At 60.2% G+C, this 114,828-nt stretch carries 110 protein-coding genes and 1 riboswitch (2 of these 111 running past the window's edge); of the genes, 57 read left to right on the forward strand and 53 right to left on the reverse strand.

The annotated features are described in order from the left end of the window. Nucleotides 1-1,473, reverse strand: the 5' portion of a protein-coding gene (clpA, locus tag FBAL_RS10120; RefSeq protein ID WP_013345496.1) for an ATP-dependent Clp protease ATP-binding subunit ClpA. 804 nt of this gene lie to the left of the window's left edge; 1,473 of the gene's 2,277 nt are visible here — the first part of the coding sequence; its start codon is at nt 1,471-1,473; the stop codon falls past the left edge of the window. Nucleotides 1,474-1,504: 31 nt separating this feature from the next. Further along, nucleotides 1,505-1,819 carry an ATP-dependent Clp protease adapter ClpS gene (gene clpS, locus FBAL_RS10125; RefSeq protein WP_013345497.1) on the reverse strand — a complete coding sequence of 105 codons (315 nt, stop codon included), beginning with the start codon at nt 1,817-1,819 and terminating at the stop codon, nt 1,505-1,507. 203 nt (nt 1,820-2,022) lie between these two features. On the opposite strand from clpS, the gene cspD reads away from it, so the two are divergent. Then, the gene (gene cspD / locus FBAL_RS10130; protein WP_013345498.1) at nt 2,023-2,232 is read left to right on the forward strand and encodes a cold shock domain-containing protein CspD; all 210 of its coding nucleotides are present in this window, start codon (nt 2,023-2,025) and stop codon (nt 2,230-2,232) included. 77 nt (nt 2,233-2,309) lie between these two features. Here the strand turns inward: cspD and icd are convergent, their stop codons facing one another. Further along, nucleotides 2,310-3,563, reverse strand: coding sequence for an NADP-dependent isocitrate dehydrogenase (gene icd, locus FBAL_RS10135; RefSeq protein ID WP_013345499.1), 1,254 nt, complete (start codon nt 3,561-3,563; stop codon nt 2,310-2,312). 143 nt (nt 3,564-3,706) lie between these two features. Next, complete coding sequence (locus FBAL_RS10140; protein ID WP_013345500.1) at nt 3,707-5,965, reverse strand: NADP-dependent isocitrate dehydrogenase; 2,259 nt, start codon at nt 5,963-5,965, stop codon at nt 3,707-3,709. 137 nt (nt 5,966-6,102) lie between these two features. Between FBAL_RS10140 and rluE the strand changes: the two genes are divergently transcribed. From rluE to FBAL_RS10170, 6 genes are all read left to right on the forward strand, one after another. Further along, the gene (gene rluE / locus FBAL_RS10145; protein ID WP_013345501.1) at nt 6,103-6,747 is read left to right on the forward strand and encodes a 23S rRNA pseudouridine(2457) synthase RluE; all 645 of its coding nucleotides are present in this window, start codon (nt 6,103-6,105) and stop codon (nt 6,745-6,747) included. Then, complete coding sequence (locus tag FBAL_RS10150) at nt 6,741-7,199, forward strand: NUDIX hydrolase (protein ID WP_085949583.1); 459 nt, start codon at nt 6,741-6,743, stop codon at nt 7,197-7,199. Before rluE ends, FBAL_RS10150 begins: the two co-directional genes overlap by 7 nt. Before the next feature lie 108 nt (nt 7,200-7,307). Further along, nucleotides 7,308-8,411 (forward strand): tRNA 2-thiouridine(34) synthase MnmA, encoded by a 1,104-nt coding sequence (gene mnmA / locus FBAL_RS10155; RefSeq protein ID WP_013345503.1) that lies wholly within the window; start codon nt 7,308-7,310, stop codon nt 8,409-8,411. A gap of 11 nt (nt 8,412-8,422) precedes the next feature. Next, nucleotides 8,423-9,040, forward strand: coding sequence for a high frequency lysogenization protein HflD (gene hflD / locus FBAL_RS10160; RefSeq protein ID WP_013345504.1), 618 nt, complete (start codon nt 8,423-8,425; stop codon nt 9,038-9,040). 26 nt (nt 9,041-9,066) lie between these two features. Next, nucleotides 9,067-10,434 (forward strand): adenylosuccinate lyase, encoded by a 1,368-nt coding sequence (gene purB / locus FBAL_RS10165; RefSeq protein WP_013345505.1) that lies wholly within the window; start codon nt 9,067-9,069, stop codon nt 10,432-10,434. Between the two features lie 61 nt (nt 10,435-10,495). Further along, nucleotides 10,496-11,617 (forward strand): ribosomal protein uL16 3-hydroxylase, encoded by a 1,122-nt coding sequence (locus FBAL_RS10170; protein ID WP_013345506.1) that lies wholly within the window; start codon nt 10,496-10,498, stop codon nt 11,615-11,617. Nucleotides 11,618-11,686: 69 nt separating this feature from the next. On the opposite strand, the gene FBAL_RS10175 is transcribed toward FBAL_RS10170, so the two are convergent. Further along, nucleotides 11,687-12,097 (reverse strand): hypothetical protein, encoded by a 411-nt coding sequence (locus FBAL_RS10175; RefSeq protein WP_013345507.1) that lies wholly within the window; start codon nt 12,095-12,097, stop codon nt 11,687-11,689. 394 nt (nt 12,098-12,491) lie between these two features. Further along, a complete protein-coding gene (locus FBAL_RS10180) occupies nt 12,492-12,914 on the reverse strand; it encodes a DUF4826 family protein (RefSeq protein ID WP_013345508.1) in 423 nt (140 codons plus the stop codon). A 203-nt stretch (nt 12,915-13,117) separates the two neighbouring features. Between FBAL_RS10180 and FBAL_RS10185 the strand changes: the two genes are divergently transcribed. The 4 genes from FBAL_RS10185 (at nt 13,118) to FBAL_RS10200 (ending at nt 15,946) form a co-directional block, all read left to right on the forward strand. Further along, complete coding sequence (locus tag FBAL_RS10185) at nt 13,118-14,152, forward strand: Glu/Leu/Phe/Val dehydrogenase dimerization domain-containing protein (protein ID WP_013345509.1); 1,035 nt, start codon at nt 13,118-13,120, stop codon at nt 14,150-14,152. Between the two features lie 151 nt (nt 14,153-14,303). Beyond that, nucleotides 14,304-14,774, forward strand: coding sequence for a YbjN domain-containing protein (locus FBAL_RS10190; protein ID WP_013345510.1), 471 nt, complete (start codon nt 14,304-14,306; stop codon nt 14,772-14,774). A 374-nt stretch (nt 14,775-15,148) separates the two neighbouring features. Continuing rightward, nucleotides 15,149-15,562 (forward strand): lactoylglutathione lyase, encoded by a 414-nt coding sequence (gene gloA / locus FBAL_RS10195; protein WP_013345511.1) that lies wholly within the window; start codon nt 15,149-15,151, stop codon nt 15,560-15,562. A 36-nt stretch (nt 15,563-15,598) separates the two neighbouring features. Continuing rightward, a complete protein-coding gene (locus FBAL_RS10200) occupies nt 15,599-15,946 on the forward strand; it encodes a DUF1294 domain-containing protein (RefSeq protein ID WP_013345512.1) in 348 nt (115 codons plus the stop codon). A gap of 31 nt (nt 15,947-15,977) precedes the next feature. Here the strand turns inward: FBAL_RS10200 and ruvB are convergent, their stop codons facing one another. Beyond that, nucleotides 15,978-16,988, reverse strand: coding sequence for a Holliday junction branch migration DNA helicase RuvB (gene ruvB, locus FBAL_RS10205; RefSeq protein WP_013345513.1), 1,011 nt, complete (start codon nt 16,986-16,988; stop codon nt 15,978-15,980). Nucleotides 16,989-16,998: 10 nt separating this feature from the next. Beyond that, complete coding sequence (ruvA, locus tag FBAL_RS10210; protein ID WP_013345514.1) at nt 16,999-17,622, reverse strand: Holliday junction branch migration protein RuvA; 624 nt, start codon at nt 17,620-17,622, stop codon at nt 16,999-17,001. A gap of 268 nt (nt 17,623-17,890) precedes the next feature. On the opposite strand from ruvA, the gene FBAL_RS10215 reads away from it, so the two are divergent. Further along, on the forward strand, nt 17,891-18,361 hold the full coding sequence (locus FBAL_RS10215; RefSeq protein WP_013345515.1) for a DUF4920 domain-containing protein: 471 nt from the start codon (nt 17,891-17,893) through the stop codon (nt 18,359-18,361). Between the two features lie 71 nt (nt 18,362-18,432). Here the strand turns inward: FBAL_RS10215 and ruvC are convergent, their stop codons facing one another. The 4 genes from ruvC to FBAL_RS10235 all read right to left on the reverse strand — a co-directional run bounded on the left by ruvC (nt 18,433) and on the right by FBAL_RS10235 (nt 24,338). Continuing rightward, a complete protein-coding gene (gene ruvC, locus FBAL_RS10220; RefSeq protein WP_013345516.1) occupies nt 18,433-18,954 on the reverse strand; it encodes a crossover junction endodeoxyribonuclease RuvC in 522 nt (173 codons plus the stop codon). Nucleotides 18,955-18,958: 4 nt separating this feature from the next. Further along, nucleotides 18,959-19,705, reverse strand: coding sequence for a YebC/PmpR family DNA-binding transcriptional regulator (locus FBAL_RS10225; protein WP_013345517.1), 747 nt, complete (start codon nt 19,703-19,705; stop codon nt 18,959-18,961). Nucleotides 19,706-19,762: 57 nt separating this feature from the next. Continuing rightward, nucleotides 19,763-21,529, reverse strand: a complete 1,767-nt coding sequence (gene aspS, locus FBAL_RS10230; protein ID WP_013345518.1) for an aspartate--tRNA ligase — start codon at nt 21,527-21,529, stop codon at nt 19,763-19,765. 139 nt (nt 21,530-21,668) lie between these two features. Next, nucleotides 21,669-24,338: a diguanylate cyclase domain-containing protein gene (locus FBAL_RS10235; protein ID WP_013345519.1), complete on the reverse strand. Its 2,670-nt coding sequence runs from the start codon at nt 24,336-24,338 to the stop codon at nt 21,669-21,671. Between the two features lie 170 nt (nt 24,339-24,508). Between FBAL_RS10235 and cmoA the strand changes: the two genes are divergently transcribed. The 6 genes from cmoA to FBAL_RS10265 are packed head-to-tail and all read left to right on the forward strand — an operon-like array spanning nt 24,509 to nt 30,928. Continuing rightward, complete coding sequence (gene cmoA / locus FBAL_RS10240) at nt 24,509-25,240, forward strand: carboxy-S-adenosyl-L-methionine synthase CmoA (RefSeq protein ID WP_013345520.1); 732 nt, start codon at nt 24,509-24,511, stop codon at nt 25,238-25,240. Continuing rightward, a complete protein-coding gene (gene cmoB / locus FBAL_RS10245; protein ID WP_041251265.1) occupies nt 25,237-26,220 on the forward strand; it encodes a tRNA 5-methoxyuridine(34)/uridine 5-oxyacetic acid(34) synthase CmoB in 984 nt (327 codons plus the stop codon). Before cmoA ends, cmoB begins: the two co-directional genes overlap by 4 nt. Nucleotides 26,221-26,230: 10 nt before the next feature. After that, nucleotides 26,231-26,992 carry an ATP-dependent zinc protease family protein gene (locus FBAL_RS10250; protein ID WP_013345522.1) on the forward strand — a complete coding sequence of 254 codons (762 nt, stop codon included), beginning with the start codon at nt 26,231-26,233 and terminating at the stop codon, nt 26,990-26,992. A gap of 12 nt (nt 26,993-27,004) precedes the next feature. After that, entirely contained in the window at nt 27,005-28,510 is a 1,506-nt protein-coding gene (locus FBAL_RS10255) for an inactive transglutaminase family protein (protein ID WP_013345523.1), read from the forward strand. Continuing rightward, the gene (locus FBAL_RS10260; protein ID WP_013345524.1) at nt 28,507-29,463 is read left to right on the forward strand and encodes an alpha-L-glutamate ligase-like protein; all 957 of its coding nucleotides are present in this window, start codon (nt 28,507-28,509) and stop codon (nt 29,461-29,463) included. The genes FBAL_RS10255 and FBAL_RS10260 overlap by 4 nt, the downstream gene beginning before the upstream one ends. Then, on the forward strand, nt 29,444-30,928 hold the full coding sequence (locus tag FBAL_RS10265; RefSeq protein WP_013345525.1) for a hypothetical protein: 1,485 nt from the start codon (nt 29,444-29,446) through the stop codon (nt 30,926-30,928). The genes FBAL_RS10260 and FBAL_RS10265 overlap by 20 nt, the downstream gene beginning before the upstream one ends. A gap of 9 nt (nt 30,929-30,937) precedes the next feature. Here the strand turns inward: FBAL_RS10265 and FBAL_RS10270 are convergent, their stop codons facing one another. Further along, nucleotides 30,938-31,543, reverse strand: coding sequence for an FMN-dependent NADH-azoreductase (locus FBAL_RS10270; RefSeq protein WP_013345526.1), 606 nt, complete (start codon nt 31,541-31,543; stop codon nt 30,938-30,940). A gap of 100 nt (nt 31,544-31,643) precedes the next feature. Between FBAL_RS10270 and FBAL_RS10275 the strand changes: the two genes are divergently transcribed. After that, nucleotides 31,644-32,561, forward strand: coding sequence for a LysR family transcriptional regulator (locus tag FBAL_RS10275; protein WP_013345527.1), 918 nt, complete (start codon nt 31,644-31,646; stop codon nt 32,559-32,561). On the opposite strand, the gene FBAL_RS10280 is transcribed toward FBAL_RS10275, so the two are convergent. Continuing rightward, on the reverse strand, nt 32,551-33,462 hold the full coding sequence (locus tag FBAL_RS10280; protein ID WP_013345528.1) for a LysR family transcriptional regulator: 912 nt from the start codon (nt 33,460-33,462) through the stop codon (nt 32,551-32,553). The genes FBAL_RS10275 and FBAL_RS10280 overlap by 11 nt on opposite strands. A gap of 104 nt (nt 33,463-33,566) precedes the next feature. Here FBAL_RS10280 and FBAL_RS10285 point away from each other — a divergent pair, with 104 nt between their 5' ends. The 7 genes from FBAL_RS10285 (at nt 33,567) to FBAL_RS10310 (ending at nt 43,665) form a co-directional block, all read left to right on the forward strand. Further along, nucleotides 33,567-34,172, forward strand: coding sequence for a short chain dehydrogenase (locus FBAL_RS10285; protein ID WP_013345529.1), 606 nt, complete (start codon nt 33,567-33,569; stop codon nt 34,170-34,172). A 360-nt stretch (nt 34,173-34,532) separates the two neighbouring features. Next, nucleotides 34,533-35,897, forward strand: a complete 1,365-nt coding sequence (locus FBAL_RS10290) for an alanine/glycine:cation symporter family protein (protein ID WP_013345530.1) — start codon at nt 34,533-34,535, stop codon at nt 35,895-35,897. 127 nt (nt 35,898-36,024) lie between these two features. After that, nucleotides 36,025-39,129 carry a fibronectin type III domain-containing protein gene (locus tag FBAL_RS10295; RefSeq protein WP_013345531.1) on the forward strand — a complete coding sequence of 1,035 codons (3,105 nt, stop codon included), beginning with the start codon at nt 36,025-36,027 and terminating at the stop codon, nt 39,127-39,129. A 108-nt stretch (nt 39,130-39,237) separates the two neighbouring features. Further along, complete coding sequence (locus FBAL_RS10300; protein WP_013345532.1) at nt 39,238-40,545, forward strand: DASH family cryptochrome; 1,308 nt, start codon at nt 39,238-39,240, stop codon at nt 40,543-40,545. Further along, nucleotides 40,542-41,996, forward strand: coding sequence for an FAD-binding domain-containing protein (locus tag FBAL_RS10305; protein ID WP_013345533.1), 1,455 nt, complete (start codon nt 40,542-40,544; stop codon nt 41,994-41,996). Before FBAL_RS10300 ends, FBAL_RS10305 begins: the two co-directional genes overlap by 4 nt. Further along, a complete protein-coding gene (locus tag FBAL_RS19950; RefSeq protein WP_013345534.1) occupies nt 41,993-42,130 on the forward strand; it encodes a DUF2256 domain-containing protein in 138 nt (45 codons plus the stop codon). The genes FBAL_RS10305 and FBAL_RS19950 overlap by 4 nt, the downstream gene beginning before the upstream one ends. Continuing rightward, nucleotides 42,127-43,665, forward strand: a complete 1,539-nt coding sequence (locus tag FBAL_RS10310) for a cryptochrome/photolyase family protein (protein ID WP_013345535.1) — start codon at nt 42,127-42,129, stop codon at nt 43,663-43,665. Before FBAL_RS19950 ends, FBAL_RS10310 begins: the two co-directional genes overlap by 4 nt. 34 nt (nt 43,666-43,699) lie before the next feature. Here FBAL_RS10310 and FBAL_RS10315 read toward each other — a convergent pair whose 3' ends face one another. The 8 genes from FBAL_RS10315 to thiC form a co-directional block, all read right to left on the reverse strand. Beyond that, on the reverse strand, nt 43,700-44,311 hold the full coding sequence (locus FBAL_RS10315) for a hypothetical protein (protein ID WP_013345536.1): 612 nt from the start codon (nt 44,309-44,311) through the stop codon (nt 43,700-43,702). Between the two features lie 286 nt (nt 44,312-44,597). Further along, entirely contained in the window at nt 44,598-45,305 is a 708-nt protein-coding gene (locus tag FBAL_RS10320; RefSeq protein WP_013345537.1) for a GTP pyrophosphokinase, read from the reverse strand. Nucleotides 45,306-45,409: 104 nt separating this feature from the next. Further along, nucleotides 45,410-46,522 carry a 2-iminoacetate synthase ThiH gene (thiH, locus tag FBAL_RS10325; RefSeq protein ID WP_013345538.1) on the reverse strand — a complete coding sequence of 371 codons (1,113 nt, stop codon included), beginning with the start codon at nt 46,520-46,522 and terminating at the stop codon, nt 45,410-45,412. A 4-nt stretch (nt 46,523-46,526) separates the two neighbouring features. Further along, nucleotides 46,527-47,288, reverse strand: a complete 762-nt coding sequence (locus FBAL_RS10330; RefSeq protein WP_013345539.1) for a thiazole synthase — start codon at nt 47,286-47,288, stop codon at nt 46,527-46,529. Nucleotide 47,289: 1 nt separating this feature from the next. Further along, a complete protein-coding gene (gene thiS / locus FBAL_RS10335) occupies nt 47,290-47,490 on the reverse strand; it encodes a sulfur carrier protein ThiS (protein ID WP_013345540.1) in 201 nt (66 codons plus the stop codon). After that, nucleotides 47,491-48,249 carry a HesA/MoeB/ThiF family protein gene (locus tag FBAL_RS10340; RefSeq protein WP_013345541.1) on the reverse strand — a complete coding sequence of 253 codons (759 nt, stop codon included), beginning with the start codon at nt 48,247-48,249 and terminating at the stop codon, nt 47,491-47,493. Further along, nucleotides 48,236-49,822, reverse strand: coding sequence for a thiamine phosphate synthase (gene thiE, locus FBAL_RS10345; RefSeq protein WP_013345542.1), 1,587 nt, complete (start codon nt 49,820-49,822; stop codon nt 48,236-48,238). Before thiE ends, FBAL_RS10340 begins: the two co-directional genes overlap by 14 nt. 3 nt (nt 49,823-49,825) lie before the next feature. Next, nucleotides 49,826-51,766: a phosphomethylpyrimidine synthase ThiC gene (gene thiC, locus FBAL_RS10350; protein WP_013345543.1), complete on the reverse strand. Its 1,941-nt coding sequence runs from the start codon at nt 51,764-51,766 to the stop codon at nt 49,826-49,828. A 112-nt stretch (nt 51,767-51,878) separates the two neighbouring features. Further along, a riboswitch (TPP riboswitch) is annotated at nt 51,879-51,984 on the reverse strand. Nucleotides 51,985-52,237: 253 nt separating this feature from the next. Here thiC and FBAL_RS10355 point away from each other — a divergent pair. The 4 genes from FBAL_RS10355 (at nt 52,238) to FBAL_RS10370 (ending at nt 56,038) form a co-directional block, all read left to right on the forward strand. Continuing rightward, complete coding sequence (locus FBAL_RS10355; RefSeq protein WP_013345544.1) at nt 52,238-53,782, forward strand: YjjI family glycine radical enzyme; 1,545 nt, start codon at nt 52,238-52,240, stop codon at nt 53,780-53,782. Then, nucleotides 53,776-54,708: a YjjW family glycine radical enzyme activase gene (locus FBAL_RS10360; RefSeq protein ID WP_216086784.1), complete on the forward strand. Its 933-nt coding sequence runs from the start codon at nt 53,776-53,778 to the stop codon at nt 54,706-54,708. The genes FBAL_RS10355 and FBAL_RS10360 overlap by 7 nt, the downstream gene beginning before the upstream one ends. A 65-nt stretch (nt 54,709-54,773) precedes the next feature. Further along, complete coding sequence (locus tag FBAL_RS10365; RefSeq protein WP_013345546.1) at nt 54,774-55,421, forward strand: pyrimidine 5'-nucleotidase; 648 nt, start codon at nt 54,774-54,776, stop codon at nt 55,419-55,421. A gap of 62 nt (nt 55,422-55,483) precedes the next feature. Then, nucleotides 55,484-56,038, forward strand: a complete 555-nt coding sequence (locus tag FBAL_RS10370) for a hypothetical protein (protein WP_013345547.1) — start codon at nt 55,484-55,486, stop codon at nt 56,036-56,038. A gap of 83 nt (nt 56,039-56,121) precedes the next feature. On the opposite strand, the gene FBAL_RS10375 is transcribed toward FBAL_RS10370, so the two are convergent. From FBAL_RS10375 to FBAL_RS10410, 8 genes are all read right to left on the reverse strand, one after another. Beyond that, entirely contained in the window at nt 56,122-57,246 is a 1,125-nt protein-coding gene (locus FBAL_RS10375; protein WP_013345548.1) for a TDT family transporter, read from the reverse strand. A 166-nt stretch (nt 57,247-57,412) separates the two neighbouring features. Next, nucleotides 57,413-57,730, reverse strand: a complete 318-nt coding sequence (locus tag FBAL_RS10380; RefSeq protein WP_013345549.1) for a cytochrome C oxidase subunit IV family protein — start codon at nt 57,728-57,730, stop codon at nt 57,413-57,415. Between the two features lie 9 nt (nt 57,731-57,739). Continuing rightward, nucleotides 57,740-58,402: a heme-copper oxidase subunit III family protein gene (locus FBAL_RS10385; RefSeq protein WP_148226735.1), complete on the reverse strand. Its 663-nt coding sequence runs from the start codon at nt 58,400-58,402 to the stop codon at nt 57,740-57,742. Between the two features lie 7 nt (nt 58,403-58,409). Beyond that, complete coding sequence (locus tag FBAL_RS10390; RefSeq protein ID WP_013345551.1) at nt 58,410-59,081, reverse strand: cytochrome c oxidase subunit 3; 672 nt, start codon at nt 59,079-59,081, stop codon at nt 58,410-58,412. Continuing rightward, nucleotides 59,081-60,862, reverse strand: coding sequence for a cytochrome c oxidase subunit I (locus FBAL_RS10395; protein ID WP_013345552.1), 1,782 nt, complete (start codon nt 60,860-60,862; stop codon nt 59,081-59,083). The genes FBAL_RS10390 and FBAL_RS10395 overlap by 1 nt, the downstream gene beginning before the upstream one ends. Nucleotides 60,863-60,882: 20 nt before the next feature. Beyond that, nucleotides 60,883-62,334, reverse strand: a complete 1,452-nt coding sequence (locus FBAL_RS10400) for a c-type cytochrome (RefSeq protein ID WP_013345553.1) — start codon at nt 62,332-62,334, stop codon at nt 60,883-60,885. Nucleotides 62,335-62,627: 293 nt separating this feature from the next. After that, nucleotides 62,628-63,752, reverse strand: coding sequence for a DUF805 domain-containing protein (locus FBAL_RS10405; protein WP_171814262.1), 1,125 nt, complete (start codon nt 63,750-63,752; stop codon nt 62,628-62,630). A gap of 107 nt (nt 63,753-63,859) precedes the next feature. Beyond that, nucleotides 63,860-64,165, reverse strand: coding sequence for a hypothetical protein (locus FBAL_RS10410; RefSeq protein WP_013345555.1), 306 nt, complete (start codon nt 64,163-64,165; stop codon nt 63,860-63,862). 251 nt (nt 64,166-64,416) lie between these two features. Here FBAL_RS10410 and FBAL_RS10415 point away from each other — a divergent pair, with 251 nt between their 5' ends. After that, nucleotides 64,417-65,046 (forward strand): deoxynucleoside kinase, encoded by a 630-nt coding sequence (locus tag FBAL_RS10415; RefSeq protein ID WP_013345556.1) that lies wholly within the window; start codon nt 64,417-64,419, stop codon nt 65,044-65,046. Nucleotides 65,047-65,263: 217 nt separating this feature from the next. Continuing rightward, a complete protein-coding gene (locus tag FBAL_RS10420; protein WP_013345557.1) occupies nt 65,264-66,721 on the forward strand; it encodes a glutathione synthase in 1,458 nt (485 codons plus the stop codon). 48 nt (nt 66,722-66,769) lie between these two features. On the opposite strand, the gene hydF is transcribed toward FBAL_RS10420, so the two are convergent. The 8 genes from hydF to FBAL_RS10460 form a co-directional block, all read right to left on the reverse strand. Continuing rightward, nucleotides 66,770-67,993 carry a [FeFe] hydrogenase H-cluster maturation GTPase HydF gene (hydF, locus tag FBAL_RS10425; protein ID WP_013345558.1) on the reverse strand — a complete coding sequence of 408 codons (1,224 nt, stop codon included), beginning with the start codon at nt 67,991-67,993 and terminating at the stop codon, nt 66,770-66,772. Continuing rightward, entirely contained in the window at nt 67,986-69,014 is a 1,029-nt protein-coding gene (gene hydE / locus FBAL_RS10430) for a [FeFe] hydrogenase H-cluster radical SAM maturase HydE (RefSeq protein ID WP_013345559.1), read from the reverse strand. The genes hydF and hydE overlap by 8 nt, the downstream gene beginning before the upstream one ends. Next, entirely contained in the window at nt 69,011-69,619 is a 609-nt protein-coding gene (locus FBAL_RS10435) for a hypothetical protein (protein WP_013345560.1), read from the reverse strand. Before FBAL_RS10435 ends, hydE begins: the two co-directional genes overlap by 4 nt. After that, entirely contained in the window at nt 69,616-71,049 is a 1,434-nt protein-coding gene (gene hydG, locus FBAL_RS10440) for a [FeFe] hydrogenase H-cluster radical SAM maturase HydG (RefSeq protein WP_013345561.1), read from the reverse strand. The genes FBAL_RS10435 and hydG overlap by 4 nt, the downstream gene beginning before the upstream one ends. 84 nt (nt 71,050-71,133) lie before the next feature. After that, nucleotides 71,134-71,805, reverse strand: coding sequence for a cytochrome b/b6 domain-containing protein (locus tag FBAL_RS10445; protein WP_013345562.1), 672 nt, complete (start codon nt 71,803-71,805; stop codon nt 71,134-71,136). A gap of 10 nt (nt 71,806-71,815) precedes the next feature. Beyond that, the gene (locus tag FBAL_RS10450; RefSeq protein WP_013345563.1) at nt 71,816-72,136 is read right to left on the reverse strand and encodes an iron hydrogenase small subunit; all 321 of its coding nucleotides are present in this window, start codon (nt 72,134-72,136) and stop codon (nt 71,816-71,818) included. Between the two features lie 12 nt (nt 72,137-72,148). After that, the gene (hydA, locus tag FBAL_RS10455; RefSeq protein ID WP_013345564.1) at nt 72,149-73,381 is read right to left on the reverse strand and encodes an iron hydrogenase large subunit HydA; all 1,233 of its coding nucleotides are present in this window, start codon (nt 73,379-73,381) and stop codon (nt 72,149-72,151) included. Nucleotides 73,382-73,794: 413 nt separating this feature from the next. Beyond that, nucleotides 73,795-74,688, reverse strand: a complete 894-nt coding sequence (locus FBAL_RS10460; RefSeq protein WP_013345565.1) for a LysR family transcriptional regulator — start codon at nt 74,686-74,688, stop codon at nt 73,795-73,797. A 225-nt stretch (nt 74,689-74,913) separates the two neighbouring features. Between FBAL_RS10460 and FBAL_RS10465 the strand changes: the two genes are divergently transcribed. Genes FBAL_RS10465 through FBAL_RS10480 form a run of 4 tightly spaced genes read left to right on the forward strand, consistent with a single transcriptional unit; the run spans nt 74,914 to nt 77,736 of the window. Continuing rightward, nucleotides 74,914-76,047, forward strand: coding sequence for an S-(hydroxymethyl)glutathione dehydrogenase/class III alcohol dehydrogenase (locus FBAL_RS10465; protein WP_013345566.1), 1,134 nt, complete (start codon nt 74,914-74,916; stop codon nt 76,045-76,047). A 48-nt stretch (nt 76,048-76,095) separates the two neighbouring features. Continuing rightward, the gene (fghA, locus tag FBAL_RS10470; protein ID WP_013345567.1) at nt 76,096-76,944 is read left to right on the forward strand and encodes an S-formylglutathione hydrolase; all 849 of its coding nucleotides are present in this window, start codon (nt 76,096-76,098) and stop codon (nt 76,942-76,944) included. Between the two features lie 31 nt (nt 76,945-76,975). Continuing rightward, nucleotides 76,976-77,242 (forward strand): DksA/TraR family C4-type zinc finger protein, encoded by a 267-nt coding sequence (locus FBAL_RS10475; protein WP_013345568.1) that lies wholly within the window; start codon nt 76,976-76,978, stop codon nt 77,240-77,242. A gap of 8 nt (nt 77,243-77,250) precedes the next feature. Further along, nucleotides 77,251-77,736, forward strand: a complete 486-nt coding sequence (locus FBAL_RS10480) for a GNAT family N-acetyltransferase (protein ID WP_013345569.1) — start codon at nt 77,251-77,253, stop codon at nt 77,734-77,736. On the opposite strand, the gene folD is transcribed toward FBAL_RS10480, so the two are convergent. Beyond that, entirely contained in the window at nt 77,733-78,623 is an 891-nt protein-coding gene (gene folD / locus FBAL_RS10485) for a bifunctional methylenetetrahydrofolate dehydrogenase/methenyltetrahydrofolate cyclohydrolase FolD (RefSeq protein WP_013345570.1), read from the reverse strand. The two genes, FBAL_RS10480 and folD, sit on opposite strands and share 4 nt — an antisense overlap. Nucleotides 78,624-78,888: 265 nt before the next feature. Between folD and FBAL_RS10490 the strand changes: the two genes are divergently transcribed. Both FBAL_RS10490 and FBAL_RS10495 read left to right on the forward strand, forming a co-directional pair. After that, nucleotides 78,889-80,631 (forward strand): ABC transporter transmembrane domain-containing protein, encoded by a 1,743-nt coding sequence (locus FBAL_RS10490; protein WP_013345571.1) that lies wholly within the window; start codon nt 78,889-78,891, stop codon nt 80,629-80,631. Beyond that, nucleotides 80,618-82,405, forward strand: a complete 1,788-nt coding sequence (locus tag FBAL_RS10495; protein ID WP_013345572.1) for an ABC transporter ATP-binding protein — start codon at nt 80,618-80,620, stop codon at nt 82,403-82,405. The genes FBAL_RS10490 and FBAL_RS10495 overlap by 14 nt, the downstream gene beginning before the upstream one ends. On the opposite strand, the gene FBAL_RS10500 is transcribed toward FBAL_RS10495, so the two are convergent. Further along, nucleotides 82,402-83,205 carry an EcsC family protein gene (locus FBAL_RS10500; protein WP_013345573.1) on the reverse strand — a complete coding sequence of 268 codons (804 nt, stop codon included), beginning with the start codon at nt 83,203-83,205 and terminating at the stop codon, nt 82,402-82,404. The genes FBAL_RS10495 and FBAL_RS10500 overlap by 4 nt on opposite strands. Then, nucleotides 83,198-84,115, reverse strand: a complete 918-nt coding sequence (locus tag FBAL_RS10505) for a LysR family transcriptional regulator (RefSeq protein WP_013345574.1) — start codon at nt 84,113-84,115, stop codon at nt 83,198-83,200. The genes FBAL_RS10500 and FBAL_RS10505 overlap by 8 nt, the downstream gene beginning before the upstream one ends. Nucleotides 84,116-84,213: 98 nt before the next feature. Between FBAL_RS10505 and FBAL_RS10510 the strand changes: the two genes are divergently transcribed. The 3 genes from FBAL_RS10510 to FBAL_RS10520 all read left to right on the forward strand — a co-directional run bounded on the left by FBAL_RS10510 (nt 84,214) and on the right by FBAL_RS10520 (nt 86,854). Further along, nucleotides 84,214-85,239, forward strand: a complete 1,026-nt coding sequence (locus FBAL_RS10510; protein WP_013345575.1) for a zinc-binding alcohol dehydrogenase family protein — start codon at nt 84,214-84,216, stop codon at nt 85,237-85,239. Between the two features lie 163 nt (nt 85,240-85,402). Continuing rightward, a complete protein-coding gene (locus tag FBAL_RS10515) occupies nt 85,403-86,074 on the forward strand; it encodes a hypothetical protein (protein ID WP_013345576.1) in 672 nt (223 codons plus the stop codon). A gap of 9 nt (nt 86,075-86,083) precedes the next feature. Continuing rightward, nucleotides 86,084-86,854, forward strand: a complete 771-nt coding sequence (locus FBAL_RS10520) for a DUF3307 domain-containing protein (RefSeq protein ID WP_013345577.1) — start codon at nt 86,084-86,086, stop codon at nt 86,852-86,854. 62 nt (nt 86,855-86,916) lie between these two features. Here the strand turns inward: FBAL_RS10520 and arrB are convergent, their stop codons facing one another. Both arrB and arrA read right to left on the reverse strand, forming a co-directional pair. Next, nucleotides 86,917-87,618, reverse strand: a complete 702-nt coding sequence (arrB, locus tag FBAL_RS10525; RefSeq protein ID WP_013345578.1) for an arsenate respiratory reductase iron-sulfur subunit ArrB — start codon at nt 87,616-87,618, stop codon at nt 86,917-86,919. 11 nt (nt 87,619-87,629) lie between these two features. After that, nucleotides 87,630-90,215 (reverse strand): arsenate respiratory reductase molybdopterin-containing subunit ArrA, encoded by a 2,586-nt coding sequence (arrA, locus tag FBAL_RS10530; protein WP_342633020.1) that lies wholly within the window; start codon nt 90,213-90,215, stop codon nt 87,630-87,632. A gap of 372 nt (nt 90,216-90,587) precedes the next feature. On the opposite strand from arrA, the gene FBAL_RS10535 reads away from it, so the two are divergent. Next, nucleotides 90,588-90,932 carry a metalloregulator ArsR/SmtB family transcription factor gene (locus FBAL_RS10535; protein ID WP_280963973.1) on the forward strand — a complete coding sequence of 115 codons (345 nt, stop codon included), beginning with the start codon at nt 90,588-90,590 and terminating at the stop codon, nt 90,930-90,932. Between the two features lie 223 nt (nt 90,933-91,155). Next, entirely contained in the window at nt 91,156-92,214 is a 1,059-nt protein-coding gene (gene rsgA, locus FBAL_RS10540; RefSeq protein ID WP_013345581.1) for a ribosome small subunit-dependent GTPase A, read from the forward strand. Nucleotides 92,215-92,309: 95 nt separating this feature from the next. Here the strand turns inward: rsgA and FBAL_RS20270 are convergent, their stop codons facing one another. After that, complete coding sequence (locus FBAL_RS20270) at nt 92,310-92,690, reverse strand: DUF6746 family protein (RefSeq protein WP_013345582.1); 381 nt, start codon at nt 92,688-92,690, stop codon at nt 92,310-92,312. A 354-nt stretch (nt 92,691-93,044) separates the two neighbouring features. Next, nucleotides 93,045-93,773, reverse strand: a complete 729-nt coding sequence (locus FBAL_RS10550) for a hypothetical protein (RefSeq protein WP_013345583.1) — start codon at nt 93,771-93,773, stop codon at nt 93,045-93,047. 339 nt (nt 93,774-94,112) lie between these two features. Between FBAL_RS10550 and FBAL_RS10555 the strand changes: the two genes are divergently transcribed. Together FBAL_RS10555 and FBAL_RS10560 are read left to right on the forward strand one after the other, a co-directional pair. Further along, a complete protein-coding gene (locus FBAL_RS10555) occupies nt 94,113-95,561 on the forward strand; it encodes a pyridoxal phosphate-dependent decarboxylase family protein (protein ID WP_013345584.1) in 1,449 nt (482 codons plus the stop codon). Between the two features lie 41 nt (nt 95,562-95,602). Next, nucleotides 95,603-96,883 (forward strand): metal-dependent hydrolase family protein, encoded by a 1,281-nt coding sequence (locus FBAL_RS10560; protein WP_013345585.1) that lies wholly within the window; start codon nt 95,603-95,605, stop codon nt 96,881-96,883. Between the two features lie 82 nt (nt 96,884-96,965). On the opposite strand, the gene FBAL_RS10565 is transcribed toward FBAL_RS10560, so the two are convergent. Continuing rightward, the gene (locus FBAL_RS10565) at nt 96,966-97,982 is read right to left on the reverse strand and encodes a helix-turn-helix domain-containing protein (RefSeq protein ID WP_216086785.1); all 1,017 of its coding nucleotides are present in this window, start codon (nt 97,980-97,982) and stop codon (nt 96,966-96,968) included. A gap of 607 nt (nt 97,983-98,589) precedes the next feature. Here FBAL_RS10565 and FBAL_RS10570 point away from each other — a divergent pair. Beyond that, nucleotides 98,590-98,817 (forward strand): hypothetical protein, encoded by a 228-nt coding sequence (locus FBAL_RS10570; protein WP_013345588.1) that lies wholly within the window; start codon nt 98,590-98,592, stop codon nt 98,815-98,817. A 96-nt stretch (nt 98,818-98,913) separates the two neighbouring features. On the opposite strand, the gene FBAL_RS10575 is transcribed toward FBAL_RS10570, so the two are convergent. Both FBAL_RS10575 and FBAL_RS10580 read right to left on the reverse strand, forming a co-directional pair. After that, nucleotides 98,914-99,204 (reverse strand): DUF3144 domain-containing protein, encoded by a 291-nt coding sequence (locus FBAL_RS10575; protein ID WP_013345589.1) that lies wholly within the window; start codon nt 99,202-99,204, stop codon nt 98,914-98,916. Between the two features lie 201 nt (nt 99,205-99,405). Beyond that, a complete protein-coding gene (locus FBAL_RS10580) occupies nt 99,406-100,311 on the reverse strand; it encodes a LysR family transcriptional regulator (RefSeq protein WP_013345590.1) in 906 nt (301 codons plus the stop codon). Between the two features lie 186 nt (nt 100,312-100,497). Between FBAL_RS10580 and FBAL_RS10585 the strand changes: the two genes are divergently transcribed. The 8 genes from FBAL_RS10585 to FBAL_RS10620 all read left to right on the forward strand — a co-directional run bounded on the left by FBAL_RS10585 (nt 100,498) and on the right by FBAL_RS10620 (nt 109,268). After that, nucleotides 100,498-100,689, forward strand: a complete 192-nt coding sequence (locus tag FBAL_RS10585; protein WP_013345591.1) for a hypothetical protein — start codon at nt 100,498-100,500, stop codon at nt 100,687-100,689. 3 nt (nt 100,690-100,692) lie between these two features. Then, nucleotides 100,693-101,625, forward strand: a complete 933-nt coding sequence (locus FBAL_RS10590; RefSeq protein WP_013345592.1) for a sodium-dependent bicarbonate transport family permease — start codon at nt 100,693-100,695, stop codon at nt 101,623-101,625. Nucleotides 101,626-101,639: 14 nt separating this feature from the next. Further along, nucleotides 101,640-102,125 (forward strand): 5-(carboxyamino)imidazole ribonucleotide mutase, encoded by a 486-nt coding sequence (purE, locus tag FBAL_RS10595; RefSeq protein WP_013345593.1) that lies wholly within the window; start codon nt 101,640-101,642, stop codon nt 102,123-102,125. After that, nucleotides 102,122-103,210, forward strand: coding sequence for a 5-(carboxyamino)imidazole ribonucleotide synthase (locus FBAL_RS10600; RefSeq protein WP_013345594.1), 1,089 nt, complete (start codon nt 102,122-102,124; stop codon nt 103,208-103,210). The genes purE and FBAL_RS10600 overlap by 4 nt, the downstream gene beginning before the upstream one ends. 613 nt (nt 103,211-103,823) lie before the next feature. Beyond that, a complete protein-coding gene (locus FBAL_RS10605) occupies nt 103,824-105,284 on the forward strand; it encodes a VPA1262 family N-terminal domain-containing protein (protein ID WP_216086786.1) in 1,461 nt (486 codons plus the stop codon). Further along, nucleotides 105,281-105,901 carry a hypothetical protein gene (locus FBAL_RS10610; RefSeq protein WP_013345596.1) on the forward strand — a complete coding sequence of 207 codons (621 nt, stop codon included), beginning with the start codon at nt 105,281-105,283 and terminating at the stop codon, nt 105,899-105,901. Before FBAL_RS10605 ends, FBAL_RS10610 begins: the two co-directional genes overlap by 4 nt. Further along, complete coding sequence (locus tag FBAL_RS10615; protein WP_013345597.1) at nt 105,898-107,880, forward strand: hypothetical protein; 1,983 nt, start codon at nt 105,898-105,900, stop codon at nt 107,878-107,880. Before FBAL_RS10610 ends, FBAL_RS10615 begins: the two co-directional genes overlap by 4 nt. Before the next feature lie 404 nt (nt 107,881-108,284). Further along, nucleotides 108,285-109,268 carry a hypothetical protein gene (locus FBAL_RS10620; RefSeq protein ID WP_013345598.1) on the forward strand — a complete coding sequence of 328 codons (984 nt, stop codon included), beginning with the start codon at nt 108,285-108,287 and terminating at the stop codon, nt 109,266-109,268. 61 nt (nt 109,269-109,329) lie between these two features. On the opposite strand, the gene FBAL_RS10625 is transcribed toward FBAL_RS10620, so the two are convergent. From FBAL_RS10625 to FBAL_RS10645, 5 genes are read right to left on the reverse strand one after another with little or no spacing between them, the layout of a single operon-like run. Continuing rightward, on the reverse strand, nt 109,330-109,728 hold the full coding sequence (locus tag FBAL_RS10625) for a PDDEXK-like family protein (protein WP_013345599.1): 399 nt from the start codon (nt 109,726-109,728) through the stop codon (nt 109,330-109,332). Between the two features lie 38 nt (nt 109,729-109,766). After that, nucleotides 109,767-110,180, reverse strand: a complete 414-nt coding sequence (locus FBAL_RS10630; RefSeq protein ID WP_013345600.1) for a hypothetical protein — start codon at nt 110,178-110,180, stop codon at nt 109,767-109,769. Beyond that, nucleotides 110,180-110,644, reverse strand: coding sequence for an RDD family protein (locus FBAL_RS10635; RefSeq protein WP_013345601.1), 465 nt, complete (start codon nt 110,642-110,644; stop codon nt 110,180-110,182). Before FBAL_RS10635 ends, FBAL_RS10630 begins: the two co-directional genes overlap by 1 nt. Nucleotides 110,645-110,654: 10 nt before the next feature. Next, complete coding sequence (locus FBAL_RS10640; protein ID WP_148226738.1) at nt 110,655-110,903, reverse strand: hypothetical protein; 249 nt, start codon at nt 110,901-110,903, stop codon at nt 110,655-110,657. 13 nt (nt 110,904-110,916) lie between these two features. Then, nucleotides 110,917-111,774 carry a hypothetical protein gene (locus tag FBAL_RS10645; RefSeq protein ID WP_013345603.1) on the reverse strand — a complete coding sequence of 286 codons (858 nt, stop codon included), beginning with the start codon at nt 111,772-111,774 and terminating at the stop codon, nt 110,917-110,919. A gap of 311 nt (nt 111,775-112,085) precedes the next feature. Between FBAL_RS10645 and FBAL_RS10650 the strand changes: the two genes are divergently transcribed. The 3 genes in view from FBAL_RS10650 to FBAL_RS10660 are tightly spaced (at most 11 nt apart) and all read left to right on the forward strand, a layout consistent with a single transcriptional unit that may run on beyond the window. After that, complete coding sequence (locus FBAL_RS10650; RefSeq protein ID WP_171814263.1) at nt 112,086-113,312, forward strand: efflux RND transporter periplasmic adaptor subunit; 1,227 nt, start codon at nt 112,086-112,088, stop codon at nt 113,310-113,312. Between the two features lie 11 nt (nt 113,313-113,323). Next, a complete protein-coding gene (locus FBAL_RS10655) occupies nt 113,324-114,037 on the forward strand; it encodes an ABC transporter ATP-binding protein (protein ID WP_013345605.1) in 714 nt (237 codons plus the stop codon). A gap of 3 nt (nt 114,038-114,040) precedes the next feature. Next, on the forward strand, nt 114,041-114,828 hold the 5' portion of the coding sequence (locus tag FBAL_RS10660; protein ID WP_013345606.1) for an ABC transporter permease. 532 nt of this gene lie beyond the right edge of the window; only the first 788 of its 1,320 coding nucleotides appear in the window; its start codon is at nt 114,041-114,043; the stop codon falls past the right edge of the window.

Consider the following 114,828-nt stretch of genomic DNA (forward strand, 5'->3'; position numbering starts at 1 on the left):
CTTACCTTCATTGCCCAGGCCACTGCGGGCCAGGCGAATGGCGGCGGTCAGGGCTTCGATGGCCGGGTCCTGACCAAACACCACCATCTTCAGGTTGCGGTCCAGGTTCTCCAGCACCTCTTTGTCGGTGGCGGAGACGGACTTGGGCGGGATACGGGCAATCTTGGCAACAATCGCTTCGATGTCGGCCACGCCGATGGTTTTCTTACGCTTGGACACCGGCAGCATCGCCATCCGCGCGCCCGCCTCGTCAATCACATCAATCGCCTTATCCGGCAGGTGGCGTTCATTGATGTGCTTAGCGGACAGGGTGGCGGCCGCGCTCAGCGCGGACTGGGTGTAGCGTACCTGATGGTGCTCCTCGTAACGGCTCTTCAGGCCCATCAGGATCTGGGTGGTCTCGGATACCGACGGTTCCACCACGTCGATCTTCTGGAAGCGGCGGGCCAGGGCCCGGTCTTTCTCGAAGATGCCCTGATATTCCTGATAGGTGGTGGAACCGATACAGCGCATCTTGCCACTGGACAGCAACGGCTTCAGCAGGTTGGACGCGTCCATCATGCCGCCACTGGCGGCGCCGGCACCGATGATGGTGTGGATCTCGTCAATAAACAGGATCGCCTTCTCGTCACGCTGAAGCTGCTTGAGCACCGCTTTAAAGCGCTTCTCGAAGTCGCCACGGTACTTGGTGCCTGCCAGCAAGGCGCCCATATCGAGGCTGTAGATGGTGCAGCCCAGCATCACCTCAGGCACGTCCTCCTGAGTGATACGGTAGGCCAGGCCCTCGGCGATGGCGGTTTTGCCCACCCCGGCCTCACCCACCAACAGCGGGTTGTTTTTACGGCGGCGGCACAGTACCTGAATGGTGCGCTCCACCTCCTGGTCGCGGCCGATCAAGGGATCGATCTGGCCGGAAGAGGCTTGCTTGTTGAGGTTGGCCGCGAAGTTTTCCAGCTTCTCACCGCCCTCCTCCTCTTTATCGGAGAGGTTGGTGTCAGCGCTGTCGCCGCCATTAAAGGGTTCATCTTCCTGCCCATCACGCTTCACCACACCGTGGGCGATAAAATTGACCACATCGAGACGGGAAACGTCGGATTTGCGCAGCAGGTAAACCGCCTGGGACTCCTGCTCAGAGAAGATGGCCACCAGCACATTGGCGCCGGAGACTTCGTTACGGCCACTGCTCTGGACGTGGAATACGGCGCGCTGCAGCACCCGCTGGAAACCCAGCGTCGGTTGCGTCTCGCGATCGCTGTCGTCATCCGGGATCAGCGGCGTGGTTTGTTCGATGAACACCGATACCTCCTGCCGGAGGTTTTCGATTCGGGCACCGCAGGCTTCCAGCGCTTCGCGGGCCGAGGGGTTTTCGAGTAGCGCCAGCAGCAGGTGTTCCACCGTCATAAACTCATGACGGCTGCGCCGGGCCTGTTGAAACGCGTTATTCAGCGTGATTTCCAGGTCTTTATTCAGCATGTGCGCTCCCCATTACCCCTATCGTTTCGCATCAGGCTTTCTCCGTTGAGCAAAGCAAGGGATGCTCATGCTCGCGGGAATAACGATTAACCTGTGCGGCTTTGGTCTCTGCAACGTCGTAGGTGAAAACGCCACAGACACCCTTCCCCTTGTAATGAACCGTCAGCATCACTTCCGTGGCCTGCTCCTGGGTCAAGGCAAAAAACTTGGTCAGGACCTCAACCACGAACTCCATCGGTGTGTAGTCGTCGTTGTTGAGCACCACTTTGTACAGCGGCGGCGGCTCTACCGCCTGGGATTGCTTCTCATGTTCTACGACATGATCAAGCTCTGTGTCTCTGCTCATAGTAAAAGCTTAGTCACTCCAAATTGATGTTGCAGTCGGGTAACAAGGCCATTACCCCTTGACTACGTTGTTATCTTTTTGTTAATTGGTACGTGTTAGCGCTCGAACGCTACCACTCTCCAGTGCTTACCTTTCGTTATATGGGCAGCGGAGAGTGATTACAAGATCATTTGGGAAGGACTCAAAAAGAAGGAAGTCGAGGTATGGCTCAAGGAACGGTTAAGTGGTTCAACAATGCAAAAGGCTTTGGTTTCATTTGTCCCGAAGGGGGCGGTGAAGATGTCTTTGCGCATTATTCAACCATTGAGATGGAAGGCTATCGTACGCTGAAGGCGGGCCAGGTTGTTGAGTTTGAGATGGAAGCAGGCCCCAAGGGTATGCACGCCTCCAACATTCAACCGGTCAACAAGTAAGCCACCATCGCTTAGGGTGACCAAACCAATAAAAAAGCAGACCAGGAGGTCTGCTTTTTTTATGCCCTTTCGGTCAGTTACATGTTGGCGATGATGGCGTCGCCAAACTCAGAGCAGCTGAGCAGCGTGGCATCGTCCATCAGGCGCTCAAAGTCATAGGTCACGGTACGGGCCGCAATCGCGCCCTCCATCCCCTTGATCACCAGGTCCGCCGCTTCGGTCCAGCCCAGGTGGCGCAGCATCATCTCACCGGACAAAATCAACGAGCCCGGATTGACCTTATCCTGACCCGCATACTTGGGCGCGGTGCCGTGGGTGGCCTCAAACAGCGCGACACCGTCACCGATGTTGGCCCCGGGCGCAATGCCAATCCCCCCCACCTGAGCCGCCAGGGCATCCGAGATGTAGTCCCCGTTCAGGTTCATGGTGGCGATCACATCGTACTCAGCAGGACGCAACAGGATCTGCTGCAGGAACGCGTCAGCAATCACATCCTTGATGATGATGGTTTTGCCGGTATTCGGGTTGGTCAGCTGACACCAGGGTCCGCCATCCAGCAGTTCGGCACCAAACTCACGCTGAGCCAGCTCGTAACCGAAGTCCTTAAAGGCGCCTTCGGTGAACTTCATGATGTTGCCCTTATGCACCAGGGTAACGGAGTCGCGATCATTGTCGATGGCGTACTGAATCGCTGCACGCACCAAACGCTCTGTGCCCTGCTTGGAGATCGGCTTAATGCCGATGCCGCAATCTTCGGTAAAGCGGATCTTGTTGACCCCCATCTCCTGAATCAGGAACCGGATCACTTTGTTGGCGTCGGCGGTGCCCGCCTGCCACTCTACGCCGGCATAGATGTCTTCGCTGTTTTCACGGAAGATCACCATGTCGGTCAGCTCAGGTTGTTTCAACGGGCTTGGGGTGCCCTGGTAGTAACGTACCGGACGCAGGCAGACGTAGAGGTCCAACTCCTGACGCAGCGCCACGTTCAATGAACGGATGCCGCCACCGACCGGCGTGGTCAGCGGCCCCTTAATGGCAACACGATAGGTTTTCACCGCTTCCAGGGTCTCATCAGGCAACCAAGTGTCCGCACCGTAGACCTGGGTCGACTTCTCACCGCAGTAAACCTCCATCCACTGGATTTGGCGCTGACTGCCGTAGGCTTTCTCCACGGCCGCATCCAGTACCTTGCGCATTGGCGGCGTAACATCCACACCGATACCGTCACCCTCGATAAAGGGGATGATGGGCCGGTCCGGCACCTGTAACGCACCACGGTCTGTGATCTGGATGATCGCGCCCTCTGCGGGCGGGTGGATCTTCGATTCCATCTTCGACTCCTTGTGTCCTACCTTCAGTGTTCGGTGTCTGTTTTTTCGACGCCAAGGATAGATTACCGGGCTTTGCCCTTCCCCGCCAGACACAAAAAAACCGCCGTAAAACGGCGGTTTAGCGTGTTTCATTCGACCAAAGTTTAAGCCGGCTGGGACAACTTCACCGCGTCTTCCACGCTGGCGACAAAGGCTGCCAGAGCATTATTGAAGAGCGCGCTGGGACGCATCGCTTTGCTGACCAGAGCGGCATCCGGACGGTAGTAACCGCCGATCTCCAACGCCACACCCTGGGCCTGATTCAGTTCGGCCACGATCGCCGCTTCCTGCTCAGTCAGGGCCTCAGCCAACGGCGCGAACAGCGCCTGCAGTTCGGCATCGTCCGTCTGCGCGGCCAGCACCTGGGCCCAGTACAGTGCCAGATAGAAATGGCTGCCGCGGTTGTCTAACTCGCCGACTTTGCGTGACGGGGACTTGTTGTGCTCCAGGAACAGGCCGTTGGCGACGTTCAGGGCTTCAGCCAGCACCTTGGCTTTGTCATTGCCGGTCTTGCGGGCCAGGTCTTCCAGAGAAACGGCCAGCGCAAGGAACTCGCCCAGGGAATCCCAGCGCAGGTGGTTCTCTTCCACAAACTGCTGAACGTGTTTGGGGGCAGAACCGCCGGCACCGGTTTCAAACAGGCCACCACCGGACAGCAGCGGCACGATGGAGAGCATCTTGGCGGAGGTACCCAGTTCCAGGATGGGGAACAGGTCAGTCAGGTAATCCCGCAGCACGTTGCCGGTCACTGAGATGGTGTCCTGACCCGCTTTTACGCGCTCCAGGGTGTAGGCCATTGCGTCCACCGGGGCCAGGATCTTAATGGTCAGGCCATCAGTGTCATGGTTGGCCAGAGCGGCATTCACCTTGTTGATCAGGTTGGCGTCATGCGCACGCTCGGCGTCCAGCCAGAACACCGCAGGCTGACCGGTCAGGCGGGCACGCTGAACGCCCAGTTTGACCCAGTCCTGGATCGGCGCGTCTTTGGTCTGGCACATGCGCCAGATGTCACCCGGCTCCACGTCGTGCTGCATCAGCACATCGCCGTTCTGGCTGACAACGCGAACGGTACCGGCCTGGTCAATCTTAAAGGTCTTGTCGTGGGAGCCGTACTCCTCCGCCTTCTGGGCCATCAGGCCAACGTTGCTGACGTTACCCATGGTGGTGGGGTCAAAGGCGCCGTGTTCCTGACAGAACGCGATGGTGGCCTGGTAGATGCCGGCGTAGCAGCGATCCGGAATCACGGCCTTGGTGTCCTGCAGCTGGTCATCCTTGTTCCACATGCAGCCGGAGCTGCGGATCATCGCCGGCATGGACGCGTCAATGATCACATCAGAAGGCACATGCAGGTTGGTGATGCCCTTGTGGGAGTTAACCATCGCCAAGTCCGGACCGTTGGCCAAAGCGTCAGCCAGGTCAGCTTCGATGGCATGACGCTGCGCTTCCGGCAGGGCGGTGATTTTGGCAAGCACATCGCCCAGGCCGTTAGAGGCGTCCACGCCCAGCTTGGCAAAGGTGTCCGCGTGCTTGCTGAACAGGTCGGCGAAGAAGGTTTCCACACAGTAGCCGAACATGATCGGGTCGGACACCTTCATCATGGTGGCTTTCAGGTGCAGTGAGAACAGCAGACCGCTGGCTTTGGCATCGGCGATCTGCGCTTTAAAGAACGCGCGCAGAGCGTTGCCGCTCATGCGGGCTGCATCAATCACTTCACCGGCCTGCAGCGGGGTTTCCGCTTTCAGCACAGTGACCTCGCCGGCCGGATTGACCAGCTCAATTCGGACGTTGTCCCCTTCAGTGCAGACGTGGGACTGTTCGCTGCCGTAAAAATCGCCCTCGCTCATGTGGGCGACGTGGGAGCGGGAATCTGCCGACCAGGCGCCCATGGAGTGAGGGTTGGCCTTGGCGTACTGCTTAACGGCGTCCGCAACGCGACGGTCGGAGTTGCCCTCGCGCAGTACCGGGTTAACTGCCGAGCCCAGTACCTTGGCATAGCGGGCCTGAATCGCACGCTCAGCGTCGTTGGCCGGCTCTTCCGGGTAGTTGGGCACATCAAAGCCCTGGCTCTGCAACTCCGCGATGGCGGCTTTGAGCTGGGGGATGGAAGCCGAGATGTTGGGAAGCTTAATGATGTTGGCGTCGGGGGTTTTGGCCAGCTCGCCCAGTTCGGCCAAAGCGTCATTCATACGTTGCGCTTCGGTCAGGTTCTCGGGAAAATTAGCGATAATCCGGCCGGACAGGGAGATGTCACGGGTCTCAATGTCGATGTTGGCGGCCCCGGTAAAGGCCTCGATGATAGGAAGCAGAGATTGGGTTGCCAGTGCGGGCGCTTCGTCCGTGTGGGTATAAATTATTTTAGACATCGGTTGTCCTTATTATTCTGGGCTCGAAAAGGCGGGCCCAAGTCTCAAATTCGGCGCTCATGATAGATCAATCACAGAGTGAACGGAACGATAGGCGGGTCAAACCTTCATACCAAACTGGAAAGTGAAATTCCTATATGCATCAACGTAATAGCAAAACAGCTGGTCAGGCCAGATCCTCCAATGCCCGTCGGCGCAAGCCTTTGCGACGCCCCGACCGGCCTCGCGAGGCGCGCCGTATCGTGCTGTTCAATAAGCCGTTTGATGTGCTTAGCCAATTTACCGATGGTGGCAATCGAGCCACTTTGGCGGACTACATCCAAGAGCCGGGTGTATATGCCGCCGGTCGTCTCGACCGAGATTCTGAAGGGCTTTTGCTGCTCACCAACGACGGTGCCCTGCAGGCCAAACTGACCCAACCCGGCAAGAAAACCAGCAAAACCTACTATGTGCAGGTTGAGGGCGAGCCAGACGAAGCGGCGCTGCAGGCGCTGCGTGACGGCGTTACCCTGAATGACGGCCCTACGCTGCCGGCCAAGGTCGAGCGGATCGACGAACCGCACTGGTTATGGCCACGCAATCCGCCCATCCGCGAACGCAAGGCGATCCCCACCAGTTGGCTCAGCATCTCCATCATCGAGGGACGGAATCGTCAGGTGCGCCGGATGACCGCCCATATTGGCTACCCTACCCTGCGCCTGATCCGCTATCGCATTGGCAGTTGGACCCTGGACGGTTTAGCGAACGGGGAATATCGGGTGCTGCATGGCAACGAATCGTGACACGCTATAAACCGAACGTGACGGTCGCTTGCGTGGTGAACCACCACGACCGTTACCTGCTGGTGGAGGAGCTGATAGCGGGGCAGGTGCGGCTGAACCAGCCTGCCGGCCACCTTGAGCCCGGCGAATCCCTGGTTCAGGCTTGCACCCGTGAACTGGTCGAGGAGACAGGGATTCAGCGGCAACCGGACCACCTGCTGCGAATCCACCAATGGCAGGCCCCGGATGGCATCCAGTTTGTTCGCTTCAGCTTTTCGCTTACCCTCGAAGCGCCCCTTGAAACCGCCCCACAGGATCCCCAGATCGTCGCCTGCCACTGGCTGACCCGAGCCCAAATCGAAGCACGTGCCAATCAGCTGCGCAGTCCGTTGGTCCTGAGTGCCATCGACGACTTTGAATCGGGCCGGCACTACCCACTTAGCCTGCTGGATGACCGCTTAGCGCCGGTTTGACAACCGGTTAGCCAGAGGCGGCCCTCCATTCGCTCCCCCGGGGGTTTCGTGGTAGAATACGCGCCCCCAAATTTCAATCTGAATTTTGCACAGCGGAACCCGTATACGATGTCAGATAACCGCAACAAAAAGGTGATCGTCGGCATGTCCGGCGGCGTGGACTCCTCCGTCTCAGCCTACCTCCTGCTCCAGCAGGGCTATCAGGTTGAGGGACTCTTCATGAAGAACTGGGAAGAGGATGACACCGAGGAATACTGCGCTGCATCTCAGGACCTGGCCGACGCCCAAGCGGTGTGCGACAAGCTGGGCATTGAGCTGCACAGCGTCAACTTCGCCGCCGAGTACTGGGACAACGTGTTCGAGTATTTCCTGGCGGAATACAAAGCCGGGCGTACCCCCAACCCGGACATCATGTGCAACAAAGAGATCAAGTTTAAAGCGTTTCTCGAGTTTGCTGCCGAAGCCCTGGGCGCGGATTACATCGCGACCGGCCACTACGTGCGCCGTCGTCAGCGTGAAGATGGCCAGTTCGAGATGCTGCGTGGCCTCGATGGCAACAAAGATCAGAGCTACTTCCTCTACACCCTGGGCCACGAGCATGTGGCACAGACCCTGTTCCCGGTCGGTGAACTGGAGAAGCCGGAAGTCCGCCGCATCGCAGAAGAGCAGGACCTGATCACCGCGGGCAAAAAAGACAGCACCGGCATCTGCTTTATCGGTGAGCGCAAGTTCAAAGACTTCCTCGCCAAGTACCTGCCTGCTCAGCCCGGTGATATCGAAACCACCGAAGGTGAAGTGATCGGCCAGCACGATGGCCTGATGTACCACACCCTGGGCCAGCGTAAGGGCCTGCGCATTGGTGGTCTCAAGGACGCCGGTGAAGCGCCGTGGTACGTGGTGGATAAGGATCTGGAGCGTAACGTGCTGATCGTCGGTCAGGGCGCAGACAACCCGCGCCTGTTCTCCAACGGTCTGGTGGCTAACCAGCTGCACTGGGTAGACCGTACCGGCCCCCAGGGTGAAACCGTGGTGAGCGTGAAGACCCGCTACCGTCAGCAGGACATCCCCTGCACCGTCACACCGCTGGCTGATGGCGAGCTGGAAGTGCGCTTCCACGAGCCGGTCAGCTCCGTAACACCGGGCCAATCCGCGGTGTTCTACCAGGGTGATGTCTGCCTCGGCGGCGGCATTATCGACCGGGTTATTCGCTGAACAGGACCACCATGCGCCAATCTCTCTCTCAAAGTAATATGGCCTTCGCCGGCCTGTGCCTCGCCGTACATCAGGTGCGCGAGCTGTCCCGCCATGGCCGGGTAGACAGCGACCTGCTGGCAAGCACCCTCAACACCGTCCTGGTGACCGACCCGGAGCGTGCCGAAGACGTGTACCAGGACTGCGACCTTCGCCTGGGCTACCAAACCCTGGTGGACCAGCTGGGCGACGGCAACAAAAAAGACGTCGACCTGACCCGCTACGTTGTGGGCATCCTGGCACTGGAGCGCAAGCTCGCCAGCAAGCCGGCGGCCCTGTCGATGCTGGCCGAGCGCCTGTCTCAGGTCAAACGTCAGCGTCACCACTATGAGGTTACCGACGAGCAGGTGCTGTCCAATATGGCGTCGGTCTATGCCGATGTGATCAGCCCGCTTGGTGCCCGTATCCAGGTGGTTGGCTCGCCTGCCCAGCTGCAGCAGCCGATGAACCAGTACCGAATTCGAGCCCTACTGCTTGCAGCGATCCGATCCGCGGTGCTGTGGCGTCAGCTTGGTGGCAAACGCCGTCAACTGGTGCTGTCTCGCCGCGCCATGGTGAAAGACGCACTGCAAGCCCTAAAACATCTATAAAACATCGACCTCATCAAGGAGCTTACATGGAGCTTTCCAGCCTGACTGCCGTTTCCCCGGTGGATGGCCGCTATGGCAGCAAAACCACGGAATTGCGCGGAATTTTCAGCGAGTTTGGCCTGGTTAAATACCGCGTACAGGTAGAGATTTCCTGGTTGAAACTTCTGGCCACCTGCCCGGAAATCACCGAAGTCCCCTGCTTCAGTGAAGCCGCGCTGGCCCACCTGGATGCCATTACCGAGCAGTTCTGCGAAGCTGACGCTGCCCGTGTGAAAGAGATCGAGCGCACCACCAACCACGACGTCAAAGCGGTTGAGTACTTCATCAAAGAGCGCCTGGCCGACAACGCCGAACTGGCTGCCGTTGGTGAGTTCGTGCACTTTGCCTGTACCAGTGAGGACATCAACAACCTGTCCCACGGCCTGATGCTGCACAACGCCCGTGAGCAAGTGATCCTGCCCTACTGCCGTGAGCTGATCGACGCCATCAATGAACTGGCTCGTCGCTACGCCACCATCCCGATGATGGCCCGCACCCACGGTCAGCCGGCCTCGCCCACCACCATGGGTAAAGAGATGGCCAACGTCGCTAAGCGCCTTGAGCGCCAGCTGCGCCAAATCGAAGCGGTGGAACTGCTGGGTAAGATCAACGGCGCCGTGGGCAACTACAACGCCCACCTGTCCGCTTACCCGGATGTGGACTGGCACCAGCTGTCTGAGCGTTTCGTGACCAGCCTGGGTCTGACCTGGAACGCCTGGACCACCCAGATCGAACCGCACGACTACATCGCCGAACTGTTTGACGCCTTGGCCCGCTTCAACACCATCCTGATCGATTTCGACCGTGATGTGTGGGGCTACATCGCCCTGGGTCACTTCAAGCAGAAGACCATCGCCGGTGAGATCGGCTCCTCCACCATGCCGCACAAGGTTAACCCGATTGACTTCGAAAACTCCGAAGGCAACCTGGGCCTGGCCAATGCCCTGTTCCAGCACCTGGCCGCCAAGCTGCCGGTATCCCGCTGGCAGCGTGACCTGACCGACTCCACCGTGCTGCGTAACCTCGGTGTTGGCGTGGGCTACAGCCTGATCGGCTACCAGTCCACCCTGAAAGGCATCAGCAAGCTGGAAGTGAACGAGCAGAGCCTGGCCAACGAACTGGACAGCAACTGGGAGTTGCTGGCAGAGCCGATCCAGACCGTAATGCGTCGCTACGGCATCGAAAAGCCTTACGAGAAGCTCAAAGAGCTGACCCGAGGCAAACGCGTCAACCAGCAGATCATGGCCGACTTTATTGACGGTCTGGAACTGCCGGAGAACGTGAAGTCCGAGCTCAAGCAACTGACTCCGGCCAACTACATTGGCCGCGCTGCTCAGTTTATGGATGAGTTGTAAGCCAACCGCCCATTACAACGCCGCCTTCGGGCGGCGTTGTTGTATCGACAGGAGGTCAACCATGAAGCTGGATCTGGACATCAGCACCTTCCTTTCCCATTACTGGCAGCAGCGTCCCACGCTGTTCAAAGCCGCCCTGCCCGACTTTGTCGACCCACTCAGCCCGGATGAACTTGCTGGCCTTGCCCTTGAGGAGGACGTCAGTAGCCGCATCATCGTGCGCGACGGTGCGCAATGGCGCAGCGAACCCGGCGGCCGAGAGGATTACAGCGAGCTGGGCGAGGCCAACTGGCAACTGCTGGTGCAGGCGGTCAACCACCATGACCCTGACGCACAGGCACTGTGCCACGCGTTCCGTTTCCTGCCGGACTGGCGATTCGATGACCTGATGATCTCCTTTGCCACCCCCGGCGGCGGTGTCGGCCCCCATATCGACAACTACGACGTCTTTATCATCCAGGGCGAGGGGGAGAGACGCTGGCAGGTCGGGCCTAAGGGGGATTACGCTGCGCGTCCTAACAGTGGCGGTATGGCGCTGGTCGAGGATTTCAATCCGATTATCGACGCCGTTATGTCACCGGGTGATGTGCTCTACATCCCTCCGGGGTATCCACACTGCGGCCAGACCCTCACCCCATCCCTCTCCTATTCGCTGGGCTATCGTGCCCCCAGCCAGGCCGAGCTGTTAAGCGCGGTAGCGGACACCGCCGTTGACCTCGGATTGGGCCAGCAGCGCTTCACCTCCAGCGAGGAGCATCAGAATCCCGCGCTGGTGAGCCAGCAACAGCAACACCAGATGCTTAGCATGGTGCAGGCCCTGCTCGAGCAACCCGGGCTCTGGCAACACACCCTGGGCCGACTCCTCAGCCAGAATCGGTTTGAGCTCGCCCCCTGCCCGCCACAACCGCCCTTGCAGGCCGCAGAGGTGGACGCCGCTTTAGCGGACGGTGCGGAATTGGTGAGGCTGGAAGGGTTGAAGGTGTTGCAGCTGGAGGGCGATAACACACTGACCCTCTATCTGGATGGCGATGACTACTCACTGAGCGAAGGGCTGAAGTCTGCTGCTCAATGTCTGTGCCAGGCACCAACATTGTCCACCGCGGAATGGGCGCCAGTCTGGCGAACCCAGCCCGATCTGCTGCTGACGTGGCTGAACCTTGGCTACTGGCGCTTAGAGTCCTGAGGGCCTTATAAGCAAAACCCGCTATCACCAGATAGCGGGTTTTCTTTATCACAACTCGTGGATGTGAGGTTACATACAGGCGTCAATATCCAGGCTCAATTCAGCCGCAACAAAGCCCCCCAGTGACGCCATTGAATCATCGGGGATCACCCCGAGGTCCGCCAAAGTCCGGGCCAGATTACGAAGACCAAGGCGCGGTGAATCAAATGAGCTGGAGTGCTCCCCCATCATACCCATCTGTGCGAATACCGCCGACGCCTGGCCCCAACACGCTGCGTTACCTGCTGCCATGTTTTCCGCTTCGCTGACCGCCTTAGCGTTATTCAGGCATCGGTCCAGACTGATACCGGTTTCGGCAGCCAGGTAATCAGCCAAAGCGCCCATGGTCGGCTCCGGTAGCACGCCAAGGTCAAACAGTGCACGGGCCGTATTGGCGAGGCCCAGACGGGGATTACTTTGCTGACTGGCGTGCTCCCCCATGGCACCAAGTTGGGCAAAAGCTTGAGTGGCCTCGCCCCAACAACTGTTGGGCGCCGACTGGGCGGACGGCGAAACTGACAGCAAAAGAAATCCGGTGGATAAAACGGACAAGCAGAGCGAACCAGTAAATGTTTTCACGGCGTTGACCTCTTTGAAGATGAGAGAACAGATCAGGGCGATCCCAAAACGCGTGCGTAAAGACGTTAACGGCCTGCTTCTCAGGCAGACTGAGAACCTAATGGATAGTTCATGTTACGTGGTACTGCAATGGCCAGAAAGCGCCGAAATCCAACTGGATTCTGCGGGTGGGAGAGCTTCACTATCGCCACGAAACAGAAAAAAAGCTGGCCCCAATTCGGGGCCAGCTTTTTTCATGCTGTCAGCTCTGCGGCCTTCAGCTGACCATAGGCATATCGCCCCAGATGCGATCATCACGGTGCATCTGGCCGAGGCCTTCCGCTCGGTTGATCAGCAGGCGGGCCATCTGCTGCTGGGTGGGATCCTGACTCTGCAGCAGGTTCTCCGCCTTCATCTGCCATGACAGCGAAAAGTGGCGAACCAGTTCCCGCGCATTCGGCGCCGCGCTTTCTGCCACCATGTCGGTGGGCAGGTCACCGCTGAGTACCCAGTACCGGCGTTTGCGGGGGCCGTTCTCCTCGATTTTCCAGATGGCGATCATCGGCGCCAGATGGCGGCTCTCTTTCATGATCACCTTGCCCGGCAGAATCCCCTTCTCTGCCATAAACTTGTTCGCTTTCTGAAACTGCTCTCGCACCCAGGCCGCTTGTTGTTGTTCTACGTTTGCCTGCTCGGTCATCTTCCCTTCCTGGCGAATTGTGATGGAGATCAATAGACCGGAGCTTTCCATGACGTTAACGTCAATGTCAAGCTGCCTTTCCAGTCCGCTTACCGGTGGCCACTGCTCCGATTTGGTGGCAGGGGGCTGCACTGGTAAGGTGCCCCCATAATCACAACGAATGGGCCAAGTTACAAGGCCCTCAACGGCACGGAGTAAGCAACGTGGCTCTCTTTTCGCACCCCTCTTTTGACCACCACGAACAGATCATGTTCGTCCACGATGAAGCCTCCGGTCTGAAGGCGATCATCGCAGTGCATGACACCACCCTGGGCCCCGCCGTCGGCGGTTGCCGCATGTGGCCCTATGAGTCCGAGCAGGACGCCATTAACGACGTGCTGCGCCTGTCCCGCGGCATGACCTACAAGAACGCCCTGGCCGGCCTGGAGTTCGGTGGCGGCAAGTCCGTGATCATCGGCGATCCCAAGTCAGACAAGTCCGAAGCGCTGTTCCGCGCCTTCGGCCGCTTTGTTGACTCACTGGGTGGCCGCTACTACTCCGCCGAAGATGTGGGCATCACCACTGCTGACATCATGATTGCCCACCAGGAAACCCCCTACATGGCGGGCCTGGAAGGCAAGAGTGGCGATCCCTCTCCCTACACGGCTCTGGGTACCTTCCTCGGCATCAAAGCCGCGGTGAAGCACCAGCGCGGCATCGATTCCCTCGAAGGCATCAAAGTTGCCGTACAGGGGTTGGGCCATGTCGGCTTCCACCTCTGCCGTCACCTGCACGACGCTGGCGCCAAACTGGTGGTGTGTGACCTGAGCGAAACTCAGCTGGAACGCGCCCGCACCGAGTTTGGTGCCGAGGTCGTGGCACTGGATGAGATCTATCGTCAGGATGTGGATGTGTACGCCCCGTGCGCCCTGGGTGCCACCATCAACGACACCACCATCCCGCAACTGAAGGCCACCATCGTCGCCGGTTGCGCCAACAACCAGTTGGCAGAGCCGCGTCACGGTGAAGTGCTGAAGGAAAAGGGCATTCTGTACGCCCCGGATTACGTCATCAACGCCGGCGGCATCATTAACGTCTCCTTCGAGCGTGACTACAACGCCGACAAAGCGGAAGCCAAGGTGCGTAAGATCTACGACACCCTGCTGACCATCTTCAACGAAGCGGACAACAGCGGCAAAACCACCGCAGTCGTGGCTGATGAAATGGCCCGCGCCATCATCGAGAAGGCCAGGAAGTAAACGTCTTTTTGCGTGGTTAAGGGGAGCCGGTTGGCTCCCCTTTTTACTGTCCGTTCGAGCCCAAAACCCGGTAAACCGCAAAGCGGATGCAATCGATGCGATCTCGGAGTATCCTTGTCCGCTGCGTTTTAAGGCGACCAAAGAGAACACCATGCCGGCTCTACCGATCCCAGACCACGAGATGCTGAAAGCGTGGCTGGAGCAGTACCAGATCGAATACTACCTGTGCAGCAGCTGCGAAGGCCTGCACCTGCCTCAGTTGCAGGACATGAACGGCATCTACGATGCCAAGATCGAGATTGAAGGCGACTTTGTTTACTGCTCCGCCTCCATCGAACTGCGCCCCACTGGCGTTATGCCCGCCCATGCAGAGCTGGGCCGGCTAAATGCCCACTACCCCACTCTGAAAATCTTTGTGGAGATGGTGGACGACACCCTGCCGCGCCTGGTGATGTGCCATAACCTGGCTATCCGCCCCGGCATCGAGGAAGCGCAGTTTATCTACTTTGTGCGGGACTGCATGGAGCAGATGGAACAGGTCGCGAATGACGTCAAAAAGATGGGCGTCATCTTCTACCCGGAAGAGGATGTGGAAGCGCCCAGCCCAACCATGATGCACTGAGTCGTGGGGATAAAAAAAACGCCAGCTTATGCTGGCGTTTTTCGCTTATCAGGCAAAGATCATGGCCCCAAGGGCAACAATCATTGACAGGCTGCCAACGGTGGCACCCAAGGCAAATTTCAGATCTTTATTCACTGATCGTTCTCCAAATCTTACGAATTGGCTGTCCCCACGGATAGAGTAAAGATCAGCGCGTCGAATCACTATCCCAACCCCGGGGAATTGAGAAGCCGGTCACAGCTTTAGGTCAGCGCAGCCCAGCGTCTTTCCCCAACCGGGCAACCCCTGTTCGGCGTAATCACAACGGTCTTTTCGCAACGAAAATTCTGCTAGTATTGAGAACCCAAAAAGTTGTTTTGCAAAGGCTATCCACCATGTCACAAGTACTGCATACCATGCTGCGCGTCGGCGACCTGGACCGTTCCATTCAGTTCTACACCGATGTACTCGGCATGACTCTGCTGCGCCAGTCCACCAACGACGAATACAAATACACCCTGGCGTTTGTTGGCTACGGCGAAGAGAAAGACGGCCACGCCGTCATCGAACTGACCTACAACTGGGGCGTTGAGAACTACGAGATGGGTACCGCGTTCGGTCACATCGCTCTGGGCTTTGAAGACATCTACAGCGCCTGCGATAAGATCCGTGCGGCCGGCGGCAACATCACCCGTGAGCCGGGCCCGGTACTGGGCGGCAGCACCCACATCGCCTTTGTTGAAGATCCGGACGGCTACAAGATCGAACTTATCCAGCGTGATCAGGCCGGCGAAGGCGTTGGCGCCTGAGCAAATACAGGGGCGGCAACGCCCCTTTTTATTACCATGACCCTCATCATCATTACCCTGTTTCTGGCCCTGATCATGATCAGCGGCCAACTGGTTGCCCTGCCGGTTTACCTGGCCGCCAGTCTGCTGACCGTGCTGGCCTTCGGGTTGGATAAGCGCCGTGCGCTGACCGGCGGCTACCGCCTGCCGGAAAAGCTGCTGCACACCCTGGAGTTGTTGGGTGGCTGGCCCGGCGCCTTGATTGGTGCCCGTCAGTTTCGCCATAAGACCCAAAAAAAATCCTACCTTTGGGTGTTGTTCGCCATCGTGTTACTGCACTTTCTGGTGTGGGCAGCCATCGCCTGGCCTCCACTGGCCGCTAGGCTTGGCCTTCCCGCCTGGTAATAAAACGCCAGCCCGAGGGCTGGCGTTTTTTTTACTCGGCCTTGCCGGGCAAACCAAAGTGCTGATAGGCCCGGTCGGTGGCGATGCGCCCGCGTGGCGTGCGCTGCAGGAAGCCTTGCTGGATCAGGAAGGGCTCCAGCACATCTTCGATGGTTTCACGCTCTTCACCAATCGCTGCCGCCAGGTTCTCCAGCCCTACCGGGCCACCGCTGAACTTGTCGATGATGGTGGTCAGCAGTTTGCGGTCCAGATAATCGAAACCCTCTTTATCCACGTCCAGCAGGTCCAGCGCTTTGGCCGCCACCTCCGCCGTGATCACGCCATCAAACTTCACCTCAGCGAAATCGCGTACCCGGCGCAGCAGCCGGTTAGCGATACGCGGGGTGCCCCGGCTGCGGCGGGCAATCTCTACCGCACCGTCGCCTTCCATCGAGAGATCCAGCACTTCAGCACTGCGCTGGACGATCTGGGTCAGGTCGCGGACGTTGTAAAACTCGAGCCGCAGAGGAATGCCAAAACGGGCCCGCAACGGTGAGGTCAATGCACCCGCTCGGGTGGTAGCGCCAATCAGGGTAAACGGAGGGAGATCCAGCTTGATGGAGCGCGCCGCGGGGCCCTCTCCAATCATAATATCGAGCTGATAATCCTCCATCGCCGGATAGAGCACCTCTTCCACCACCGGACTCAGACGATGGATCTCATCGATAAACAGCACATCGTGGGGCTCCAGGTTGGTCAACAGCGCCGCCAAATCGCCGGCCTTCTCCAGTACCGGACCGGAGGTGGACTTGATGTTCACCCCCATCTCGTTGGCCACAATATTGGCCAGGGTGGTTTTCCCCAGACCCGGCGGGCCGAAGATCAACAGATGGTCGAGGGCTTCGCCACGGTTGCGCGCGGCCTGGATAAACACCTCCAGCTGAGCCTTGGCTTCATCCTGGCCGGTGTAGTCGGTGAGCATCTTCGGCCGCATGGCGCGGTCGATAACCTCCTCCTCCCGGCTGGCAGTGGGTGCTGCGACCAGTCGATCCGCTTCAATCATCCCCGGTCCCTCACAGCATCGCTTTCAGTGCATCGCGGATCAGCTGCTCCGAGCTCATCCCCGGTGCCGCGACCTTGGCGACCACCTTACTGGCGGCCGGTGCTTTGTAGCCCAGGGCCACCAGCGCGGCAATGGCATCCTCTTCCGGGTCCGGCGCAGACACCAAGGTGTTCTCCGTCGGGTTGGTACCGGCAAGGCGGTCGGCATAGGGGGTCAGCAGCGGGCCACCGAAATTCTTCAGTCGGTCACGCATCTCCACCACCAGGCGTTCAGCGGTTTTCTTACCCACGCCCGGCAGCTTGGTCAGGCCGGTGATGTTCTCCGCCTGCACCGCATCAACAAACTGCTCGGCGGACATGCCGGACAGGATGCCCAGGGCCATTTTCGGCCCCACACCATTGGTTTTGATCAGCTCGCGAAACAGGGCCCGCTCCTCTTTAGAAGCAAACCCATAGAGCAGTTGAGCGTCTTCCCGCACCACGAAGTGAGTAAAGATGACCGCTTCGCTGCCCAGCTCCGGCAGTTGGTAGAAGCTGGTCATCGGCAATTGCACCTCGTAACCAACGCCGCCACACTCCAGCACCACTTCCGGTGCCGCTTTCTCTACCAACAGTCCACGCAGGCGTCCAATCACGGGCATTCTCCCAAAACAGATAACAGGCCGGATTCTGCTCCGGCCCGGGGACAGTCAAAACCACTGTCCATATTTACAGTAATGGCGTCATCGTAGCGGTTTTTGGCCGCGCCGTCATCCTGCAATGCTCGCAGGCGCGGTAAACGCTATGGCCCTGTCCGTCCAGGGGCATAGGCGCAAACCCTTTACCCCCAGTCGCTCATGGCGCTCGGTTAACGCTGTGTTACAGTGAGTCCAGTCAATGCCGTTATGCCGATGGAGTCCGACCATGAAGCGATTATCACATCTGTTACTGAGTCTGCTGTTGATCAGCACCACCACCTGGGCGGGATCCGCCATGACCTTCGGCAGTGGCATCGATGCCAGCACCACGGTGCCACTGGCCACCCTGATGGCGTCACCGGACGACTTCGTCGGCAAGACCGTCACGATTGAGGGCGAAATCACCGCGGTATGCCAAAAGCGGGGGTGCTGGATGACGCTCGCCAGTGACCCGGCCTACCCGGACCTTCGGGTCAAAGTGAAAGACGGCGTGATGGAGTTTCCTGTGAGTGCCAAAGGGCAGCGTGCTCTGGCCACCGGCACCCTGCAGAAGATGAGCTGGAACCTGGAGCAAACCCGCGCCTTTTACGCCCACCAGGCGGAAGAGCAAGGCACGGAGTTTGATCCGGCCACCATCACCGAGCCGCGGGTGATGTACCAACTCTCCCCCACCGGGGTTGAGATCCTGGCGCAATAACCGTTTGGCGCCGACAAAAAAGCAGGCTCTAGCCTGCTTTTTTTATTGCCCATTTTCCGGCACTCGCGCCGTCAACGGTACCGGCCGCCCACTCGGGCGGTGGCTTTGCCCGACATCGCCACCAGGCCGCGCTGCATATTGGCGTGGGTAATGGCGATGGCCAGCGCATCCGCGGCGTCCGCCTGAGGCGTTCCCGGCAGTTTCAGCAGGTGTTTCACCATATGCTGCACCTGCTCCTTCTTGGCGCCACCCGTGCCAACCACCGCTTGTTTCACCTGGGTGGGGCTGTATTCCGACACGGTCAGGCCACCATTGAGAGCAGCGACAATGGCTGCCCCCCGGGCCTGGCCCAGTTTCAGCGCAGAATCGGCATTGCGGCCCATAAACACCCGCTCGACTGCCAGCTCATCCGGTTCAAACTGTTTAACCAGCTCTGACACGCCGTCGAAGATGATCTTGAGGCGGCTGGGCAGGTCCGTTTCCGGCAGGCGGATGCAGCCGCTGCCCAGATACTGGAACTGGCGGCCACAAAAGCGAATCACCCCGTAACCCGTCAAGCGGGAGCCGGGATCGATACCGAGAATTACCGACACACGATCAATCCAGTTGCGCCATCACCTCGTCGGAGATGTCGGCATTGTGGTAGACCTCCTGAACGTCGTCGTGGTCTTCCAGTACGTCGATCAGGCGTAAGAATTTTTGAGCGGTATCCAGGTCCAGCTCCGCCTTGGTGGAGGGCACCATGGTCACTTCAGCGTTAACCGCCGTGAGTCCCGCCGCGTCCAGCGCGTCCTTCACAAAGCCAAACGCCTCCGGCGTGGTGTACACGTCGATGGCACCGTCGTCAGAGGTTTCGACATCTTCGGCACCCGCTTCCAGTGCGGCATCCATCACCGCTTCCTCATCGGTACCCGGCTCGTAGGAGATCACGCCCTGTTTGGTAAACAGGTACGCCACCGAACCGTCGGTGCCCAGGTTGCCACCGGACTTACTGAAAGCGCTGCGCACACCGGATACGGTGCGGTTGCGGTTGTCGGTCATGGTTTCCACCATCACCGCAGTGCCACCCGGGCCATAGCCTTCGTAGATGATGGTTTCCAGCTCCTGGCCTTCCAGTTCGCCGGCACCCCGCTTCACCGCGCGCTCAATGGTGTCACGGGTCATGTTGTTGGAGAGGGCTTTGTCGATGGCGGCGCGCAGGCGCGGGTTGGCGTCGGCATCGGAGCCGCCCTCCCGTGCTGACACCGTCAGTTCGCGGATCAGCTTGGTGAAAATCTTGCCCCGCTTCGCGTCCTGTGCCGCTTTACGGTGTTTGATATTGGCCCATTTACTGTGACCTGCCATGGCTTCACTCCGTTAAAACAAGACCGCCCGGACAAGGCCGGGCGGTCGGGGTAACACTTACTCGGCTTTCTCGGCCGGGATGCGCTGGATGCCCAGCTCAACCAGTTGCTCGGGGTTGGCGGAACCCGGTGCGCTGGTCAGCGGACACGCGGCGGTGGTGGTTTTCGGGAACGCCATCACTTCACGGATGGATTCCGCGCCCACCATCAGCATCACCAGACGGTCCAGGCCAAAGGCCAGACCGGCGTGCGGCGGGGTACCGTACTTCAGCGCGTCCAGCAGGAAGCCGAACTTCTCTTTCGCTTCCTGGTCGTCGATGCCCAGTACGCGGAACGCCGCAGACTGCATCTCGGCACGGTGAATACGGACAGAACCACCACCCACTTCCACACCGTTCAGCACCATGTCGTAGGCGTTGGACAGTGCGGTGTCCGGGTTGGCTTCCAGCTCTTCCGGAGTCATATCGCGCGGAGCAGTGAAGGGGTGGTGCAGCGCGTAGTAACGACCGTCGGCCTTCTCGAACATCGGGAAGTCGACCACCCACAGCGGTGCCCAGCCTTCCGCCACCAGGCCGAAGTCTTCACCGGCCTTCAGACGCAGCGCGCCCATGGCATCGGCCACCACTTTGGCGTCATCGGCACCAAACAGCACGATGTCGTTAGCCACGGCGCCGGTGCGCTCGATGATGGCGTTAACGATGTCGTCAGACAGGAACTTGGCCACCGGAGACTGAACGCCTTCGATGCCCTTACCGGTTTCGTTGACCTTCATCCAGGCCAGGCCCTTGGCGCCGTAGATGCCGACAAACTTGGTGTAGTCGTCGATCTGCTTACGGGACAGGCTGGCACCGCCCGGGATGCGCAGCGCGGCAACGCGGCCTTCCGGATCGTTAGCCGGGCCGGAGAACACTTTGAACTCCACATCGGCCAGCAGGTCAGCCACGTCGGTCAGTTCCAGCGGGTTACGCAGATCCGGCTTGTCGGAACCGTAGCGACGCATCGCTTCTTCGTAGCTCATGTGCGGGAACTGCGGCAGGTCGACGTTCAGCATCTTCTTGAAGATGGTGCGGATCATCGCTTCAGTAACCGCCATCACCTCTTCCGCGGTCATGAAAGAGGTTTCGATATCGATCTGGGTGAATTCCGGCTGACGGTCAGCACGCAGGTCTTCGTCGCGGAAGCACTTCACGATCTGGTAGTAGCGGTCCATGCCGGACATCATCAGCAACTGCTTGAACAGCTGAGGGGACTGCGGCAGTGCGAAGAACTGACCCTTGTGGGTACGGCTCGGCACCAGGTAGTCACGGGCACCTTCCGGGGTGGCGGCGGTCAGGATCGGGGTTTCCACATCCATAAAGCCCTGGTCGTCGAGGAAACGACGCACTTCGGAAGTGAAACGGGCACGGAACTTCATCTTCTCCGCCATCTCCGGACGACGCAGATCCAGGTAGCGGTACTTCAGACGCTGCTCTTCAGACACATCGGTGTTGAAGTCGATCGGCAGCGGCTCAGCCTTGTTGATGATGGTCAGCTCACGACCCAGTACCTCGATGGCACCGGTGGTCATGTTGGCGTTTACCTGGCTTTCCGGGCGGCCACGTACCAGGCCTTTCACCTGTACGCAGAACTCACCACGGAGGCTGGACGCGGTTTCGAACACTTCCGGCAGGTCCGGATCGTACACAACCTGCACAATCCCTTCGCGATCGCGCAGGTCCAGGAAAATCACACCACCCAGGTCGCGACGGCGGTTAACCCAACCGACCAGGGTAACTTCTTGTCCGATAAGCGTTTCGGTAACGTGTCCGCAGTAATGGCTGCGCATCGACAGCTCCTGTATTCAATGCTGGTGAGAGAGGGCCCAGGGGCCCTCGCCGGGAAAATGGGCAAAGCGGGGATTATAGAGAAAAAATGGCGCAATCAGAAGGCCAAAGGGCGCGCTACAGCGCGCTATTGGTCAATGTTCAGGCAACTTGGTAGCCAGCACCGCCCTGCCCCTTCACCAGCCTCAATTGCAGGTCCGCTGCCTGTAACAAACTGACCGGGTCTGCACCGTGCTGCGGGAACACCGCAACGCCGATGCTGGCGCTGAGCTGAATCGACTTGCCATCGAGCTCAAAGGGCTGTTCCAGCTCCATCATCAGCATCTCGGCAACGTGACGGGCCGCCGCCACGTTCTTGACCTGGTTGAGAATCGCCACGAACTGGTCCCCCTGTAACCGGGCCAGGGTGTCGGAGCGACGCACGCCGGTGCGCCAACGGTTGGCGACCAGGGCCAACAGCTTATCGCCCTTATCCCACCCCAGGCGCCGATTGAGTTGGCCAAACCCATCCAGGTCAAGCACCAGCACCGCCATCTGGCGATGCTCACGGCCATGCGCCAACAGTGCCTGACTCAAACGGTCATCCAACATACTGCGCCCCGGCAAGCCGGTAACCGAATCAAACCCATCGCGCGCATTCTGTTGGGTCAGCAACTGGCGCCGCTGTAACTGTTCCCAGCGCCATTGGCGGTAGAGCAGAATAAAACCCGCTGCCAGAAGAAGAATCACCAACGCGGCAAACCACACCGCAACGGTACGCCCGGCCGACGCTGGCTGTACATCCGCCAAGCCCGGCCGGGTGCCCTGCCAGTCGAGCACTGACAGGCCTTGATTCAGCGCCTCCTGCCACTGGCTCATATTTGGGGGCAGATCGAGGTAAAGCCCAATACGGGGCGGATTGGATGGCACCGCAAAGTTCAGCTGTGGCTGAGTGACCTCCCAGCTGCGCCACTGCGCCGCTGAGATCAGCAATGCGCCACCCTCCTCCAACGCCGTCAATGCCTGGGCCCGATCCCGGACCCGCTTAACCGCCAGACTCGGGTAGTGTTCACGCACCCACACCGCTGCCGGACTGTTGCCAAGCAGCACTAAGGGCTGCCTGAGGGTGTTGACCGCCGAAGGGGTGGCGATGCGGTCTTCGCTGATCAGCAGATAATTAAGCATCATCAGGGGCCGGGGCACGGACTCCAGTGGGCTGGGGACGGGCGCCATCCGCAACTGAAGTGATGAATCATCGTTGCGCTCCGCCTCACCGCCGACGCGCAGAATGACGCCCAGTATTCGACCGAGCTGATTGAGTGCCTGATCCAGCTCCAGTGCCTGCCAGGCCCAGTCGGGCGTCCCTGCTCGGTTGACCAGCCACGGCGTGGTATCGGTCACCAGGGGGCGCCCGATGCTGCCGTGAAACCCGGTCCCCTCACCGCTATCCCAGTACTGCTTCAGGGCAGCGACCTGCTGCGCGGGCAAGTCAGCAAAGCCCCGCTTAACGCGTTCAGCCAACGCCTGATCGCCTGTAGCCACCAGCACATTCATGGCCACCTCCGGGCTTGCCATCGGGCTGGCAATCAATGACTCGGGTAAGGGCGGAAGCAGCGGCGCCGGCAGCAACACACCATCCACTTTGTGTTGCAGCAGTTTGCTGAGTAACTCTTTGGGACGGTCTGAAGTAAAGCGGATACGCCCCGGATACCGGCCGCTGAGCCAACTTTCATAACCGGCATTGGCGTAAACACCAAGTGCGGCTTCCGGATTCGCCAATAACGCCGGGGCATCATCGCCATGGGTGACCAATACGCTGTTGACGGCGTGCAGTTCATAGGCCTTTTCCAGCCCCAACTTGCCCACTTCAGCAGCAACGTGGCCGGCGAACAGGTCCAGCTCCCCCTGCCGCAACGCGGTCAGGCCAGCCGGCCCCAGACCGGCGGGGACAAACTGCACCTCTACGCCGCTGTTCATTGACCAGGCCCGCCACAGGTCTACCAACAAGCCACTGGCCCGCCCCCCTTCACCGGTATACATCAGTGGTGGCATATCGCTGATCACGCCGATCTTCAGGGGCGCCTGCGGGTCGCTCTGTCCCAGCCACCTCCGGCTCAGTACCTCGCGGACGTTGCTGTCCAGCAGGGCCAACGAACGATTCAGTTCCGGCAGGCGCTCGGCATGCGCTTTAGGTAACGCCGCAGACACCGGGATCTGAGCCAGAGAAAGGCGCTTATAAGCAGGATACAATCGGGATACCTGACTTTGCCGATCGGAGTGCTGCAGATAGCCATCCAGATTGGTAAACACCTGCACTTCGCCGGTCAGTGCCGCGTTTAACAGTGCATCCCGGCTGGGGTACCGCACCAGCGCCGGGTCCGGCAGATGGTGCAGCAACAACTCCTCATGAATGGAACGCGCCACCACGCCGATGCGATAGGGTGTCACCTCGTTCAATCCGGCCAAATCCGGCAGGTCTCGGTGCACAAACAGCTTCAGCGGAACGGTCAACAGGGGGTCGCTCAGGGCGAATTTCTCTTCCCGGCTGGGCGATTGCGCCAATCCTGCATGCAGATCAACGTCGCCCTGCTGCAGGGCGGATATACTCTGCGGCCAGCTTTTCAGGGAAAACTCAACCGGATGCCCGGTTTGTTGAGACCAACGCCGCCAAAAGTCCACCAGGTATCCCGCAGGTTGGCCTTCGGCGTTCTGGTATTGGTAGGGGTAACTGTCGCGAGACACCGCGATACGCAATGGGTCAGGTTGTGTCGCCAGAGCAGCGGCACTGAAAAACAGGGTGGCCAGCAGGGGCCATATTACGACTCGGAACACGACATATCCTTGTGTACATCCGCAGTGGCAAGCCAGCGACATCCTGTCACTGGCGATAACTTGCTCAGGTTGGGTCTATATTAACCGTCCTATCGCGTCTGTCTACGGTGCAGGTTGCCGCCTTTCCCCCCCCACCGCTACAATATTTTTTGTTCATTCAGGAAGCTATCATGACCTCCGAACAAGACCGTATTTTCTCTAAGCCGCTGGCGAAAGTGGCTGACTTCCGATTCGACGACAAAGTCGCGTCGGTATTTCCGGATATGATCTCCCGCTCCATCCCGGGTTACGGGCAGATCCTGCATACACTCGGTGAGATGGCCGACAAAGTGGTGCAACCCGGTACCCGGGTATACGACCTCGGCTGCTCTCTCGGGGCCGCCACCAGCTCCATCCGTCGTGCCCTGGCTGACCGCGATGTCACCATGGTCGCCGTCGACAACTCCGAAGCGATGGTAAAGCGCGCCCGCGACCACCTCGACGCCTTTGTAAGCCCCATTCCGGTAGACCTGGTTTGTGCTGACATCCGCGACATCGAGATCGAGAACGCCTCAATGGTGGTACTGAACTTCACCCTGCAGTTCCTGGCACCCGATGACCGCGACGCCCTGCTGGCCAAAATCTACCAGGGCATGGTGCCCGGTGGCCTGCTGGTGGTATCGGAGAAACTGGTGTTCAGCCAACCGGCGATCCACCAGTTGCTGGATGACCTGCACCTGGATTTTAAACGGGCCAACGGCTACTCCGAGCTGGAGATCAGCCAAAAGCGTAATGCCCTGGAAAATGTGATGCGTCCCGACACCGTGGAGCAGCACAAGGCCCGATTCCAGGCGGCGGGATTCAGCCAGTCCGACCTGTGGTTCCAGTGCTACAACTTTGCTTCTATGGTGGCGATTAAATAATGGATTTCGCACGTTTCTATCAACGCATCGCGGGCAGCAAGCTGAGTCATTGGCTGGAGACGGCTCCGGCCCAGCTCTCCCAGTGGCGCCGTTTTCACCGCAATGGTCAGTTCCCCAAGTGGGAGAAAGTGCTGGCCAAACTGCCCGACCGCACCCCCGCACTGCGGGAACTGAGCAGCGAAGTGCGCATCGGCTCTGCCGATGAGCTCAGCAGCGGCGAAGTGGACAAGGTGAACAACCTGCTGCGTTGCCTCCACCCCTGGCGCAAAGGCCCCTTCCACCTCTATGGCATCCACATCGATACCGAGTGGCGCAGCGACTGGAAGTGGGATCGGGTCAAACCGCACATCAGTCCGCTACAACACCGCACCGTGCTCGATGTCGGTTGTGGCAGCGGTTACCACATGTGGCGGATGCTCGGCGAAGGGGCTGACCTGGTCGTGGGTATCGATCCCTCTGACCTGTTTCTGGCTCAGTTCGAGGCGGTCAAAAAACTGTACGGTGGCCACGACGATATCCATCTGTTGCCTCTGGGGATCCAGGATCTGCCGCCGCTGCACGCCTTTGATACCGTGTTCTCCATGGGCGTGCTCTACCATCGCCGCTCCCCCATTGACCACCTTTTGCAGCTGCAGGACCAACTCAATGCCGGCGGCGAACTGATTCTCGAAACACTCGTCATTGATGGCGATGAAAATCAGGTACTTGTTCCCACTGACCGCTATGGCAAGATGAACAATGTCTGGTACATTCCCTCATCAAAAGCGCTGATGCTGTGGCTGCGGAAATGTGGATTTGAAAATGTCCGCCTGGTGGACGAAGCGATCACCACCGTTGAGGAGCAGCGTCGCACCGACTGGATGACCAACGAGTCTCTGGCGGACTATCTGGATCCCAACGACTCCAGCCGTACCGTCGAGGGTTACCCAGCCCCCAAACGCGCCATTATTATTGCCAATAAAGCCTCTAATACCGGATAAGGAAGATAAGATGAAGCACGCAGGTTCCTTGGCCCTGGTTCTCGCCGCCATGCTGACTGGCGGTTGCGCCATGCAGAAAGCGGTCCCGCCAGCGACCGAGCAGCAACTCAACAACGCCATGGAAACCCAGCTGGCTCAAATTGAAACCATGCTGGTTAAGCGTTGCGATTCCGAAGTTGCGGCCACCGCTGACTACCAGACCAAGGTGCTGGCAGAGCTGAATGGCATGAACGTGGGCCTGCTGGCGCTGGCCGAAAAAGCAACCGGCCCCCAGATCACCTGCCCTGAACTGCCGGAAGACCCGAACAACCTGGGCGACAAGTTCGTTCTGGGTGAAGTGGAGCGTGTCTACATCCAGGAGGTCGGCCAGGCCTACGACGCCCGTGTGGATACCGGTGCCGTCACCTCCTCCATCAGTGCCACCAACATCCGCCTGTTCGAGCGTAATGGCGAACAGTGGGTGCGTTTTGATATTCCCGCCGAGCGACCGGCTGAAGGTGAAGAGGAAGCGCCGGGCACCACCGTGGAGGCCCGCGTCGCCCGCTTCGTCAATATCAAGAAAGCCTCCAGTGACGAGCCCCAGCGCCGCCCGGTTATCCGTGCTCGTATCCGTCTGGGCGACTACGTCACCGAAGCGGAGCTCAACCTGACCGATCGCTCCCACATGGAGTACCCGGTGCTGCTGGGTCGCAAATTCTTCCAGGACATCGCCGTGGTTGACGTCAGCCGCAAATACATTCACTCCGGAGACGGCAGCCAGACTGCTGAATAAGGATTTTTGCCTGTGTCACGCAAACCGTTTTATCTGCTGATTTTTGTTCTGATCGCGGCGGGGGTTGGCTACAACTACCAGCGCCACGTCAGTGACGGCATCCCCTTCCTGCCGGGCACCAGCCAAACCACCTGGACCGTCGAAGCCCGCATCACCTTCAACGGCGAGGGTGCAGTAGAGGCCAGTTTCGCCCTGCCCAGCGACCCCGCGTTCAAGACCCTGAGCGAATCCGCCGCGTCCCCGGGTTATGGCCTGGCCATGACCATGGACGGCGATGCCCGCCGCGCCACCTGGACCACCCGCCAGGCGCTGGGCCGTCAGGAGCTCTACTACACCACCAACCTGGTGCCCACCGGCGACTTCAAACTGGAAGAGATTGCCGAGCTGCCGGCGCCGGAGCCCGTTGTGTGGGATGAGGGGCTGGAGACGGCCGCCAAAGGGTTGACCGCCAAAGCCTGGGAGAAGAGTGCCAACAACGCCTCCTTCGCCCGTGAACTGGCCGAGCTGATCAGCCAGCCGGACAAACAGCAAAACGTTGCCCTGCTGCTGTCCCGCTACGAACCCGCGCCACTGATGACCCGACTGCTGCAAAGCGCCGGTGTGCAGGCGCGCCAGGTGTACGGACTCAAACTGGAAGACGGCCGTCGTCGCCAGAACCTGATCCCGATGGTAGAGGTGCTCGACAACCAGGAGTGGAAGCTGTTTAACCCGGCCACCGGCGAACAGGGCCGCAACGACAAGCTGCTGTTGTGGCAACGCCACAGCACCTCTGTGCTGGACCTGACCGGCGGCAGCAACTCCAACGTCTCCTTCTCCATGATTGAGGACACCCGCCCTGCCCTGGCCACCGCCATCGACATGATGGACACCGGCGGTCTGGCGTCACTGTCGCTGTACAACCTGCCGCTCGAGGAGCAAAGCCTGCTGCGCGGCCTGTTCCTGATCCCCATCGGGGTACTGGTGGTGGTGTTCCTGCGGGTGATTGTCGGCCTGAAAACCTCCGGCACCTTTATGCCGGTGTTGATCGCGCTGGCCTTTATCCAAACCAAACTGCTCACCGGCCTCGTCGGCTTCCTGCTTATCGTGGCGGCCGGCCTGGTGATCCGCTCCTACCTCTCCAATCTGAACCTGCTGTTGATTTCGAGGATCAGTGCGGTGGTGATTGTGGTGCTCGGCATCATCGCTGGCTTTACCCTGCTGGCCTTTAACCTGGGCCTGACCGAGGGTCTCACCATCACCTTCTTCCCCATGATCATCCTGGCCTGGACCATCGAACGGATGTCCATTCTGTGGGAAGAGGAAGGGGCGAAAGAGGTGATGCTGCAGGGCGGCGGCAGTCTGTTGGTCGCCACCATCACCTATCTGGCCATGGACAACGATCTGGTGCGTCACTGGGCCTTTAACTTCCTCGGTGTTCACCTGATCATCCTGGCTCTGGTGCTGTTGCTCGGCCAATACACCGGTTACCGCCTGCTTGAGCTGCGTCGCTTCCGTCCGCTGGCTGGGGAGAAATCATGATCTTCGTTGATCCCCGGCGCTTAAGTGCCCGTGGCATCATGGGCATGAACCGGCGCAACATCAGCTATATCGGGCGTTACAACCCGCGCAGCCTGTACAAACAGGTGGATGACAAGCTGATCACCAAGCAGCTGGCCCTGAAGAACGAGATCGCCACCCCGGATCTGATCGCCGTGGTCCGTGAACAACACGAGATTGAGCAGATCAACCAGATGGTGGCCGGGCTGGATGGCTTCTGCATCAAGCCCGCTCAGGGTTCAGGCGGCAAAGGCATTCTGGTGATCACCAAAGTTGAGGATGGCCGTTTCTTTAAGCCTTCCGGCGATGAAGTCACCCCCGCCGAGATGACTCGTCACTGCTCCAATATCCTGGCTGGCCTGTTCAGCCTCGGGGGCAAAAACGACGTCGCGGTGGTGGAAGCGCTGATCCGTTTTGATCCGGTGTTCGATGGCATCTCCTACGAGGGGGTGCCGGACATCCGCCTGATCATCTTTAAGGGCTTCCCGGTGATGGGGATGCTGCGCTGCTCCACCCACGCCTCTGACGGCAAGGCCAACCTGCACCAGGGGGCCGTGGGCATCGGGGTGGACATCGCCACCGGCCGCGCCATCCGTGCGGTACAGTTTGATGAGCCAGTGACCCATCATCCCGACACCGGCGAAGACCTGTTCAAAGTGGAAGTGCCCCATTGGGACCGGCTGCTGGAGTTAGCGTCCGGCTGTTACGAGATGTCTGGCCTGGGTTACCTGGGCACCGATATGGTGCTGGACCGCGAACGCGGCCCCCTGCTGCTGGAACTGAACGCCCGTCCCGGCCTGGCGATCCAGATCGCCAACGACCGGGGCCTGCTGCCCCGACTCCGCAAAGTGGAGAGTCTGGGCGATGTCCGGCCGCCGGTCAGTGAGCGCATCGCCATGGCCAAGGAGTGGTTTGGTGAAGGTCGCGACGACTAAACCCTGGCGACACTGTCTCAACGCCCTGGCCCTGGCCGGGGCGTTGTTGCCTCAGGCGGCCAGCAGTACGGAGCTGCTCAGCTACTGCCTCAACCAGATTGAAGCCATCGGCGCCCCCGTAATGGAGCCCCTCAGCCGCCACCGTCAGTTTGGCCAACTGGTGTTGCTGCGTGACCAACTGAAATACCTGGCGGAGAGCGGCGACAGTGACGACCTGGGCCGCTGCACGCTGCTGCTCAATAAAGCGATGGGCCAATTCCGGCCGCAACCACAACCCGACCCGACGTTGCTGGCCCTGCAGGCTCAGCTGCTCCACCTCGATAAGCAGGTGCTGAAAACCGTGGCCATCGGCACCCCACGCTGCATGGCAGGTTTGGCGCCGGACCATCCCACCACGCTCGACCTCGAAGCCAGTGCGGTCTCCCGCTACCTGAACCAGGCCAGTGACAGTGGTTGCCGCCGTGCCGTGTGGCTGGCCTACCAAAACCGGGGGGCCCCTGATGCCCGTGTGCCCCTGCGCCATTATCGCGAGCGTGCCAGTGAGCAGGCACGCGCCGCTCGATTCGACAGCGACGCAGACCAACAACTTCAGCACACGCCGCTGTTGCAGGCAGACCGGGTGGCCGAGTTTCTCAACCAGTTGGAACCGGACGATCGCCAGCTTCCCTGGCAACCCCGTGCGCCTGAACCGCAACTGTCCACCCCACCGGAACAGATTGCCCGCCAGAGCCTGCAGCGCCTGGTCGCCATTCTGGGGTTGAGCCTCGAACAGATTGAACCGGGCCAGTGGCAACTGTGGGACGACGACCGCCTGTTGGGTTACCTCAGTCTGCAGGGCGGTGAAGCGTCAGCACAAACCCTGCTGCAAAACCACTGGATTGGGTTAAGCCCCGCGGTCGCACAACTGACCTACCGTACCCGCCCCTGGTATCCACGACATTGGCACCGCTGGATGGCGCAGAGCGCCGAGACCCTGGTGTCGATGGCGGGCCAGCCCCTGCCCTATGCCTCCAGCCCGAGCGGCGGTGCCGGGTACGGTTTTGGCCGCGCACTGGCCCGGCAACCGGACCTGCAGCAGGCGGTGCTGGGGGAGACGCTTCCACCGCGTCCCCTCTACTCCGCATGGGCGCTTTATCAGGCCCGAATGGGTCTTGCCGTTGCACAGCAGGCGCCCTGGTCACCCACCGCGCTGAGCCGTTACAGCGAGCGCTGGTTCCAACACTACTTCCAACAGCCTGCGCCCTCCGGCCTCGCGCCCTGGAACAGCCACAGTGACTGGGCCATCGCTGGCGCCCGCGCCTATCTGCCAATCTGGTACGCCCACCGGGGTGAGAGGCTATTGGCGCAATGGCAAGCGGGGGAACTCAGCGCCGATCAGATCTGGCTGGCCCTCGCCTTTGCTGATGGCGAACCCTGGCCACAAAACCAAAAAAGCCCGGCAGAGTATGCCGGGCCCACATTCTGACCGCGCTCGTCAGGCCGCGTGTAAGCGATCAATCTGGGACTGCGCTTGGTCCAGTCCCGCCTCTCCGGAAGCCACCCCTTCCGCATTGATGGTGGCCACCTCAGTGATCCCGATAAAGCTCATCACAGTACGCAGGTAAGTATCCTGGTGATTCATGCCGGATGCCGGGCTGCCACTCCCGTAGTTGCCGCCACGAGCACTGATCAGCACCGCTCGTTTGTCGCCCAACAGACCCTGCGGACCCTGCTCGGTGTAACGGAAGGTCACGCCCACCCGGCAGATGTGGTCGATCCACGCCTTCAGGGCGGAGGGCACGGAGAAGTTGTGCATCGGGGCACCGATAACCACTTCGTCGGCGGCCAGCAGTTCCGCAATCAACGCATCGGAGAGGGCGAGCGCCGCTTTGGCATCTGCGCCTCGCTCCGCTTCCGGGGTGTAAAAGGCCCCGATGGTGGCCATGTCCAGATGCGGCGGTGGTGCCAGTGCGAGGTCGCGCTCAATCACCCGGCCCTCGGGGTGACGCGCCTGCCACTGCGAAACATACCGGGCCGCGAGTGCGCGGGTATGAGATTGCTGAAGATTGGGGCTGGAATGGATAACGAGCAAAGTGGCCATGGTGGATCTCCTAATCAGTCGGTTAAGGCCATTTTAGGTTCACCAATTCGTAAATAAATCGCATAATTGCGACCAAAGCATTCGAGTTTTTAGGATGGTTATGTATCGACCCCACACCACACTGGAACAGTGGCGCATCCTTCAGGCCGTGGTTGACCATGGCGGCTACGCCAAAGCGGCCGCAGCACTCAATAAGAGTCAATCCTCGCTGAACCACGCCGTGGCCAAACTGCAGCAGCTGATTGGGGTTCCGCTGTTGGAGGTGAAAGGCCGAAAGGCGGAGTTAACGCCGCAGGGCAAGGTGCTTTTGCGTCGCTCCCGGGCACTGACTTCTGAGATTGAGCAGCTTGAGTTGCTCGCCACCAACCTTGAGCAGGGCTGGGAGCCGGAGATCACCCTGTCCCGGGAGATCCTTTATCCCACCGAAGCGCTGTACCAGGCGATGAGCCGTTTTTATCGCGAAAGCCGCGGTACCCGCCTGACCGTCATCGACAACGTGATGAGTGGCACCGACGATGCGGTGAGCCAGGGCGATTTCGATCTGGTGATCAGCGCCAGCAGCCACCCGGGCCACCGGGGTCAGCCTCTGGGAGTGATACGCATGCTTCTGGTGTGCCACCCGGCACACCCTCTGGCCAGCGAAGCGATGATCGACGACAGCCGCCTGTCACAGGAGCTGCAACTGGTGATCCGTGATACCGGCCAGCACGCTGATAAAGACCGCGGTTGGCTGCGTGCAGAGCAGCGCTGGACCTTCTCCAACTTCCATGAAGCGATTGCGGTGTTGCACCAGGGGGTCGGCTTTTGCTGGGTTCCGGAGCACTTGGCCCAACCCCACCTTGCCAATGGCAGCCTGACCCACCTGTCCCAGGCCACCGTCGACTATTCGGTGATTCCGCTGGCTTTGGTGGTGCCAAACCGCGATACCCTCGGCCCGGCGGCCACCCGCTTTGCCGAGCTGCTGGTGGAGTCCAGCCCGTTGGCTCAACAGGCCTCCACGGCGCCGGTTACGGAGTGATCGACGGATTAACCAGATTGGCTGGCCGGTCCGCCATCAGGTGCTCAATCAGTGCCTGAACCGCCACGCTGTTGGTGCGATTGGCCGGGTAGACCAGTGACACCGGCTGAGGGGTCAACGCGTAGGCCTGCAGGATCGGCACCAACCGTCCCTCCGCCAAATACTGCTGCACCATAAACTGGGGCAATTGCGCGATGCCGTGGCCATCGGCGGCAAACTGACCGGCCAGATCGCCCTCATTCACCTCCACTGTCGCGGGTACCCGGATCTGGTGCTCTCGGCCCCCCTCCTGATAGCGCCAGCGGGCCAGCTGGGGGTTGGAATTATCCACCAGGCAGCGGTGCTGGACCAACGCGCGGGGGTGGTCCGGCGTGCCGTGTCGGGCCAGATAGTCCGGGCTGGCCACAAACACCACCGCCACGGTGGTAAAGCGTCGCGCCACCAGTGACGAATCCGGCAGCTCTCCCACCCGAATCGCCAGGTCTACCCCCTCCTCCAGCAGATTGACGCTGCGATTGGCCAACAGCCAACTCAGGCTCACCTCCGGATACTTCGCCATAAACCGGCTGAGCGAGGGCTGCAGGCTCAGCTGTGCACTGTGCAGCGGCGATGTGATGCGGATAAGGCCAGACACCTTATTACGCCGGTCCCCGGCTCCCAGCTCCAACTGGTCAAGCCGGGCCAGAATCGCTTTGAACTCCGCCAGAAAGTACTCCCCTTCCGCCGTCAGACTCATGGTTCGGGTGCTGCGCGTCAGCAACTGACAGCCATAATGGCTCTCCAGTTCCGCCACCTGACGACTGACCGCCGAAGTCACTAACCCCTGCTCACGGGCCGCGGCGCTGAAGCTCTGATGGGCCACCACGTTGACGAAGGTGCGGATCGCCTTAACCAGATCCATTTTTCTCATTAATGCAAAGGTGATTTCATTTCTGGATTATTTTTCGATTATCGGCATGAGGCTATGCTCTGTCCACCCATCCGATTCACAGTGAGAGAGCCCCGATGAAAGTGCTTTTGATTGGTGCCAGCGGCACCATTGGCCAGGCCGTTACCGACGCGTTGTCCAGCGACTGTGAGGTGATCCGGGTTGGTCACCGCAGCGGCGATCACCAGGTGGACCTAAGCCAGCCCGACCAACTGCGCGCGCTGTTTGCCGACGTCGGCCCCGTGGACGCCATTATCAGCACCGCCGGGCAGGCCAGTTTTGGACCACTGGCGCAGCTCAGCGACGATGCCTTTGAGCTCGGCCTGAACAATAAGCTGATGGGTCAGGTCAACTTGGTGCGACTGGGCCGGGCCTCGGTTCGCCCCGGCGGCGTCATCGTGCTGACCTCCGGCATCCTCTCCCGTCACCCCATGCCCGGCAGCAGCGCCATCGCGATGGTCAACGGCGCACTGGAGAGCTTCGTCAAAGCCGCCGCGCTGGAACTCGACGATGTCCGCCTTAACGTGGTGGCCCCCGCCTTCGTCAAAGAAACCATGGTGCAGATGGGCATGGACCCAACCCACGGCATCAGCGCCGCCGACACCGCAAAGGCCTACCTTCGCGCCCTTGAGCCCGACTTGCACGGCGCCATCATCGATCTGCCGCTCGACGCGGCCCAGTAACCCCTGCAGCGCCCGACACAGGGAGGTGTCGGGCGCTGCAGTTCCAACCCCAAAGGGGGCCGTCATGGCCCCCTTTTTCTTTTCCCGGCGCGGTAGCGGCTTGCTGTTCACACCCTGCCACTTTGCTTACCACAGTGAATCACCCAGCCATCCCCAGCCCCCGGCGGTGATGGCGCAAGCTAATAACCCTCCCAGCCAGTCACACGCGCCAGCCCCCGCCAATCAAACCGCAGGAAATGCTTCCCTTTACCCGCACGCAACATCCTGTTATCCCTACCGATCCCCGACCGTATGTGATACAGATCGTCCTTTGTCCGCTCGTCCCACAGGGAAATAACGAAAAATCACAAGGAGTTCTGGATGGACACCCTTACCGAACTGGTTGGCACCATTAACGGCATCGTGTGGGGCATCCCCATGCTGGTGCTGATCCTCGGGGTTGGCCTGTACCTCACCACCGGGCTGCGCATGATGCCCGTACTGAAACTCGGTACCGGCTTCCGGCTGCTGTGGCAAGGGCGCAAAGACAGCGGCGAAAAAGGGGACATCAGCGCCTTTAACGCCCTGATGACCTCGCTCTCCGCCACCATCGGTACCGGTAATATTGCGGGGGTGGCGACCGCCATCGCCATGGGCGGGCCCGGCGCCCTGTTCTGGATGTGGTGTACCGCCCTGGTGGGTATGGCCACCAAATACGCCGAAGCGGTCTGCGCCGTGAAGTACCGTGAAACCGCCGACAATGGCGAATACGTTGGCGGCCCGATGTATTACATCAAGAACGGCCTCTCCTCCCGCTGGACCTGGCTGGCCACCGCCTTTGCCCTGTTCGGCTCCGTCGCCGGCTTCGGCATTGGAAACGGCGTGCAGTCCAACTCCGTGGCTTCGGCGCTGCAGGACAGTTTCGGCATCCCGGTGGAAGCCACCGGCGTGGTGCTGATGCTGTTGGTGGGTGCCGTACTGATGGGCGGCATCAAGCGCATCGCCACCGTTGCAGGCAAGCTGGTGCCGCTGATGGCGGCCTTCTACATCGGTGCCGGCTTGATCGTGCTGACCCTGAATGCCAGTGCCATCCCCGGTGCCATCGCCCTGGTGGTGGAGAGCGCATTCAACCCGGTCGCCGCCACCGGTGGCTTTGCCGGCGCTGCGGTCTGGGCGGCCGTTCGCTTTGGTGTGGCCCGAGGGGTGTTCTCCAACGAAGCAGGCCTTGGCTCCGCCCCGATTGCCCACGCTTCAGCCAAAACCAACGATCCGGTCCGACAGGGCCTGATCGCCATGCTGGGTACCTTTATCGACACCCTGATTGTCTGCTCCGTTACCGGCCTGGCCATCGTGGTCACCGGCGAATGGACCACCGGGGTGTCCGGCGCCCCGTTGACCTCTGCCGCTTTCGGTTCCGTCGTGCCCCAGGGTGACATCATCGTTGCCATCGCACTGGCCGTGTTTGCCTTTACCACCATTCTGGGTTGGAGCGTGTACTGCGAGCGTTGCGTTCAGTACCTGTTGGGTGAGAAAGCGGTCAAACCCTTCCGCCTGGTATTTACCCTGGCGGTACCGGTGGGCGCCATCGCGACTCTGGACTTTGTCTGGCTGCTGGCAGATACCCTCAATGCCATGATGGCGATCCCCAACCTGATCGCTCTGGTGCTGCTGAGTCCGGTGGTGTTTAAGCTGACCCGTGAGTACTTTGCCCGCGGCGATAAGGCCCCGTCCGCCAGCAAGGCCTGACCTCAGCCTTTCACCAACGCCCCGGCCCTGCGCCGGGGCGTTGTTATTTAGCCTCCCCACTTTGCGCTGGCTCGCCTAGAGTTACTCAACGCCGAAGTATCCCCTTTGCCGTTGGGAGTGCGCCCTCATGTCCCGAACCATCCTGTATCTGCTGCTTTTGCTGGTCAGCCCAACCCTGCTCGCCCACTCAGTACAATGGTCGGCCTCGCCGGATCGCAGCCAACCACAGTCATTGGAGAACGCCAGCCTCAACGGCACGGTGTACGTCTTTATCGCGCCCAGCTCCGAGCTGAGCCAGGTGCAGTTTTATATTGATGGCAACAAGGCCAAAACCGAGAATGTGTCGCCCTGGGATCTGGGCGGTACCGCAGGCGACAACTCCGCCCTGCCCTATGACATGTCGGCATTGGGGGACGGCCTGCATCGGATGGACGTGGTACTGGTGAACAAAGACGGCAGTGTTGTGGAGCAAAGCCTGAATTTTCAGGTGGGTGACCCCACCCCGACACTGACCAGTTCCCCGCTATCACTGGCGCTGAGCAGCATTGAGGGCGAAACCGTCTCCGGCACATTGACCCTCAGTACCCTCGGCGGCGAGTCCACCTCCGTGGTTTTAGCTGAAAACCACGATTGGCTGTCGCTTTCAGTGGCCAGCGGCATCACCCCATTCAGTGTTGCAGTCAGTGCCGATCCCACCGGCCTGGCGGATGGCCAGTACCCGGCAAAGATCACCGCCAGTGCCGATGGTTACGCCCCGATCACCCTCAATGTCAGCCTACAGGTGGGTGAACCGGCGGGGGAAGATGCCCCACAACTTCATCTCACCTGGAACCACGATCAGAGCGCGGTTACCGCAGTGTGGTTTACCCCCGCAGATGGCACCCAATCGGAGCTGCAATACCGGCTTACCGGTGCCACTGAGTGGGCCTCCGTGGTCGGCTCGGTTCGCCACAGCAACGAGGATGGCTGGTATCACCAGGCCACCATCGCCCCAGTGACCCGTGGCGGTCAGTACGACTACCGGGTGCGGCTGAGCAGCGACGCCTTCAGCCGGGTTTATCAAACCCGTGCCCAGCCAGCACCGGGGCAAAGCTGGGACCTGACCTTTGTCGCCGATACCGGCCTGTTGGGCCGTCTCGATGGCCTGACTAACGGTACCCAGGCGGTGATCGACGCCATGGCCGCCATCGCACCGGACCTGATCCTGCTGGGCGGCGACTACGCCTACTACGACAAGGACAAGCGCTACGGCACACTGGAGCGAAGCATCGATGCCTGGTTTAACCAGATGGCCCCCCTGGCGCCCTTCGCGCCAATGATGCCGGTCTACGGTAACCACGAGATCCTCAATAACGAGGGGTTCGAGTTCTGGCATGCGCGCTTCCCCACCCCAGCCCACTGGCGTTATGACGGCGGGCGCATGTACGCCTTTGACGTGGGCGATGTCCACTTTATCGCCGTCTATGCCCTGCGTGAGTCGAATGATGGGATCCCGCTCGACGCGGTCGCATGGCTGGAGAGCCACCTGGCCGAAGTGAAGAATGCCGGATACCGTTGGATCATCCCCTATCTCCATGCCGCGCCCTTCTCCGATGGGGCCAACCACGTCTCGGCGGAAACCATTCGCGGCCATATCGCCCCGCTGTTTGAGGCGGCCGGTGTCAAACTGGCGCTGTCCGCCCATGACCAATCCTATGAGCGCACCTACCCTCTGGACGACGCCGCCGGTGCAATTATCGTGACCGATACCGACACCGACTGCGTTGACCGGCAAGGCGGCATCACCTGGATGAAGATCAGTCCCGGCGGCAAGATGAGTGACAAGAACGACGGCTTCTCGCCCTGGATGACAGAGCCGCCGCCCTACTGGACCGCCCGACGGGATAACACCGCCCACCATTTCGGCCACCTGAGCTTTGACCCGGGCGGCGATGTCACCATCTCGGTCTATCAGGTCACCGATGGCCAACCGGTTCAACTGTTCGACCAGTTCCGGCTGACCGAGAGCTGCGACGGCCCCAGCCTTGTGGCACAGCCAACCACCCTCGACTTCCGGCTGGCCCAAGGCGAGACCGGCCAACAGTCGCTGCTGCTGACCCATCCACAGTCCGGGCAGGCCATCAGCGTCTCTGAGTCCGCAGACTGGTTAAGCCTGGCGCCCACCAGTGGCGTCAGCCCGCTAACCATCACGGTCACGGCGGACAGCCAGGGGCAGGTTTCCGGCTCCCGGGAAACCACCATTCAGGTGGACGGTGGCGATGGCAGCCTGACCGTGCCGGTACGGCTGACGGTAGAGCAGGATGGCTACCAACTGGTGATGAATGAGGACAGTCTGCGCAGTAACCCCCGGGCACTGGACGGCGCCACGGTGGCATCACCGCTCTATGTCGAGTTGTTGCCCTGGGACAACGTGCGCCGTGTTCGATTCTTTATTGACGGCGAACGGGTCAAAACCGAGGGCGTCGCCCCCTATGACATGGCAGGCACCGGTGACAACGATACCGCACTGCCCTTCAGTCTGGAGGGCTATGCTCAGGGGCCGCTGGCGCTGCGGGCCGACATCGAGATGCTGGATGGCACGTTCCAGTCCACCTACGCCGATATCCAGTACGGCACTCCGGAGCCGACCCTGAGCGTTATGCCCACCTCACTCAGCAGCACGCTGGTGTTGCCCCAGACTCAAGCGCAACTGAGTCTGTCATTCAGTGGCTCTGAACCGACTCAGGTGACGCTGACCAGCAGCGCCAACTGGCTTAGTGTCGGTGCCGGCCCATTCAGCACACCCGCCGTGGTGCCAGTGAACATTGACGCCAGCGGGTTACCCAGTGGTCAATTCCAGAGCCAGATCCTGGCCAGCAGCCCTCTGGGTGACACCACTGTCCCGGTGACGCTGGTGCTGCAACCTGAACCCGGCGACGACTCCCCCATTCAGTTGTCGTTGCAGCCAGACCGCAGTGGCGCCACGCCCCTGGCGGGACAAACCGTATCCGGCCAGATCTACGTGTTTGTGGCAGACGACAGCGCCGATAAGGTGCGCTTCTACCTTGATGGCAATGCGGTGCAAACCGAGTACAACGCGCCGTGGGATCTGGCGGGCACCAGCAGCGACAGCGGCCGCCCGGCCAACCCCTTCGATACCGCGACACTCAGTACCGGCTCCCACCTTCTTGAGGTCGAAGTGGTGGGCAGCACCAGCCAGCGCTACAGCGCCAGCTTTACCGTTACGCGCTGACCATGATCGCTACCGACAAACGCCCGGCCCTCTGGTCGGGCGTTTTGTTGTGCACCAACCGGCCGATCCAGGCGTACAACCACCATCAATGGCCAAAAGGACAACACCGTGAAACGCGCCCTGCTTTGGTTCCGTCACGATCTCAGACTGGACGACAATCCTGCGCTGCTTCGCGCCGCCCAGGCGAAAGAAGCGCTCTTGTGCCTCTACTGCATTGAGCCCCGCTGGTTTGTTGCTGACAACTGGCAGAGCCGCCGCGTTGGCGACCACCCCTGGCGCTTTATCAGCGAGAGTCTGCTCGACCTGGCCAACCGCCTGGAGGCTCTGGGACAACAGCTGGTGATACGCATCGGTGACCCCAACACCCTCATACCCGGGCTGATGCGCAACCACTGGATTGATAAGCTGATCTGCACCGCCCCCTTTGGCGAGGAGGAGCGCCGGCAATATCTGGCCCTCAAGCAGGAGGTGGGTGAACACCGCTGTGAAGTGTGGCAATCCCATACATTGTTCACCCTTGAGCAACTGCCCTTTGCACTGGATGAACTCCCCCCCACCTTCAGCCAGTTCCGCCGCCGGGTGCAACGGCTCGAATGGCGCCCGCTGTATCCGCCCGTCACTGAGCTCCCCAAACCTCTGGCGCTGACCAGTGAAACACCGCCTCCGGTCAGCACCCCACCCAATCCACAATACCAGGGTGGACAGACCGCGGCAGAGGCGCACCTGGCGCACTATCTGGCTGGCGCCGCGCCCAAACACTACAAGCAAACCCGAAACGCACTGGATGATTGGTCCAGCTCCACCAAGTTGTCGCCCTGGCTCGCGCAGGGCTGCCTCTCGGCCAGAACCGCAGTGGCACAGCTGGAGGCGTATGAAGCACAGCATGGCGCTAACGAGTCTACCGAATGGATCCAGGTCGAGCTGCTGTGGCGGGAGTATTTTCAGTGGCTGGCGCTTGCCCACGGCCACCGCCTGTTCGCCTTTACCGGCACCTCCGGCGTTCGCCGCCCCTGCTGCTTCTACCCGGAGCGTTTTGCCCGCTGGTGTCAGGGGCAAACGCCCTACCCCATCGTCAACGCCGCAATGAACCAACTCAATGCCACCGGCTTCCTGTCGAATCGGGCCCGCCAGTTGGTGGCCAGTGCGCTGGTGCATGAACTGGGGCTGGATTGGCGCTACGGAGCCGCCTATTTCCAGCAACAGCTGATCGACCATGATGTCGCCTGCAACTATGGCAACTGGCAGTACCTGGCTGGGGTGGGCGCTGACCCAAGAGGCTGGCGCCACTTCGATCTGGACAAACAAACGGCACTGTATGACCCGGATGGCGCGTTTGTTCGCCAGTGGCAGGGGTTGCCTGTGGCTCAGCTGGACAGTCTGGATGCCGCCGACTGGCCGGTACAGGAGGTGCCATGAAGCGACCACCGCTCCAGGTGGTGTGGCTGAAACGGGACCTTCGCTTGCAGGACCACGCCCCATTGGCGTTTGCCTGTCGCAGCGATGCCCCACTTCTGCTGTTGTATCTGTTTGAGCCCCAACTGGTGAATGATCCCCACTATGCTCCCCGTCACTGGCGTTTTGTCTGGCAGTCTCTGAAGGATCTCAACGCCGGTCTGGCCCCCCACGGGGGCCGGGTCACCTGCTGGTTTTGCGATCCCATCGATGCATTGAACCGACTGGCCAGCGACTTCACGCTGGTCCAGCTGTTGAGCCACGAAGAGACCGGACTTAGCGTCACCTTTGAGCGCGACCAGGCCGTCAGTCGGTGGTGTGATGACAACGGCGTTCCCTGGCATCAGTGGCCCAATGGCGCGGTCCAGCGGGGCTTAAACCACCGACGAGGCTGGGACGGCCATTGGCGTAAAACCATGGCGCAGCCCACGGCAGAGCCTGATTGGGCGCGGGTGCGCTGGTGCCATCTGCCGGACCAAACCATCCCTGCGGATTGGCGCTCAGCGGCCGAGGGGTTTCAGCCCGGTGGCGAGTCCGCCGCCCGCGATTGCCTTGATGGCTTTCTGGCACAGCGTGGCCGGGACTACCACCGCCATATCAGCCAACCCGGCAACAGCCGCACCAGTTGTTCCCGGCTCTCACCCTACCTGGCCTGGGGCAACCTGAGTGTACGACAGGTGATACAGCGGCTTCGGCAGGACGCGGACACGCCAGATTGGCGTCCGGCACGGCGGGCCTTGACCAGCCGGTTAAAATGGCGGGATCACTTTATTCAAAAATTTGAATCGGAATGCGCCATGGAGGGCAGGCCGATCAACCAGGCCTACCGTCACTTTCCTTACCATCAGGACGCCGACAGCGATGCCCGGCTACTGGCCTGGCAAAACGGGCAAACCGGCTACCCCCTTGTGGATGCCAGCATGCGCGCGCTGCACCAGACCGGCTACCTCAATTTCCGCATGCGGGCGATGCTGGTGAGCTTTCTCTGCCACCACCTGATGATCGACTGGCGCCGTGGCGTGCACCATCTCGCCCGGCTCTTTCTCGACTTCGAGCCGGGCATTCACTACCCCCAGTTCCAGATGCAGGCCGCCGTTACCGGCATCCACACCATTCGTATCTATAACCCGGTGAAACAAAGCCTGGAGCAGGACAGCGACGGGCAGTTTATCCAGGCATTTTGTCCGGAACTGGCCCGGCTGCCGGTGCCGGTACGGCATACCCCCTGGCAACTGACCCCAATGGAACACCTGCTGTATGAGTTTGAGCCGGGCCGGGATTACCCCAGTCCTATCATTGACCTGTCGGAAACCGGACCAAGAGCTCGCCAGTTACTGTGGCAATGGCGCGCACGACCGGATGTACAACAAGAGGGTCAACGTATCCTCGCCCGACATGTCCGGCCCAAAGCATGAAACCGGAAAAGATCTGTGCGGTATGCCATCGGCCATTCAGCTGGCGCAAAAAGTGGGCGCGATGCTGGGATGAAGTGCGCTACTGTTCAGAACGCTGCCGGCGACACCGAAACGCAAGGAAGAGTGCAACGTGACCCATACCCTGCGCCTGATTCTGGGCGACCAACTCAATGCCGACCACAGCTGGTTTCGACAACGGGACGACGGTGTGCTTTACCTCATCGCCGAACTGCACCAGGAAACCGGCTACGTACGCCACCATATCCAGAAGGTGTGCGCCTTTTTTGCCGCCATGAAGGCGTTTTCCGAAACGCTGAGTCAGGACGGACACCGAGTTCGCTATCTGACCCTGGACGACACCGCCGGTGTTGATGACCTGCCTGCTCTGCTGCAACAACAGATAGACCAGACCGGCGCCCTGCAGCTGGAGTACCAGCGGCCCGACGAGTATCGGTTGCTGGCTCAGCTGGCGGATATGTCGCTCTCCGTCCCCAGCCAGCCCTGTGATACCGAGCATTTTCTCCTGCCATTTGATGAGATCGACCGCCATTTCCAGCGGGACAAAGCGCACCGGATGGAAACCTTCTATCGAAAGATGCGGCAGCGGTTTGACCTGTTGATGGAGGGCAACAAGCCTCTGGGGGGAAAGTGGAACTACGACCCCCTGAACCGCCATGCGCTGAAACCCGGGGACTGGGACTCGATTCCCCAACCACTGCTGTTTGCCAACCCGGTGGATGAGATCATTGATCGGCTTAGCCGCCACCGGGTAGACACCATCGGCACGTTGAGCGGGCCGCTACTGTGGCCAGTAAACCGGGAGCAGGCCCGACAGCTGCTGGCGCACTTTTGCCACCACTGCCTGCCCGGGTTTGGCCGATTTCAGGATGCCCTGACCGGACAAGCACCCCATCGCTGGAGCCTGTTTCACGCCCGTTTATCGTTTGCCCTTAACACCAAGCTGCTGCATCCCATGGAGGTGCTGGACGCCGCCATCCGCGCCTTTAAACAAAACGACGGGATCGACTTGGCCCAGATAGAGGGCTTTGTCAGGCAGATTCTCGGCTGGCGGGAGTACGTGCGCGGCATCTACTGGGCCAATATGCCCGGCTATGAGACGCGAAACCACTTTGCCGCCCACCGTGCGCTGCCCTCCTGGTTCTGGACCGGCGACACCAAGATGGCCTGCCTGCATCACGCCATCAGCCAATCACTGGAGTACGCCTACGCGCACCACATCCAACGGCTGATGGTAACCGGTACATTCGCCCTGCTGATTGGGGCCGACCCGGATGAGGTCGACGCCTGGTACCTGGGGATCTACATCGATGCGATTGAGTGGGTGGAGCTGCCCAATACCCGCGGCATGAGCCAGTACGCCGATGGCGGCCTGCTGGCCTCCAAGCCTTACGCCGCCAGTGGCAACTACATCAACAAGATGAGCGACTACTGCCAGCAGTGTCACTATGACGTGAAAGCCAAAACCACAGAGAACGCCTGCCCGCTCAACAGCCTGTATTGGCACTTTATGGACCGGCATGATCGGGAGCTGGCCCGAAATCCCCGCATCGGTATGGTGTATCGCAGTTGGGATAATCAGCCCCAGTCCCAACGCGATGCGGTGCTGGCCCGTGCCAACTGGTGCCTTGAGCACATCGATTCGCTGTAGTCAGGCCGGGTGATAACGGCGGCCCCGGGGCCGCTTACCGGGTCGGGTCAGCGCCACTGGCAGAAGGGGTAAACCAGCAAAACAGGCCGTAACTGTGCTGGGTTTCAAACAGCACATCCACCTCATTATGGTGGAAGTTCAACGCCATCGCGGCCTCAACAGTGGGCGGTTTAAGGTAAGGTGCGGCTTCGCTAACATCCATTTTTCGCCCATTGATTTTGATGGAAAATTTCGGGCGGCAAACGACACAGGCCTGAGTCGAGAGCCCAGCAGAAGAGATAATGAGCAGCAACTCGTCAAGACGCTTCGTCATCTCAGCTACCGTGGGATGGCCAAGCTTTCCCGCACTGAATCCGGTACACCAATAACCAATAATCCGGTCACGGCGAGTTTCGCTCATCTGCCACTGTGCCGCCCCCTTCTCCATCAACTGCATCACGCGGTTCATCAGCAGGATTGACGCGTCCAACCCGTTGGTAGCAACCGATTTGGGCAGCGACACCAGGCAAGCATGACAACGGTGATGATGACAACTGCGCAGCTCGACCACCGTAAAGTGGTCGGTGGCGACTGAGGTGATAAGGGGGTTGAGTTGCGATATCGGCGCGCGCAGGCGAAGCCCGATATCAACTGGGTCAATAGACATCCGGAGTGTTCCTTTACGGCGACGACGGGAATCGGCTTCACTGAGTCACAGTCTCCGCGGCGCGAGACGTCACCGCCCCGAGAATGCCGCCATGAGTGGAGACAGCCCAAACCGAGGATTGGCGAGCTCACTGTGCTGTTAACACCAATGAAAGTGGCAGCAATTGTCCGGAATGGCAGCCCCCCAGTTCAATAACCTGCAGAGACCGGGTTACAAGGGAGACAAAGGCATTTAGAGTAATGGCTCTTAATTTTGCGCCAGCTCAGGGCACCGGGGATAACACCTGCTAATCGGAGTCTGAGTTGGCCGCCAGCTTCTGGTAGGCATTGCGGATCTGCATCAGCGCTTCATCCTCGGCCGCCAGACGTCGGGCAATGGCCGCCAGTGCCTGTTCATGCTGCCGCTGCTCGATGCCGCGCCCCTTGGCTTTGTAGTGAAACTCGTGGGTGATGTCGCCCCAGGCATCCTGCAATTTAGAGCGGATCTGGATTTCACACAGCTGTTCCGCCAGCTCAATGCGAGCGGCGGATTCGGTTCCCTGCACACTGTCGTAACTGACTCTGGCCAACAGGTGGATGGCGCGGTAACCGGTGGGCTTGGGTTGCGCGATGTAGTTTTCCACCTCGGCATCCAGTGACAAATGCTTTGAGGAGGCCACCAGGGTCACCATGGCGTGGCAGTCATCAACGAACCAGCACACCACCCGGGCCCCGATCATATCGGTGATCACCTCGGTTGGGTCATTGAATGGCGGCCAGCCTCGCCGGGCCAGCTTGTTGAGTACACTGGCCAGGCTTTTCACCCGGGTGGTCACCAAAACCGCTTCCCTGGGCAGGTTGTGACGACGGCAATAGGCCAACGCCAGCTGTTCGAGGCGAAGCTGCAACAGCGCCCGAACCTGTTCCAGTTCATCGCCAACACGGCTGAAGTACGACACCAACGCCGCCCTCGCCTGCTCCGCATCGCTGACCCGCTTGTGCTCAGACTGAGTCATGGCCAAATCCTTCCCGAAATCACTCACCTGAGTGTATGCCGGAACCGCCACGAAACCCTGATTTACATCAACGGCCAGGCCTCTGCCTGGCCTTATGCCATCTCCTAGCCGGAATAGGCCCGCTCCCAATCCTTCCAGACCGGTTGCAGCCCGCGGTCTGACAGCGCCTTAGCCACCGCCTGCGCTGAGCGTCCATCGTCAATGCTGAACTGTTCGAGGTCATCACTGGGCTCGGCATAACCGCCGGGGCGGGTGCTGGACGCCGCGGATGCCGTGGTGATGCCAAGAGCAAAAGCGTGATCGCGGAAATGGGCAGACTCCCGGGTCGACAGCGACAGATCCACCTCCGGGGCAAACAGGCGTAGGGCACAGATCAGCTGCAACAATTGCCGCTCCCCCACCGGGGAAACCGGTTCCAGCCCCCCGGTACAGGGCCGCAACCGGGGAAAGGAGACCGAATACCGGCTTCGCCAGTAGGTACGCTGAAGGTAATCCAGATGCAGCGCCACCATGGCGGCTTCCACCCGCCAGGCCGCCAGCCCCAGCAGCGCGCCAATGCCAATCTTGTCGATCCCGGCCTGGCCCAACCGATCAGCGGTTTCCAGCCGGAAACGAAAATCGGTCTTGTTGCCGCGCAGGTGGTGTTTGGCGTAGGTGCGGGCGTGATAGGTTTCCTGATACACCATCACCGCATCCAGTCCCAGCCGTTTCAGTTCCGCGTACTGGCCCTGCGCCAGCGGCTGAACCTCCATCTGCAGGTAGTGAAAGCGCGCTTTCACCAGCGGCACCATGCGGCGGAAATAATCCATCCCTACCTTGGTTTCGTGCTCTCCCGTCACCAGCAAAATGTTGTCAAAGCCCATCCGCTTAATGGCGGCCAGCTCCGCTTCCAGCTCCCGTTCGTCGAGGGTATGGCGCTTGATCCGGTTACTCATGCTGAAGCCACAGTAATCGCACTCGTTGGCACAAAGGTTGGACAGATACAGCGGCACATACAGGCCGATGGTGTTGCCAAAACGCTGGCGGGTCAGCCGCTGTGACTGCCGGGCCAGCGATTCAAGCAGCGGCTCACCGGCCGGCGAGATCAACGCCAGAAAGTCCTGCCAGTCCCGTCTCGGCTTGGCCAGCGCCCGCTGCACATCCGCCTCGGTTTTGCTGTTGATCTGCAGCGCCAGACTGTCCCAGTCCTGCTGCTGCCAGAGCGTGTAGAAGCTCATCGCATCACCCCAGGAAGCCGGTCAATGGACTGGTGGCGTCCGCCTGGGCCGATACCGCTCCCAGGCCCGACTCGTAGGCCATTCGCCCGGCCTCGACCGCCTGTTTAAAGGCACGCCCCATCGCCACCGGGTTACCGGCCACCGCCATGGCGGTGTTGACCAGCACAGCGTCGGCGCCGAGCTCCATGGCCCAGGCGGCGTGGGAGGGGGCGCCAATACCCGCATCCACCACCACCGGCACACTGGCCTGTTCAATGATGATGCGCAGGAAAGCCTCGGTTTTCAGCCCCTGATTGGAGCCAATCGGCGCCCCCAGTGGCATCACGGCGGCGCACCCCGCCTCTTCGAGACGCTTGCACAACACCGGGTCGGCGTGGCAGTAGGGCAACACCACAAAACCCTCGGCGCAGAGCACTTCGGCGGCCTTCAGGGTTTCGATGGGATCCGGCAGCAGATAGCGGGGATCCGGATGGATCTCCAGCTTCAGCCAGCGGGTGCCCAGCGCTTCCCGAGCCAACTGCGCCGCGTAGATCGCCTCCTCAGCGGTGCGGGCACCAGAGGTGTTAGGCAGCAGGTTCACACCCAGTGCCTTAAGCGGGGAATAGATGTCGCCCTGGCCCCCGCCCAGGTCCACCCGCTTCAGCGCCAGGGTGACCAGTTGCGAGCCGGACGCGGCGATGGTTTCCTGCATCAGGGCATCGGAAGCAAACTTGCCGGTGCCGGTGAACAGGCGGGATTCAAAGGTTTTATCAGCAATGGTCAGCATCTCAGCCTCCGGCAATCACGGAAAACAGGTCAAGGCGGTCGCCTTCGTTTAACTCGGTTTCAGGCCAGTGCCGGCGCGGCACCACCTGCCCGTTGATCGCCAGCGCCACACCGGGCTTGTCCTGACCGAGGCTGGCCAGCAACGCCGCCAGCGTGGTCGCGTCGGTCTGGTGCGGTTGGTGGTTGAGGATAATGTTCTTCATCTAGAGACTCCGCGAATCGCTACATACCGGGCATTCGGCAACGGGAGACAGCTCAAAGCGCTGCCACTGAAACTGCAAACCATCAAAACGATGCAGACCGGTCTGAACCGGCTGCCCCAACAACAAGCGCAGCGCCAGCAACGCCTGCAGGGTGCCCACGGCGCCCACCACCGGCCCCGCCACTCCGGCCTGCTGGCAGGAGTCCGGAGTCGCTGTTTCATTGGGGTCTGAGAGGCAGGCGAAACAAGCGCTGGCAGGGGTGTTCACCGGGTCGATCACCATCAGTTGTCCCTGCCAGCCGATGGCGGCACCGCTCACCAACGGCACGCCCCACGCCACGCAGGCGGCGTTGATGGCATGCCGGCTGGCCAGTTGGTCGGTGCAATCGAGCACCACATCGACCTGTTCCAGCAACGCCGGCAGGCGCTCTGCCGTCGCCATCCCGGCAATGGCCTCCACGCTCAGACCGGGGTTGTGCGCCGCCACCCATTGCGCCGCCGCGGTCACCTTCAGTTCACCCACCTGATCCGGTCGGTAGAGGGTTTGTCGAGGCAGGTTGGACAGGGAGACGGTGTCAGCGTCCACCAGACGCAGCTGCCCCACCCCAGCGCCAGCAAGGTACTGCAGTGCCGGGCAGCCCAGGCCACCCAGGCCGATCAGCAACACCCGTTGTCGAGCCAGTTGCCCCTGCCCCGGCTCGCCCCACTGTGGCATCAGCAGTTGGCGGCCGAAGCGCAGATAGTCGTTATCGCTCAGCATCGACGGACTCCAGGGTGGGGGCCGATTCAAAGGCCTGTTGCAGTTGCGCCAGGGCCACGGCAACGTCATCGGCCTGGGTCACCGCGCGCACCACGGCGATGCTGCCGACGCCGGATTGTGCCACCTGATAGGCGCGAGAGACGTCGATGCCGCCAATGGCCACTGCCGGACAATGGGGCTGCACCAACGCCACATAGCGACCGAGGCGCGCCAACCCCTGCGGGGCCGAGGGCATCTCCTTAGTGGGCGTCGGAAAGATGTGGCCAAGGGCGATGTAGCTGGGCTTCAGGGCATGGGCCCGCAGGATCTCGTAATAGCCGTGGGTGGACAGCCCCAGGCGCAGTCCGGCGCGCTCAATCGCTGCCAGATCGGCGGTTTCCATATCCTCCTGACCCAGATGCACGCCGTAGGCGCCGTGCTCGATGGCCAGTTGCCAGTAGTCATTGATAAAGAGGCGGGCCTGGTGCTGATGGCCCAAAACGATCGCCCGTTGAATGTCCGCTGACACCGCCTCAGGTGACTTGTCCTTGATGCGCAGCTGCAGGGTTTTCACCCCCAGTGCCAGCAGACGTTCCACCCACTCCACGCTGTCCACCACCGGGTAGATCCCCAGGGCCGAAACATCACAACGGGCGAAGGGCTGCTGCGGCAGTTGCACGCTGGCTTCCAGGCCGTAGGCCCGGGCCAGTTCACTGCCCGGCAGGGGCACAGTGGGGAAACTGTCGAGCCGTTGCGGCCAACCGGTTCGGGCCAGCGGGCCCGGCCCGGCGCCCAATGCCACGGCGCCCATCAGGCCGTTATGCAGGTACGCCCGCACCACTGCCAGCGCGTCCTCCATCACGTAGCCCTGAGCCAGCACCGTCGCCAGGGCGGAAGCCAGGGTACAGCCGCTGCCGTGGGTGTGTTGGGTGGCGATGCGGGGGCCATCGAACAGCGTGGTCAACGCCGCGCTGCTGAAATAGTCCACGCAACGGCCCGGATGCAGATGGTCAAAGTGGCCGCCTTTGGCCAGCACCGCCCGGGCGCCCCGTTGATGCAACTGTTGGCAGGCCGCCACCACCGCAGCGGGGGAATCGATCACCATGCCGGTCAGGGCCGCCAGTTCATCGCCATTCGGGGTGATGACTTCGACATAGGGCAGCAGCGCATCGAACTGGTCACTGGCTTCACAGACGTTCAGCATGCCGCCGGAGCTGGCCACCAGCACCGGGTCCAGAATCACCGGTGGTAACCCGGCCTGATGCGCCGCAAACCAGTCCGCCAGTGCCTCAATATGGGCCGGGCCCGGCAGCAGGCCAATCTTAATGGCCTGGGGCGGCAAGTCGGCCCACAGGGTATCGAGCTGGGCCAGCATCCCCTTGACCGACACCGCTTCAACGTGGTCCACCGCCACGGAGCTTTGCGCCGTGATGCAGGTGATCACCGAACAGCCGTGGCCACCGAGGTCGCGCATGGTCAGCAGGTCCGCCTGGATCCCGGCACCGCCGCCGGAATCACTGCCGGCGATGGTCCAGACGATGGGCGGTTTGCCCAGGGTTTGGGGCGATACCGCTGCCCCGTCTGATTGCGTCATTGCTTAAGCCTCGGATTGAACCTTTGAGTAGAGTTGCGCACCGCTCTGGCGGAACTCCTCCGCCTTGGCGGCCATACCGGCATCGGCGTCGAGCTGTTCAATCTCGATCAACGCCTCCGGATTGGCGGCAGCGTAGTCGCGCACCTCCTGAGTGATCTTCATGGAGCAGAACTTGGGCCCGCACATGGAGCAGAAGTGGGCCACCTTGGCGCTCTCCTGGGGCAGCGTGGCATCGTGGTAGGCTTTGGCGGTTTCCGGATCCAGCGACAGATTGAACTGGTCCTCCCAGCGGAATTCGAAGCGGGCCAGTGACAGCGCGTTATCGCGGATCTGAGCGCCCGGGTGGCCCTTGGCGACGTCAGCGGCGTGGGCAGCAATCTTGTAGGCGATCAGGCCCTGCTTGACGTCCTCTTTGCCCGGCAGACCCAGATGTTCCTTGGGGGTGACGTAGCAGAGCATGGCGCAGCCGTACCAGCCGATCATGGCGGCACCGATGCCGGAGGTGAAGTGGTCGTAGCCCGGTGCTACATCGGTGATCTGCGGGCCCAGGGTGTAAAACGGCGCCTCCATGCAGTCCTGCAACTGCTTCTCCATATTGATCTTCACCAGGTGCATCGGCACATGGCCCGGGCCTTCGATAATGGTCTGCACATCGTGTTGCCAGGCGATACGGGTCAACTCACCCAGGGTTTCCAGCTCGGCGAACTGGGCCCGGTCATTCGCGTCGACAATGGCGCCGGGGCGCATGCCATCCCCCAACGAGAGTGAGACGTCGTACTGGGCACAGATGCGGCAGATTTCATCGAAATGCTCATAGAGAAAGTTCTCTTTGTGGTGGTAGAGACACCACTTGGCCATGATCGAGCCCCCGCGGGAGACGATGCCTGTGACCCGCTCGGCGGTCATCGGTACGTAACGCAGCAGGACGCCCGCATGGATGGTGAAGTAATCCACCCCCTGCTCGGCCTGCTCAATCAGGGTGTCGCGGAACACCGCCCAGGTCAGGTCTTCGGCCACGCCGTTCACCTTCTCCAGCGCCTGATAGATCGGCACCGTGCCGATGGGCACCGGCGAGTTACGGATGATCCACTCCCGGGTTTCGTGGATATGGCGGCCGGTGGAGAGATCCATCACAGTGTCCGCGCCCCAGCGGCAGGACCATACCAGTTTCTCCACCTCCTCTTCGATGGAGGAGCTGACGGAGGAGTTGCCGATGTTGGCGTTGACCTTCACCAGGAAGTTACGGCCGATGATCATCGGCTCCGCTTCCGGGTGGTTGATGTTGGCGGGGATGATGGCGCGGCCACGGGCGATCTCGTCGCGCACAAACTCCGGGGTGATCGCCTCCGGCAGGTTGGCGCCGAAGCTCTGACCCGGGTGGGTCCGCTTCAGGATCTCGTTGCGGATCCGCTCCCGCCCCAGGTTCTCCCGGATCGCCACATACTCCATCTCGGGGGTGACAATGCCGGCACGGGCATAGTGAAGCTGGGTCACGTTGCGTCCCGGCTTGGCCCGACGAGGCTTGGGCAGCTGCTCGAACCGCAGGTGGTCGAAGCCGCCGTCGGCCAGGCGCTGCTGGGTAAAGTGGGAGCTGGCACCGGACAGGGTTTCGCTGTCCTCCCGCTCCAGAATCCAGTCGCGGCGCAACGGTTTGAGGCCCGCTCGCACGTCCAGATTGGCGTTGGGATCGCTGTAGGGCCCGGCGGTGTCATACACCGGTATCGCCTCGTTGTCGCGGGTGATGGGGTTGTGCTGGTCACCGCCGATGACCGAGGGCGACTGGTCAATCTCGCGCATGCCGACACGGATGTCCGGGCGGGAGCCGGTCAGGTACAGCTTGCGGGAGTTGGGAAACGGGTTTCCCTGCAGGTTATCCAGATAGTGCTGTGCCGCATCGCGGCGTTGACGGCGGGAAAGGCCGTTATTGGGGGTGTCAGTCGACATTGCAATCTCCAAGTGTTCCCTATGGAAAATTGCCTGTCGGACGTGAGCCTGCTGGCGAACAATTTGAGCGCCCACGAGTGCGTGATTAACTCGATTACTGGCCGAGGAGCCAATGGGGGCGTTGCTTGTTTTCCTACGCCGGTACTAACCGGTTCAGGTTCCACGGATCCCGCTTTCGCGATCTCAGCCCATTCAACTGGGCACTCCGACAAGACCGGGGCAGTATGGCAACATCATCCGGCCAATACAACTCGGAACAGTGGCGAAGCCTCACCCATAACTCCGCCTAAAAACCAAAGAGAAGCCAGCCACTGATTGGTGCCAGGCGCTCAGCCCAAGCCTTTGAAAAAGTGCGGCATGGCTCCCAGAACCGGCGCGTTGGAGAAGAGAATATTCGAACCGGTTGCTACACTGCAAACGCCCGATGGGACGCCCTCTGCGCCCAGCAACGGAACCGAAAAGAGAAGTCCGATGTCCGCCTACCAAACCCTACTGGACGACGCCGCCCGACTGGTGCGTCAAACCAACCTGACTCCGGCCCAGAAGCAGCTGGCCCTGTACCAGCGACTGGAAGCCGCCCTGCCCGGTTGCGCCTACGACGACGAGGTGGCCGAGGCGGTCAGCAGTGGCCTGCTGCACGAGATGTTTGAACCGGCGGCGCCCTTTAAACCGCGCTACACCCTGCCGGACTACGCCGTCACCCTGAACCAGGGCAGCGCCTTTTTGGAACTTGAGCCGGCAGAGGATTTCGATGACGCCCTGCACCTGCTCACTATCCTCTATCAGCACGTGCCGTCGGTGACCACCTACCCGGTGTTCCTGGGCCATCTGGACACCCTGCTGGAACCCTATGCCGCGGAACTGAGCGACGAGCAGCTCTACCGCAAGTTGCGCCGCTTCTGGCAGATGATCGACCGCATCGTGCCGGACTCCTTTGCCCACGTGAACCTGGGTCCGCAGGACAGCCGTGTTGGCCGCTCTCTGCTGCGCATCGACGCCGAACTGGCGCAGGCGGTGCCCAACCTGACCTTCCGTTATCAGCAGGGGATCACGCCGGATGATCTGCTTGAGCAACTGACCGACAACATCATCCGTTGCAACAAGCCCCACATCGCCAACCATGAGCGCATCGCCCGTGACTTCGAGGGCGACTACGCCAACGTCAGCTGCTTTAACTCGCTGCCGTTGGGCGGCGGTGCCCACACCCTGCTGCGCCTGAATCTGCGGGTCTCCTTTGGCCTGTGCGATGGCACGGTGGAGGACTACCTGGCCAACGCCCTGCCCCGCTGCGTTGACCTGATGACCCGTGGCCTGGCACACCGCATCAATGCGCTGGTGGAAGACACCCAGTTCTACCGCCACCACTTCCTCTGTCAGGAGGGTCTGCTGGACCCGGCGAAGTTCACCGCCATGTTTGGGATCTACGGCACCGCCGAACTGGTCAACCAACTGATGGCGGCTCAGGGCAAAACCGGTCGTTACGGCCTGGATGAGGAAGCCAATGTGCTGGCCGAGCGCATCATCGCTGCCTACGCCGAAGCGGTTGAGGCGATCCGCCTCCCGCACTGCCTGGACAACAAGGTGATGCTGCACGCCCAGTCCGGCATCTCTTGCGACACCGAAGAGACCGCCGGCACCCGCATTCCGATCGGTGAAGAGCCGGACCCGGCCAGCTACATCCGCGCCACCGCCCGGATGCACACCTACTTCCAGGCCGGGGTCAGTGACATCCTTGGATTTGACCCGACCATCCGCCGCAATCCCGACGCACTGACCCGCCTGATCAAGGGTGGCTTCCGCCTCGGCATGCGGGTATTCACCGCCAACCTGTCCGACAGCGATCTGGTTCGGGTCACCGGTTTTCTGGTGAAAAAGTCCGACATTGAGAAGTACCGTCAGCAGGCGGAGCGTCACACCTCGACGGCGCTGGGACTGGAGGCGGTGGACGTGGGTCAGATCCTGTCTCGCCAGGCCCGCACCCTGAACCACGAACAGAACCCCACCAACCTGTGGTAAGCCTGAAACCGATGGGGCCGGCTCAGACCGGCCTTCGCTTTGGCAAACTGACGGCGCCCGCCCTGCAGGCGCCGGTTAACCGCATCCTGCCGTTCTCCTGTGTTGACGGGCCGGGCAGCCGGATGGTGGTGTTCTTCCAGGGCTGCAACATGAACTGCCCCAGTTGCCACAACCCGCACACCATCGGCCACTGCAACCACTGCCTCGACTGTGTGCCCCACTGCCCGAACGGCGCCCTGGTGGACGCCAGCGTCAACGGCAAGCGCAAGCTGGCGCACAGCGCGCCGCAGTGCCAGAACTGCGAAAGCTGTTTGCCGCACTGTGGCCGCAATGGCAGCCCATATGCCCGTCGCCATGACGTCGCCAGTCTGGTGAAACAGATCGCCGACCACGCCCCCTTGCTGGATGGGGTGACCTTCTCCGGCGGTGAAGCCACCCTCCAGCACCGCTTTCTTGGCGCGCTGATGGCACAGCTGAAACAGCACCCGGAGTGCGCACACCTTAACCTGTTGATCGACTCCAACGGCTTAACCGATGGGGCGCATTGGGACGGTTTGCTGCCCCATGCCGATGGCGTGATGCTGGACATTAAGGCGATGGATCCGGCACTGCACAAAACCCTCACCGGTCGCGACAATGCCAAGGTGCTGGCCAGTGCCCGATTGCTGGCAGAGCAGGACAAGCTGGCGGAGCTGCGGTTTTTGCTGATCGAGCACCACAACGACAGCGATGCCGAGCTGGATGCCCTGGCCGCGTTTATCCGAGCCTTGCCGGGGCAGCGACCGCTGAAACTTAACGGCTTCCGCCATCACGGCGTTCGGGAGCAAGCCCGCCAGTGGGCTGAAACCACCGAACTCCGCTTGCAACAAGTGGCCAGCCGGTTGCAGCAACAGGGCATCGACGCCCGCATCAACGCCGCGCCCTGACCCTTGCGAGCTGACGGGGGCACTGTTAACCTTGCTCGCCCCCGCAGTACAGGAGTTCCCCCATCGTGTCACCATTGCTGCAACGTGACGTCTATCTGTTTGACCTCGACAACACCCTCTACGCACCGGAATCCGGCATCCTTGACCAGGTTGGCCAGCGCATGCGCGACTTTGTCGCCCGCCAGTTTGACCTGACCCCCACCGACGCCCACGAATTCTGCCAACGCTACTACAAACAGTACGGAGGCACCCTGCGCGGCCTGCAACTGCATCACCCGGAAGTGGACCTGGAAGCGTTCTCCCATTACGCCCACGATGTCGCCCTGGATGCGCTGCCGCGGGTACCAGAGCTGGCCGATGAACTGCTGGCTACCGAGAAACGCCGAATCCTCTTTACCAACTCCCCCCGCGCCTACGCCGAACGACTGCTCGACCATCTGGGCCTGAGCCACTGCTTCGAAGGGCTGTTCAGCGTTGAGCAGGTGGATTTTCAGATGAAGCCCCACCCCCACGCCTTCAAAACCATCTGCGATCACTTTGGTTTTCACGCCGACAGCGCGGTGATGTTTGATGACCAGCCGGACAACCTGAGTACCGCCCGCACCATGGGGATGCGCACGGTTCTGGTCAACCGTCATGACCTGGCCAATCCGGACGCCTGCTACCGCACCGAAGACCTGACCGACTTCCTCAGCCGCCTCAACCGCGCCTGAGCCCCCCCTCCCGTCCGGATCGACTACCCTTGCAGTTACCACTGCCTGGGCGGGAGGGCCCCATGATCCGCCACTACTACCTCAGCACCAGCCTTTGGGAGCTGCAACTGGTGGAGCGGCAGCTGGAAAAACAGGGATTGAGTCCAGCCCAGATCCACGTGCACAGCCGCCACCCAACCCTGTTACGGCGCTTCCACCTGCTGCCGGTGTCCTCCCTGATGCTCTATGACCTGCTCTATTACGCCTGGCGGGGCCTCCAGCTTGGCGCCGGGCTGGCGATGGCATTGCTGGCTCTGGCGTTTTGGTGGGGTGTCGGAGAACTGGGTTGGGTGCCGATCTGGATGTTTGCCGCGCTGGTGCTTGGCTTTTGTACCTGGGAAGGTGGCCTGATTGGCCTGCAGCACCCGCACCATCGCATCGACAGCTTTGACAAAGCGATCGCTCAGGGGATGCACCTGATGATGGTCGATGTGGCGCCAGGACAACGTCACTCTCTGGATGCCGTGGTGGCCCGCCATCCCGGCCTGATGGCCCAGGGCACCGCCGAGGGGGTGCCTCAGCCCATGCTCACCTTTCAGGAGCGGGTGATGCAGTGGCGCAGCCGCAAGCCGCGTTGATCGCCCCGACTCTGCGCACAGTGCACCAAAACGCCCCCACTTATGGGGGCGTTTTCTATTCAGGCCGGTGATGGGCCTGGCCATCAGGAATCGTCCAGATTTTTCCTCGACGCCACCTCCGGCGCCCTTGCCGGGGCATGCAGAACCTGGTGCCCCCGAAACCCTCTCAAGGTGCCGATAGCCGCAGTCAGCCAGGCACACAGCAGCCCGACAAACAGCAGGACCGCAGCCCACTCGAACAACGGCAGTCCCGTATGCAGCGCGATTTGCGTGGTGCCGGTTACGCACGTGCCCACCGGAAAGGTAAACGCCCACCAGGTCAGCGCAAACGGCATCTTCTTACGGAACGCGCGTAACGTCAGCAGGGCCGCCATAAAGGACCAATAGAAAGCAAAACCCCAAACCGGAATGCCATACAGCGTTGCCATCGCATTCAGGCTGCCGGCCAGGGGCTGGTCAACAATGTTCAGCGCGACCAGCCCCAGCGCGCCAGCCGCTGTCACCGACTGGCCCAACGGCCCCAATACAATCCAGAGCGTCGGCACCCTTGCCCCGCCGGAGGTGCCGTAGTGCGCTAACCGGCTCCAGATCAGGGTGATGATGATCAGCGCCCCAACCAGACTGACACCAAACAGGGCGTAACAGAGGTAGAGCATGGTCTGTTGCAGGACCAACCCGGACGCATGGGGGATCAGCATGGCCCCAATGGCAGCCGACACCATTGGCGAGACCACCGGCATCAGCCATCCCCCGAACGCCGCATCCGGACGCACCCTGTGGTGGGTGAACAGCCGAAACGGCACTACGATGGCAACGACAAAGCCACTGACGGTGCCGACAAGCCACAGGGTCCAGGCGATGGCCAGTACCACCGGTTCAGAGAAAACATGATGGCCAAACAGCAAGGTGCCGCCGGCGATGGTCATCAGTGCCATCGGCGGTGCGCCCCAGAACTGGGACATGACGGGGTCATCGAAGTGATGTCTGTAGACATGGGGCTTCAGCAGCGCCTGCAGCAGCAACACCACCAACAGGGTGATCAGCATCAGGCTGGCGAGGGACCACACCACAAAGCCAAAGCCCGCCAGCCTGGGGCCCACCACCGGCAGGCCAATCGCGGCATTGGCAATGATTCCGGTGCCCATTACCGAGGCAAACCAGTTGGGGCCAAAATGGCGACCAATGGCTTGCGGATCGTTCGCTGACATTGCGCTTTCCTTAACGGCCCACTGGCGCCGTCCGGCCTGTGGGCTTACCGCCTACTGTGGTGTCCATGAATCCATATGGAGTTTCCAGTCCTCGCGGCGCACCAACCTGAGAACAGGCGCCGGTGAAGGGCTTTGTGGGGCAGCGCTGTGCCTATCCCACCCTCAATCAGGCGCTGGTGAAAAAGTGCGCCAGCCGGTTAAAGAAGGTGTACTCACTCTCCAGCGCCATGATGGCCACCAGCACCAGAATCGCCAGTGGCGGCAGCAGGATCGCGTAGATCAACGCCAGACGCTCCCACATCATGTGCATAAACACACTGATGATCAGGCCCGCTTTGAGCACCATAAAGATGAGGATAAGGCTCCAGCGCAGCATCCCTTCCAGGTGCATGTAATCCACCATGTAGGAGAGTGCTGACAGCACAAACAGCAGGAACCAGATCTTAAAGTAGAGGCCGAGGGGATGTTGCTGTGCCTGTTCCATACCCGCTCCTTACCACAGATAGAAGAAGGCGAAGATAAAGACCCAAACCAGGTCCACGAAGTGCCAGTAAAGGCCAACGGTTTCGACAATGCCGTAATCGCCACTGGCCTCGTAATCGCCCCGCCCCACTTTGTGGGCGTAGATCACCAGCAGCAGGACACCGATGGAGACATGCAGGCCGTGAAAGCCGGTGATCATGTAGAAGGCGGCGCCAAACTGGGCGGCACCCAGCGGGTTACCCCAGGGGCGCACCCCCTCCTCGATCAACTTGCTCCACTCGAACGCCTGCATCCCGACAAAACTGGCACCCAGTATGGCCGTCACCCACATCAACGTGGCGGCCACCTTGCGGTTGCGGCGATAGCCATAGTTCACCGCCAGTGCCATGGTGCCGCTGGAGGTGATGAGGATAAAGGTCATGATGGCGATCAACACCAGTGGGATGGTGTGTCCGGCGATGGTCAGGGCGAACACCTCGTCGGCCACCGGCCAGGGCTCCACCGCCGACATCCTCACCGTCATGTAGCCCACCAGGAAGGTGCCGAAGATAAAGGTGTCGCTGAGCAGGAAGATCCACATCATCGCCTTGCCCCAGGACACCTTGAAGGTCTCCTGGTCGTGGCTCCAGTCGGACACCACCGTGGCCCAGCCGCGCTCTTGGCTCTGCATCATCCTCTCCTTAAGGCCCCTCAATCGGCTGCACACCACAAAGGGCAGCCAGGGCCTGGTACGTCGCGGGACTGCTGGTCAGCAGCGCAAACAACACCAGCCACAGTGCCAACAGAAAATGCCAGTACTGGGCCAGCAGGGTTAACCGGTTCAGGGTGGTGGCCGAGGCATGGCGCCACAGCCGCGGCAACGCGCCGCCCCAGATCGCCAGCCCGACCAACAGATGGGCGGCATGCAGGCCGGTTAACAGGAAAAAGAAGCTGGCAGCCGGGGTGCTGTTCACGCCATAACCACGGCTGGCAAAGCTTTGCCACACCTGCCACTGGCCAAACAGGAACGCCAGTGCCGCCAGTCCGGCCAGCACCAGGCAGCCTTTAAGCAACACCTCGGCATGATGACGGCCACTGAGCAGCGCGCCGTGCAGCAACAGCGAACTCATCAACAGGTACGCGGTGTTGCGCCACAACGGCATCGGGTCAAACAGCGGCTGCCAGGGGGCTTCGGTGAGTGGCTGCCAGTCGCCCAGCTGGGAGCGGATGATCATCGCCAAAAAGAACAGCATGAACATCGAGGTGATCACCCCGAACAGGAAGTAGACGCCGGTGCGCAATGCCCGGGCCGGGGAGCGTGAGGACGACGGCACCCCCGGGCTTAGCCAGGGCTTCTCAGTCAACGTGGCCATCAGCGCACCTCCTGTGGGTCAGCATCGCCGGGGGGCATGGGGGCCTGCCCGTGTTGGCCGGATTCCGTCAGCCCCCAGTCGCTGGTTTGTGGCAGGAAGTCTTCCGGCGCCCCGGGCACGCTGTAGTCGTAAGCCCAACGGTACACCACCGGCAGTTCCGGTCCCCAGTTACCGTGGCCCGGCGGCGTATGCGGGGTTTGCCACTCAAGACTGGCCGCGCCCCAGGGGTTGGGGCCGGACTCCCGCCCCCGGAAGTAGCTCCAGGCCAGATTGAAAAGGAACAGCAATTGGGCGAAACCCACGATCAGTGCCGCCACAGTGATAAAGGCATTGAGGCCCGCGGCCTCCGGGGGAATGAAGTCGTAGTTGTCGAAGTTGTAGTAGCGGCGCGGCATCCCCAACACCCCGGCGTAGTGCATCGGGAAGAAGATGGCCCAGGTGCCGAGGAAGGTGATCCAGAAGTGCAGCTTGCCAATGGTGTCATTGAGCATTTTGCCGGTGATTTTTGGATACCAGTGATAGATGCCCGCAAAGATCACCATGATCGGCGCCACACCCATCACCATATGGAAATGGGCCACCACAAAGTAGGTGTCAGACAGTGGCAGATCCACCACCACGTTGCCGAGGAACAGGCCGGTCATGCCGCCAAACACAAAGGTGAGGATAAAGGAGATGGCAAACAGCATCGGTACGTTCAGGCGGATGTTGCCCCGCCACAGCGTCAGTACCCAGTTGTAGACCTTAATGGCCGTTGGTACCGCGATGATCAGGGTGGAGATGGCAAAGAAGAAACCGAAATAGGGGTTCATCCCCGAGACGTACATATGGTGTGCCCACACCACAAAGCTCAGGCCACCGATGCCGACAATGGCCCACACCATCTGCCGGTAGCCGAAGATGTTCTTGCGGGCATGGGTGCTGATCAGGTCTGAGACGATGCCAAAAGCCGGCAGCGCCACGATGTACACCTCCGGATGCCCGAAGAACCAGAACAGGTGCTGGAACAGAATGGGGCTGCCGCCGCCATAATCCATCTGCTGCCCCATCGACACCAATGCCGGCATAAAGAAACTGGTGCCCAGCAGCTTATCGAACAGCATCATCACGGCGCTGACAAACAGTGCCGGGAAGGCGAACAGCGCCAGCACGGTAGCGGTGAAGATCCCCCAGATGGTCAGCGGCATCCGCATCAGCGACATGCCCCGGGTGCGCGCCTGGAGCACCGTGGTGACGTAGTTCAGCCCGCCCATGGTGGCCGCTACGATAAAGATCGCCAGCGACACCAGCATCAGCACAATGCCGCCATCCACCCCCGGTGTCCCAGGCAGGATCGCCTGGGGCGGATAGAGGGTCCAGCCCGCCCCGGAGGGCCCGCCGGTAACAAAGAAACTGGCCAGCAGCACCACCACCGCGAGGAAGTAGAACCAGAAGCTGAGCATATTGAGGAACGGGAACACCATGTCCCGCGCTCCCACCATCAGCGGGATCAGGTAGTTGCCAAAGCCGCCCAAAAACAGGGCGGTTAACAGGTACACCACCATGATCATCCCGTGCATGGTGACCATCTGGTAGTACTCAGAGGGGTTAATAAAGTCGAATTGCCCCGGAAAGCCCAGTTGCAGGCGCATCAAACCGGACAGAAACAGGGCCACCATACCGATGGCGATGGCCGTCAGGGTGTACTGGATGGCGATGGTTTTGTGGTCCTGGCTGAACACGTAGGTCTGCCAGAACCCCAATTCATGGTGCGCGTCGTGTGAGTCCTGTTGTGTGGTCATGCGACCCCCTCCCGGCCTCGTTATTCCTTCAGTGCTTGTATGGTCTGGATCAGGTCCTCGACCTCAGCGTCGCTCAGCTGCACAACCGGCATTACCGGCGGATAGCCCTCAACCAACTCAGCCGATGGGTCGATGATGGCCCGCCGCAGGTAGTCGGTATCCGCCAACACCGTGGTGCCGTCGACCAGGGTTCTCTCGCTGTCAGCCAGTCCAGCCCAGCTTGGCCCCAACAGTGTCGAACCATCGACGCTGTGGCAGGCAAGGCAGCCCTTGGCCTGCGCCAGTTCCATGCCGGTCAGCGCTGGCGCAGCAGGCTCACTGCTGGCAGCGCCAGAGACGGGTACCGGTGTCGCGGGTTCGGGGTCCATCAGCGCCGCCCCGCCCTTCTCTTTCATATAGGCGATCAACGCGGCGATCTGTTGATCGGACAGATCGTAGGGGGGCATCACATTGGCGTAGCCCTCCACGATTCGGGCCGCGGGCTGGCGGATGGACTCGGTCAGGTAGGCCTCATCGGCGCTGAGTTCGGTGCCATCGGTAAACCGGGTCTGGCGGCCGTAGATCCCGGCCCAGCTCGGCCCCAGTGGACTGGCCGCAAAACCGTGGCAACCCATGCAGCCCTGCTCCGTAGCGAGCTTCTCCCCCTCCCGGGCCAGCGGACTCAGGCTGGTTTTCGCCAACGCTTGCTGCGCCTCGGCAAAGGTGGGTTGCTGTGCCAGCCAGAGGTCATACTCGGCCTCAGGCTGCACCACCACTTTGCCGCGCATGTTGAAATGCCCCACCCCGCAATATTCAGCGCAGAGGATCTCAAACTCCCCGGCCACCGTGGGGGTAAACCAGAACGAGGAAACGATGCCCGGCACCGCGTCCATCTTGGTGCGGAACTGGGGCACGTAGAAGTTGTGCAGAACATCCAGGGAACGGAGCTGAGCGTGAACCGGTTGGTTCAGCTCCAGATGCAGAATGGGGGTTTGAATCAGCCGGTCGTCCTGGCTGGCTGGATCAACGGGGTCGAGGCCGAAAGGATTGTCGGCGCTGACCAGGCGGACGTTGGTCTTGCCCAACACGCCATCATCGCCGGGCAGACGAAAGGCCCAGCCCCACTGTTTGGCCATCGCCTCCACCGGCACCGCCTCATCGGGCACCGACACCACGTCGGAATACACATACAAGCCCGGTGCCAGCATCGCCACGATGCCCACGGCAGACAGCCCGGTCAGCCAGGCCTCCAGCTTTTTGTTTTCCGGCTCGTAATCGGCTTGCCGACCCGGGCGGTAGCGAAACTTGATGATCGCCAGCACGGTGAACAACATCACCGCCAGAAACACCACGCCGGTAACCAACAGGGTGATGCCAATGGTGAGGTCGATGTCGCCCCAGTTGCTGGCCAGCGGTGGCAGGTCCCAGGGGCCGACAAAGTGAAAAATCACCGACGCCACCAACACCAGGAACAGAACAATGGCAATGGCCATAGGCGTGCACTCTCCCGCAACATCGCGCCAGTGAGGCGCGGGCTCGGCAGCACCTGACATCCCTACGGTTCTTGGCTCTCCCAGCGGGTGCGCGCCGAAACATACTGAAGGCTAGGCACAATTTGGCGCTTTCGCTAGTGTGCAACTGCGCCGCAACCGCCGGGTTTCGAGCCGCCCTGGCCCATGGCACCACACCGGACGGCATTGGCTGCGACCGTTGCCAGACCACACAGCCCGGATTCAGGGCAACAAAAAAGGCGGCCCAATGGCCGCCTTTCTCTCAACAATCCGGGTTAACGTCGGGTGTAGAGCGCAAACGCCGGGTGGGCACGCAAGGTGTCCATGGAACCGCGCAGGCTGAAGTCGTAGCCACACAGTGAGAAGCTGCCCCGCATCGCCACATCAAACACGATCTCCGGGGTGTCCAGCGGCGAGAAGTAGGCGTAGTACATGTCATCGCCCCATACGTCCACTTTGACTGCGCGATAGCGATTGTCGTTATTAAACCGCATCTCGGCGCAGCTGCGGTCACCCTCGGCGGTCAGCAGCGACCACAACTCGCCGCGCGGCGCCTGGTCACCGGGCCACTTGACGATAAGGCCATCGTGATTCATCAGCAGTTCGTAGGTGTCCGGCATGGTCACGCTGTGCTGGAACTCCGGCGCATCGGCATTGACCACCGGTTGCTCCACCGGAGGCTTAGCCACTTCCGCCACGGGTTCGGATTTGGGCCAGAGCGCCAGCGCCGCCATGGACAGCACCAGGATACCGGACAAACTCGCCACCACCTTGCCATGCTCCCGCAGCAGGGGCATCAGGTTACCGGCCAGCGAACCCAAGCGTTGGCCCAGGCTTGGGCCACTGGGCGCATCGTCCCAGTAACTGGCGGCGGCTTCCGGTTCACGCTCCGCCATCTGCGGCACCACCGGCGCGGAGCCGTCCATGGACGGTTCTACCCGCTGGCGGGCGCCACCGGATGTTTCCGCCAGTGGCGACAGGTCTACAGGGCCACTGTAGCCCATGGCACCCTCCGAACCGGGCGCATAGCGGGCACGTTGGCGGCTCTCCGGCAACGCAGCCAGAGCGCCCATGCTGATCAGAAACAGGGCTGTGGCGGCCATGGCGCCGATGCCATAAGGCTGGGCAGCCTGTGCCGCAGCCTGTACCAGCCAGAGCGCCAGCGGCGCGAACACCAAAGGACCGGAACGGCCAGCGTCATTGAGACGACGGCGGGCACTGGCCAGGGAAACGGCCGCCATCGGCAGCGCCATCACGGCGGCCACCACGGCACGAACGGTGGAAGATGCGTGGACAAACAATGCCAGAACAATCAGGAACAGCCCAACCAGGGACAGACCCACCAGAGCAGTACGGACTCTGCTGTCCCGGCCCTGGTTACAAAAAAGCGACTTCAGCAATGGCACAGAAAATCCTCGAATCACAGAGACTAACGGGGGATAGGCTGAGCCTACCGGATCCGGCCCGGTAAGTCAGCGGGCCGCGCGGAGCGACCAGGGGCGCGGCTTCAGTCCTCGCGGATCTGAACGGTAAACACCGGCACCGGCACCACCACGCTCTGCACCGCCTTGTGCAGCCAGGCCAGCTCATTGCGGTAGCGCCCGGTGGTGGAGAAATAACAGAGTTGCAGCTGGAACAGGCCGTCGTCGTACCCGCAGGTGACGATCTCGGTCTGAACGTCGGGATGATCAACATAAGCCCCCAGCGCGCGTTCCACGCCGGCCACGTGTTCCGGAGCCAGCTCAAAGGAAACGTCGATGCGCATCAGGGAGAATGGCGCCTGGGGTTTGGCGTCAAACGGATCAGGGGTCATGGGCATTTCCGGCTGCAATCAACTGGGACTAGTGTACCCCAACAAACGGGGGAAGAAAGGGCCGCGGGGCGCGGTTGTTTATCCCGCGTTCAACCGGGCAAATTCGATGCATTTTTCACCACCAATGAACGGAGTTTGCTCAGCTTTTGAGCGGTCGATGAAACAGCGCAATTTCGGGGCGATTTTGACTGGCACCGACCTCCCCTTGGGAGTAGACTTGCGCGCCCTTTTGGCAGACAACGTAGGATCAGATGGCACAGCAATTCGAACTGGTGGCGATCGAGGGCAATATCGGTGTGGGCAAGTCCACCCTGGTGCCCAAATTGGTAGAGCGGTTGAACGAAATGGACAGCCGCCCGTGGAAGATGATTCTGGAAGACGTGGACAGCAACCCGGAGTTCCAGCGTCTGCTCGCGGCCTTTACCCAGGACCCGAGCCAGCGCATCGCTTTCCAGCGTTTTATTACCAATCATCGTGCCGAGCTGTGCAAGGATCTGGACCCGGCTTACAACTACGTGCTGGAGCGCTCTCTGTACTCTGACCTGGTGTTCTGCCAGGCCAACCTGCAGGAAGCCTGCCGCCCGGACGGCGCCGATCTGACCTACTACTACGACATCTGGGACAAGCTGGATGCGTACCCGCAGGTGACCTCCGTGGTGTACCTGCGCTCCGAGCCCCTGCTGTCCTATCAGCGTATGCTGCAGCGTGCCCGCAGTGCAGAAGACGGCACCAGCTACCACTACATCAAGCTGCTGTCAGACTGCCATGACACCTTCCTGCCCCACATCTGCCGGCAGAAGGACACCATGTTGCTGACCGAAGACTGGAGCCACTTCGGCTGCCACGACCGGGTTGCCCGCCGCATCCTGCACAAGCTGTAATGCCCCAAAACGCCGTCGATAAGACGGCGTTTTTGATTCCGGGTTCCGGGCGACAGCGCGCCAGTAAAAACCGGACGCATGCTGCTACGACGCTGATGGGCTCCACAACGCCGTCGACCCGCATTACCATGATGCTTGACGCCAATGGGCCGCCACCTATGCTTCGGCCCAATAGCCCCTTTTTTTACCGTGCAGCATCGCTGCCTCAGGACACCCGATGACTTTGTCGCCCCCTGCCCTGCCCACCGCCGCCATTGAGGACGCCTGCGAATGGGCCATTGGCCACGGTATGGCGCTTAAGACCGCGCCCGGCATGGCGCGCCACTGTGCCTTCAGTCTGGCACCGGTGGCGATCAGTGCAGAGCGCTACCACACCCTGATGACCGTGACGCCATTGATCGCCCGGTTGGTCAATGGCATTGCCGAAGACCCGTTGTTTCTGCAACAGGCCCTGACCCCCATGGCCAAGGCAGACCCGTTCTTTGGCCACCTTCTGCGTCTGCACCGCCGCTTGCACGGCGGACTGGCCCAGCCGAAAACCCCGGCACGCCTGCCACTGCTTATCCTGCGCACCGACTATATGGATGACCAGGTACTCGGCCCACAGGTGATCGAGTTCAACGGCATCGCGGCGGGCATGGGCCCCTTCGGACAACGGGTCAGCGAACTGCATCACCACCTGCGGCAACACACCCCGGAGGTTTACCGGCAATGGGCCGAACACCCCGATGCGGAAGCGGTGGAAAATGCCGCCCTGACCCAGCTGGCCCAGGCCATCGCCGCCGTGGCGCGCCGGATGCGAATCGAGTCCGGCGAGGCGGGTGCGCCCACCTTTGTGATGGTGGTGCAGGAGCATGAGGACAACGTCTACGACCAACGGTTGCTGAGTGAGGCACTGCAGGAGATGGGGATCCGCACCCTGCGCCGGACCTTCCGCCAGTTGCACGGCACCCTCAGCACCGGACCGGACCAGCGGTTGCTGCTGGACGACGTGGGGGGCATCGACGTGGTCTATCTGCGGGCGGGCTACCAGTACGGCGATTACTTCGCCACTGACCTGGAAGAACAAGCCTGCTGCGAGGCCCTGACCCAGACCCGCGAATTGATCGAACAGCATCGGGTGGCCGTGAATGCCACGGTCAGTCAGCAACTGGCCACCAGCAAAACCGTGCAGATGCTGCTGAGTCAGATGAGCCCGGAACAGATGGGACGGTGGGGGCTGACGCCGACGCAAGCGCGCCAGGTCAAATCACTGCTGGCGCCGATGAAACCGGTCAACGCCGACATCATCACCCACTTTGCCCAGGGGTATGATCCAACCCAGTGGGTGTTAAAGAATCAGGGTGAAGGGGGTGGCCACTGTCTGTTTGGTGATGCCATCCAGCCACGACTTAACGCCATGGATCCGGCGGAGTACGACGCCTGGGCCCTGATGTGGCGGCTGCATCCGGCTCTGCGTAACCGGCCCACCATCGCGGTGCGCGATGGCGTTGCCCGTCAGGTCGACAACCTGGTCAGCGAGCTGGGTCTGTTCACCGTCCATTTCAACGGTCAGCCGATGAGCCCGTACAACGGTTACTGCGGCTACCTTATCCGCAGCAAGCCCGCGGATGAAAACGAAGGCGGTGTCCACAGCGGGCAAGGGATGCTGGATTCCCTGACCCTGCTGCCCTGAGCCCAACGCCGAAATAGAAACGGCCCCCAAAGCGGGGGCCGTTTTGCGTTAGCTCGCGTGGGCCAGCAATGGCGCCACCACCCGGGGCATCACCCCCTGCACTCTGGCGATCGCCACACCGTAGTTGGTGATGGGCACCCCGCGGCGCTGGCACTCCCGCAGACGGCGGACCATCTCTGCGCGGTTAAACATGCAGGCACCGCAGTGCAGCACCAGAGCATAGGACTCGAGGTCATCGGGAAAGTCGTGACCGGCCACCACATCAAACTCCAACGCCTTACCGCTGTACTGGCGCACCAACGCGGGCAGCTTGACCCGGCCAATGTCCTCATCCTGCACATGATGGCTGCACGCCTCGGCAATCAGGATTCGGTCGCCATCTTTCAGCTTGTCCAGCGCGTAGGCGCCCTCCACCATCGGCCGCAGCTCGCCTTTAAAGCGGGCAAACAGACTGGAGAAGGTGGTCAGCGGCACACTGTCCGGCACCAGTGGCGCAACGGTTTTGATCGCCTGCGCATCGGTCACCACCAGTGCCGGCGGTCGACGCAGCATCGCCAGGGTTTGCGCCAGTTCCGTCTCTTTGCAGATCAGGGCGGTGGCGTTGTTATCCAGCGCTTCACGCAGGATCTGAACCTGGGGCAGGATCAGCCGCCCTTTGGGCGCGGCCATATCGATGGGCACGACGCACACGATGGTGTCGCCAGGCCCGTAGCAGTCTGCCGCCAGATTGGGCTTGGCTTTCAGCTCCTCCGGCGCCAGTTGGTAGAGGGTCTGGCAGATCATCGTACGGCCCTGCCCCGCCACCGAGCTGGCCAGCTCAACCGGCAACTGGTGGCTCTGGCACCAGGCCAGGTCCGCCTCAGAGGGGGATTGCAGGTCGGTTTTATTGAACACCAGCAGCATCGGCAGGCCGAGGGCCAGCTGCTGTTCGATAAAGGCCCGGTCTGGGGCGGTGATGCCCTGCTCATCCACCACATAGAGCGCCATGTCGGCACGATTCAGCGCCTTGTGGGTCGCGGCCACCCGCAGTTCACCCAGTTCACCCTCATCGTCGATACCGGCAGTATCGATAAAGGTGACCGGTCCCAGCGGCAGCAACTCAAAGGGTTTGTTTACCGCATCGGTGGTGGTGCCCGCAGTATCGGAGACGATCGACACCGCCTGGCCGGTCAACAGGTTCAGCAGCGAGGATTTACCGGCGTTACGGCGGCCCACCAGGGCGATGTGGTAACGCATGCCCCGGGGGGCCTGATCGGTCACGGCATTACACATATTGGGTCCTCAGACTGTCACCACGGCCGTTACTGGGATGACGGCCGGTGGCGGCAATGGCGTTGCGCAGCGCCTTGACCCGGGACTCCAGGGTCAGGGTACTGCTGTTTTTGCCCGGATAGATGCCGTAGCAGTCGTACACGTTCTCCGGGGTAAATGACGGCATCACGACGTTGCAGCCCCGGGTCAACGCCTGCTCGCGGGAGCCGGGTTCCAGCGCTTCCAGCGAACTGGTGGCGGGAATGTTGGCGCCGGGGTTCATCAGCCGCAGTAACGCGCTGACCCGGTGACTCTGCAACACACTGCCGTTGCGGGCCTGTCCCAGTGGGGTTTGCGGATGCGCCACGAAGGGGCCGCAGGCCAACATGTCCAGCTCCAGCTCGGTCAGGGTCAACAGGTCATCTGCCAGCATGCTGTCGGTCATTCCGGGCAGGCCGGTGATGATGCCGCTGCCGGTCTGGTAACCGAGCCGCTTCAGCGTCAGCAGGCGGTTAATGCGGGCATCGAAGTCCGCCCCCGGGCGCAGTTGGCTGAACAGCATCCGGTTGAAGGTTTCCATCTTCAGCAGGTAGCGGTCAGCACCGGCATCGCGCCAGGCTTGCAGCTCCTCGGTATGACGGTCGCCCAGCGACAACGTGATGGCCACGTTGGCCCGCGCCTTGATTTCGGCAATCACCCGACGGATATCATCCAGGCGATAGCGATAATCGTCACCGGATTGCAGCACGATCGAGCCCATTCCCAGCCGGATCGCGGTTTCTGCCGCCTCAATAATGCAGGCTTCGCTTAACCGGTAACGACGCGCCGCCCGGTTACTGCGGCGTAAGCCGCAGTAGTGGCAGTCATGGCGACACAGGTTTGAGAACTCAACGATGCCGCGCAGGTAGACCTGATCGGAAAACACCGCGCGGGTGAGGATGTCCGCCTGGCTGAACAGCCATTGATCATCCTCTCCGCCCAACAGGCTCATCAGCTGTTTTTTGCTCAGCTTCAGAGGCTGAATTCGACTGTCCGGACTCATTCCCGTACCTCCCCGTTGCGGGCGCAGTTGAGGGCGGAGCGGCACTCGGCCACATGGCGATAACAGGCCCGCTCCCAGACGGAGGTCTGTTCATCCGGTTCGGCACCGGACAACCACTCCTCCACCTGCCCTTCCGCCAATCCGCCCAGTACCAGCCAAATCCCTTCGGCGGCGGGCACCAGGCAGTGGGCGTAGTGGCCGACGATCAGCTGGTCATCGCAGATCAGCACCGGTTGCGTCGGCAACTGGTCGCTCTGCACCCACATCACCTTCTCCAGGTAACGGGATTGCAGGTCGGCGCACCAGTTGTCGGATTGACGCACCAGTTCGGCCCGCTCCTCATCACTGAGCTGAGGCCGCAGCATCTGTTCGAATGCGGCCAGCCACGGGCCGACGCCACTGGAGATCACGATCAGTCGGGCCAGATCGCCGCTGGCCAGTTGCCGCTCCAGTGCCTCGCCAATGGCGTTGGTGGCAAAGTTGCTGTAGAGCGCGGCATGCAGGAGCACGGTGCAGCTGGACTCGATCGCCTCAATCAGGGCTTCCGGGTCCAACCCCACCCAACCCGCCAGTGCGCCTTCCGGTGGCGTGGCGGGGCCGTTCATAGATAGATGTCCCGCACGCCTTCGTCGGTCTGACTCAGGCACTGGCTGACATTGCGGCGACGGGCCGGGCTCATCTTGCCCAGTTCCGAGTCGATCAGCGCGTTGCCGGCATCCCGGGTCGCGTCGCTGGCGTGGTCATTCAGATATTCCCGGAAGGTGATCAGCGCATTGGGCTGACAGAACTTGCTGATGAACTGCTGTTTGGCCAGGCCCATAAAGTGGTCACCGGTGCGGCCCTTGCGGTAACAGCCGGTACAGAAGGATGGGATGGCGCCGGATTCGGTCACCAGTTCATAGATGATGTCGTCCATCGGACGGTGGTCGCCCAGGGTGAACTGTGCGGCATCGTCGTGCTTCTGTTCAGCGGCCTGATAGCCGCCCGGATCGGTGCGGGAGCCGGCGCTGATCTGAGATACGCCCAACTCCAGCAACTCCTTACGCAGCGCGGCGCTCTCCCGGGTGCTCATGATCAGGCCGGTGTATGGCACCGCCAGACGGGTGATGGCAACGATGCGCTTAAAGGTCTGATCATCCACCTCATACGGCGGACGCTCGGACAGTTCTGAACCATGAGCGGGCTCGATACGCGGGAAGGAGATGGTGTGCGGGCCAACGCCACAGTCACGCTCAAGCACTTCAACGTGGCGCAGCATCGCCAGCAGCTCAAAGCGGTGGTCGTACAGGCCAAACAGCGCGCCGATGCCAACGTCATCGATGCCCGCTTCCATGGCGCGGTGCATGGCATACAGGCGGTACAGATAGTCGGTCTTTTTGCCTTTCTTGTGCACCGTGCTGTAGGTGTCCGGATGGTAGGTTTCCTGGAAACACTGGTAGGTGCCGATGGCGGCGGTTTTCAGCACCTTAAAATCTTCGATGCTCATCGGCGCGCAGTTCACGTTGATGCGGCGGATGTTGCTGCCCGGGGCCAGCTTGACGTCGTACATGGTCTTGATGCTGTCGACGATGGCCTGGGCGTTGTTGCGGGGGTGCTCACCGTACACGGCAAGCAGGCGCTTATGGCCCATACCCAGCAGTACCTCAACCTCTTTGCGGATCTCGTCCTGGTCGAGGGTTTTGCGCTTTAGTCCGTGATTATCGGCGTTAAAGCCACAGTAGCTGCAGCTGTTGGCGCAATGGTTGGAAACGTAAAGCGGGGCAAACAGCACAATGCGGTTGCCGTAGATGGTGTCCTTAACCTGGCGCGCCAAATCAAACATCTGGGCGTCGAGGTCGGCATGGGGGTTTTGCAGCAGGATGGCCGCGTCGGTCAGGCTGAGGCCCTGGCATTTGGACGCCTTGACCAGCACCTCAAGCACCTGGTCGCGACTCGGTGCGGCGTGGTCGTTCAAGGTGGCCCAGATGGCGTCGGCGTTGATAAAGCTGGTGGTGGGGTCGTAATCGCGGATGTGCAGTTCGTGATGCGCGGACATGAAACCTTCTCAGTTCGACAGACGGTCAAAAAACAGCAGCCAGGGCGCTGGCTGCTGTCAGATGGGTGACTCAATAGCGGAGGATCACTTGGCCGGTTCGCCGTTGGCGTGAATCGGCACGATCTCCTCTTCCACCCACAGCGGGGTGTATTCCGCGGCATCGTGGTAAGGCACTTTGCCGTGAATCATCATCGCTTTGAAATCGTCGAAGCGGTAAACCGCCAGGAACAGGTGAACCGGCAGGAACGCGGTCAGCACCAGGCCGGAAACCAGGTGGCCCATGCCCAGCACGTAGGTCACATCACGGGGCATGGCGTGCGGAACCAGCCACAGCAGCAGTCCGGAGAAGATCAGGATGGTGCCACCGATCAGAACACAAGCACCGAACAGCTTCTGGCCGGAGTTGTACTTGTTCATCGGCGGAACCGGCACCTTCTTACCCAGCAGGAACTTCTGCGGGTAGCCGCCCAGCACCATAAACCACTTCACGTCGCGGTCGGAGAACGAGAACACGCGGGCAATAAACAGCACCACGCGGTCAAACGCGATCAGGGTGAAGGCGATGGCATCCAGCGCCATTACCACACCGGCGACGATATGAATGTCGTAGGTCAGGGCCATGCCAGCTTCGGACAGCGGCTTAAAGAACAGCAGCAGGCCAGTGGCTGCCAGCGGCAGGAAGCTCAGCAGCAGGACGTAGTGGAAAATACGCACACTCAGGGGGTGCTTGAGAATGGGACGGGTGTCGTGACTCATGGTTACTCCCTCAACCTTTCAGTTTGGTGCGATCGATAAAGTGGGTGTGAAGCAGTTCGTGGGAGGTGTGGCCCAGGGGCTTACCACCGAACTCTTCGTAGTACTTGGCCACGGCCGGGTTGGCATGGCTCACCCGCAATGCGGCAATGGCGTCGTCCTTGTACAGGCCAGCAGTACGCGCATTGATGTAGTCGTTACGGCTCTGGATGCGGCTGGCGATCCAACCGATCGGCAGGGCCAGGGCCGCCATAAAGGCCGCGCCCACAGCCATAAATTTGCGACGGGACAGGAAGAAACTGTCTTCGACGAATTCGTAGGTTTTCTTACTCATAATGCTGTCCTATCAGATGTTGCCAACCCAGGAGGAACCACTGCGATCAATGGGCTGACCGCCACCGTTTACGCAACCACCAGCGCAGTTCATCACTTCGATGAAGTGGTAGTCGGAGGTGCCCGCCATGATGTCGTTGAGCAGCGGCTCAACGTTGTTGCCCATGTCGTGTACCACCGCCACTTTAACGGTGACGTTCTGGCCCAGATGTTTGTCGAACAGCGTGATTTCAGCGTCTTTTACGCCCTGCAGACCACGAACCGGCTCCAGTTCAAGGCGAGCCATCTCTTCGCCGGTCAGCACTTTGTGAGCGGTACGTACGGCCGCTTCCATCACACCGCCGGTCGCACCAAAGATGGTGCCTGCACCGGTGTACTCAGCAAACAGACTGTCACCATCGAACTCATCAGCGGTGGCCAGATCGATGTTGAGCAGCTTCAGCAACTGGGACATCTCACGGGTGGTCAGTACCGCATCCACATCCTGGTAGGAATCGGCGTGGCGGCCATGCTCTTTGTGGTAGCTCCAGGCGTCGTTGAATTCCGGACGGGACGCTTCCACTTTCTTGGCGGTACAGGGCATCACGGAGACGGTGAAGATCTGTTCCGGGGCCATGTTGTACACCTTGGCGCCGTAGGTCTTGGCCACGGTGCCAGCCATCTGTTGCGGCGACTTGGCGGTAGACAGGTTCGGCAGCAGTGAGGGGTACTTGGTTTCCAGGTAACGTACCCAGGCCGGGCAGCAGGAGGTGAACTGGGGCAGCGCGCCCGCATCTTTATCGCCCTGCACATTGGCGTGCAGACGGTGAATGAACTCAGAGCCCTCTTCCATGATGGTGAGGTCAGCAGCGAAGTTACAGTCGAAGATCTTAAAGCCAGCCTGGTTCATGGCGCCGTACAGCTTCTTGGTCACCAGTTCGCCACGAGGCAGGCCAAACTCTTCACCAACCGCCACGCGCACGGCCGGGGCGATGATGCCCACGACGGTAGTGTTCTTGTCAGCCAGTTTCTTAATCACGGTTTCCAGTGCACTGTGGGTCTCTTCGATGGCATCGAAAGGACAGTTGATCATGCACTGACCACAACCAACGCATTTATCGTGGTCTACTCGGTGGGCTGCACCGGAAGCGCCTTCGATGGCGCCAGTGGGGCAGAATTTTTTGCAGGCGTCACAGCCTTTGCACTTGGCGGCCTGGATCTCGATGAGACCGGAGATCTCGCCAGGCTGATAGGTGGTGGCAGTCATTAGCGTAATGCGTTCCTTGTTGTGATTGTTTTTACCCAGCCCGGCGCATCGTTCATCACTCACACTGAACCCACCGAGTCGAGTGCGGCACACTTTAGGCGATTAACTGCTGTTCGAATTTTGCGTTAGGTCAAAACTCAGATCTGACCTGTTTAGATTTGACGATATTTGAGGAATTTTTAGCGTTAACGGCCACTTTTGAGGAAAAAATTTTCCCCTAATTCGCTGTTTTAAAAAGCACAATTAGAAAATGTGGACAAAAAGGCGGCAAACGCGCCCAAACTGGCGCAAGGTCTGGATAAGTCGAAGTTGTTGCGATCCGGCTGATGGTAATCTGACCAGATTGCGCAGATTTTGATATTTCGTATCACGCCAACGAGATTTCGTTTTATTGAATCCCAATCGTCGCCGATTCAAGGTTTTGACGTCATATCGGCCGGGTCAAAAGCCGCCCGCAGTACCTCAATAAAGGCCCGAACCGTGGCCGTTACATGGCGGTTCGGCGGATAGCAGGCCCAGATATCCTCCGGTTCGGGCGTAAACGCCGACAATACGGTGACCAGTCGCCCGCTACTGAGCGCCTCCTCCAGATAGTGAGCGGGCAGTTGCGCCAAACCGAGCCCCTGTTGGGCCGCCTCCAGGACCGCGACCCCGCTGTTGCAGCGAAATGCCCCGTTGACCTTGACCGTACGCGGCTGTCCCCCCACCCGGAATCGCCAGATGTCGGTGGTGCCCAACAGGCAACGGTGGCGGGCGATGTCACCAATGTCCTGAGGCGTCCCCGCCCGCTGCAGATAGGCGGGCGACGCGCACACCACCAGCTCCCGGCTGCCCAACCGCCGCGCCTTGAGGCTGGAATCGGGCAGCTCACCAATGCGGATCGCCAGATCCAGCCCCTCCTGAATCAGGTCCAGGCGCTGATTGCTGAGCACCATCTCGGCCTGCACTTCCGGGTAGTCGGCACAGAACTCAGCCAGCAACGGCGCCAGGCGCTGCTCACCGAAATTGACCGGCGCGGTCAGACGGAAGCGACCCCGTAACACGTCCTGCTGGTCACTCACCAAACGCTGAGCCTCCTCCAGCCCGTCCAGCAGCGGCCGGCAATGCTGATAGAGTTGCCGCCCCTGCTCCGTCAGGCTGACACGGCGGGTGGTGCGGTACAGCAACTGGCACCCCAGTCGAACCTCCAGAGCGGAGATCTGGCGGCTGACCTGGGCGGTAGAGATGCCAAGGCGCTGACCGGCCGCGGTGAAAGACTCCGTTTCAGCCACCGCAACAAACTCGTTGATGCCTTCCCATTTCGCCATGCTCACCTCCGGCTTTATTACGTGTTGGGTAACACTCTTGCGTTGAACTGCGGATTATTACCCGTTATCGCCCCAAAAGTTGGGGCAATGAGGCCCACATTATTACGTATTTGCAAAAGTCATTTTCATAATAGCCGGATTATCACATTCGGTGAGATCAATAGAATGGCGTCTATGCTTTTGGGGCGGCACTGATGCCCTCCCCCACGACCTATGGAGCCAGCTATGACCACCCCACAAACCATCAAGTCCAAAGCCGCCGTTGCCTGGGGCCCAGGCAAGCCCCTCTCCATCGAGACCGTCGATGTGGCACCGCCGAAAGCGGGCGAAGTGCGCATTAAGATCATCGCCACCGGTGTGTGCCATACCGACGCGTTTACCCTGTCCGGCGACGACCCGGAAGGCGTCTTCCCGGCCATTCTCGGCCATGAGGGTGGCGGCATTGTGGAGTCCATCGGTGAGGGCGTGACCAGCGTGGCGGTGGGAGACCATGTGATCCCGCTGTATACCCCCGAGTGCGGTGAGTGCAAATTCTGTCGCTCCGGCAAAACCAACCTGTGCCAGAAGATCCGCGAAACCCAGGGCAAGGGCCTGATGCCGGACGGCACCACCCGCTTCAGCAAAGATGGCGAACCGATCTACCACTATATGGGCTGCTCCACCTTCTCCGAGTACACCGTCTTGCCGGAGATCTCACTGGCTAAGGTGAACCCGGCCGCGCCCCTTGAGGAGGTGTGTCTGTTGGGTTGTGGTGTCACCACCGGCATGGGCGCCGTCACCAACACCGCCAATGTTCAGCCCGGTGATACCGTTGCGGTCTTTGGCCTGGGTGGCATCGGCCTGTCCGCCATTATTGGTGCCGCCATGGCCAAAGCGGGCCGCATCATCGCCATCGACATCAATGAGTCCAAGTTCGAATTGGCGCGCAAACTCGGTGCCACCGACTGCATCAATCCGAAGGACTACGACAAGCCCATTCAGGAAGTGATCGTCGAGATGACCGACGGCGGCGTCGACTTCTCCTTCGAGTGCATCGGTAACGTGCACGTGATGCGCAGCGCACTGGAGTGCTGCCACAAAGGTTGGGGTGAGTCCGTCATCATCGGCGTGGCCGGTGCCGGTCAGGAGATCAGTACCCGTCCGTTCCAGTTGGTGACCGGCCGGGTATGGCGCGGCAGTGCGTTCGGTGGCGTCAAAGGCCGCTCTGAACTGCCCCAGTACGTCGAGCGCTACCTGGCTGGCGAATTCAAGCTGGACGATTTCATCACCCACACCATGGGCCTGGATAAGATCAACGATGCCTTTGACCTGATGCACCAAGGCAAAAGCATCCGCAGCGTGATCCATTTCGACCAGTAACCACAGCATCTGACCGGCCCCGGCAAGGGGCCGGTTTTTGGGATCCCAATGAGCACATTGACTGAAATCAGCCGTCAGCGCAGTTTTGGTGGCTGGCACGCCCAGTACGCCTACGACTCCGAGGCCCTGAACAGCCGCACCCGGTTCGCCATCTTTCTGCCGCCCGGCGCCAGCCAGGCCAACCCGGTGCCGGTGTTGTACTGGTTGTCGGGACTCACCTGTACCGACGAGAACTTTATGCAGAAGGCCGCCGCCCAGCGGGTGGCCGCCGAACTGGGCCTCGCCATCGTCGCACCGGACACCAGCCCACGGGGCGAGGACGTCGCGGATAACCACGACTACGACCTGGGCCAGGGCGCCGGATTTTATCTGAACGCCACTGAGCCACCGTGGCAGGCGCACTACCAGATGGAGCGCTTTGTTACCGAGGAGCTGCCCGCCCGGATTGAGGCCCACTTCCCGGTCACCGACCGACGGGCCATCGCCGGGCACTCCATGGGCGGGCACGGCGCGCTGGTGCTGTCGCTGCGTCATCCGGGGCGGTACCGCTCAGTGTCCGCGTTCAGCCCCATCACCCACCCGGTGGCGGTGCCCTGGGGGCAAAAGGCGTTCAGCGCGTATCTCGGTGCCGACCGCGACCGTTGGCAGCAGTACGATGCGGCCTGCCTGATGCGCAAGGCCACACCGGATCAACACTGTCCGACGCTGGTCAGCCAGGGGCTGGCCGATGAGTTCCTCAACAGTCAGTTACAGCCCTGGCACCTGACCGAAGCCGCCGGGCACAGTGGCTACCCGCTGACGCTGGAGCAACACCCGGACTACGATCACAGCTACTACTTTATTGCCAGCTTTATTGAACAGCACCTTCGCTTTCATCAGGAGGTGCTGAGCGCCTGAACCGAGGCGCCATTAACCCGGAGGAGTCACCATGGCCGTTGGATTCAGCCGTGATGGCGCGGTCAATGATCAGATCGACGCCACCATCGAGGACGCCATTGCCCAGGCCCGTGCCCAACAGGCACACGGCACCAGTGCGCCGTTCTGTATCGAGTGTGATGAGCCCATCCCAGCGGCCCGTCGGCGGGCGCTGCCGGGCGTACAGCGCTGCGTCGCCTGCCAGTCGCAGGCCGATAGCCAGCAGCGCCGACACAGCCTGTTTAACCGCCGTGGCAGCAAAGACAGTCAGCTGCGATAGGAGTCACTATGGCCAAGATTTCGCTGGTGCCGGTCAGCGCTGAGCTGGAACCGGTTTACCACCAACTGGCGCAAGCCTATGAAGGGGAGTTTTCCCGGCTGACCCGGCGCAAACCGCAGCCGGATGGCCGCTTCCTGCACGATACTCAGCTGGGCGGTTCGGTACAGGGCTACCTGCTGTACCAGGGCAATAATCCGGTGGGGCTGAGTGCGGTGGAACACCGCCAGGGGGAACATCGCCAGACGGAACACGAGATCCGGGAGTTCTATGTGGTGCCATCCTGCCGGGGGGCTCAGCTGGGCAAGCGGTTTGCCCATGCCCTGTTCGATCTGGCTGCGGGGGTCTGGATCAGTAAGCAGATCAGCGGCGCCGATGCTGCTGTGCAGTTCTGGCGCCATACCATTGATGATTACAGCCACGGCGCCTTCGAAGAGGCGATGGTCACCGACCCCTATTGGGGGCCGGTAAACCAGTTTCGCTTCCGACGCCCTTAACGCTGCTGGCGCTGGTAAGCCTGCAGGGTGTTGCGCAGCAGGCAGGCGATGGTCATCGGGCCAACCCCACCGGGCACCGGCGTAATGGCCGAGGCGATCGGCGCCACTTCATCGAATGCCACATCGCCCACCAGCTTGGCTTTGCCGTCGCGCTCCACCCGGTTGATGCCCACATCCAGCACCACCGCACCGGGCTTCACCCAATCCGCGCGCACCAGCTCCGGGCGACCCACGGCGACAATCAGTACATCCGCCTGGCGGCACAGCGCTTCGATGTTCTCACTGCGCGAGTGCACCATGGTGACGGTGCAGTGCTGCTGAAGTGCCAACAGGGCCGCAGGTTTGCCAACGATGTTGGAGCGCCCCACCACCACCACGTGTTTGCCCGCCAGGGCATCACCCAGGGTGCGACGCAGCATGATCAGGCAGCCCAGCGGCGTGCAGGGCACCAACGCATCCGGCGCGCCCACCAGCAGGCGGCCGAGGTTTTCCGGATGAAATCCGTCCACATCCTTTTCCGGCGCAATAGCCTGCAACACTTTCTGTTCATCGATGTGCTTAGGCAGCGGCAGCTGCACCAGAATGCCATGCACATCGGGGTCATCGTTCAGGTCAACCAGCAAACCAAGCAGATCGGACTCCATGGTCTCTACCGGCAGGCGGTACTCGCGGCTGACGATGCCAGCCTGCTGGCACTTCAGCAGTTTGTTGCGCACGTACACCTGGCTGGCCGGGTCTTCGCCCACCAGCACCACCGCCAACCCCGGGATGGGTTGTCCGGCGGCCACCAGTTCACGAACCTGCTGGCCAATCTCTTCAACCACCTCATTGGCGATCGCCTTGCCATCGATCAACGTGGCGTCAGTCACACTCGGATTTGCTGTCATTGTTGTTCTCGTAGGGCAAACAAGCGGGCCAGCTTACTGGAGTTGCAGCGTCGCTGCATCGACGCCTGTCACACCCTGATAAAAGCTGGGATCCCCATCGCCCGGGCAGTGCCCGGCAACGCCACAAAATCTGGCTGAAATATGACGTCGCTAACGTCATAATGAAAGGCTGCCCTTCGGGGCGGTTCATCTTGTTGTCAAAGGGGTTTGCTGTCCCGGTCCCTTCCTTGCGGACGCAGCCCCTGCCACCCCACCAGGAAGCGTGATGTCCCTGTTTGTGCACCTGGGCTGGTTTTTTCGCGAACACGCCCGAACCTACGCATTGGCCGTATTGATGCTGCTCGTTGTGGCACTGCTCAATATGTCGGTGCCCTACTTGATTGGACAGACCGTCGACGGCCTGTTAGCCGTGCCCAAAGGCGGCGACTGGGATGGTGGCTACCTGCCCCATCTGTGCGCCATCGCCGTGGCCCTCTACCTGCTCCGCTTTGGCTGGCGGGTGGTGTTGTTTGGTACCTCTTACCAACTGGGTACGGTGCTGCGTCACCGCTTTTACCAGCGCCTGACACGACAGGGCCAGGCCTTCTACAGCAGCCACAACACCGGCGACCTGATGGCCCGCGCCACCAACGACATCGATGCGGTGGAGATGGCGGCAGGGGAAGGGATCCTGTCCGGCTTTGACGGCATCCTCACCTTCCTACTGGTGCTGGCGATGATGTTCGTAGTGATCGACTGGCGTCTGGCGCTGGTGGCTCTGGTGCCCTTCCCCTTTATGGGCCTGGCGTTCTACCACATTTCAAAGCGTCTGCACCTGCACTTCCGTGACTCACTGGAGAAGTTCTCAACCCTGAACGACGCCACTCAGCAGGCCATTGTCGGGGTGCGGCTGGTCAAAGCGATGGGGCGGGAAACTGTGGAGAGCGACCGCTTTGGCGCCATTGCCGATGACGCCGCCCGCAGCAACTACGAGGTGGCCCGCACCGAAGCGCTGTATGACCCGGTGATCTTTGTCTGCCTGACCCTCGCCACTGGCCTGACCCTGGGCTTTGGCGCCTGGCTGATCCACCACAACGAGTTGACGGTGGGCCAACTGACCAGCTTTTCACTCTATCTGGGCCAGCTGATCTGGCCGATGTTCGCCTTTGGCTGGCTGCTCAATATTGTCGAACGGGGCAGCGCCGCGCATGGTCGCATCAACTCGATGCTGAAGGTCGCCGACAGCGTGGAAGATCGCGGTAAAGCGGACGTCGACGACACCACTCTGGTGGTCAATCAGCTCAGCTTCGCCTATCAGTCCGGTGAGCCGGAAGCGCTGAATTCCCTGAGCCTGACCCTGAAACCGGGCCAAACCCTGGGCATCGCCGGCCCCACCGGTTCCGGCAAAACCACCCTGGTGCAACTGCTGATGCGCTACTGGGAGACCGAACCGGGCCAAATCACCCTCGGCGGCCACGCACTGGACCACTACCGCCTGAACGCCTTGCGCAGCAGCTACGCCTACGTGCCCCAGGACAGCTTCCTGTTCAGCGCATCAATCCGCGACAACATCGCGCTGGCGTGGCCGGACGCGCCGGATGAAGCGATTGCGGAAGCGGCCCGACTGGCGGCCATCCACGAAGACATCCTGCGCTTCCCCGAGGGCTATCAAACGCTGGTAGGCGAACGGGGCGTGACCCTGTCCGGGGGCCAGCGCCAACGCATCGCCATCGCCCGCGCCCTGCTCTCCAGAGCACCGATTCTGGTGTTGGACGACGCGCTGTCAGCGGTGGATGTCGGTACTGAGCAAACCATCCTGAATCACCTGAAAACCCACCGGCCCGAGCAAAGCCGTATCATCATCAGCCACCGTCTCGCCTCACTGGCGGACGCCGATGAGATCCTGGTGCTGAGTCACGGCGAATGTGCCGAACGGGGTCGTCACGCCACCCTGAGCCGCCAGGACGGCTGGTATGGCCGGATGTGGACCTATCAACAAATGGAGGCGCAGATCCATGAGCAGCAGTAAGGCCCGTGGCGGCACCTTCGCCCTGTTGACCCGCTACATCTACCAGGACAAACCGCTGCTGGCGAAAGCACTGACCCTGCTGGTGCTGGCCACCGCATTCGATGTTGCCGGCCCCATCCTGGCCAAGATCTTTATCGATGACCACCTGCTCAAAGGGGACTTCGCCCCGGCGGCCCTGGGTGGGCTGCTGGCGTTATACGCCATCACCCAGTTGGGCAGCGCCTGGCTGCGTTACCAGCAAACCCTGCGCTTCTCCGAGATGGCCCTGAGTGCGGTACTGGATATCCGGCGCCGGGTGTTCAGCCACGTGGTGCGCCTGCCGATGAGCTACTTCGACCACGCCCGCACCGGCCAGCTGGTCAGCCGCATCACCAATGACACCGAGTCGATCAAAGACCTGTACGTTCAGTTCCTCTCCAATGTGCTGGGCAACGCCATCCTGCTGATCGGCATGCTGATCGCCATGGCGATGCTCAATATCCAGCTGATGATCATCGCCCTGGGGTTGGTACCCACGGTGCTGTTGATCATCTACCTGTACCAGCGTTTCTCCGGCCCGGCCGTGGCCCACTCACGGGCGCTGCGCTCCGACATCAACGCCAACATCAGCGAGTCGATCGCCGGTATGGCGGTGATCCAGGCCACCGCGGGTCAGGAGCGTTACCTCGGCCACTTTGACCGGGTAAATCAGGACTACTACGGCGCCCGCATGAAAACCGTGCGCATCGGTGCCGCGCTGCTGCGCCCTGCCATCGATATGCTGGCGGTGTTGGTTCTGGTGGGGATCATCGCCCTGTTCGGCCTGCAGGTGGTGGAAGGTGTGGCGGAAGTGGGGGTGCTGTACGCCTTCCTCAGCTACATGGGGCGCTTTACCGAACCGCTGGCGGAGATCACCCAACGCTTTAACCTGTATCAACAGGCGATGGTGGCCGGTGACCGGGTCTCCACCCTGCTGGAGCAGGACGCGCAGCACTACCAGGCAGAGCAGGCTCAGGTGGCCCACGGCGCCATCGCCCTGAACAACCTGCGCTTTGGTTACAGCGCCGACAAGCCGGTTCTGAAGGGATTGGATCTGGCCATTCCGGCCGGAGGCTTCTATGCCGTGGTGGGCCACACCGGCAGTGGCAAGAGTACCCTGCTGTCGTTGCTGCTGAACTTCTATCCCAGCGGTGCGGGTCAGATCCAGTTGGATGGCCGCGACCTGGCGGACTACGGCCACGACGGCCTGCGTTCCGGCGTCGGATTGATTCCGCAGGAGCCCTTCGTGCTGGCCGCCAGTCTGTACGACAACATCGATATGGGCCGCAATCTCGGCCAGCAGGCGGTGGAACAGGCCGCCAGGCGGGCCCACCTGCACCACGTCATCATGGCCATGCCCGAAGGCTACCAAACCCAGTTGGGCGAAGGGGGGCTGCGACTGTCCACCGGCCAGCGCCAGCAGTTGATCATCGCCCGGGCCCTCGCCGCATCACCAAAGATCCTGCTGCTGGATGAAGCCACCGCCAACGTGGACAGCGAAACGGAACAGGTGGTGCAAGCCGCCCTGAATGACCTGCGTGGTGAAGTGACGCTGATCGTGGTGGCCCACCGCCTCTCCACCATCCGCCACGCCGATCAGATCGTGGTGTTGTCTCACGGTGAGATCATCGAACAGGGTGACCATGCTGCGCTGATGGCCGACGCCAACGGCCACTACCGCGCCATGTATCAGTTGCAGTTGCAGGCGTTGAAAGTGGCACAGGCTGAGCAGGAAGAGTTGGCCAGCGGCGCCTAATCCGGCAACGCCAGATAGGCCGCTTTTACTGCCTCCGCCCCATACTCACGCTCCAGTGCCCGGATGGCGAAGTGCCCCTTCGCCATCCGCTGGTAGTGGTCGATAAACAGGGTATTGATGGTGGCACCGCCCACCGCCCCGATGGCCGGAATGGCCTGGGCCGCCACCTTCTGCGACACCTGAACCGAAAAGCGCTGGGCCACGCTGGTGATCAGTTTCACCAGCACCGGCGCCCCCTCCTGAGTCAGGCCCCGGCTGGCCAGGTGCTCTGCGGCCTGACTGACCGACTGAGCCAATGCCGCGCGCACCGCAAAATAGCCCGAGTCCGCCCCATCGTCGGAGGCACCGGAACCGCCCAGCGCAAACACCGTCAGGCAGGCCAACTGGCTGTCCGGATGGTGCAGATCCTCCCCTTCACTGCGGGCGATGTCGGCGATGGCCCTGAGAATCAACGTGGTGGAGACCGGCAACTCTAAAGCCAGTGCACTTAAACCAAACACCCCGCCCACGCCGCCACTGGTCGCGACAGCCAGCTTATGTAACCGGGGCGACGGCGGCTTACCCGTCCCCTCCCCCATGCTGGAGATCGCCGCCTTAAGCGCCTTTTTCAGCGCATATTGCGTCAGGTTATTCACCTTTTCCCGCCAGCCCGTTGGCAGACGCCGCAACCCCGCTTCGATGGGGCTGCCCAGCTTGTCACTGAAACGCGCCGCCAATCCGGGCGATTCCAGCAATTGATGCGCTTGCGCCAGTCGTTGCTGGTCGGCAGGACTTAGCCGGGTAAGGGTGTTGTCACTCATCGCCATCCCCCTGGGCCAATCGGGCCTGGCAGCGCTCGGCCAAAAACTGCCGCAGGCTTTGGATCCGAGGACTCAGTTGACGGCGGTCGGCACAGATCAGATTGAGCGGCGCCAGCTCCCCTTGCCAGTCGGAGCACAGGCGCACCAAGCGTCCTGCGGCGACATCCTCCGCCACATCGAGGTGGGATTTGTAGGCGATGCCGCGTCCGGCCAACGCCCAGCGATGCACCACCTCGCCATCGTCTGCGCTGCGGTTGCCCCTGACCTTGATGGTCAGCGCCTCGCCGTCGCGATGGAAGGTCCAGCGGTCATGACGATAATCGTCGAGGTGAAAGCTCAGGCAGTTGTGGTCGGCCAGTTCTGACGGATGACCGGGCTGGCCACAGCGTGCAATGTAGGAGGGGGCGGCCACCAGCAGGCGGCGGTTGCGGGGTGCCAGAGGCAGCGCCACCAGGTTGGAATCCTCGGGTTCGCCATAGCGCAGCGACAGATCGGAACCGGCCTGGTACAGGTCAAACAATCGGTCTGAGAACTGCAGTTGCAGGGTCAGTTGCGGGTGCGCATCCTGAAACTCGTCCAGCCACGGCAGCAGCGTGCGCCGCCCCAGATCCGAAGGCAGGGAGAGCCGCAACGGCCCGGCAAACTGGCTCTGGTTTGAGCGTGCGGCTTCCGCCCCGCTTTTCAACAGCGCCAGGGCTTCGGCGCAGTGGCTGAGAAATCGCTCCCCCTCATCGGTCAGCTTTAACGAGCGGGTGGAGCGGACGAACAGGGCCACCCCCAGCTCATTCTCAATCCGCTTCAGTGCGGCGCTGGTGGCCGCGGGTGTCAGATCGAGCTGTCTGGCCGCGGCGGACAGGCTGCCAAGGCGGGCGGTCAGTACCAGGATGTCGAGATCTTGCAGTGCCTTCATTTTCAAATTCTGTTTGAAACAGCTTGTGCCCGACTGTAGTTTTTCAAATCCTCAGCGTCAAATAAGCTGTGTGCCATCATCGACAACGGAGATCGACCATGAGCCAGACCATGAAAGCCGTGGGCTACCACCACAGCCGCCCTATCGACCAGACTGACGCCCTGCTGGACCTGACCCTACCCCGCCCGACGCCCGGCGAACAGGACCTGCTGGTGCGGGTCGAGGCGGTCTCCGTGAATCCCGTCGACACCAAGATCCGCACCCGCGTTCAGCCTGCCGAGGGCCAGGCCCAGGTGCTGGGCTGGGACGCTGCGGGCGTGGTGGAAGCGGTGGGCAGTTCGGTCACCGGCTTCGCGGTGGGGGATCCGGTCTGGTACGCCGGTGACGTCTCCCGCCCCGGCAGCAACAGTGAGTTTCAGTGTGTTGATGCCCGCATCGCGTCCAAGCGCCCGACCAATATTGATGTGGCTGAAGCCGCTGCGCTGCCGCTGACCGGCCTGACCGCCTACGAGCTGCTGTTTGACCGCCTGGGCCTGAGCCCCGACGCTGACCACAGCAACGACAGCCTGCTGGTGATCGGTGCTGCCGGCGGAGTGGGCTCGATTCTGATCCAACTGGCTCGCCAGCTCACCAATATCCGCATCATCGCCACCGCGTCCCGTCCGGACAGTCAGGCTTGGGTCGAACAGCAAGGCGCCCACCATGTGGTGAACCACCACCACGATATGGTGGCCCAGGTTGCCGGGCTGAAGTGCCCGCCGGTGCGCTACGTCGCCAGCCTGAACCAGACCGACAGCCACCTGACCGCCATTGCGGAACTGATGGCGCCCCAGGGCAAGCTGGCCCTGATCGATGACCCGGCCAGCTTTGACATCATGCCATTCAAGCGCAAAAGCATCTCAATCCACTGGGAGTTCATGTTCACCCGGGCACTGTTCAAGACCGATGACATCGCCCGGCAACAGGCCATTCTCAGCCACATCGCTGAGATGGTGCAGGAAGGCCGCATCAAGACCACCGTGGCGGAACACTTTGGCACCATCAGCGCCGACAACCTGAAACGGGCTCATGCGCTGCTGGAATCCCAGCAATCCCGGGGCAAAATCGTATTGGCCGGGTTCTGAGCCCAGCTCAATCAAAAGGCGCCAGAACGGCGCCTTTTTTGTGTGTTTTTCCCACCCACAAATGTGCAGCACTTCCTGCACACCGCCCCATTGTGCAGCAATTTGTGCACATTGGCCCGATGTGCTATAAATTCTGCACTATCTCAACCGTTTCAGGCTGACCATGACCCTTTCCGGCGTAATCACCGGCGACATCATCCGTTCTCAAACTCTGGATAAGGAAAGCCAAGCCGCCGCTCTGGCGGCCCTGGAACACACCCTCAACTGGTGCCAAAAGCACTACGGTGTCCGGGGCGAGCTGTACCGTGGTGATGCCTTTCAGGTGTTGGTGGATCAACCCCAATACAGCCTGCTGGTCGCGCTGTTATTGCGGCTGGCACTGCGCACCCTTCGCTCCGGCAGCGACCCCATCGACGCCCGTATCGCCATCGCCATCGCCCCGGCAGAGCAAGAACCAGAGCGGGTGGCGACCGGACGGGGTGAGGCCTTTGTGCTGTCCGGCCGACAACTGGAGTCGATGAGCGAGCAACGACTGGCGTTCTCCAGCCCTTCCCCTGCCCTGCAGCTTTTTCTGCCGGTGCTGTTCCGGTATCTGGACACCCATATCAGTGGCCTTAACCACAATGCCGCCACCGCGCTGCAGCTGAAGCTGCTGAACCCGGAGCTGACCCACGACGCCCTGGCTGAGAGGATGGGGGTGGGTCGCACCTCCTACACCCGCTTTATCAATCGCGCTGGCATCGACACGCTGCTGGACACGCTCGCCATGTTCGAAAAGGCAGCAGCCTGTGATAGCTTCTGGGATGGAAGGGAGATGAATTTCAAAAGGGATTAAGGGGTTACGGTGACGGATCTGACGCTGCTGCTTTGGCTGGTTCTGGCCCACGTGCTGGGGGATTTTTACCTCCAGCCACAGCGTTGGGTCGATGAACGTAACCGGCGTCACAGCCAGTCGGTGTGGTTACCTGTCCATGCCCTGCTCCACGCCCTTCTGGCCTGTGCCGTGGTGTGGCTTTATGGCATGGCCAGCCACGCCATCGCCGCCACCTTCCTGATGATGTTCCTCTCCCACTACCTGACCGATCTGGCCAAATCCTATCGCCCGCCCCATCTGAAGTGGCTGGTGCTGGACCAATTGTTTCACCTGTTTTGGCTGGTGGTAATCTGGTTGGTGATCACCCAAAACCACACCCTCGCCCTGGTTGCGCAGCTCGGACTCTGGCTCAATCCCCGGATACTGGTGGTTGCCCTGGCCTACCTGCTGGTGTTCAAACCCGCTTCCGTGATGGTCGCCACCCTATTGGGCAAGTGGCACCTGGATTTTGAAGCGGTGACTGACCTCAACGTCAGCGAAGAGAGCAAGGACAGCCATACCCTGGCCAGTGCTGGCGAGTACATCGGCTACATTGAACGGGGCCTGATCGTCACCTTTCTGCTCTCCAACCAACTCGCTGCGGTGGGCTTTGTGCTCGCTGCCAAATCGGTATTCCGCTTTGGCGACCTCAAAGATCGCCACGACCGAAAGTTCACCGAGTACGTCATGATCGGCACCTTTGCCTCCATGGCCATAGCCTTTGTGATCGGCTTACTGGCGAGACTGGCCATTCAGCATTGAATCGGCCATAAGAAAAGCGGAATGGTTCCCCATTCCGCTTTTTTTGGCATTCACCCTGCAGCTCAGCTCTGGCTGACCGAAAACGTCCGGATGTAGTAGACGTTCGGACCGGTGCCGGCTTCCGGCTTAAGCTGACGCGGTGCGTGCAGCTTAATCAGGCGGGACACCTCGGAGTTGGGATCCGAAAGATCCCCCACCACCCGGGCGCCAGAGGGGCACGCCGTCACACAAGCCGGCTTGAGACCGACATTGATGCGGTGGTCGCACAGGGTGCACTTCTCTACCGTCCGACGGGGGCGAGTTACCGGATAGGTATCACCGCGTTCCGGATTCTCATACGGCAGATGTTTGGCGCCGGTGCGATCCAGCACCATCTTCGGCGACGCCGTCCCACCCGGGATCAACGCTTCATCATCCTGCCAGTGACGGTGGGGCGCACTGCGGTTCATGCCAATCACCTGATAGGGGCAGGCGCGAACACAGCGCTGACATCCGATGCAATCTTCATTGCGGTGAAGTGTCAGGCCGTTGTCTGCCTTGTACATGGCCCCCGTTGGACACACCTCAACGCAGGCTGCATTGTCGCAGTGGTTGCACAATGTCGGGATGTAGTTGAACCCTACCTTGGGGAAGGTCCCCACGGTTTCGGTGATGTGGTGGGACCAATGAATGTCGTCCGGAGTGTTGTTCTCCGTTTTACAGGCGATATCGCAGCCACCGCAACCTACGCACTTCTGCAAGTCAATTACCATGCCCAGTTTCATGTTACGGCTCCTCAGGCTTTCTCAATACGGATACGGATATGGCCGTAGTAAGCGGACGCGCCGCTCAAACGATCAAACCGGCTTGGGATGATGTCGTTGTTGTTGCCACCACGCGGTTTCTTACCGAACACCTCTGCGGCAACCCGTCCATAGGCATAGTGGCCGTGGCCGAAACACTTGGCGACGGAGCCCGGACGCACCCCCTCCCACAGCCGTGCCACGCATTCAATCGAACCAACGTCACTGACCAAGCGGATGCGATCGCCATCCTTCAGGCCCAGTTTGCGGGCATCAACGGGGTTGATCTTGGCTGAGTCCTGGCCAGCAACATCGCCGGGGTTCACATCGTTAAAGGCATGAGCCCAGGTGGTGTTAGCCGATCGCCCTTCATGGTTAAGGCGGGACTTTTGATCCACCAGTAACAGCGGGAACTGTTCAGCGTCACCGACCCGAACCGGCGCTTCATAATGCGGCACAAAGGCTTTCTCACCACTGACCGCATACTCGCTGGCCGCCATCACTTCATCGACGCTGACACCATGCTTTTCCGCATGTCCGGCCAACGCTTTCTTCAGGGTTTCGCTGTAGAACTCAAATTGACCGGTGGCGGTTTTGAATTTGCCCCAGCGCGCCTGGTACGGGTACGGCTTGGAGTTCCAGACCCCCTTCTCAACAAACTCCTGCCAGCCGCTGAGCTTGTCACCGTACTTACTGGCATCTTGTTGCCAGAGCGGTGCTGTCACGTACTTCACTGCGATTTCGGCAAACTGGGCTTCATCGGCAGCGGGCTTGCCGGTTTCCGGATCCAGGATCTGCTCATTGATGTAACGCCAGGGGGCATCGAAGCCCTTCTCCGCCAGCTTCTTCGCCAACAGGTATGGCACTTCGGTTTCATCCTGACGGGTATCGTACAGACGCTGAATGGAGGGACGCTGAATCGACACATGGCTGTGGCCATTACCAGCCGCAGACAGCACACCCCACTTCTCAAACATGTGGTGGTTAGCCGGCAACAGCAGGTCCGAGAACCAGCTGAACTCCGAAACGTTGGTGGTAACGTGAGCAATAAACTTCACCTTCGACAACGCTTGCTCCCAACGCTGGGTTTCCGGCGCGGAGTACACGAAGTTGTTGAAGTACGCCAGCATCACTTCGATGTCATAGGGGTCACCAGCGTTGATGGCGTTGGCCACGTTATCGGTCACCACACCACCGCCGGATTTTCCTTTCTTCAGGGCCGGGAAGCCCAGGCGGCCACGCTGGTCGATCTTCTCCTGCTTTACCCCAGCCTTGGCAACGTCGTCCAGATAGGGTTTGGCACTGGGGAAGCTCTTATTGAGCGGCGCTTTGTTGTAGGGGAACAAGCCGCCCTGGCTGTCGATGGCGCCAAACAGGCCGTTCAATGCATGGCAGGCCAACGAGGTGTAACTGCCCCGCACCTGCATGGTCGGGCCACGGGAGGTCCACACCTGAATCGCCGGGGCCGCAGCCCCCATATCCCGGGCGATGGTCCGGATGGTATCGGCATCGATGCTGGTGATCTCAGCCGCCCAGTCGGCGCTGCAGCGGTTCAACTCCAGGTTCCACCACTCCACCAGACCGTGGGTATGGCGCGCTTCAAACTGGCTGGCATCAACCTGCTGGCCGGCCTTAAAACGGTTTTTGCCGTCCTTAAAATCACCGACAAAAGGCTTGTGCCACAGACCGGCCACCATCGCCTCGTGGGCAATGGCCAGCGCCAGCGCCGCATCCTGACCGGTTTCCACCGGCACCCACAGATGGGCTTTGGCCGCAGACGCGGAAAGGCGCGGATCGACCACCACCACCTTAGCGCGATCCAGGGTGTTGCCCCACTCACTGGAGTAGTGGCTGACCTGGCGATTACTGGCGATGGGATCCGCACCAAAGGAGAGAATGTATTTGGTGTGCTTGACGTCGTACTGGTTGTAGCCCCAGTTACCATCCTGGAAATAGGGCCCCATCTTGTGGGACTCAGCGCAGATGGCGCTGTGGGAGATATTGTTGGGCGAGCCAATCAGGTTGGTCATCTGCTTGTAGAGCAGATCATTGACCAAGGAGTAACGCCCCCGGAGCAGCGCGTATTTGTGACTTTCGTTCTTACTGCGCAAAGCCAGGATCTGGTCCGCCAGCATCTCCATCGCCTTATCCCAGCTGATGGGGACAAACTTGGGGTCTTCACCCCGCCCCTTCTTGGGGTTGGTGCGCATCATGGGCACGCGCAGACGGTCCGGATCATAGACCATCTGCAGACCCAGATGCTGACGGGGACAACTGGAGGTGTCGTGGATCTTAGAGTGGGGATTGCCCCGCACCTTAGTGGCACGGCCATCCATGATATAAACCTGTTTGGCACACCAGGAGGTGCAACCCTGGCAGGTTGTCGGCACCCAGGTACCGGTACCGGTTCTCAGGTCCACCTTCGGCAGAGCCTGCTCCATCGCCTCGGCGACAGGTTGAAACAGGAAGCCACCACCCAGTCCCAGCAAAACGGAGCTCGCGGCCGTCCCTTTGAGGAGATGTCGACGTGTACGGTCGATCGATTTATCGTTTTTCATTTCCCATTCCCATATCTGCATATGCGGTTAGGCATATATTATGCGGACGGGAAAATTATGGGGTGACCCTAGTCACAGGGACAGTTTCCTTACTCGCAGAAGGGTCAGAACCCCGATCTTTGGCACGCTTTAGAAATCCAGTGTGAGTTACGCCACAAACGAGTGTGCCGCCCTCTCCTGCCCCTTAACCATGGGACTTACCGGCAGTTTTAGCTCAGCGTGGTCATTAAATGCTCAGGGGTTGGGTGGCTGGGAGTGGGATCCGGTTCACATCATCGCAACGAGCCGCGCCGTAATAAACGAGAATCGCTCGCAACGCTCTCTTTGCCGTCATCCTTATGTCACAATATTGCGTTGCAGTCGCCCGGTTACCCACGCCAAAGGAGTTTTATGATCCACCCCGTTGCCGCCTTTAAAAGCCTGGCTGATGAAACCCGGCTCAGCATCATGCTGCTGATCCAGCAGCAGGGTGAACTTTGTGTGTGCGAACTGTCGACTGCACTGGACCAGAGCCAGCCGAAAATCTCGCGTCACCTGGCCCGATTGCGCAGCGACGGGCTGCTGACCGATAACCGGCAGGGCCAATGGGTGTTCTATGCGCTGGCAGAACTGCCACAATGGATGACCGACACCCTAACCGGCATCGCCGAAACCAGTCCTCAATTGCTGAGTCCCCTCTGCGCCCGACTGGCTGAAATGGGTGACCGGCCCCAGCGGCGCGAGTCGCTGTGCAGCTGACACCGATCCAATAATCACACCTCCCGGATACCGGCCAGGCCGTACCGGGGGATTGGCCCAAGAACCACCCGCAATAAGAGAGGGAAAAGATGATTGCAGTAAAGCGTAACCGGGCTGCGGAGCGCGCTACCCGCTGATCCGCGCAGGCCCGGACCCGTTACGGCCAATGCGCCGAACCCAATAACGACACTGCAACACCAGACGGTGTTGCCCGGGAAACGCCATGACACACCCAAACTCACTATCCACCCCAATCTCGCTTCAACAACTGGGATGGAAACCCGTTTTTCAACAACAGGTCGAACTGGACCAGTGGCAAGACACCCCCGCCCGGGTGTTTGCCGTTCACCGTAACCGGTTGGACATCGTTACCGAACAGGGCGAACTGAGCCTGCCCCTCACCCCAGGGATGCCACGCATCACCGTCGGTGACTGGCTGCTTCTGGGCGAGCAGGCTCAGGATGTCACCCTGCTGGAGCGACGCAGCCTGTTTCAGCGGAAGGCCGCCGGTACGGCATTGGAGGCACAACTGATCGCCGCCAATGTCGATACCCTGTTTATCGTCAGTTCGCTGAATGATGACTTTAACCTCAACCGGCTGGAACGCTATCTGGCGCTAGCCCACGAGGCGGAAGTGGAACCGGTGATCGTACTGACCAAGGCCGATCTCTGTGACGAGCCTGACACCTATGTTGGTCAGGTACAACGGCTTGATCCGCTGCTGATGGTGATCGCCGTCAATGGCCTCGACAGCAGCACTGCCGAGCAACTGGCGCCCTGGTGCCGCAGTGGCAACACCGTGGCATTGATGGGCTCCTCCGGGGTGGGCAAATCCACCCTGGTGAACACCCTGCTTGGGGGCGAGGTGCAGAGCACCGGCACCATTCGTGAGGACGACAGCAAGGGGCGGCACACCACAACCGGCCGGTCGCTTCACCTGATGCAACACGGTGGCCTGCTGCTGGACACACCCGGTATGCGGGAGCTGCAGCTGACCGATTGCGAACAGGGCGTCAACGACGTGTTTGCCGACATCACCGAACTGGCAAAACAGTGCCGCTTTGGCGACTGTCAGCACGAAGGCGAACCCGGCTGCGCCGTCGCCCGTGCCATTGAAGACGGCACGTTGTCGGAACGCCGCCTAGTCAGCTACCAGAAGTTGCTGCGGGAGCAGGCCCACAACAGTGCCAGCCTGGCGGAGAAGCGCAGTCGCGACCGCGACCTGAGCAAGATGTACCGCTCAGTGCAAAACCACCATCGTGCCAACAAAGGTAAGCGATAAATTCAGGGCCCCTCACGGGGCCCTTTCTATTCACATCTCTCGGAGCATCTCGCTCAGCACGACCTTTCGCGCCTTACGATCCGTTAACCCGTGTCTTATTGGCAATCCGGTGCCATCAGCAGGGGTTTCAGGGTCGCAAGGTAGGCACTGGCATTGGCCTTAACGTCGTCTTTGGCCATGCGCTCAGAACCAACGTGAACACGCTCCAGTTGCTCTTCCGCCTGCTCCAGCTCAACCTCGATACGCTGCAGTGCCATCTCCAGCGTGTAGGTCAGCTCATGGATCTTGACCATATCCTCGGCGCTCATCTCAGGCTGGTTGACCAGCTCCGCCAACATGGGCTGATGGCGCTGAAGGTTACAGATCGCCTCCGTCAGCGTCTCTGAAGGGATGGCCTTAAAGTGCTGGTACTCCGATGACGCGATAGCGCCGAATGAAACCGCCGAACAAACCAAAAATACGACAGGGAATTTCATATTGTTTTCCTTAACCCGAAATAACGGAACCCCAGTGAAACCCTTTCCTCAATGCTGACGTTAAACGCCCCGGGCTCACCCATTTTGCAACGTATCCAAAAACCGCTTCACTCAACCATAGCAACAGATATTCACGTCAACCACAACGAGTAATCGAAGCGAAAAACGGTAATTCCATTCAATCGTTTTGCCCTGTTTCCGCCAGCGTATCTCTGGCTGATATGGCGCAATTGCTTTATGGAAATAAGGGAAGTCATCGAACTCTCTGCAACACACACCAGCAAACGCTCGTTGGCCACCAATTCAAAGCATCGGTGCATTATTGAGATTGCCCATGGGTGCCCAGACCACCATTCACTCTCCTCCATCCAAAGAGCGGGCTTTAAAGAGCAACAGTGAGCCGTACAGAACGATACTGATGCCGACCATCTCCAGAAACTCCTCCATCGCCACCTCCAGGGCATAAACGTATCCTGGATAATCGTGCGCCCGGATCAGCTCATAACTCAGTACCTCAAGTCCTACACCGCCCAGGACAAAGAGTGTTCCGCCCAGTGCAATGATCAGGCTTTCTCGACGATAAGCCCTCAGCACACTCTGAAGTGGTTTCATCAGAAGCAGATACAGGATGAGTCCGACAGCAAGGTAAGGAGCAATCCAGACGCCATGCTCTCCTTCAAATCGTGGCAGGTAAGGCAGGTGCTTTAACGAGGATGTGATCCGCTCATGAACCGAAAAGAGCTCATCAAAAGAGAGGAAAAGAAAGCCAAGACCAAGAATAACGTCCAGCCTGTAGGGCAGTGCTTCCTTATGTTTCATCTGGCGCGACATGGCCCCAAAGACCAGTCCAACCGCGGCCAATTGAAGGGCTGAGAACAACGTGGGAATGTTTTTCTCGTAATCGAGGTTAAATAACTTGGCCACCAGACTGCTCTTATCACTGAAAGATGCGGTCAGAAAAAACAGAATGACCAGGGCAATCTCAATCGCGATACAAATGACGAGCAGATATCCGGGAAAGCCGTCAGGAACTTTGACGGTCACAGGTTCGAATTCGCCTGTCGGTGTTCTATTAATATCCATTCAGAACTCCATCTCGAACCTCTGTGTACGCCAACCAATATCAGTGCGTCACTCTTGAGGCCAACACTCTGGTCAGAGAAAACCCCTCGAAACATCGGTAGGTTTAGACCCATTATCCGCCACTTACCTGCCATGCGGGCGCATTGCGGCCTACCTAAACGGATGAGTCGACGTTTTGACCCGAAGCGGTTTTGCCCCCATCGGCAGATGCCAACAATCCCGGTTTAAGATCGGTTCCTCCAACATCAGTGAAAATCCAGCAGTGGCGCGAAATGGTAAATAACTTCCGGTGGGGTCGGTAGCTTAGGGGCAGAACAGTCACCCACTACGAGGTTCCCTATGACCCACTCGTTTGATCAGTACCGTGCTTTGCTCAATCGTTCACTGGCCCACGCCACCGACTACCTGGAATCCCTGCCCGAGCGTCCCATCGACACTCCGGTCAGCAGTGACACCCTGCGCACCCTGCTCGGCGGCCCCCTGCCCCAGGGACACAGCGACGCCCAGACTGTGCTTGATGACCTGGCCCATAACATTGAACAGGGGCTGATCGGCTCCGGCGGTCCCCGCTACTTTGGCTACGCCATTGGCGGCAGTTTTCCGGTTGCTCTGGCGGCAGACTGGCTGGTAAGTGCCTGGGATCAGAACGTGCCCTATTACGTCTCCAGCCCCGCCACCTCCGTCGCCGAAGAGACCGCCGCCGAGTGGATGCTGGAACTGCTCGGCCTGCCCCAAAAGGCGGGTGTTGGCTTTACTTCCGGGGCTCAGGAGGCCATCTACACCGCCATGATCACCGCACGCAACACCCTGCTTAAACGTGCCGGTTGGGACGTGGCCAAAAAGGGACTGTACGAGGCACCGCGGATTCACGTGGTAGTGAGTGACCAGATCCATTCCACCATCAAGCGGGCGCTGTGGATGATCGGCATGGGCGAAAGCCAGATCAAAACCCTCCCCACCGACCACAACCTGCGGATCATCCCCGAAGCGATACCGGCGGTACTGGCAGACTGTGACGGGCCCACCCTGGTCTGTGCCCAGGCCGGCTGCATTGACTCTGGCGCCTACGATCCCTTTGAAGCCCTTGCCACTGCGGTTAAGGCCCATCCCAATGCATGGCTTCATGTGGATGGCGCCATCGGTCTGTGGTCTGCGGCCAGCGCCCAACAGCGGCACCTGCTCAAAGGCATCGAGCTGGCCGACTCCTGGGATACCGATGGCCATAAGTGGTTCAACATGCCCTACGACAGCGGTGTGGTGATCGTCCGGGATGCCGCCCTGCTGGCTGAAGCCATGGGGGGTAACGCCATGGGCGCCTACCTGACCGATGCCATCGCCAAGCCGGATCGCAACGCCATCAACTTCGGCATCGCGGCTTCCCGCCGGGCCCGGGGTGTGCCGGTTTACGCGGCCATCAAAACCCTGGGCAAGCAAGGGATCGAAGCCCATCTGGACAACAGCTGCCGCTTGGCCAAACGCATGGCAGACCACCTGAGCCAGGTTGAGGGCATCACCATTCTTAACGACGTGGTGTCCAACCGCTTCTCTGCCCAATTCGGCAAAGGTGATGACGACTTCCGCAACCGGTTGACCGCCCGCGTGGTTCACCAACTGCAACAGGATGGATTCTGCTACCCCTCCACCTCCGGCTACAAGGGGCTCAAAACCATGCTGTTCTCCGTGCTCAACTGCCACACCACGGAAGCCGACATCGACGCCTCAGCCGAGCGGATCATCGCCATCTACCAGCGCGAACTGGCCCGATGCAACGACGCCGTACCGGCATAACCTGGCTGGCCCCTGCCCCCTACAACAGAGTGAGTACCGCAATGACCGTATTGATTAAGAACGTCTCGCTGTTTGATGGAATCAACGACACGCTGCGCACGGACTGCTGCATCCAGATTGATAACGGGCTGATCACCGCCATCAGCGCCCAGCCCAACCCGGACTGCCGCTATGAGCAGGTGATCGATGCCGCCGGATTCACCGTGATCCCCGGCTTAATCGACGCCCATACCCACATCGCGTTTTCTGACACCTTCCAGGCACTGGACCGAATGACCGCTGAAGAGGTCGCGGTGCGCTCCACCGTCATCGCCCGGGAGATGATTGAACGTGGCTTTACCACGGTGCGGGATGTGGGCAGCAACTGCTATGGCCTGAAGCAGAGTATCGATGCCGGCTTCGTGCCCGGGCCACGGATCTACCCCAGCTACGGGGCGCTGTCCCAGACCTGTGGCCACGCTGACTACCGGCAGAACCGGGCCCAGCGCTCAGACTTCAACCGGGGACTGGAAGATTCCAGCATGATGCGTCAGGGCCACCTGATACTGGCCGACGGCGTACCCCAGTGCCTGAAACGCACGCGGGACCAGATCTTTATGGGCGCCTCACAGATCAAGATCTTCGGCGGTGGCGGGGCCTCTTCACTGTTCGATCCGCTGGACACCATCCAATACACCCGGGAGGAGTTGCGCGCCATTGTCGAGACGGTCAGTAACTACGGCTCTTACGTCTGCAGCCACATCCATGCGGGGCCAGCGATGAAAATCGCCATCGAAGAGGGGGTCAAATCCCTGGAACACGCCACCTTTATGGACGATGAGATCGCCCGCCAGTGCCTGGACCACGAGGTGTGGATGGTGCCGCAATACGCCACTGCGGAGAAGATCGCCCAACGCCAGATCCCGCTGGACAGCGAGATCCTGTACCAGAAGACTGAACGGGTGGGTAAAGGACTGCTGCGACAGGCGGAACTGGTGGAGAAATACGGCCTCAAGTGCGCCTTTGGTACCGATTTGATAGGCACACCCGAAGTGCATGCCCGGCAGAACGACGAGTTCTCCGCCCGTAAGCGCTTCTTCGGCTCCTTCCGCGGCCTGAAGCAGGCCACCTCGGAGGCGGGGCAACTGCTCAAGCTCTCTGGCCTGCTGGACCCCTATGCTGAAGGTGCCTTGGGGGTGCTCTGCGACGGAGCCTATGCCGACCTGCTGCTGGTGGCCGGCAACCCGGTGGCGGACCTGGATATCCTGGCCGACGCTGACAACATCAAAATGGTGATCAAGGGCGGCAATGTCATTAAAGACATTCGTCCAGCACAGTTCTGAAACCGCCCTCTGACGTGGTTTCACCCTTTGCCAGCCGTAACCCCGGCTGGCTTTTTTGTATCCGGCGCCCTGCCCTGTGGCTTCACTCCGGCACCGGCGCCGACAGGTAACGCTTGCGGTACTCCCGGGGTGGAAAGCCGGTCAGCCGTTTAAAGGCCCGGGAGAAATGGGCAATGTTGGCGTAGCCCAACGTCGAAGCGATGTCGGTCAGCGAGTAGCGGGGGTCTTCCATCAACCGACAGGCGGTGGCCAGCACGATGTTCTCCCGCACCTGGTTAAAGCTGCTGCCGGCTTCCGCCAGCTTGCGCTGCAGCGTCCGCGGGCTGGTATCCAGAATCGTTGCCGCCTCACTAAGGGAAAGCGCTTGCCGTGACAAATACGGCGTCAGGGCCAGGTACACCGTCTCCAGGTACTGGTGTTCAACCGGCTCCCCCAAGGGATTGGTATCACTAAAACGAGCAGGTAGGTGAAATGGCTGGCTCAACAGGGCCTCGGACAGTTCCACCGCCGCGACCCGTCTATTGGCGAAGATCCGAGCCTGCGCCACATTTGCTGGTCGCTGGGCCTCCAGAATGGCCGCCAGCACATCCCCGCTGTCCGACTGAATCGCAATGCCGGAAGGCTGCCACTCGGACTTGCTGGCCAGGCCAACAAACTCAATCAGAAACAGCACGGAGAAGATCTCCGCCCAGCGATAACCCTCGTTGTGTTCACCGGCCTTGTAGCGGCAGAGCCAGGGCACACGATTGAAGTACTGCAGGTCTACCTGTACGGTCGAGGATTCATGACGGAGCGCGGTGCTGAGCTGGATGATCGCCCCGCCGAGGGTAACGGGATTATCCAGCTGACGCATAAGGGGCGGCAGAACCCGCTCTCGGAGTGTGGTGCGAAGCAATTCGCCGAAATAACGGGGCTCGGCCCGCTCCGCCATCAGCGCCAGCAGGTGCTTGACGGGCGTTTCCGGCAGATACTCGTGTGAGGCATTCAACAGATCTTCGGGCAGGCCGGCCGCCCGCAACAGCGGATAGATGTCGGTTTCGAACTGCTTTAACAGCCCGACCAGGGTCTCCGCATGTGCGGTTTTGATAAGGGGTACCAATGGGCCTGACGGCATAACAACCCGCGTGAAAGAGACAGAATACCGCCTCAGAAGATAGAGGGATCGGCAGCGAAGGCAAGGCTTATCAGCGGGTTTAACCCACGCCCGGCGGTGATGCGCACTCAGTGAACCTCTGCGTCACTCTGGTGCTGCCACGGCTCAAATGCACCCCGCTGAGACCATGTGGTCGCTTAACGCCCCATAAGGCGGAGGTGCAGAAAGCCAACTAAAAAAACAGACAAAACTCCTGAAAAAATTAATTCAAGCGAAAACGCCGCTTTCCATATTTATTTTGTGTATTTGAGAGGATTGGCCGAATGTAATTCGCGGCACTGTCACATTGATGCGCCAGTTATTTTAATTAAAAAACAAACCCATTGAATAAATTTTCAGACTGACTATATTGGTCGATTGGTTGTTACAGAGGATTTATTTGTAAATGAAACTGTTGGCAAGTGTGATTTTCCTGTTCCTGTTTTTATACCTGCTCTGCTCTCTGAAGGGAAAAAAGAACCGGAATAAATATTTGATGGAAAAAGCCAGCCATTATAGGAAATCAACGAACGACATTTTGTCTGCCCGTTCGAGTCATCGGGAGGGAGTTTAGGTGTTTTGGGTAAACTACTTCGTTGCACTTTTTGTCCTGTGTGGATGGTATCTGCACAACAAAATTTTGCTCGATGAGGAACTGCCTGCGCTAAAGACCGACCACCGGATCGCCAAAGCGACTTACCATGCGGCATTGAAGTCCATCGGTACGCCGGTGCACCACCGCAATGAAACCGTATTTCAGGCGGCACTCCGCCAGATGAAAGTGGACGCCAGGCAAGCCTGATAAGGCACGGAAACTGCCCATCGAAGTGCGGAAAGACCCAGAACCTCTGGGTCTTAGAGAGCCACCACAAGAATTCCTCAGGGCAACACCTGTCTCCTACCGATTCAGATATTTCTCGTAATTGGCCACATAGTCATCGAAGTTCTCCTCAAAGGAGAGGCGGAACTGCTCAACAAAATACTCGATGGCTTTATCGCGGTCGGCCTCCAGTGCCGGTTTGCTGTCGCTGTTGGCGGCGTAAACAAACGCGCAATAACGGGCCATGCCATACATAAAGGACGCGCTGACTTTGCCTGCTCCCACCTCGTTGCTGACCTGGCTGTTGGCCAGAGAGATATGGGCGTCAGCCCGGTGGTAAAAATCGGGGTCGGTGTTTTCCACGGTCATATTCTTCCTTGCTGTGAATGGGTTACAAACGCAGGCTGCTGTTGCCCTGCTGTGTGGGTTCCTGCCGGTTAAACTTAAGCATTGACCGGCAGGCGGGTAAATAGCCTATTTAATGAGTATCTTGCTGAACTTTCACACTTCCCAAGCTTAGATTCACTCAGCCGCAGAAGCGTGAATCCAGCTCATCGTCCGATGGCATGGCTACGCCTCGATGCGGAGGTTGTCTTTCTGGCTGATCCAATCGAGGAAGGTGGCGGCCACCGGCGACAACGATTTGGCCTTATGGTGGGCCAGATACCAGTGCGAACGAATCGGCATCCCCTCCACCGGCAATATGGCCAGCCCGGAGTCACCACCGAACGCCAGGGTATGGGTGGAGATCACTGACACGCCCAGGCCGGACATCACGGAGTGACGGATCGCTTCATTACTTTCTACCGTCATACGCACATTGAGCTTGGCATTCTGTTCACGCAGAAAGCGCTCCAGCGCATAGCGGGTGCCGGAGCCATGTTCACGGATAAGGAACGGTTCTTGGGCAAACTCCTGCAGCGGCACCGTACGCCGTTTTGCCCAGGGGTGATCAGCGGACGCAATCGCCACCAGTGGGTTGTCGAGGAATTCGTGCAGCGCCAGCGGCGCATCCTTGGGGGGGTGGCTGAACACATAGAAGTCGTCACGGCCTTCAGACAGGCGATCAATCACCTGCTGTCGGTTGCCCACCTTAAATTCGATCTCAATCTGGGGGTAACGCTCACAGAAACCTCCAAGCAAGTGCGGAATAAAGTATTTGGCTGTGGTGACAACGCCCAAACGTAGGGTGCCGCGTTTCAACCCCTTCAGGTCCGCCAGATCCATCTCCATCCGTTCAAAGCTCGCCAGTACCTCGATGGCGGTCTCCAGTGCCCGCTCACCGGCATCGGTAAACTGAAGGCGGCGGCCTACCTGGTGATAGAGGTCCGCTTCCAGCGTCTCGCTGAGCTTCTTCAACTGCATCGATACCGTCGGTTGGGTCAGGTGCAGTCGTTCTGCCGCTGCACTGACGGAACCGGCATCCCGAAGGGCCAACAGAATCTCCATCTGTCTTAATGTGGCACGGCCGCTCATTCCGCTCTCCTAACGGTTGTGCCCGCCATATTCTCTGGCGACAAGATGCACAACATCAATAAATCAGGTACTTAATGGCAGACTATAGACTTTTATCTATATAAATAAAATTATTTTTCGATTTCCATCTATAAGAGATATCCATCACACTTCGCAGCGGTAAAAAACGCAACAAAGGACAGAACTATGCCGCGTCGCCTCGCTTTCGAACTGACCATCGCCATGAGCCTGATGCTGATGGGAGGCGCCCTCGCCACCGCCCACATCAGTGACTGGAGTCTCGCCATCACCGGCGCCGTGCTGATGGGCACCAGCCTGGTACTGCGCCCGCGCTCACAAGCCCAAACCGCTGCCCAAACCGCTTCGATGGAGCGCTAATCCATGGGCCTGGACATCGTTGTTGCCTTCTTCATTCTGGGCGCGGTCGCCCAGTTGGCGAAGGCTGAGCTCAGTCTGCCACAGAGCCTCTACCAGTCGCTGGTCATCTTCCTGTTGTTGGCCATCGGCCTGAAGGGCGGTATCGCCCTGTCTGAACACGTCAACGCCGCGCTGCTGGTGAAGTCCGCTGCGGTGCTGGCGTTTGGTTTTATCCTGCCGTTGATCGCTTTCCCCCTGTTGCGCTCCTTCGGCCACCTGCCCCGCCTCGACGCCGCCACCATCGCCGCCCACTACGGTTCCGTCAGCGTGGCCACCTACGCGGTGGCGGTGGCGTTTCTGGACAGCCAGGGCATCGAGTACGAACCCTACTTCCCGCTCTTTGTGGCTCTGCTGGAAGCCCCGGCCATCGCCGTTGGCCTGTGGCTGGCCAGCCGCAAGGGTGAAAAAACCGACGGCAAAGCCATCGCCAAAGAGATGCTGCTGAATCAGGGCATGGTGTTGCTGCTGGGTGGCATTCTGATTGGCTGGTGGGGCGGCGAGCGCGCTGAACGCATCATGCCCTTCTTCGGCGAACTGTTCCACGGCGTACTGGCGCTGTTCCTGCTGGCCATGGGCCAGAAAGCCGCCCAGCGCTGGCGTGAGCTGGGCGCCAATGCCTCGTTCCTGGCCAGCTTCGGCGTGGCCATGCCGCTGATTGGTGCCGTGCTGGGTACCGCTCTGGCGATGCTGCTGGGCCTGAGCCACGGCGGTATGGTGCTGCTGGCCACCCTGGGCGCCAGCGCCTCCTACATCGCCGTCCCTGCCGCCCTGTCTGCGGCGCTGCCCAAAGCCGACCTGGGCCCGGCCATTACCGCCTCACTGGGCGTCACGTTTCCCTTCAATGTGCTGGTGGGCATCCCCCTCTACAGCGCGTTGATCAGCCATTTCGTTCTCTAAACTCCGGAGTCATCATGTCTCAACCCAAAGTCAGTATCATCATGGGTTCTCAGTCCGATTGGGCCACCATGGAAGAAGCCACCAAGCCGCTGGAAGCGCTGGGCGTGGCGTTTGAAACCAAGGTGGTCTCCGCACACCGTACCCCGGATCGCCTTTACCAGTTCTGCAACGACGCCCATGAGCGTGGCATTCAGGTGATCATCGCCGGTGCCGGTGGCTCTGCGCACCTGGCGGGCATGGCCGCGGCCATGACCCACCTGCCGGTGGTCGCCGTACCGGTCTCCAGCCGCAACCTGAAAGGGATGGACAGCCTGCTGTCGATGGTTCAGATGCCCCGCGGTGTTGCAGTGGCCTGTCAGGCCATCGGCGGTGCCGGTGCCTACAACGCGGGCCTGATTGCCGCGCAGATGCTGGCGCTGGGTGATGCCGAGCTGACCGAACGCCTGATCGACTGGCGTCGCAGTCAGACCGAATCCGTGGCGGAAGAGGTCGTAAAATGAAAATTGGCATCATCGGCTGCGGCCAGCTGGCACGGATGCTGGCCCTGGCGGGCTGGCCCCGGGGAGTGCAGTTCAGCTTCCTGGCCGGTCCCCAGGAAGATCCGTCACCGGTGATGGGGCTTGGCACCATCCACCGCCTCCAGGAGGGAGACAGCGCCGAGTCCATCTACCAGGGATTGGGTGAGCCCGACGTCATCACCACCGAGCGTGAGCAGGTGGAAGTGGCGTTGCTGGCCTCTCTGCAGCCCTTTGCGCCGGTGTTCCCGCAGCCTGAGGCGGTCTCCATCTGCCAACACCGGGCCCGGGAGAAGCAGTTTATCAATGACCAGGGCATCGCCACGGCACCGTGGCAGCCGGTCACTCCCCAGACTGACCTGCTGGCCCTGGGCCATGAACTGGGCTGGCCGCTGTTCATCAAAAGCTGCGAAGACGGCTATGACGGCTACAACCAGTGGCGCATTAATGGCCCAGACGATGCGCTGCCGACGCTGCCGGAAGGCGTCGCCTGCATCGCTGAAGGCGGTGTGGCGTTTGAACGGGAGCTTTCGCTGGTGGCGGTGCGTGGCCGTGACGGCAAGGTACGCTGTTACCCGCTGACCGAAAACCACCACACCGCAGGCATTCTTCAGCACTCCCTGGCCCCGGCTCCGGCCCTGGCCGACGGGTTGCAGCAGAAAGCGGAAGCGATGGCTCAGCGCTTGCTGAGCGCGATGAACTACGTTGGCGTGCTGACCCTGGAGCTGTTCCTGGTGAACGGTGAGTTCAAGATCAATGAGCTGGCACCGCGGGTACACAACAGCGGTCATTGGACTCAGAGTGGCGCCCTCACCTGCCAGTTTGAGAACCACGTCCGTGCCATCGCCGGATTGCCGCTGGGCCCAACCGATGCGCCTCTGCCGGCTGCCATGGTCAACCTGCTGGGCGTTGAGCCGCCCAACCCGGTGATCTGTCCTGACGCCAAGCTGCACTGGTACAACAAATCAGTACGCCCGGGCCGCAAAGTGGGTCACCTCAACCTCACCCACGCCGACCCGCAACAGCTTTCTCGCCAGGTGTCGGAGTTGGTGGCCATCCTCTACCCCTGAGCCATTCTGGCCGCACCCAACCGGGTGCGGCCACCCTTTCCCGCCTTTGCCACGTGCAGACAAGCTATAAAGCGTCATACCGGATAGCCATGCAGAGCCCGCTCCAAGTCCTCAGGTCAGGGCGCTGCCGAGACAACGTTTCATACTCACCAGTACCCCTTCCCCCACCGAGCCCCAACTCTGTGGAATAAATCGTCATAGTGCCGCTAGTCGGCCAATGGCCGCAGCGGCGGCAGAGCCAGTTAGTCACACAGTTGGCGCACTTTCACTGGATGGATTCTCTGTTTCGCCCAAAGGACAGTCGAAAACGACATCTAAGAGATTGATTGAATTGGGATCGCTTGGTACGTTTGGCGAACTTTCGCCGGAGTTATTGCGCCTGCAAAGGTGCCTGCAGGCGCAATAAATACACTGTTAACTGGATTGGCGGATTTCCAGTAATTTGAGGTGGCAAGAGCATTGCCAATACGAAGGGTATTTAGTGTTAAACACAGAATTTTATTCGGGTGCTGTCATACGGCTGGCGACCCTGCAAAAAAAACGCAATTATGCGGGTCACTTGCTTTTCGCCACCGTGTCCTTGCTCCCTCGCGGTAGACCGCTACCTCCACCGATGGAAGGACTGCATCGGTGCCCCATCGGAAAAACCGACGAAACTGTTTTTTTTCGCCGTGTGCTTTTGAGTGTGCAAGAAGCTATTGACTGGTATCGCGCTCTTGGCAGTGGCGATGATAAATCCCCGATTCCCTCCCGACATGAGGAACGCAATAGCCAATACGATGGGGTCAAGATAGAAATCTCAAAGCTGATCGATGACCCATCCTGGCCGTATCTCGGCCTGCCGGTTGGGGAAGGGATGTTTGCACATCTTTCTGGACGAAACCATCCGGCGCCCTTCATTGGTAATTCCCCCGCCCGCATCCATCGCCGTTTCGGTAGTCAGGATGGCTTCGACTTGATGCTAGCTGATAATAAAGCCGTAGACTTTGTTGCAAGACGATTGCATGTTGATCTTAGGCTTTATAGGGAGTACCTCGGAAGCATTACATTAGTCGCGCCAGATCCTGTGCTAAAACAAATTGATAACTTTATGATTCCAGCCTCTGCTGATAGGGGCGAACGTATTTTCTATCGTTTTGTTCCTCGTGCAGGGGAATCGTTGGCTGGCCTGAAGATCACCACCTTCGACGAACAAGGCCACCTACTTACAGACTTCAACACGCAGGAAATTCCCGCCAATGGCATTTTGGATATTGATAAAGGCGACTGCATAGGCACTTATGGCTATGTTGTGGCTCACCAGCAACATGGCGTTTTGGCCTATAGCCCACCGTCTTCATTCCTACGCCAAATGAACTTTTCGATGCATATCGGTCCAGAGGAAAGCAAGAAGGTCAGCGTCCCTACTGGCGAATCAGCCAATTCCCCGCGCATGGAATATCTTGCGGCTCAACGTTCAACACTTGCCTCGCAGCACCTCATGGGAGATGGGCCGCGTATACCGAATGTCAACGCCCGCATAGCCAATGCGGCTGCACGCCGCGAAAAGATCGCAAACGCGAAGCAATACGGCCAGCGCTGGTTCCCTGACGGATCCCGTGAAGAGGCTATTCGCTTTATTCAGAGTGAACTGAGGCGCGCCAAGAATAGAGTGATGATTGCTGACCCTTATCTTGCCGGATTGCAATTAGGACAATTTCTGTACGCCGTTAATCCAGAAACCATTTCAGTGACCCTGCTGAGCTCAGCCCTCGCATTTAAGTCTAAGGGGCAAGGGCTCTCGAAGACCGATGACTTTAGCCAGCGACTCACCCAACTGGAAAAGGACGCCAAGGTAACTGCCAAGGCATACGTGCTCCAGTCATCCATCCTGCACGACCGCTTCCTTGTAATAGATGATACCGTCTGGTTCCTTGGCAACTCGCTGAACACTTTGGGCGACAAGGCATCCCTAATCGTTAAACTTCCCAATCCGGATGAGATCATTGACCAGCTTGAAGATATGCTGAAACAGGCAATATCCTTTGTCGACTATGAGAAACATCAAACTAAGGATAAGGACGCCGGGTCATGAAAGGGTTAACTCCAAATATCCCGATTGCCCCAAAGACAGAGCGTCCATTTCCCAATAAAGAAATTCTCTGGGGCAGCGAGGGGGGCGGGCAGGCTTGCTTCCCGACATCCGCGGCTGCCTATGAGCGGAAGTATTCTGCTGATCCTGTTCCCTTGCAAAAATTTGGCAAAGCAGTGTCAGAGGCCCAGGAGAGAGTCTGGATTGTCGACGAATATTTGTTGATACCTGATAGCGGAAAACCGACAAAGCGAATCGAACAAATCCTATCTTGGTTGCCGTTATGGTTTGCAGCAAGCGATGTTCGCCTGCTGACGAAACAGCATCAAGAAGTCGATGAAAATGACCTGAAGAAATTTCAACAACATGCGCAGGCAATTACTAACCAATCGGTAAGGCGTGAGAAGGCGTGCCGCATTGAGATCAGAAAGCATCTCACACGGGATTGCGATTTTGTCCACGACCGCTTTGCCATCATTGATGACGAACTTTGGCATTTTGGGGGAACAGTGGGCGGGTTTCATTCTAAAGTCAGTGCAGCCAGCCGAGGCTGGCGGGCATCGGATCACGGTGCTATCAGTTTCTTTGAGGAGATCTGGAACGCAGGAGAACGAAAATGACGGAACAATGGCCAATAGAGCGTCACGCCGAAACTCGGGAAACCGGTGAAGATACCTCTTTCAAGACGGCGCGAGATTTCCTCAATCTCTTGAATTTATTTCCTCACGACCAGCACAAAACTTTCAATGACGTCGTAATCTGGATAGTGGAAAAAAGTGGCGATATTTCTGAGTTGGAACAGCAGTTGGCCCCTGTTGCCGACGAGTTCGAGTCGTCAACTGTTGATAGCCATACTTTGCTGATGACGCTCGCTTGCGCCGCAGCATTAGCAAACATGCCCTCGTTGCGAACCTGGGGCAAAGTCAACGCATTCAAATACAACTCATGGGAACTTGAGAATTGGTTGAGTGAAGCCATGATAGCGTATGCCGAAGTTCATCCCTCAGCATGTGATGCTTATGCCAATCTCGCTAAGGAGGCTTTTTCTGGACTTGAGAGTTTCTCGCTTCAATCCGAGTCAGAGCGCACCAACGCTGAGCGGATAGGTGCCTGGAACGGTTGGGGCAAACGACAAGGCAAGCTGGAAGAAATATGGTGGGACTTGCGCGGTTGGCATGGTTTCATGAACTACCAAGAAGAGCTTCCGCTATTCCAGGTTTTCTATAAGTTGGAGCCAGACGAGTTCATTCGCACAATATCCAAATCTGACAACCCTTATTTAGTTAACGCGTTGTTATTCGTGGCAGGCATAGGTGAATTCTCTCCACGATTCTCTGAGTGGAAACGAATGATTGCCGCAGCACCAGTTGCTTTTGAACATGATGGTAAGTGGAATGGTTCTGTCCTTGTGCCATTGCTATTGGTTGATGCTCGTAACCAATTGCTACAAGTAAGATCAAGCTTTCAATACTTGGACGTCACAACTGTTGACCATGATGAAATAGAACAGGAAATAACCAACACTGCTGAACTCATTGTTGGCACAGTTGCTGAACGGAAGGATGCCGCAGCTATATTCTCTCGGTGGGCATCATGGTTGATTCGGAAAATATTGGGGCAGAGCGAAAAGGAAATCGCCGATGTGAAGTCTTCGGCGTTTGCCGATAATGCCTTGGTCGATGCTATCGGCAGAAAGCTAGGGAATCGCGTGCTACCTCAGTCAGTTCCTGATGACGCGCCTTTATGGGAGGCTTGGTGTTACCGCTGCGCGTTGGCCTCTTTTGCCTATAACGGGCATATCCAGGTACCTGCTTGGGAAGGTTTTGGAAGTGAATGGCGTCTTTCACCTGAAGACTGGATAGGAGATAGAGGACAGTCTTTACGCGAGCACGCCAGCCTTATAACCACCCTAAATAAAGAAATTCCGGGTATCGCTGCAAACTTACTGGCCTATCCAATTGCACAATCCACCATTCCTGTTGAGGCGTGGATCCACCTGTGGAATGACGCTATCGTCTTACGTGAAATTGTGGAATTCGGCGATTCGGACTCAGTCGAAGACGAATACAGTTCTCGCTATGAGGCTGGGCGTCTGTTGCTCTTGCTCTTCAACATCGGTCTGGCAATCTTTGACCAAAGTTCAGCCCGTAGTTATGACAGTAATTCGCCTGAAGCTAGATCTCTTGTTAGCCTATTCAAATCTCTCAATTTCGCAGCTAGCGAAATGCGGGAAATCGATAGCACATTAAATCATGAGAAATGGCTTGTAGTTGCTCAACATTTGACTATCAGAAGAATGATTTGGGAGCCCACTTCTAGCGATGAGAGTTCATCAAGTAATTTTCAGGTTTTCAAAGCCGACGACAACCCTACAGTCTCTGAAATTCTTATCGAAGCAAATGGTGATGTAATAAAAATGGTCACTATTTTGCAATCCCTCTTGCTCAATGCTCCAGATTTAAGGTTGAAAGCTGCACTCAATTCATCATCAATTGATGTGTCCAGTATCGTGCAGTCGATCAGGACTCTGAATGAATACCATCCGAGAAAGTACCCTATTGATGAGGCTCAACTAAAAAAGCTTAGCGCACTAATATAACATCTGACGAGTGATACATGTTTATATTGAACGACGTTAGATAAACGTGGCGCCAAACTTCTACAGCCGTGAGCCTGCGATATAAATTGCAGCAATTGTCTGGAAGCAGATTCCGAGAAGGGCGACTTCGATGGCTGAAAGGGGAAGAGTTCAAGGGGTCAGAGCAATTGAATCTACAGGCAGCAGGAGCCATTGGGCTCTTGCCGTCGGGTATGATGCTTTATTGCTCACCCACACCAGGCCCGCCAAACCATCCATAACCCGCCACGCCGATCCTTCGCTAACTCATTGAGAAAACCCGATATAGCTCACTTGTTTCCAGATTGTTGTCTGGACATAATCAACCCCGGCTTACTCGCCGGCGAGGGTCGGCAGCCATCGAAACAATTGGTTAAGGAAACGGGATGATTGACGCGTTATTCACACAGGAAGTGCAGCTGGGCATCGACATTGCCACCAGTGCCACCATTATTGGTGCCATGCTCTCCTGGTTTATCGAAAGCCGCCGACAGGCGAAGAAAAGTCGCGAGCGCGGCATCAGCGATCAGGCCCGTGCCTCCTCGTTAAGCAAAGTGCAGAGCATCCTGTACGAGTTCGAAAACAGCTTCAGTGATTTGATCGCCTCCGCCCAGACCTTCGAACGCCCCATCGACAACCGCAGTGGTGACCGTCTAGGTGAGTACCTGCGCCACCACCCGGAGTTTATCGACGTCAGCTCCGAGCGCCTTGGCAACTTCTATCAGGAGGTGGACCGCTTCTACGAGTCAATCCAGAAGCGCCGTTACTCCCTGTTGCCGGTGCTGGACTCTCTGCACAGCGGCGACAAGTTTATGTACGACCTCAAGCAGGACATTCAGCAGGTGGGCGAGCTCTACAACAAGCTCAACTCCGGCTGGAGCCAACTGCTGCGTGAGTTCCACGCCGTGTACAAAGAGTATTACCCGATTGTTCTGGCGGACGAGAACCACAACAAGTCCCAGGAGGAGATGGTTGGCCTGTTGCTGGAGCGGGAGGATTACATCCGCGCCATGCTGTCGATTCTGCTCGATAAGAGCTACTGGACCTGGGTGGAAAGCTTTGTGCCCAAAGAGATGGAAGAAGCCTACAAAACCATGCTGGAGACCAATGAACGCGATGCCGCCGCCCTGAACCGGGCCGCCGTCAACTTCACCGGCCACCTGCTGAAAGATCCCTACCGTTTGTTTGCCCAGATCCTGCGCCGTACCTCCGTTGAGGTGCAGACCGCCCGCATCGAGTGCAAGGACATCCTGATCAAGCTGAGCGCCCTGACCCACAAGCTGCTCAGCAACCAGGAGGTGAATCTCGACGACCTGATCAAGAAGTACGAAACCGAAGACTACCTCGGTAAAGAACGCTTTATTCACTGATTGGCCGTGTAAAAACGCCCGCCCGGTGCAAACATCGGGCGGGCGTTGTTGTATTCAGGGATTAGTCCAGCAGGTGGAAGGCGCGCAGGAAGTCGTTTTTGGTCTGGTCGAACTTGATGTGGCCCGGACTGTTGAGCGCCCTCTTCGGTTCACTGAATGCCGGCATCACATAACCCCAGTTGGAGTTGCGGGCAAACGCGACCACCACGTTTACGTGGCTGTCCTGCCAGCGATTGGTGATGGGATGCTCTTCGCTGCCGGGTTCGAGGGTTTTCACCTGGATCCGGTGAAAGTTGGGGCCGTCGGAGATCAGGATGTCGGTCTGGTGGCCATTATCGAGAATGGGGATAAACACCTGCCAGCCGTCCTGCATCAGCCAGCTGACCACCATGCTTTCATAAGCGGTGTTCTTCAGTGTCTGGTGGGTGCCTTCGGCGGTGTAGGTCATGCGGCGTGGCATGGTGGCTCCTCTCTGTCTCGGGGCTCAGAGGTCAGGACTCAGGGGTCCGGCAGATCCGGGCCCTGTTGCAGCAGGATTTCCAGCGTATAACGCCCCACCTCGTCACGGCGGGCGGCGTTGCGCATCAGGTAGGTCAGGATGCGGTACTCCCCGGCCATCTGCGCGGTGCCGGCGTACTCGGTGCCGGAGGTGGACCCAATAAACAGCGCGGTGTCCTGATTGGGACCGGTGATGTTGAAGTACTGGAAGCGGTTATCACTGCGCAGCGACACCGCCCACTGCTGGCCCTGCTCCAGGCTGACCCGATACTCCATCACGTCGTAGCCATTGAGCCGACCCTCGGTAGTGACCCAGCCATCCCCTTCCAGGCTGAGGGTTTGTACAGGGTGCTCCGCCGCGCCCAATCCAAACATCAGGGTCAGCGGCAACATCCACAGCCAGAACCGTCTCATCAGGGGGCCTCCTGTTCAAATTCCACCGCCTGCTTACGATGCTGGCGCAGCACCACGGTGCCTGCCAATTTGTCGTGCCAGCCCTGTTTGCGCTTGTCGATGCCGACCCAAAACAGGCCCAGCAACAGCGGAATGGTACTGACGTAGTAGCCGAGGTAACGCACCACCAACTGGCCGGTGCTGGGCTTGCCGCCGGTTTTGGCGTCGACAATGGTGAGCTTGAGCACCATCTTGCCCGGCGTGGCGGACTTGGCCATCCAGAACAGGATCACCGCGATGGCGGGCAACAGGTAGTTCAGCAGCAGGTCCCAGGTGCCCCATATCTGGGTTTGGTCCAGCCAGTACTCCTTGCCATAAAGCAGCGTCAGTATGGGGGCGATGACCATCGCCAGCAGAACGCTGTCGATCAGGGCTGCACCAACCCGAATCCAGAATCCACCGTACTCCAGTTCCTCTTCCACCATTGCAGGCTCCTCAGTATTGTCGCCACCACTGGCGCGCCATCATGACGCCCGCGCCGGTCAGTCCGAAACTCAGGGTGGTGGGCGCAAACCAGCTGATAAAGGTGTCCCAGACAAAGTGCCACTGGGTGCCCCGGTCGGAACGGAATATCCCGCCCGGATTCTCCCACCAGTCCCACAGCGCCATCAGCAGGGCCAAGCCACATGCCAATAGAATACCGACGCTCGCGCCCAGCATCATCGCTCTGCCCCACCGATTCATGGTTGCTCCCATCTCAGTACACCTCAATGCCAAACGCCAGCAGGCGACGCGGCAACACCTCGTCGAGGTTGTCCAGATCTGCCAGGTGCAGCTGAATCAGCTTTAACCCCAGCTGACGGTAGCGGCTCTGACGTGCAGCCAGGGTGTCCGCGTCCAGTCCCTCCACATAATCAATGTAGATGGCTCCACGCGGAAGGAAGAAACTGCAGAAGGTTTCGTCTTGTTGGCCAAGGGTTTCCCGCACCGGACGCTCATAGGCGTGAACCAGCCCCGCCAGATAGAGCCAGTTGTCGATGGTCAGCTCCGCGACCGAGCGAACGTAGTGCCCGTCCAGGGTGCGGTACTTGGCGTCAAACTTGGCGCGGAAGCTGGCGATGGAGCCGTGGGTAGACTCCTTATCCGCGTCTTTGCCCAACGCCTGGGCCAATGCCCGCTTAAACAGCGGGTCGGTCTCCAGCGCTGCCGGCCATAAGCTGTAGGGCGCGCCGTTGCGCCGGTCCGCCTGCTGCACCCCGCCCGCAGCGGCGCCGCTTTCGGTTACCCGCCAGCCCTTGGGCGCGGGGGCCAGATAGCCGATTTCATGCAATAACCCCAACAAGCTTTCCCGGCCCAGCCCGGTGGACTCAGAAAACTTGGAGACGCTGAGCAACCCCTCCGGGCTGGGCACTTTCAGGGTTTCCGGCCACACCACGTACTCACCAAACTTGTCGCTGTGCTGATTGCGGCCGCCGGCCAGACGTCCCTGCTCCGTCAGGCACCAACGTTCCGCTTCCCGCACCAGAAAGCCCGCTCTGGCAAGGCGTTCAAACAGGGTTTTGGTGGGCAGCTCGAGGCGCTTAGCCAGCGCCGTGGTGGAGAGGGATTTTGCCATTTCGGGTTCCGGTGATTGCACTAACTCCCTCAGAGTATCAGTAAGAAAAATCAAAGGCGAACGGGGACTTAGCGTCAATCAACCTCGGTTCAGCTCGGCGGCATAAGTGCCTGAATACCCAAAAGTGTCCGGCGCGGACACTTCGGACACAGCGGACAGGAGTCACAACGACGATAACAATCACAAATTTTCATACTAACCAATCACTTAGCCTCAAATGACATCTTTGGCACGGTTCTCGCTCTATTACCGACATTCCATCAGCGGACAGATGAGCGATACGGATGATTCAGGACACTTCAGGACAAGATGTGCAGCGCAAGGCTCCACGTCGCCTTCGCGGACTGTGGCTCGGCCTGTTGGCCACGGCACTGCTGGTGAGCGGCGGCTACCTCTGGGCTCAGTATGGTCAGGGCCAGCAAAGTGTTCGTGCCAGTCGGCTGCAGCTGGCCACCGTCGAACGGGGCGACATGGTGCGGGAAGTGGCCGCACGGGGTCGCATTGTCGCCGCCAATGCCCCGGTGCTGTTCAGCCCCTCCGCCGGCCACATCAATCTGCAGGTGCAGGCGGGTGAGATTGTCGAACAGGGCCAGGTACTGGCGCACATCGACAGCCCCGAACTGGAAGCGCAGCTCTCTCAACAGCAGGCGATTCTGGAACGCCAGACTCTGGACCTTCAGCGCCAGCAACTGGAAGCGCGCCGTACCGCTCTGGAGCTGCAACGCCGTCGCGATCAGGCGTTGGTTACCCGCACCGCCGCCGAGCGGGAAAAGCAACGCGCCGACCGGGCCGCCGAGTCGGACCTCATCAGTGACATCGACCATCAGCAGGCCCAGGACGAGTTTGCCAGCGCCCGCATCGCCTTTGCTCACGCTGAGCAGGAGATCGCGCTGGCCCGGGACACCCTGCAGTTTGAACAGCGTACCGCCGAAGTGGAGCTGGAGCGCCAGCGCCTGACCGTGGCCGAGCTGCAACGGCAGGTGGATGCCCTGACCCTGCGTTCACCGCTTGATGGCCTGGTGGGCAACACCCTGGTGGGCCAGCGCGAGCAGGTGGCGGACAACCAGCCGCTGCTGTCGGTGGTCAGCCTCAGTGACTATCAGGCAGAGCTGCAGGTGCCGGAAAGCTACGCCGACGAACTGGGCCTGACCATGGCGGTCAGCCTGTCGGTGGGCGGTGCGCAGATTGAGGGCGAGATCGCCGGCATTAGCCCGGAGATCGTCGCCAACCAGGTCACCGTCCGGGTTCGTTTCCCGCCACCGGAGGTGCGCCTGCGCCAGAACCAGCGGGTCACTGCTCAGGTGCGACTGGAATCTCTGGAGAACGTGCTGATGGTACGCCGGGGCGCCTTTATTCAGTCCGGCCATGGTCGCACCGGCTTCCGGGTTGACGGCGCAATGGCCCAGCGCGTGCCCCTGCAACTGGGCGCCAGCAGCCTGACCCACATCGAAATCCTCGCCGGTGCCGACGCCGGTGATCAACTCATCATCTCCGATCTCTCCGGGCTGCTGAACAGCAGCGAGATCCTCATTAAGTAAAGGAGTGCCCCATGCTGCACATGGACAATATCGGCAAAGTATTCCGTACCGATCTGATCGAAACTCACGCCCTGAGAGGCCTGCAACTGTCCGTCAACGAGGGAGAGTTCGTTGCGGTAACCGGCCCCTCCGGCAGTGGCAAAACCACCTTTCTCAACATCGCCGGATTGCTGGAGAACGCCTCCAGTGGCCAGTATTTCCTCGATGGTGAAGAGGTCAGCATGCTGACCGACCGGGAGCGCTCGCAGCTGCGCAATGAGAAGATCGGTTTTATCTTCCAGGGCTACAACCTGCTGCCGGACCTGAACCTGTTTGATAACGTCGACGTGCCCCTGCGCTACCGCGGATTCAGCGCCGCCGAGCGCCGTCGCCGCATCGAAGAGGCGCTGGAACAGGTGGGACTGGCCGCCCGGATGAAGCACCTGCCCTCCCAGCTGTCCGGGGGACAACAACAGCGTGTGGCCATCGCCCGTGCCCTGGCCGGTTCACCCCGCATCCTGTTGGCGGATGAGCCCACCGGTAACCTGGACTCCCTGATGGCGCGTCAGGTGATGCAGCTGCTGAACGAGATCAACCGCAACGGCACCACCATCATCATGGTGACCCACGACGCCGAACAAGCCGCGCAAACCCAGCGCAATATCCACATCGTCGATGGCCAGATCTGCGATCTGGCGATGCTCAACCGCCGCACCGCCGTCGAGCCGGTTGCCGCCGAGGGATAAGCCATGACGCTGTTTAACTACTACCTCAAACTCGCCTGGCTCAGCGTCCGCCAGAGCCCGGTGATCAGCACCCTGATGGTGCTGGCCATCGCCATCGGCATCGGCACAGCCGGTACCAGCCTGACCGTCCACCACACCATGAGCCACAACCCCATGGCCCATAAGGACGACCAACTCTACGCGGTGCAGCTGCAAAGCCATGAAGAGGGGCACCACTCCGGCACCGAAGATGGCCTGTACTACCAGATCACCTATCAGGACGCGATCAACCTGAGCAAGCAGTCCGGCCCGGTGCGACAGGCGGCGATGATCCGCACCGGCTTTACCGTCCAGCCGGAGAACCCGGACCAATACCCCTTTATCGCCGATGGCCGCGCCACCGGCCGCGACTTCTTCGCCATGTTCGACGCCACCTTCGTGCATGGCGCGGCCTGGACCGACGAGCAGGGAGAGCTGGCCGAACCGGTGACGGTGATCAGCCAAAGCCTCAACGACAAGCTGTTTGGCGGCGGCAACAACGTAGGCCGCACCATCGATGCCAACGGCAAGGTCTACACCGTGGTGGGCATCATCACCGACTACAAGCCGCAGCCGCTGTTCTATGACGTCAACAACGGCGCCTTCCACCCCCACGAGGAGATGTTTATCCCCTTCAGCCTGCTGCCGGTGCATGAGATTGCCGCCTGGGGCAACACCGATGGCTGGAAGCAGGAGATGATCAACAGCTACGCCGACCGCCTCAATTCCGAACTCTACTGGGTGCAGTACTGGGTTGAGCTGCGGGACAGCGA

Origin of the sequence: Ferrimonas balearica DSM 9799 (assembly GCF_000148645.1) — a bacterium.
GTDB classification, from domain to species: Bacteria; Pseudomonadota; Gammaproteobacteria; order Enterobacterales; family Shewanellaceae; genus Ferrimonas; species Ferrimonas balearica.

Bases quoted from the DNA above. Each gene is read 5' to 3' on its own strand.
- clpS (WP_013345497.1), bottom strand. From the start codon at position 1,819: ATGAGCAGAGACACAGAGCTTGATCATGTCGTAGAACATGAGAAGCAA.
- cspD (WP_013345498.1), top strand. From the start codon at position 2,023: ATGGCTCAAGGAACGGTTAAGTGGTTCAACAATGCAAAAGGCTTTGGT.
- icd (WP_013345499.1), bottom strand. From the start codon at position 3,563: ATGGAATCGAAGATCCACCCGCCCGCAGAGGGCGCGATCATCCAGATC.
- FBAL_RS10140 (WP_013345500.1), bottom strand. From the start codon at position 5,965: ATGTCTAAAATAATTTATACCCACACGGACGAAGCGCCCGCACTGGCA.
- rluE (WP_013345501.1), top strand. From the start codon at position 6,103: ATGCATCAACGTAATAGCAAAACAGCTGGTCAGGCCAGATCCTCCAAT.
- mnmA (WP_013345503.1), top strand. From the start codon at position 7,308: ATGTCAGATAACCGCAACAAAAAGGTGATCGTCGGCATGTCCGGCGGC.
- hflD (WP_013345504.1), top strand. From the start codon at position 8,423: ATGCGCCAATCTCTCTCTCAAAGTAATATGGCCTTCGCCGGCCTGTGC.
- purB (WP_013345505.1), top strand. From the start codon at position 9,067: ATGGAGCTTTCCAGCCTGACTGCCGTTTCCCCGGTGGATGGCCGCTAT.
- FBAL_RS10170 (WP_013345506.1), top strand. From the start codon at position 10,496: ATGAAGCTGGATCTGGACATCAGCACCTTCCTTTCCCATTACTGGCAG.
- FBAL_RS10175 (WP_013345507.1), bottom strand. From the start codon at position 12,097: ATGGGGGAGCACGCCAGTCAGCAAAGTAATCCCCGTCTGGGCCTCGCC.
- FBAL_RS10180 (WP_013345508.1), bottom strand. From the start codon at position 12,914: ATGACCGAGCAGGCAAACGTAGAACAACAACAAGCGGCCTGGGTGCGA.
- FBAL_RS10190 (WP_013345510.1), top strand. From the start codon at position 14,304: ATGCCGGCTCTACCGATCCCAGACCACGAGATGCTGAAAGCGTGGCTG.
- gloA (WP_013345511.1), top strand. From the start codon at position 15,149: ATGTCACAAGTACTGCATACCATGCTGCGCGTCGGCGACCTGGACCGT.
- FBAL_RS10200 (WP_013345512.1), top strand. From the start codon at position 15,599: ATGACCCTCATCATCATTACCCTGTTTCTGGCCCTGATCATGATCAGC.
- ruvB (WP_013345513.1), bottom strand. From the start codon at position 16,988: ATGATTGAAGCGGATCGACTGGTCGCAGCACCCACTGCCAGCCGGGAG.
- FBAL_RS10215 (WP_013345515.1), top strand. From the start codon at position 17,891: ATGAAGCGATTATCACATCTGTTACTGAGTCTGCTGTTGATCAGCACC.
- FBAL_RS10225 (WP_013345517.1), bottom strand. From the start codon at position 19,705: ATGGCAGGTCACAGTAAATGGGCCAATATCAAACACCGTAAAGCGGCA.
- aspS (WP_013345518.1), bottom strand. From the start codon at position 21,529: ATGCGCAGCCATTACTGCGGACACGTTACCGAAACGCTTATCGGACAA.
- cmoA (WP_013345520.1), top strand. From the start codon at position 24,509: ATGACCTCCGAACAAGACCGTATTTTCTCTAAGCCGCTGGCGAAAGTG.
- FBAL_RS10250 (WP_013345522.1), top strand. From the start codon at position 26,231: ATGAAGCACGCAGGTTCCTTGGCCCTGGTTCTCGCCGCCATGCTGACT.
- FBAL_RS10260 (WP_013345524.1), top strand. From the start codon at position 28,507: ATGATCTTCGTTGATCCCCGGCGCTTAAGTGCCCGTGGCATCATGGGC.
- FBAL_RS10270 (WP_013345526.1), bottom strand. From the start codon at position 31,543: ATGGCCACTTTGCTCGTTATCCATTCCAGCCCCAATCTTCAGCAATCT.
- FBAL_RS10275 (WP_013345527.1), top strand. From the start codon at position 31,644: ATGTATCGACCCCACACCACACTGGAACAGTGGCGCATCCTTCAGGCC.
- FBAL_RS10280 (WP_013345528.1), bottom strand. From the start codon at position 33,462: ATGGATCTGGTTAAGGCGATCCGCACCTTCGTCAACGTGGTGGCCCAT.
- FBAL_RS10285 (WP_013345529.1), top strand. From the start codon at position 33,567: ATGAAAGTGCTTTTGATTGGTGCCAGCGGCACCATTGGCCAGGCCGTT.
- FBAL_RS10290 (WP_013345530.1), top strand. From the start codon at position 34,533: ATGGACACCCTTACCGAACTGGTTGGCACCATTAACGGCATCGTGTGG.
- FBAL_RS10295 (WP_013345531.1), top strand. From the start codon at position 36,025: ATGTCCCGAACCATCCTGTATCTGCTGCTTTTGCTGGTCAGCCCAACC.
- FBAL_RS10305 (WP_013345533.1), top strand. From the start codon at position 40,542: ATGAAGCGACCACCGCTCCAGGTGGTGTGGCTGAAACGGGACCTTCGC.
- FBAL_RS19950 (WP_013345534.1), top strand. From the start codon at position 41,993: ATGAAACCGGAAAAGATCTGTGCGGTATGCCATCGGCCATTCAGCTGG.
- FBAL_RS10315 (WP_013345536.1), bottom strand. From the start codon at position 44,311: ATGTCTATTGACCCAGTTGATATCGGGCTTCGCCTGCGCGCGCCGATA.
- FBAL_RS10320 (WP_013345537.1), bottom strand. From the start codon at position 45,305: ATGACTCAGTCTGAGCACAAGCGGGTCAGCGATGCGGAGCAGGCGAGG.
- thiH (WP_013345538.1), bottom strand. From the start codon at position 46,522: ATGAGCTTCTACACGCTCTGGCAGCAGCAGGACTGGGACAGTCTGGCG.
- FBAL_RS10330 (WP_013345539.1), bottom strand. From the start codon at position 47,288: ATGCTGACCATTGCTGATAAAACCTTTGAATCCCGCCTGTTCACCGGC.
- thiS (WP_013345540.1), bottom strand. From the start codon at position 47,490: ATGAAGAACATTATCCTCAACCACCAACCGCACCAGACCGACGCGACC.
- FBAL_RS10340 (WP_013345541.1), bottom strand. From the start codon at position 48,249: ATGCTGAGCGATAACGACTATCTGCGCTTCGGCCGCCAACTGCTGATG.
- thiE (WP_013345542.1), bottom strand. From the start codon at position 49,822: ATGACGCAATCAGACGGGGCAGCGGTATCGCCCCAAACCCTGGGCAAA.
- thiC (WP_013345543.1), bottom strand. From the start codon at position 51,766: ATGTCGACTGACACCCCCAATAACGGCCTTTCCCGCCGTCAACGCCGC.
- FBAL_RS10355 (WP_013345544.1), top strand. From the start codon at position 52,238: ATGTCCGCCTACCAAACCCTACTGGACGACGCCGCCCGACTGGTGCGT.
- FBAL_RS10370 (WP_013345547.1), top strand. From the start codon at position 55,484: ATGATCCGCCACTACTACCTCAGCACCAGCCTTTGGGAGCTGCAACTG.
- FBAL_RS10375 (WP_013345548.1), bottom strand. From the start codon at position 57,246: ATGTCAGCGAACGATCCGCAAGCCATTGGTCGCCATTTTGGCCCCAAC.
- FBAL_RS10380 (WP_013345549.1), bottom strand. From the start codon at position 57,730: ATGGAACAGGCACAGCAACATCCCCTCGGCCTCTACTTTAAGATCTGG.
- FBAL_RS10385 (WP_148226735.1), bottom strand. From the start codon at position 58,402: ATGATGCAGAGCCAAGAGCGCGGCTGGGCCACGGTGGTGTCCGACTGG.
- FBAL_RS10390 (WP_013345551.1), bottom strand. From the start codon at position 59,081: ATGGCCACGTTGACTGAGAAGCCCTGGCTAAGCCCGGGGGTGCCGTCG.
- FBAL_RS10395 (WP_013345552.1), bottom strand. From the start codon at position 60,862: ATGACCACACAACAGGACTCACACGACGCGCACCATGAATTGGGGTTC.
- FBAL_RS10400 (WP_013345553.1), bottom strand. From the start codon at position 62,334: ATGGCCATTGCCATTGTTCTGTTCCTGGTGTTGGTGGCGTCGGTGATT.
- FBAL_RS10410 (WP_013345555.1), bottom strand. From the start codon at position 64,165: ATGACCCCTGATCCGTTTGACGCCAAACCCCAGGCGCCATTCTCCCTG.
- FBAL_RS10415 (WP_013345556.1), top strand. From the start codon at position 64,417: ATGGCACAGCAATTCGAACTGGTGGCGATCGAGGGCAATATCGGTGTG.
- FBAL_RS10420 (WP_013345557.1), top strand. From the start codon at position 65,264: ATGACTTTGTCGCCCCCTGCCCTGCCCACCGCCGCCATTGAGGACGCC.
- hydF (WP_013345558.1), bottom strand. From the start codon at position 67,993: ATGTGTAATGCCGTGACCGATCAGGCCCCCCGGGGCATGCGTTACCAC.
- hydE (WP_013345559.1), bottom strand. From the start codon at position 69,014: ATGAGTCCGGACAGTCGAATTCAGCCTCTGAAGCTGAGCAAAAAACAG.
- FBAL_RS10435 (WP_013345560.1), bottom strand. From the start codon at position 69,619: ATGAACGGCCCCGCCACGCCACCGGAAGGCGCACTGGCGGGTTGGGTG.
- hydG (WP_013345561.1), bottom strand. From the start codon at position 71,049: ATGTCCGCGCATCACGAACTGCACATCCGCGATTACGACCCCACCACC.
- FBAL_RS10445 (WP_013345562.1), bottom strand. From the start codon at position 71,805: ATGAGTCACGACACCCGTCCCATTCTCAAGCACCCCCTGAGTGTGCGT.
- FBAL_RS10450 (WP_013345563.1), bottom strand. From the start codon at position 72,136: ATGAGTAAGAAAACCTACGAATTCGTCGAAGACAGTTTCTTCCTGTCC.
- hydA (WP_013345564.1), bottom strand. From the start codon at position 73,381: ATGACTGCCACCACCTATCAGCCTGGCGAGATCTCCGGTCTCATCGAG.
- FBAL_RS10460 (WP_013345565.1), bottom strand. From the start codon at position 74,688: ATGGCGAAATGGGAAGGCATCAACGAGTTTGTTGCGGTGGCTGAAACG.
- FBAL_RS10465 (WP_013345566.1), top strand. From the start codon at position 74,914: ATGACCACCCCACAAACCATCAAGTCCAAAGCCGCCGTTGCCTGGGGC.
- fghA (WP_013345567.1), top strand. From the start codon at position 76,096: ATGAGCACATTGACTGAAATCAGCCGTCAGCGCAGTTTTGGTGGCTGG.
- FBAL_RS10475 (WP_013345568.1), top strand. From the start codon at position 76,976: ATGGCCGTTGGATTCAGCCGTGATGGCGCGGTCAATGATCAGATCGAC.
- FBAL_RS10480 (WP_013345569.1), top strand. From the start codon at position 77,251: ATGGCCAAGATTTCGCTGGTGCCGGTCAGCGCTGAGCTGGAACCGGTT.
- folD (WP_013345570.1), bottom strand. From the start codon at position 78,623: ATGACAGCAAATCCGAGTGTGACTGACGCCACGTTGATCGATGGCAAG.
- FBAL_RS10490 (WP_013345571.1), top strand. From the start codon at position 78,889: ATGTCCCTGTTTGTGCACCTGGGCTGGTTTTTTCGCGAACACGCCCGA.
- FBAL_RS10495 (WP_013345572.1), top strand. From the start codon at position 80,618: ATGAGCAGCAGTAAGGCCCGTGGCGGCACCTTCGCCCTGTTGACCCGC.
- FBAL_RS10500 (WP_013345573.1), bottom strand. From the start codon at position 83,205: ATGAGTGACAACACCCTTACCCGGCTAAGTCCTGCCGACCAGCAACGA.
- FBAL_RS10505 (WP_013345574.1), bottom strand. From the start codon at position 84,115: ATGAAGGCACTGCAAGATCTCGACATCCTGGTACTGACCGCCCGCCTT.
- FBAL_RS10510 (WP_013345575.1), top strand. From the start codon at position 84,214: ATGAGCCAGACCATGAAAGCCGTGGGCTACCACCACAGCCGCCCTATC.
- FBAL_RS10515 (WP_013345576.1), top strand. From the start codon at position 85,403: ATGACCCTTTCCGGCGTAATCACCGGCGACATCATCCGTTCTCAAACT.
- arrB (WP_013345578.1), bottom strand. From the start codon at position 87,618: ATGAAACTGGGCATGGTAATTGACTTGCAGAAGTGCGTAGGTTGCGGT.
- arrA (WP_342633020.1), bottom strand. From the start codon at position 90,215: ATGCAGATATGGGAATGGGAAATGAAAAACGATAAATCGATCGACCGT.
- rsgA (WP_013345581.1), top strand. From the start codon at position 91,156: ATGACACACCCAAACTCACTATCCACCCCAATCTCGCTTCAACAACTG.
- FBAL_RS20270 (WP_013345582.1), bottom strand. From the start codon at position 92,690: ATGAAATTCCCTGTCGTATTTTTGGTTTGTTCGGCGGTTTCATTCGGC.
- FBAL_RS10550 (WP_013345583.1), bottom strand. From the start codon at position 93,773: ATGGATATTAATAGAACACCGACAGGCGAATTCGAACCTGTGACCGTC.
- FBAL_RS10555 (WP_013345584.1), top strand. From the start codon at position 94,113: ATGACCCACTCGTTTGATCAGTACCGTGCTTTGCTCAATCGTTCACTG.
- FBAL_RS10560 (WP_013345585.1), top strand. From the start codon at position 95,603: ATGACCGTATTGATTAAGAACGTCTCGCTGTTTGATGGAATCAACGAC.
- FBAL_RS10575 (WP_013345589.1), bottom strand. From the start codon at position 99,204: ATGACCGTGGAAAACACCGACCCCGATTTTTACCACCGGGCTGACGCC.
- FBAL_RS10580 (WP_013345590.1), bottom strand. From the start codon at position 100,311: ATGAGCGGCCGTGCCACATTAAGACAGATGGAGATTCTGTTGGCCCTT.
- FBAL_RS10585 (WP_013345591.1), top strand. From the start codon at position 100,498: ATGCCGCGTCGCCTCGCTTTCGAACTGACCATCGCCATGAGCCTGATG.
- FBAL_RS10590 (WP_013345592.1), top strand. From the start codon at position 100,693: ATGGGCCTGGACATCGTTGTTGCCTTCTTCATTCTGGGCGCGGTCGCC.
- purE (WP_013345593.1), top strand. From the start codon at position 101,640: ATGTCTCAACCCAAAGTCAGTATCATCATGGGTTCTCAGTCCGATTGG.
- FBAL_RS10600 (WP_013345594.1), top strand. From the start codon at position 102,122: ATGAAAATTGGCATCATCGGCTGCGGCCAGCTGGCACGGATGCTGGCC.
- FBAL_RS10605 (WP_216086786.1), top strand. From the start codon at position 103,824: ATGGAAGGACTGCATCGGTGCCCCATCGGAAAAACCGACGAAACTGTT.
- FBAL_RS10610 (WP_013345596.1), top strand. From the start codon at position 105,281: ATGAAAGGGTTAACTCCAAATATCCCGATTGCCCCAAAGACAGAGCGT.
- FBAL_RS10615 (WP_013345597.1), top strand. From the start codon at position 105,898: ATGACGGAACAATGGCCAATAGAGCGTCACGCCGAAACTCGGGAAACC.
- FBAL_RS10620 (WP_013345598.1), top strand. From the start codon at position 108,285: ATGATTGACGCGTTATTCACACAGGAAGTGCAGCTGGGCATCGACATT.
- FBAL_RS10625 (WP_013345599.1), bottom strand. From the start codon at position 109,728: ATGCCACGCCGCATGACCTACACCGCCGAAGGCACCCACCAGACACTG.
- FBAL_RS10630 (WP_013345600.1), bottom strand. From the start codon at position 110,180: ATGAGACGGTTCTGGCTGTGGATGTTGCCGCTGACCCTGATGTTTGGA.
- FBAL_RS10635 (WP_013345601.1), bottom strand. From the start codon at position 110,644: ATGGTGGAAGAGGAACTGGAGTACGGTGGATTCTGGATTCGGGTTGGT.
- FBAL_RS10640 (WP_148226738.1), bottom strand. From the start codon at position 110,903: ATGAATCGGTGGGGCAGAGCGATGATGCTGGGCGCGAGCGTCGGTATT.
- FBAL_RS10645 (WP_013345603.1), bottom strand. From the start codon at position 111,774: ATGGCAAAATCCCTCTCCACCACGGCGCTGGCTAAGCGCCTCGAGCTG.
- FBAL_RS10655 (WP_013345605.1), top strand. From the start codon at position 113,324: ATGCTGCACATGGACAATATCGGCAAAGTATTCCGTACCGATCTGATC.